Genomic DNA, 109,453 nt, shown 5'->3' with positions numbered 1-109,453 from the left:
CCCCGATACATCCAGTATCGGAGCGACCCTCCGCCTTGCGATCGCACGCACCGGACACCGCACGGCCCGGCCTCCGGCCGGACGACGGCAGTTTGGAGACAGGTCCTAGGCGCTCCGTCCCAGGACACGCCCCGGCCGTTCAGGCCAGCAGTCCGGAACGCTTCCACAGCTTGCGCCCCACCCCGTTCAGCACCCCGATGTCCTCGAAGAAGTCCGTCAGCCGCTTCGCGCCCGACTGCATGACCTCGGCGCGGTGGCCGCTCGCCCGCACCTGGGCGACGGCCTCGCGGCGGTCCAGGCCGACGTGCTCGTACACCTGCGGGTTGACGAAGCAGACGGAGAAGACGCGGGCCGCCTCACCGCAGCTCAGCCGGGTCAGCCGGCGCTCCCAGGCCGGGGCGGTCACCATCTGGCGGCGCAGCTCCTCCCGGGCGTAGCGGACGTGCCGCGCCTCCTCGACGACATGGATGCGGGTCACGCCGCGCACCAGCGTCTGGACGCGCTCGTCGGGGAAGGTCAGCCGCTGCATCCAGTCCAGGATCTCCTCGCCCAGCAGGGTCGCGGCGAACGAGCCGGGGGTGGTGGAAATGGTCTTCAGCACCCGGGCGAGGTTGTGGTAGACGCGCGGTACGGGGTAGTCGGGTGAGCCGCCCCACGTGATCATGCGGCCGAACATCATCGAGTGCCGGCACTCGTCGGCTATCTCGGTCAGCGCGTAGCGGACGTGGTTGCTGGTCACCGGCCGGTCGTAGATGTGCCGGACCAGCAGCTGCATCAGGATGATCTCGAACCAGATGCCCAGCGAGGCGAGCGAGGCGCCCTCGTGCCGGGAGAGGTCGATCCGCTGCTCCTCGGACATCCGCCGCCACAGCGGGGTGTCGTAGAGCGAGACGAGCTCGGGCGGCCAGAACCACTTGCCCTCCTCGATCGGGGCGTCCCAGTCCAGCTCCTTGTCCGGGTCGAAGGAGTGCTTGGCCGAGGATTCGAGGAGCCGCGCGGCCACCTGTTCGCGGTCCCGGAGCGGTCCGAGCGCGTCGCGCAGGAGTTGGACGTCGGCTTCGGTCACTGGGGTCATGAGGAGGCACCTCGCTCTGGGGGTTACCGGCGGTCACTTCTTATGAGACTCCCAGTCAGCAAGGCCGTCAATCCCTTCCGCGCGACTTGTTGACCCGGCGTCTACCAACGTGTGAACCTGCCAACTGAGCGCACCGCCAAGGGAATTGCCGCGAACTGCCAGGCGAAGGAGTTGTCCGTGTCGACACACGACCTCTACACCACCGCCCCCGGGGCACCGCTGTGGGAGGTGCCCGCCTCCGGCGCCGCCCGCTTCAGCTGGGACTACGACGACGGACGCGAACGCCTGCTCGCCCTCTACCAGAAGGGCAAGGACAAGCAGTGGGACGGCAACAAGCGCATCGACTGGTCCCTGGAGGTCGACCCGGAGGACCCGCTGGGCACCCCCGACGAGGCCCTGACCCTCTACGGCACCCCGCACTGGGACAAGATGACCGAGAAGGACCGCGGGCGGCTGCGCAGCCACTACACCTCCTGGCAGTTCAGCCAGTTCCTCCACGGTGAGCAGGGCGCCATGATCTGCGCCGCCCGGATCGTCGAGTCCGTCCCCGACCTGGACGCCAAGTTCTACTCCGCGACCCAGGCCATGGACGAGGCCCGGCACGCGGAGGTGTACGGCCGGTTCCTGCACGAGAAGGTCGGGATGGTCTACCCGATCAACGACAACCTCCAGGCCCTGCTCGGCGACACCCTGCGCGACTCCCGCTGGGACATGCCCTACCTCGGCATGCAGGTCCTCATCGAGGGCCTCGCGCTGGCCGCGTTCGGCATGATCCGCGACACCACGACCAAGCCGCTGCCCAAGCAGATACTGGCCTACGTCATGCAGGACGAGGCCCGGCACGTCGCGTTCGGACGGATGGCGCTGCGCGACTACTACCGGCAGCTGAGCGAGGCCGAGCGGCGCGAGCGCGAGGAGTTCGTCATCGAGGGCTGCTACCTGATGCGCGACCGGCTCAGCGGTGTCGAGGTGCTGGAGAACTTCGGCATCGGCAAGCAGGAGGCCAAGGAGCTGTCCGAGCACTCGGAGTTCCTCCAGCTCTTCCGGAAGCTGCTGTTCAGCCGGATCGTGCCGTGCGTCAAGGACATCGGCCTGTGGGGCGAACGGCTCCAGAAGGCCTACGTCGACATGGGCGTCCTCGAACTCGGCGACTCCAACCTGGACCTGCTGATGGCCCAGGACGAGGAGATCGCCGAGCAGCTCGACCGGGACCGGTTCGCGGCGGAGGAGCGGGCCCGGGTCGCCGAGGTCGAGGAGGCGATAGCCCAGGGCGGGGGCGCCTGAGCGGGCGGCGCACGGCCGGAAACGGGGGTGTGCGCCGCGGCCCGGCCCCGCGAGGATGGCCGCCATGACCACACCGCCGCCACCGCCGCCCGCGTACGCCGCCGACCCCGCCGCCGCCCGCCGCAGCCTGGAGGCGCTGGCCCTCGGGGACGCCTTCGGGGAGCGGTGGGCCCCGCTCTTCCGGGAACCCCGGCGGGCGGCCGCCGAGATCCGGGCCCGCCGCACCCCCGACGAGCCCGTCTGGCACTGGACCGACGACACCGCGCTGGCCCGCGCCCTGCTGCGGGTGCTGGACGAGCACGGCCGGGTGGAGCAGGACCGGCTCGCCCTCTGCTTCGCCCTCACCCACGAGGCCGACCGGGGCCGGGGCTACGGCCACGGCATGCACATGCTGCTGCCCGCGCTCCTGACGGCACCCGCCGACTGGCGCACCCTGGCCCCCGGACTCTTCGAGGGCGGCAGCCTCGGCAACGGCGCGGCGATGCGGGTCGCCCCGCTCGGCGCCTCCTTCCACCACGACCTCGCCCTCGTCGCGGACCAGGCCGCGCGCCAGGCGGAGGTCACCCACGCCCACCCGGAGGGGATCGCGGGCGCGGTGGCGGTCGCGGTCGCCGCCGCGCTGTCCGTACGGGGCACGCTCACCCTGGCCGAGGTCGCCGGCCTGACCCCCGCCGGGCTCGTCCGCGACGGACTGCGCCGGGCCGCCGACCTCCCCTTCGACACCGCGCCGTGGAAGGCGTCCGACCTGCTGGGCAACGGGCAGCGCATCCGCGCCGACGACACCGTGCCGTTCGCCCTGTGGACCGCGGCCCGGCACCCGGACGACCTGGAGGCGGCGCTCTGGGCGACGGCCGAGGGACTCGGTGACGTCGACACGACGTGCGCCATCACCGGCGGCGTGGTCGGCGCGGCCACCGGGACCACCGGGGTGCCCGCTTCCTGGCTGCGGCGTCGCGAGCCGCTCGACTGACGCCGGATCAGCGGCGTACGGCGGGCAGGGCGCGCTCCACCGCGCCCGCCACCGCGAGCAGCGCCGCGTCCGCCCCGCGCTCCGCGACCAGCTGGAGCCCCACCGGGCAGCCGTCCGCCGTGAACCCGGCCGGCACACTGGCGGCCGGATGACCGCTCAGGTTGAACGCCCAGGTCAGCGCCGTCGAGTACGTCTCGCCGGGGCCCTCGTGGCCGTGCGGGCGGTTCGGGGTGGTCGGGGTGAGCAGCAGGGGCGTACGGGCGAACAGCGCGTCCAGCGCCGCGTCGTTCGCCCGCCGGACCTCCCCGCCCTCCGGCGACACCGCCCCGCCCCGGACCGTCCGCCACGCCTCCCGCGGGTCGAGCAGCGGGCAGCCGCCGTCCACCAGCCGCACCACCCCGGCCGCCACCAGCCGCCGCACCGCCCGCCGGACCACCGCCGCGACCTCCGGGTCGACCTCCGCGTACCCCAGATCGACGCTGAACACCGCGTCCACCGGCCCCGTCGGCGGCTCGGGCACCGCCACCTCCAGGACATGGCGCGCGAAGGCACCGGCCTCCCCGGCCGTGCGGGCCAGCACACCGGCGGCGGCCAGCCCCGTGCGGTCCGGCGACGGCAGCAGACCATTCGTCGTCTTCAGCCCGAACACCCCGCACCACGCCGCCGGGATCCGCACCGAACCGGCCCCGTCGCCGCCGGTCGCCAGCCCCACCAGGCCCGCCGCCACCGCGACCGCCGCGCCCGCCGAGGAGCCGCCCGGGGTGCGGTCGGCGCGCCAGGGGTTGACCGTGCGGCCCAGGGCGCCCTGCCCCCAGGTCTGCCAGGGGGTGCCGGGGCCGGGCACCGAGGTCGCGCCGACCGGCACCGCCCCGGCCCCGGCCAGCCGCCGCGCCGCGTACGCGCCGATCCCCGTCCGCCCCTTGACCGCGAACGGCACCCCGGCCAGCGGCAGCCCGCCCGCCCGCTCCGCCGCCGCGCGCGCCCGCTCGGGCCATACCTCGACGAAGGCGCACAGCCGGGGGTCCTCCCGGCCGATCCGCTCCAGGGCCCGCTCCACCGCTTCCACCCGACTCGCCATCGGGTCAGCCTCTCAGGGCCGCCGCCATCACGGAACGGGCGATCGGGGCCGCGCTGCCGCCCCCGCTGATGTCCGCGCGGTCCGCCGCCGCGTCCTCGACCACCACGGCGACCGCCACGGCCGGCCGCGCCGCGTCGGGCGCCTGCGCCCAGGAGATGAACCAGGCATAGGGCAGGCCCGAGTTGTCCACGCCGTGCTGAGCGGTGCCGGTCTTGCCGCCGACCGTCACCCCGTCGATCGCTGCGTTGGTCCCGGTGCCGTTCTCCACCACGTCGACCATCATCCGCCGCAGCTGCACCGCCGTGCCCGGGTTCATCGCCCGGTGGTAGGAGCGGGGGCCGTTGCGCCGGACCGTCCTGGACCCGTGGGTGGTCGTACGGTCCACCAGGTACGGGCGCATCAGCTCGCCGCCGTTGGCCACGGCGGCCGCCACCATCGCCATCTGGAGCGGGGTGGCCGTGGTGTCGAACTGCCCGATCGAGGAGAGCGCCAGCTGGTCCCTGGTCATCTCCGTGTCGAAGTTGCTCTTCGCCACCCCCGAGGGGATCCGCAGCCCGGTGTCGTCGAAGCCGAAGTTCCGTGCCGCGTCCACCATGCCGTCGAGCCCCACCCGTACGCCCAGGTCCGCCAGGACGGTGTTGCAGGAGATCCGGATCGCCTCGGCCAGCGAGGCCCGCTCGCAGCCGTGGGCCTCGTTGGGCAGCGTGGTCGTGGTGCCCGGCAGGACGTACGGGGACGGGGTGCGGGTGTCCGCGTCGGGATCGGTGACGACCTGGGCGTCCAGCGCCGCGGCCGCCGTCACGATCTTGAAGGTGGAGCCCGGCGGATAGGTCTGCCGGATCGCCCGGTTGAGCATCGGCTGGCTCTTCGACGCGTTGAGCCGCGCCCAGGCGCCGGTGACCGCCGCCCCGGTGCCCGAGATCAGCCCGGGATCGTAGGAGGGCGTCGAGACCAGCGCCAGGATCTTCCCGGTGGCCGGCTCCAGGGCGGCGACCGCGCCCCGCCGCCCGCCGAGCCCCTGGTACGCGGCCCGCTGCACCGCGTCCACGACGGTGGTGACGACCCGTCCGCCGGGCTGCTGCGCCCGGGTGACGTCGTTCCAGAACGGGAACGGGGCGAGCATCGGGTCGGTGCCGGAGAGGAGGGGGTCCTCGGCGTTCTCCAGCAGCGTCGTGCCGTACGTCTGCGAGGCGTAGCCGGTCACCGGCGCGTACAGCGGGCCCTCGCGGTAGGTGCGCTCGTGGGCGAGCTGCTCACCGGTGTCCTTCGAGCCGGTGACGGACCGGCCGCCCACCACGATGTCGCCGCGCGGTTGGTCGTAACGGGCGATCGTGAGGCGGCGGTTGGCGGGGTTGTTGTCGAGCTTGTCGGCGTCCAGGACCTGGATGCGGGCGGCGTTCAGCAGCAGCGCCACCAGCAGGACCAGCAGGAGCGCGGCGGCCCGCCGGATGTAGCGGATCACCGTCCGCCCCCCGGGATCCGCGCGACGATCCCGGTCTCCACGGGATCCGGCCGCGGTCTGCGGGCCTGGTCGCTGATCCGGATCAGCAGCGCCATGATGATCCAGTTGGTGACCACCGAGGAACCGCCCTGGGCGAGGAACGGCATCGCCATGCCGGTCAGCGGGATCAGCCCCATCACCCCGCCCGCGATCACGAAGACCTGGAGCGCCAGGATCGAGGCCAGACCGATCGCCAGCAGCCGCCCGAACGGGTCGCGCAGGGCGAGCCCGGCCCGGTAGCCGCGTGCCACCACCAGCGCGTACAGCAGGAAGATTGCGGTCAGCCCGGTCAGTCCCAGCTCCTCGCCCGCCGTCGCCAGGATGAAGTCGGACTTGGCGGCGAACCCGATCAGGATCGAGTGGCCGAGCCCCAGCCCGGCGCCGAGCAGCCCGCCCGCCGCGAACGCGAACAGCGACTGGGCCAACTGGCCGGGGCCCTGGCCGGCGTCGATGGAGGCGAACGGGGCGAGCCAGTCCTGCACCCGGCTGTGCACATGCGGTTCGAGGGAGCCGACGGCGAACGCGCCGACCGCCGCGAGCAGCAGCCCCACCGCGATCCACCCGGTCCGCCCGGTGGCCACGTACAGCATGATCACGAAGAGGCCGAAGAAGAGCAGCGAGGTGCCCAGGTCGCGCTCCAGGACCAGGACGCCGACGCTGAGCAGCCAGATCGCCACGATCGGGCCGAGCACCCGGCCGGTGGGCAGTTGGAGCCGCCAGACGCGGCGGCCGGTGTAGGCGAGCGCGTTGCTGTTGACCGCGAGGTACGCGGCGAAGAACACCGCGAGCAGGATCTTCGCGAACTCGCCCGGCTGGAAGGAGAATCCGCCGACCCGGATCCAGATCTTGGCGCCGTTCACCGCCGGGAAGAAGATCGGCACGATCATCAGGACCAGCGCGGCGGCCACCGAGAGGTACGCGTACCGCTGGAGCACCCGGTGGTCGCGGAGCACGACGACCACCACGATGAACAGCGCCACACCCAGCGTGGACCAGATCAACTGGGTGGGCGCCGCCCGGTCCCCGGGCATCTCCAGGTCGAGCCGGTAGATCAGCACGAGACCGAGCCCGTTGAGCAGGACGGCGATGGGCAGCAGCAGCGGATCGGCGTACGGGGCCCGCAGCCGCACCGCGAGATGGGCGAGCAGCGCCAGCAGCCCCAGCCCCGCCCCGTACCCGGCCGCGTCGGGCGGGACCGCGCCGTTCTTCGCCAGGCCGACGGAGACGTACCCGAAGACCGCGATCAGGACGGCCCCGAGGAGGAGCAGCAGCTCGATCCCGCGCCGTCTCGCCAGGCGTAGCTCGGGCGGAGGCGCGTCCGCCGTCGTTGCGGTCATGCCGGGAAACGTAGCAAGAGCCGCTCCGTATTTCCTTTATGTCGCAGCGGGTATGTCCGAAGAAGGACCGTGCAACGGCCGCCCCGTCACGCCTGGGGCGGGGTGGTGCGCGGATCGTCCGGCGGCCGGTGCGCGGGCAGCGTCACCCGGGCCGCCGCCCCGCCGTCCGGGGCGTTGCGGAACTCCAGCCGGGCGCCGATCACCGCGGCCTGCCCGGCGGCGATGGTCAGCCCGAGGCCGTGGCCCTTGCCGCCGCCCCCGGTACGGAACCGGCGCGGCCCGTCGTCCAGCAGGTACTCCGGGAACCCCGGACCGTGGTCGCGCACGGTCACCACCGGGCCGTCGACCGTCGCCACCACCGGGGGCAGGCCGTGCCGGTGGGCGTTGGCGATCAGATTGCCCAGCACCCGCTCCAGCCGCCGCAGATCGGTCCGGACGTGCACCGGCGCCCCCGCCGTCGCCCCCTCGACCCGGACCTCGGTCGCCGTCCCGGAGGCGCGGGCCACCCGCGCGACCAGCGGCGCCAGCTCGTACACCCCGAGGTCGACGTGTTCCCGGCCGGCGTCCAGCCGGGAGATCTCCAGCAGGTCCTCGGTCAGCGCCCGCATGGTGCGCACCCGGTCCCGGACCAGCTCGGAGGGGCGCCCCGGCGGCAGCAGCTCGGCGGCGGCGGAGAGACCGGTCAGCGGGGTGCGCAGCTCGTGCGCCACGTCGGCGGTGAAGCGCTGCTCGGCCAGGAGCTTGCGCTGGAGCGTGGCGGCCATGGTGTCGAGCGCCCCGGCGACGGTCGCGACCTCGTCCTGCGGGCGCGAGGGGTCCGTCGTGCGCGGGTCGTCGACCCGGGCGTCGAGATCGCCCGCGCTGATCCGGCGGGCCACCAGCGCCGTCTGGTGCAGCCGCCGGGTGATCCGGGTGACGGCGAACGCCCCGACCAGCAGGGTCGCGCCGATGGCCAGGACCGAGGAGCCGGCGATCGCCCCGTCGAGGCTCTCGATGGTGCGGGCGCTCTGCCGGTAGTCGATCTGGACGGCCAGCGCCCGCCCGTCCGCCGGGGCCGCCGCCCACATGACCGGCCGGCCGTCCAGGTCGCCGACCACCGTGCCGCGCCCGCCGCCCGCGGCCAGGGTGCGCAGCGCGGCGGGCAGCCCCGGCGGGTCGAGCCCGGAGCCCGGCGGCAGGGCCTCGCCGGTCTCGTACGCGGTGGTGACGTCGGAGAGCCGGGCCAGCGCCTTGTCCCGGGACTGGCCCACGGTCCGGCGGGTCACCTCGGTGTGCACCAGGGCGCCCAGCAGCGCGGCCAGCGCGCAGCACATCACCGTGATGAAGAGCCCCGCCTTCCAGGTGAGCGAGGCGGTCCAGGCGGGCGGGCGCAGCCGGCTCATCGCCGCCCCGCGGGGGCTTCGGCGAGCGGCGCGGGGGAGGAGCCGGCCGGGCTGGGGCGGGGGAGCGGCGAGGGGGACGACGGCATCCGCTGGATCTCCTCCTGGGTGGGCAGCATCGCCCGCTGGCTGCCGTCCCAGGTCCAGGAGGTGCGGTACTCGTAGCCCGGGATCGCCGACGGGGCGCGCACGATCAGGTCCCGGCCCGCCAGCTCGACGCTGATCACCGCGTCCGAGGTGGACAGGATGCGGGTCAGCACGCCGCCCCGGGCGGTGTAGGCCCGCACCGAGAGCTGACCGTTCGTCAACCGGATGCCCAGCACCAGGTCGTCGTGGCCGTCGCCGGTCAGATCGCGGTAGTACGGCCGCAGCACCGGGCAGGAGGCGGGTTCGGTGCCGCAGGCGTTGATCCGCCGTACGGTGTCGGCGGGCAGTTCGGCCGTACCGCTGGTCCGGCCCGACCGGGCCGCGAGACCGGCCCGCACCACCGCCACCGGGTCCAGCCGGTGCACGTCGTCGTCCGGCACGGTGATCCCGGGGATGCGCGCGGTCTCGCCCTCGCCGTAGTCCTTCGGGGCGGCGGAGGCGGTCGGCAGACCGGGCCAGAGCCGGACGGGCCCGACGGCGGGCGGGACCGTACCGGCGCTCCGCAGCCCGCCGTTGTCCCCGCAGCCGGTCAGCAGCACCGCGCCGGCGACGGCTCCGAGGGCCGCCGCCGCACGGTGTCCCAGCCGACGCATGACTCCCTCCCTTCCGGAGACCGGATTCCACGACTGTATGCGGAAGGAAGTCAGTTATGTGTATTTAAGAAGTCAGTTATCCGTATTTACTGCGCGCGAGGGGTGCCGCCCAGCGACAACCGGCCGGACGTCAGTCCTGATGCGGGCCCCGCCCGTTCTGCGCGTATCCCTGCGGCTGCCCGTACGGGTTGCCCTGCTGCGCGGCCGTGTGCTGGGCCAGCAACTGCTCGGCCTGCTCCTTCGCGATCTGCTGTTCCCCGCCGCAGAACGTGCACTGGGTGGCGTACTTCGTCGAGAACGGGAAGAGCGGCACGAAGAACAGGGTGAACTTCGTGACCCGCTTGCGCAGGGTGTGCGCGGCCGGGTTCCCGCACCAGCCGCAGACCAGCGTCAGAATGGCCAGCTGGTACAGATAGCCGCGCGTACCGAAAATGATCATGTGGTGGGTCCCTTCCCCGTCCTGCCCGAAAGCGCCTGCCGACAGAGCGTCAGCAGTTTCTCGTCCTCATGGGTGTCATGGCTGGCGTACCCGCCGTCCATCGCGTTGTGGCGGCGTACGGAGGAGAGTTCGGCGCGCAGCACCTCCGCCGCCAAGGACCCCTCACCGGCCGCCCCCATCAGCGCCAGGCCCTCCGCCACCCGGACGCGGCCCTGGCGCTCCTGCTCCCAGGCCGCCAGCAGCACCGGCACGGACTCCCCGGTCCGCCCGGTCACCTGCCACAGCGCGATCGCCGCGTCCACCCGCGCCCCCGTCTCCCCGTGGCCCAGCAGGGCCCGCAGCCTCGGCGCGACCACCTCGGCCCGCGCTCCCAGCCCGCCCAGCGCCCGCACCGCGGCCCGGACCTCGTGGACGCGCTCCGCCCGCAACTCCTCCACCAGCACCGGCAGCACCGCCCCGGCGTCCCCCTCGACCGCCCACAGCGCCTTCGCGACCTCGGTCGCCGAGGTGGCCCCCGGGCTCCGCAGCAGCGCCCGCAGCTCGGGGACGGCCTCGCCCGCCACCGGCCCGAACGAACCGATGGCCCGCAGTGCCGACGTGCGCACCCAGTCGCCCCGGTACTCCGGCGCACCGCGCAGCACCCGCAGCACCTCCGGCAGCGCCTCGTCCGCCCGCAGCGCGGTGACGGCGGTCAGCAGCGGCCCGGCCCGGTCGTGCGTGCGCCCGTCGAGCGGCAGGGCGGCGAGCCCGCGCCTCAGCGCACCGGTCAGCGGGGCCCCTGCCGCCCCGAGACAGCCGACGGCGAAGCCCACGTCGTGCGGCACCTCGGTCCGCTCCAGCGCGGCGGCCAGCGCGGGCAGCGCCCGTACGTCGCCCAGCCGGGCCAGCGCCTTCACCGCGCTGCCCAGCTCGGGCGGCCCGCTCGGCCAGTCCCGCACCCACGCCCCCGGGTCCGCGGCCACCCGCGCCGCCAGCGCGTCCGCGGCCGGCGCGGCCAGCCCGAACAGCTCCTCCAGCACGTGCGAGGCGGCCTCGGCGAGCCGAGGCTCGGGGGTGGCGAGCTGCTCGCCGACCAGCCGGACCAGCTCGCCGTACTCGCCCCGCCAGGCCCGGATCAGTCCGCCGCACATCCGGAGCGCGTCGATCCGCTGCTGCCGGTCCGGGCTGCGCAGCTGGTCCGTCAGGAGCGCCGTCCGCTCGGCGACCCGGTCGTCGAGCCCGGCGTGCAGGGTGCGCAGCAGATCCGCCGTCCACGGGGCGGCGGGCCGTGCCACCGGCTCGTCGGGCAGCGCGCGCAACCGGGCCGCCGCCGGCGCGGACCGCTCCTCCGCGGGCGGCTCCCCGGCCGCCTCCGGGTACGCCTCGACCGCTGCCGCCCCGGGGCGCGCGCCCGCCGCCGAACCCGCGCCGGACCGGCGCGCCGGGACCGCGCGCAACTGCCGCAGCACCCCCGTCACCACCCGCACCACGTCACCGGGGAGCGCATCGGGGGCGCACCGGGCCAGCTGGGCCAGCGCGGCCAGCCGCAGCCCCGGCGGGAAACCCCCGCCCGCCAGCCGGGTCAGCCACCCCGCCGCCTGCCCGGCCAGCGAGCGGTGGCGCAGCGCGATCCGCCCGGCCGCCTCGACCAGGGCGAGCCGCACCTCCTCGTCCGGCTCGATCGGCAGCCGCTCCCGCAGCACCGCGAGCACCCGGTCCGGGTGGTCGTGCAGCGCGGCGAGCGCCAGGGGCGCGTTGAGCCGTACGCCCGGGTCCTCGTCGGACATCAGCTCGAAGAAGACCCCCGCGCCCGCGGTGACGGCGGTGGCCGCCATCGCGTAGTTGGCCGCGCCCTCGATCTCGTCCTCGTCGATCTCGTCGTCCTCGTCCAGATCGATCCCGCCGATGCTGGTGAGGAGTTCGACGATGCCGCCCCGGTCCTGGACGCCCGGGTCCACGACCAGCTCGAAGAGGAAGGGAATGCTGGCCAGCGTGCAGGCGTACACATCGCCCTGGTGGTGCACCGCGCCGTACATCCCGTCCAGCGCCGTCTCGCGCCGTGCCGGGTCGGCGGACGCGAGCCCCCACAGCAGGGCGGGCACGTCATCGGCCGGCCCGTAGGCATGTTCCATCGAGGCCCAGTCGACCTCGTCGATCCCCGCGAACACCCCATCGCCTCCCCACGCGTTACAACGAAGCAGTGTCTGCGAGGAGTGTGCACCACGGTCCGGCCGATCCGCCCTTCACATGCGGTCTTTTCCCGGCGGGCATGACAAACGGCCGGGTATGCGCTATCGGACCGGGGTGATTCGGACATCCGTGCTACGGCGCGTCCATGCCACCCGTACCCCGGCGCACCGGACCCGCCCGCGCTCCGGCGCACCGAAACCTCTTGTGCTCCGGCGCACCGGATCAGCCGCGCTCCGGCGCGTTCGCACCGGCCGCGCGCCGGGGTGCCCGGTCACCCGGGCGACGGCGCGTCCGGCAGCGTCCCGGCCGAGGCCGGATCGGCCAGTGGCGCGAGCAGGTCCCCGTACCGGGCCAGCCGCGCCGCCATCCCGTCCGCCAGGACGACCAGCTCGCCGGGGGAGCGGCAGCCCTCGACCTCCGCCCAGGTGACGGGCGCGGAGACGGTCGGCTCGGGGCGGGCGCGCAGTGTGTAGGGGGTGGCGGTGGTCTTCGACGCGGAGTTCTGGCTGAAGTCGACGAAGACCTTCCCCGGGCGCAGCGCCCGCCGCATCCGGTGCACCACCAGCTCCGGGAGTTCCCGCTCGGCCCGGACGGCCAGCCGGCGCGCGTACGCCGACACCCGTTCGGCGGGGGTCGGCTCCAGCGGGACGAGCAGGTGCAGCCCCTTCGATCCGGACGTCTTCGGGTAGCCGCGCAGCCCGTCCGCCGCCAGCCGCCCCCGCAGCCAGCACGCCACCGCGCAGCACTCCACGACGGTCGCGGGGTCGCCCGGGTCCAGGTCGAACACGATCCGGTCGGCGAGCCCCGGCGCCGCCGCCCGCCACTGCGGGGTGTGGAACTCCACCACCAGATTGGCCGCCCACACCAGCGCGGCCAGATCCTCCACGAGCACCTGCCCGGCCGTCTCGTCCCGGTGCCGGGGCACCGCGGCGGTCCGCACCCAGGACGGTGTGCCAGGTGGCGGGTTCTTGCTGAAGAACCGGGGTCCGTCCACACCGTCCGGATACCGCAGGAACGACACCGGGCGGTCGCGCAACTGGGCGAGCAGCGGCTCCGCCGCCGTGACCGCGTAGTAGTGCAGCACCTCGCCCTTGGTGGTCCCGGTGGCCGGATACAGCACCTTGTCGAGATTGCTGAGCGCCAGCCGCCGCCCTGCCACCTCCGTGATCGGCGTCATACGATAAGAATCACACGTTTCTCCAGGTACAGGTATCCATCCGGACGCAAGGGGTGAACGGTGAGATCCATATGGAACGGTGCCATCTCGTTCGGGCTGGTCAGCATCCCCATCAAGCTGGTCAACGCCACCGAGAACCACGCGGTCTCCTTCCGGCAGATCCACCTCGCCGACAACGGCCGGGTCCGCTACCGCAAGGTCTGCGAACTCGACGGTGAGGAGCTCTCCGCCGCCGAGATCGGCAAGGCGTACGAGGAGGCCGACGGCTCGATGATCCCGATCACCGACGAGGACCTCGGCTCGCTCCCGCTGCCCACCGCCCGCACGATCGAGATCGTGGCCTTCGTGCCCGCCGCCTCGATCGACCCGCTCCAGATGGACACGGCGTACTACCTCTCCGCCGACGGGGTCACCGCGGCCAAGCCGTACACCCTGCTCCGGGAGGCGCTGAAGCGGAGCCGGAAGGTCGCCGTGGCCAAGTACGCGCTGCGCGGCCGGGAGCGGCTCGGCATGCTGCGGGTGGTCGACGACGTGATCGCCATGCACGGACTGCTGTGGCCGGACGAGATCCGCAGCCCCGAGGGGGCCGCCCCGCAGGCCGACGTCACGGTCCGGGACGCCGAACTCGACCTGGCGGACGCGCTGATGGACACCCTCGGCGAGGTCGACCTGGACTCGCTGCACGACGACTACCGCGAGGCGGTCGAGCAGCTGATCGCCGCCAAGGCGGCGGGCCGCACCCCCGAACGGGCCGAGGCGGAGGGCACCGGCGGCGGCAAGGTCATCGACCTGATCGCGGCCCTGGAGAGCAGTGTCCGGGAGGCGAAGGAGGCCCGGGGCGAGAAGCCGGAGGACGCCTCCGTCGCCGAGGTCACCCCGCTGGCCGGCCGCCGGAAGTCCGGCGCCACCGGCGCCCGGAAGAAGGCGCAGCCCGCACGCCGGACGGCGAAGAAGACGGCGGGGAAGACCACGAAGTCGGCGAAGCCGGCCGCCAGGAAGACGGCGGAGAAGAAGGCCACCGGAAAGACGGCGGCGAAGGCATCGGCGAAGAAGACCGCGAAGAGGACCACCGCGAAGGCGGCGACGGGGAAGGCCGCCCCGCGCGGACGGGCCTCGGCCTGAACCTCCCCGCCCCGTAAGCGCGAACCGGCCGCCCCGGGGAGCACCCGCTCCCCGGGACGGCCGCCGTCGTCCTGCCCGCGGCTCAGTGCCTGCCGAGGAACGGGAAGCGGTACGAGTCCACGTAACCGGGCGCCGGGGTCCCGACCCCCGTCACGTCGTCGTAGCCGCGGACCGCCTTCAGCGAGGCGTCCTTGCCCAGGCCGCGCAGCGAGGTCAGCAGCCCGTCCGCCGCGTCCACCCCGTTGGCGTAGTCGACCCGGACCACCGCGAGGTCGCGGTTCGGGCCCAGCGGGTGGTCGGTGACGTCGTGGTACACCTTCGAGCCGTACCGGGCGTAGATCGACGGGTTGGCGAACCCGATCGGCAGCCCGTGCCGGGCCTGCTGCGCCAGCGCCTGGACACCGGCGACGACCGGCGCGGCCAGCGAGGTGCCGCCGATGCGGTACTCGTCGTAGCCGAGCGAGCCGTCGGGCAGCGTCTGGGTCTGGCCGACCAGGAAGCCGGTGTTCGGGTCGGCGACGGCCGCGATGTCCGGGGCCGTGCGCATCCGCTGCTTGCCGTTGGCCCGCGCGAGCGCGTCGGGCACGATCCCGCGCTGGTAGAACGGCTGCTTCACGGTCGAGCTGGTGCCGCCGCCCGCGCCCGAGGTGTACGCGCCGGGGAAGCCGTCCCAGCTCTTCCCGTCGGCGGAGAGGGTCGCCTTGAGCGTGCCCCAGCCGGTCTCCCACTGGTACGTGTCGTTCCTGCCGACCGCCAGCGCGGTGCCGCCGACGGAGGTCACCCAGGCGGAGTTGGACGGCACGTCGATCTGCTTCGTCCCGGTCGACTCGACGTTGTCGCCGTCGTCGCCGGAGGAGAAGTAGAAGCCGATCCCCTCGACCGCGCCCATCTTGAAGACCTGGTCGTAGGCGGCCGCCACGTCCGGCGTCTCGTTGGACTCCACATCGCCCCAGGAGTTGGAGACGATGTCGGCGAGCCGCTTGTCGACCACCTTGTTCAGGGTGTCCAGCAGGTCCTCGTCGTAGCAGGAGGCCGCGCCCAGGTACACGATGTCCGCGGCCGGCGCGACCGCGTGCACGGCCTCGACGTCCAGGGTCTCCTCGCCGTACCAGCCGGAGGCCCCGCACTCCTCGGTCCGGGTGTAGTCGGCCGGCAGCACCTGGCGCAGCTGTCCCTCGCGGTACGGGGCGTCGCCGTTGCGCCGGGCGTACTCGGCGGCGTCCCGCGCGATGGTCGGCGAGGCGTACGCGTCGGTGATCGCGACCGTGACGCCCCTGCCGGTCCACTTCCCCGCCCCGTACGCCGCGCGGAGCTGCTTCCCGGTGTAGCCCTTGACGGCGTACGGCGCCTTCCTCCCGTACGCGTCCGGCAGCGCCGACGACGTCTTCGAGCCGTAGTACGTGGAGAAGGGCCCGGCGTTGCGGAACACGTCGTCCGGCGGCGGCAGTTCCTCGTCGTGGCTCGACTTGTGCGGGGCGTTGTCCAGGCCGGAGACGGCGAGGACGGCGTCGCCCAGCGCGGCGGGCACCGAGGCGGTGGACGCCGGGGCGCGGTAGGTCCGGTTTCCCTTGCGGTAGTTGTGCAGCCGGGTGCTGAAGGCCCGCTGGGCGGTGGCGACGTCACCGGTGGCCGAGACGTAGTGCTGGTTGGCGCCGGTGACGGTCAGCCCGCTGGACCGCAGCCAGTCCCGGACCCGGTCGATCTGCCCCTGGGTGGCCCCGAACCGGGCCCGCGCCTGCGCGGCGCTCAGGAACTTCCCGTACGAGGCGGAGTCCGGGTCGGACACGGCTGCGGCGTAGGCGGCCAGCCCCTTCGCGTCCCGGCCCGCCAGATGGACCCGGACGGCGACCTTCGCGCCGTCGGCGCTGGCGCCCCGGTCCGCCCCGGCGGTGGCCCAGGCGGGCTTGGTGCCGGCCAGCGCGGCCCGTCCGCCCGGAGCGGAGTCGGCGCTGGCGTTCGGTGCCCCGAGGGCGAGCGCACCGGCCAGCAGCGGCAGCGTGGCCACCATGCTCAGCGCGGCGCGACTTCTCGCGCGGCTGGTTCTCATACAACCCCCTGCGATGTGGTCTTCGCGTGTGGACGACATGCACTGGATGGTGTGCACATGTAATGCGCCACTCTGGCGAGGAACACCTCATATGAGGGGCATGCGGAGGCCAAGAATCCATCAAGTGCCCTGCTCCTCCGGGCGGTTCAGCAGGTGATTCGCAGACCCTTCGCGGGCAATGGCCGGGTTTGTCGGGCAGCGGCGGGGCAGGCGGGCGGGACGCCGCGCGGCAGGGCCCTTCCGCGAGGCCACGGGCCTATGCTCACCGGTATGGAGCAGAGCGAAGTGGTGAAGCGGGTGGTGGGCATCCTCACGGAGGCGGGCGAGATCCGCCGGCTGCTGGAGGAGAACGTCGACCGCGACGACCTGGACCCCGACAGCGGCGTCGTCACCGTGCTGCTGAACGAGACGATGCCCCGCATCTCCGTACCCGAGGACGCCTCGGTCCAGGAGGTGGCGACGCTGATCGCCCGGGAGGTCGGCGGCGCGGTCGAACAACTCGTCGGCGCGTTCACCCTGGCCTTCGCGATGCTGGCCCAGGTGCACGACTCCGGACAGACGGACGTGACCTCCGCCGACGTCCTCCAGGACCTGGCGCTGCGCGCCGAACAGATCGGCACCGAGGGGCCGGACGGCCCGGAAGGCGGATCGGGCATCGCCTGATCCGTATCGGCGCGGGACCCTACGAGAAAGACCCCCGATCCGGCGTGATGCCTGATCGGGGGTCTTTCTCTCGACACTTCTTCGAAGTGCCCTCGGCAGGATTCGAACCTGCGCACACGGCTCCGGAGGCCGATGCTCTATCCCCTGAGCTACGAGGGCGAGTCGCTGTGTTGCTCGGCGACGGGTGAAACACTACCAGCTTCCGAGGGGTGCCCGTGAACAGGTATTTCCGGGCCGCCCGAGGGGGTGCCCGGCGGGCGGCCCGGGCCGGGTCGCCCCCGGCCGGGGACGGGGGTGTGCGGCGTGTTCCGGACGCTTCCGGCCACCGTTCGCGCCACCCGTCCGGGGGCGTAAGTGGGTAAAACCCGGACGCAGCCCCGGAACCGCCCTACTCTCGGAGTGTGTCAGGGGCGTGTGGCCGCGTGCTTGTTGTCGACGACAACAAGGTCATCCGGCAGTTGATCAGGGTCAATCTCGAGCTAGAGGGCTTCGAGGTCGTGACCGCGGCCGATGGTGTCGAGTGTCTTGATCTGGTGCATCGGGTCCTGCCCGACGTGATCACGCTCGATGTCGTCATGCCCCGGTTGGACGGTCCGCAGACCGCGGCCAGACTGCGCTCCGACCCGCGGACCAGACATCTGCCCGTCGCGATCATCAGCGCCTGCACGCCCTACGGGACGGACGGCGGCGCGGTCGAGATCGACGCCTTCCTCGCGAAGCCCTTCGAGCCGACCGAGCTGGTGCGGCTCGTGCGGCGGCTGATGGTGCGCGAGGAGCCGCCGTCGCCGGCCGGGCGGCGGGAAGCCGGGACCGCGGAGCGCGCCGCGGGGTGACCGCATGGTGAAACCGGGTCGCGGGGTGCCACCCCTCCTCCCCTACGCTTGTCCCGTGACCCCCGCCGATCTCTCCACGACCGTGCTGCACGCCGTGCGCCGCGCGGTCGACGAGGACGCCCTGCGCGTGGCCATGCCCGCGCGCGTCCGGGTCGAGCGGACCAGGCCCGGCGGCCGCGGCGACTACGCCTGCGCCGTCGCCCTCCAGCTGGCCGGCCCCGCCGCGCTCCCCGCCAGGGACGTCGCCGAGATCCTGCGGCGGCGGATGGCCCGGACACCGGGCATCGCCGCCGTCGAGGTCACCGGCCCCGGCTTCCTGAACTTCACGCTGCCCGCCGCCCGCGACCTCGGTGCGCTGGTCCACACGGTCCGGGAGCACGGCACGGCGTACGGCCATGGCGACGCCCTCGCCGGCACCGCCGTCTCCTTCGTACCCGCCGAGGAACCGCGCGCCCGGGTCGTCACGGACACCGTCGAGCGGCTGCTGCGCGCCCAGGGCGCCGAGGTCGGCGACCGCGCGGCGGACGGCGAGGCGCTCCACGTCCACCCGGTGCCCGCCGCCGACCGCGACCTCTTCGCCCGGCTCGGCGAGGACGCCGCGCGCTGGGCCCTGCTGCGGCCCGCCCCGCACGACCGCCCCCGGCACACCGGGAACGGCGAGCTGCTCGTCCAGCGGGAGGGCAACCCGCTCTTCCGGGTGCGGTACGCCCACGCCCGGACCCGCGCCCTGAGCCGGAACGCCGGGCAGCTCGGCTTCCGGGCCGCCTACGAGTGCGCCGTGGACGCCCCCACGCTCGGGGCGCTGCTCGCCGACCATCCGGCGGTGCTCACCGCCGCGGCCCGGTACCGCGAGCCCGACCGGCTCGCCCGCCATCTGGAGGCCGTCGCCGCGGCCTTCTCCGACTTCCACGACGGCGCCGCCCCGCTCCCCGTCGGTGACGAGAAACCCTCGGCCGCCCACCGCTCCCGGCTCGCCCTCGCCGAGGCCGCCGGAACGGTGCTGGCCGGTGGCCTGTCCCTGCTCGGCATCAGCGCGCCCGAAGTCCTCTGAGAGACCCGAAAGAGCCGAACCACCATGAGCCGATCCGCACACCCCGCCGGTCCCCGCCACGCCGACGTCATGACGGAGGGGCACTACACCGCCCCGCCCGCCGACCTCAACGCCCTGGACGCGAAGGTCTGGGCCCGTACCGTCACCCGCGACGAGGACGGTGCGATCACCGTCGGCGGCCTCCAAGTGTCCCGGCTGGCCGAGGAGTTCGGAACCCCCGCCTACTTCCTCGACGAGAGCGACTTCCGGGCCCGCTGCCGCGCCTGGGCCGACGCCTTCGGGCCCGGCGCCGACGTCTTCTACGCCGGCAAGGCGTTCCTCTCCCGCGCCGTCGTGCGCTGGCTCACGGAGGAGGGGCTCAACCTCGACGTCTGCTCCGGCGGCGAGCTGACGACCGCGCTGGCCGCCGGAATGCCCGCCGAGCGCATCGCCTTCCACGGCAACAACAAGACCGTCGACGAGATCGAGCGGGCGGTCTCCGCCGGGGTCGGCCGCATCGTGCTGGACTCCTTCCAGGAGATCGTCCGGGTCGCGCACGTCGCGCAGCGGCTCGGCAGGCGGCAGCGCGTACAGATCCGGGTGACCGTCGGCGTCGAGGCGCACACCCACGAGTTCATCGCCACCGCCCACGAGGACCAGAAGTTCGGGATCGCGCTGGCCGGGGGACAGGCCGCCGAGGCGGTGCGCCGGGCCCTCACCCTCGACGGGCTGGAGCTGATCGGCATCCACTCGCACATCGGCTCGCAGATCTTCGACATGGCCGGCTTCGAGGTCTCCGCCCGGCGGGTGGTCCAGCTGCTCGCCGAGGTCCGCGACGAGCACGGGGTGGAGCTGCCCGAGATCGACCTCGGCGGCGGCCTCGGCATCGCGTACACCTCCGAGGACGACCCCCGCGAGCCGCACGAGATCGCCAAGGCGCTCGGCGACATCGTGACCCGCGAGTGCGAGGCCGCCGGGCTCACCACCCCGCGGATCTCCGTCGAGCCAGGCCGCGCGATCGTCGGCCCGACCGCCTTCACGCTGTACGAGGTCGGCACGGTCAAGCCGCTGGAGGGGCTGCGGACGTACGTCAGCGTCGACGGCGGCATGTCGGACAACATCCGCACCGCGCTGTACGACGCCGAGTACAGCGTCGCGCTCGCCTCGCGCGCCTCCGACGCCGAGCCGATGCTCGTCCGGGTCGTCGGCAAGCACTGCGAGAGCGGCGACATCGTGGTCAAGGACGCCTTCCTGCCGTCCGACCTCGCCCCCGGCGACCTGATCGCCGTGCCCGCCACCGGCGCGTACTGCCGCTCCATGGCGAGCAACTACAACCACGCCCTGCGTCCGCCGGTCGTCGCCGTGCGCGACGGTGCGGCGCGTGTCATCGTCAGGCGCGAGACGGAGGAAGATCTCCTGCGTCTCGATGTCGGCTGATGAAATAGATGTCTCAGGATCCGGACGGGTGGCAGAATCGCCCGTCCGGTGAGTGAGACTGGTCCACACATCAGATGTAAAGGAATCGAGGTCGGATGATGCGTACGCGTCCGCTGAAGGTGGCGCTGCTGGGCTGTGGAGTGGTCGGCTCAGAGGTGGCGCGCATCATGACGACGCACGCCGACGACCTCGCCGCGCGCATCGGCGCGCCGGTCGAGCTCGCCGGTGTCGCCGTGCGCCGGCCCTCCAAGGTGCGCGAGGGCATCGACCCCGCGCTGATCACCACCGACGCGACCGCCCTGGTCAAACGGGGCGACATCGACGTCGTCATCGAGGTCATCGGCGGTATCGAACCCGCCCGGACGCTCATCACCACCGCCTTCGAGCACGGCGCGAGCGTGGTCTCCGCCAACAAGGCCCTGCTCGCCGAGGACGGCGCCGCGCTGCACGCCGCCGCCGAGCAGCACGGCCGGGACCTCTACTACGAGGCCGCCGTGGCCGGGGCCATTCCGCTGGTGCGCCCGCTGCGCGAATCCCTCGCCGGTGACAAGGTCAACCGGGTCCTCGGGATCGTGAACGGCACCACCAACTTCATCCTCGACAAGATGGACACCAGCGGCGCCGGGTACTCCGAGGCGCTCGACGAGGCCACCGCCCTCGGATACGCCGAGGCCGACCCGACCGCCGACGTCGAGGGGTTCGACGCCGCCGCCAAGGCCGCGATCCTCGCCGGCATCGCCTTCCACACCCGGGTGCGGATCGGTGACGTCTACCGCGAGGGCATCACCGAGGTCACCGCCGCCGACATCGCCTCCGCCCGCCGCATGGGCTGCACCGTCAAGCTCCTCGCCATCTGCGAGCGCGCCGCCGACGGGCAGTCGGTGACGGCCCGGGTGCACCCGGCGATGATTCCGCTGAGCCACCCGCTGGCCTCCGTCCGCGAGGCGTACAACGCGGTCTTCGTCGAGGCCGAGGCGGCCGGGCAGCTGATGTTCTACGGCCCCGGCGCCGGCGGCTCGCCGACCGCCTCCGCGGTCCTCGGCGACCTGGTCGCGGTCTGCCGCAACAAGCTCAACGAGGCCACCGGCCCCGGTGAGTCCGCGTACACGCGCCTGCCGGTCAGCCCGATGGGCGACGTGGTCACGCGGTACCACATCAGTCTCGACGTGGCCGACAAGCCGGGCGTGCTCGCCCAGGTCGCGACGGTCTTCGCCGAGAAGGGCGTATCGATCGATACGGTCCGACAGCAGGGCAAGGGCGGTGAGGCGTCCCTCGTCGTCGTCACCCACCGTGCGTCCGACGCGGCGCTCTCGGCGACCGTCGGGGCGCTGCGGCAGCTCGACACCGTGCGCGGTGTCGCCAGCATCATGCGTGTTGAAGGGGAGTAAGGACCCATGACCACCAAGGGCACCCACCAGTGGCGCGGCATCATCGAGGAGTACCGGGACCGGCTTCCGGTCACGAGCACGACGCCGGTCGTCACGCTCCGTGAGGGCGGTACGCCGCTCGTCCCCGCTCAGGTCCTCTCCGAGCGCACGGGCTGCGAGGTGCACCTCAAGGTCGAGGGCGCCAACCCGACCGGTTCCTTCAAGGACCGCGGCATGACGATGGCCATCACCCGGGCCAAGGAGGAGGGCGCCAAGGCGGTCATCTGCGCCTCCACCGGCAACACCTCCGCCTCCGCCGCCGCGTACGCGGTGCGGGCCGGGATGGTCTGCGCCGTGCTCGTGCCGCAGGGCAAGATCGCGCTCGGCAAGATGGGCCAGGCGCTGGTGCACGGCGCCAAGATCCTCCAGGTCGACGGCAATTTCGACGACTGCCTGACGCTGGCCCGCTCGCTCTCGGACAACTACCCGGTGGCGCTGGTCAATTCGGTCAACCCGGTCCGTATCGAGGGCCAGAAGACCGCCGCCTTCGAGATCGTCGACGCGCTCGGCGACGCGCCGGACATCCACGTCCTCCCGGTCGGCAACGCGGGCAACATCACCGCGTACTGGAAGGGCTACCGCGAATACGCGGCGGACGGCATGGCCACGCACACCCCGCGCATGTGGGGCTTCCAGGCGTCCGGCTCCGCCCCCATCGTGCGCGGCGAGGTCGTCAAGGACCCGTCGACGGTCGCCACCGCGATCCGGATCGGCAACCCGGCCTCCTGGCAGTTCGCGCTGAACGCCCGGGACGAATCGGGCGGTTTCATCGATGAGGTGACGGACCGCCAGATTCTGTCCGCCTACCGGCTGTTGGCCTCCCAGGAGGGCGTCTTCGTGGAGCCGGCCTCGGCCGCCTCCGTCGCGGGCCTGCTGAAGGCCGCCGAGGAGGGCAAGGTCGACCCCGGCCAGAAGATCGTCTGCACGGTCACCGGCAACGGCCTCAAGGACCCCGACTGGGCCGTCGCGGGCGCCCCGCAGCCGGTCACCGTCCCGGTCGACGCGGCCACCGCCGCCGAGAAGCTGGGCCTCGCCTAGACGTTCCCGCGCGTGCCGGACCCGGGCGGTCCGGCACGCGCCCCGGGCTCCGCCCGCGCAGGCAAGAACCCAGCTCAACCACCCCTTTTCGGGACGAGAGCGCACCCGCGGCGTGCGACACGCATCGTGCGCCTCCTGTGCGCCCTATGTCGCCACAGAACCTTCCTTCGATAAGCTGTACCCAACCGCCCCGCCGCGTCTGCCGCGGTGCCTGGGCCGTCGTGGCCGTCGGGCTCTCCGTCACCCCACCCCCCGTCACCACGACTCACGCCGCACGGAGAAAACGCTTCACCACCCCCGCCGCCACCCAAGGAGAGTCGTTCAACCGATGGCCGGTCCCGCCTTCCGAGCCGCCGCCGTCCGGGTGCGCACCCCCGCGACCAGCGCCAACCTGGGCCCGGGTTTCGACGCCTTCGGCCTCTCCCTGGGGCTGTACGACGACGTCGTCGTCCGCGTGGCCGACTCCGGACTGCACATCGACATCGCCGGCGAGGGTGCCGACACGCTGCCCCGCGACGAGAAGCACCTCCTCGTGCGCTCGCTGCGCGCGGCCTTCGACCTCCTGGGCGGCCAGCCCCGCGGCCTGGAGATCGTCTGCGCCAACCGCATCCCGCACGGCCGCGGCCTCGGTTCCTCCTCCGCCGCCATCTGCGCGGGGATCGTCGCGGCCCGTGCCGTGACCACCGGCGGCGAGGCCCGCCTCGACGACGCGGCCCTGCTGGAGCTGGCCACCGAGATCGAGGGCCACCCCGACAACGTCGCGGCCTGTCTGCTCGGCGGATTCACGCTGGCGTGGATGGACGGCGGAGCGGCGCGGGCCCTCAGGATGGACCCCGCAGAATCCATCGTTCCGGTGGTTTTCGTCCCCGGCAAGCCGGTGCTCACCGAGACCGCCCGGGGCCTGCTCCCCCGAACGGTCCCGCACGTCGACGCCGCCTTCAACGCGGGCCGCGCGGCCCTGCTCGTCGAGGCCCTGACCAGGAACCCCGAGCTGCTCCTCACCGCCACCGAGGACCGGCTCCACCAGGAGTACCGCGCCCCCGCGATGCCCGAGAGCGTGGAACTCGTCAACCGACTGCGCGCGGACGGCGTCCCCGCGGTCATCTCCGGTGCCGGGCCCACCGTGCTCGCACTGACCGAGGACGGTGCGGCCGAGAAGGCCGCACGGCTGGCGGGCGAGGGCTGGGCGGCCAACCGCCTCGCGCTCGACGCCCAGGGCACGAGTGTGCTGCCGCTCGCTCCGTAGCGGAGAAGATTGCCGGTGAGGGAGAGGGGGAATGTTTGTTGGAGCCGGTAGTGTTAACCTCAAGTCAGCAATCGACGTCTCAGTGGCGCGTTGCTTCGTGTCCCGTTCCGGGACCACCGATTCTTCCGGGAGCCTCCCCAAAACTGCCTGAGCAGCCTTTCTGAGCAGTTTCGTGCACGCTCCGGAACCGGCACGACACCCCTCGTTCGTCCAGGAGTGGGCCGAGCAGGGGGATGCTCGCGCCGGACCCCACGCACACTTTCATCTCTCCGCCGTACCCCGGCGGGACCACCGCCCCGGCACGGTCCGCAAAGAAGACCGCAGTCGGACAGCACAACCGGTCGCCGAGCCAGAAGGCCGACGTCCGCTCCAGGGAAGGACCCTTCGTGAGCGACACCACCGATCTGATGGGCGTGACTGCCGACAAGACCGTCGACAGCGCCGCGCCCGCCGAAGGTGCTGCCACTGGCACCACCGCACGGCGCCGCCGCTCCGGCACCGGCCTTGAGGGCATGGTCCTGGCCGAGCTGCAGCAGGTCGCGTCCGGCCTCGGTATCAAGGGCACCGCGCGGATGCGCAAGGGCCAGCTGATCGAGGTCATCAAGGAGGCGCAGGCGGGCAACGCCGCGCCCAAGGCCGCCGCGCCCGCCGCGACGGCGGAGACCAAGCCGAAGCGCCGCGCCACCTCCAAGGCGCGCACCGGGGACGAGTCCGCGGCCGCCGAGCCCGCCGAGAAGAGCGCGGCCCAGCAGCAGATCGACATCCCCGGCCAGCCGGCCAGCGAGGACCAGCCCGTGGTCGAGCGCCGTCGCCGCCGGGCGACCGCGCAGGCGGGCAGCCCCACCGAGACCAAGGCGGAGTCCAAGCCCGCCGAGGCCAAGGCGGAGGCGCCGGCCGAGCCCAAGGGCGAGGAGCGCGCCGAGGCCGCCGCCGACACGGCCGAGGGCCGTCGCGGCGACCGCCAGGACCGTCAGCGCGGGGAGCGCGGGGAGCGTGGCGACCGCCGCGACCGTCAGCGCGACCGCCGGGGCAAGGGCGACGACCAGGGCCAGCAGGGCGGCCAGCGCCAGCAGCGCCAGGGCCAGGGCCAGGGTCCGCAGAGCGGCCCGCAGGACGACGGCTACGACGACGAGGTTGGCGGCCGCCGGGGCCGTCGCGGCCGCTACCGCGACCGCCGGGGCCGTCGCGGCCGCGAGGACTTCGCGGGCGAGGTGCCGGTCTCCGAGGACGACGTCCTGATCCCCGTCGCGGGCATCCTGGACATCCTCGACAACTACGCGTTCATCCGGACCTCCGGCTACCTGCCCGGCCCGAACGACGTGTACGTCTCGCTCGCCCAGGTCCGCAAGAACGGCCTGCGCAAGGGTGACCACGTCACCGGTGCGGTGCGCCAGCCCAAGGACGGCGAGCGCCGGGAGAAGTTCAACGCCCTTGTCCGCCTCGACTCGGTGAACGGCATGGCGCCCGAAACCGGCCGCGGCCGCCCGGAGTTCCAGAAGCTGACCCCGCTCTACCCGCAGGACCGGCTCCGCCTGGAGACCGACTCCAACGTCCTGACGACGCGGATCATCGACCTGGTCGCCCCCATCGGCAAGGGCCAGCGCGGTCTGATCGTGGCCCCGCCGAAGACCGGTAAGACCATGATCCTCCAGGCCATCGCCAACGCGATCACGGTCAACAGCCCCGAGTGCCACCTGATGGTCGTCCTGGTCGACGAGCGTCCGGAAGAGGTCACCGACATGCAGCGGTCGGTGAAGGGCGAGGTCATCTCCTCGACCTTCGACCGCCCCGCCGAGGACCACACCACCGTCGCCGAGCTGGCCATCGAGCGCGCCAAGCGTCTCGTGGAGCTGGGTCACGACGTGGTCGTCCTGCTGGACTCCATCACCCGCCTCGGCCGCGCGTACAACCTCGCGGCCCCCGCCTCCGGCCGCATCCTGTCCGGTGGTGTCGACTCGACCGCGCTGTACCCGCCGAAGCGCTTCTTCGGTGCCGCGCGCAACATCGAGGACGGCGGTTCGCTGACCATCCTGGCCACCGCGCTCGTCGAGACCGGCTCGCGCATGGACGAGGTGATCTTCGAGGAGTTCAAGGGCACCGGCAACATGGAGCTCAAGCTCGACCGGAAGCTCTCGGACAAGCGCATCTTCCCGGCGGTGGACGTCGACGCGTCCAGCACCCGCAAGGAGGAAATCCTCCTGGGCAGCGAGGAGTTGGCGATCGTCTGGAAGCTCCGCCGGGTGCTCCACGCGCTCGACCAGCAGCAGGCGATCGAGCTCCTCCTGGACCGGATGAAGAAGACCCAGTCCAACGCGGAGTTCCTGCTCCAGATCCAGAAGACGACACCGGCCCCGGGCAACGGCAACGACTGACGTCGCTCCCGCCCGGCCGCCGCACACAGGGCCGCCCCCGCCACTTCGGTGCCGGGGGCGGCCCTGTGTCGTACACCGTGTCCGGACCGAGACCTTTGCCACACCCCGGGTCGGCGCCGAAGGGCGGCGAGATGGCTGTACCGCTCAAGAAACCGCAGGTGAGCGGGGAATTACCGGGTGTCCGCGCGGGCCGGGAACCCGGCGTCTCCTCACGCCGGCACAACGGGTGGCTGTGCAACCCTTTTTGGTAGGGCGACGTCGTGAGAAGTGCCGACAAGTCGTCGATACCCGGTTTGTCGACGAGTCCGTCGACGCGTTCCGTACCCGCACACCACTGCTTGGGGGTAGCCGGGCGAGGCCGAGGAGCTAAGGAGACCCATGACCGAGCAGAACGGGAGCGGCGGCCGAATACGTCCCACCGGTAAGCGCCGGAAGAAGCCCTCCCGCCGCCGCAGGGCGACGGTGATCGCCGCCTGGACCCTGGCCGGGGCCGTGGTCGTCGGCGGCGCCGGACTGGGGTTCGCGTACGTCAAGCTCAACGGCAACCTGAAGTCCGTCGACATCAACGCCGCCCTGGGCAAGAACCGCCCCCAGAACGTCGACAACGGCTCCCAGGACATCCTCGTGCTCGGCTCGGACTCCCGGTCCGGTGCGAACGGCGAGTACGGCGCGGACGAGGGCACCGCCCGCTCCGACACCGCGATGGTCCTGCACGTCGACAAGGGCCACCGGACGGCCTCCGTCGTCTCCATCCCGCGCGACACCCTCGTCACCCGCCCCGACTGCGTCAGCGACACCACCGGCCGGCCCGTCGCCGGGCAGCAGCGGGCGATGTTCAACACGGCGTACGAGGTCGGCGGCCCGGCCTGCGCCGTCAAGACCGTCGAGGCCATGTCCGGCATCCGCATGGACCACTACCTGGAGGTCGACTTCACCGGCTTCAAGAAGCTCATCGACCAGCTGGGCGGCGTGGAGATCACCACCGCCGCCCCGATCGACGACCCCAAGAGCCACCTGAAGCTCGCCGCCGGCACCCACACCCTCGACGGGGAGCAGGCGCTCGGCCTGGTCCGCACCCGCAAGAGCGTCGGAGACGGCAGCGACCTCGGCCGCATCCAGCTCCAGCAGGCGTTCGTCAAGGCGCTGATGGACCAGGTCAAGAACGTCGGGGTGTTCTCCAACCCGAAAACCCTGTTCGACCTCGCGGACACCGCGACCAGGACCGTCACCACCGACTCCGACCTCGGCTCGGTGAAGGAGCTCACCGCCTTCGCCAACGGCCTCAAGGGGCTCGGCTCGAAGAACGTCCACATGGTCACCCTGCCCGTGGAGTACGACCCCACCGACCCGAACCGGGTCGTCCCGCTGGAGCCCGGCGCCACCGAGGTCTGGACCGCGCTCGCCCACGACCGGCCGATCCCGGCCTCCGCCACCGAGCACTCGGCGGGCGACAAGGGCGCCGCGGGCAGCGTCGTCCACTGACCGGAGCCCCTCCCGGGCCGGGGGAATAGTTCCGGACCGCCCCCGGTTTTGGGAGATACGACTGGTCCTGGCAGACTGGTACGTCGGCCCCGGTTCACGGACGCGCAATCCGCGCGTGCGACCCGGTGCCCTCCCGAACCTAGGAGAAACCCTTGAAGCGCGACATCCACCCCGAGTACGTCGAGACGCAGGTCAGCTGCACCTGCGGCGCGTCGTTCACCACCCGTAGCACCATCGAGGGCGGCACCATCCGCGCCGATGTCTGCTCCGAGTGCCACCCGTTCTACACGGGCAAGCAGAAGATCCTCGACACCGGTGGCCGTGTGGCCCGCTTCGAGGCCCGCTTCGGCAAGGCTGCTTCCGGCTCCGCCAGCAAGTAGCGAGCCACTGCGCCGGTTCCTGGCGCCCTCTCACGGGGGCGTCGGGACCGGCGTTTTTTCCGGCCGGGGGTGGACGGACCCGCCGCCGCACCCCCGCCCGGCCGGCACCACGCCGTCCGGCAGGCACGCCCGAGTGAAGGAAACAGGAGCCCGAAGATGTTCGAGGCGGTCGAGGAACTGATCGGCGAGCAGGCCGATCTGGAGAAGCAGCTCGCGGACCCCGCGGTCCACGCCGACCAGGCGAACGCGCGCAAGCTCAACAAGCGCTACGCCGAGCTGACCCCGATCGTCGCGACGTACCGCTCCTGGAAGCAGTCCGGTGACGACATCGAGACGGCCCGCGAGTTCGCCGCCGACGACCCCGACTTCGCCGCCGAGGTCAAGGAGCTGGAGAAGCAGCGCGAGGAACTCACCGAGAAGCTCCGGCTGCTCCTGGTCCCGCGTGACCCCAGCGACGACAAGGACGTCCTCCTGGAGATCAAGGCCGGCGCGGGCGGCGACGAGTCCGCCCTCTTCGCCGGCGACCTGCTGCGCATGTACCTGCGCTACGCCGAGCGGGTCGGCTGGAAGACCGAGATCATCGACTCCACCGAGTCCGAGCTGGGCGGCTACAAGGACGTCCAGGTCGCCGTGAAGACCAAGGGCGGCAACGGCGCCACCGAGCCCGGCCAGGGCGTGTGGGCCCGCCTCAAGTACGAGGGCGGGGTGCACCGCGTGCAGCGGGTGCCCTCCACCGAGTCGCAGGGCCGCATCCACACCTCCGCCGCCGGGGTCCTCGTCACGCCCGAGGCCGAGGAGGTCGACGTGGAGATCCACGCCAACGACCTCCGGATCGACGTCTACCGCTCCTCCGGCCCCGGCGGCCAGTCCGTCAACACCACGGACTCCGCCGTCCGCATCACGCACCTGCCGACCGGCGTCGTCGCCTCCTGCCAGAACGAGAAGAGCCAGCTCCAGAACAAGGAGCAGGCCATGCGCATCCTGCGGTCCAGGCTGCTCGCCGCCGCCCAGGAGGCCGCCGAGCAGGAGGCCTCCGACGTACGCCGCAGCCAGGTGCGCACCGTCGACCGGTCCGAGAAGATCCGCACGTACAACTTCCCGGAGAACCGGATCTCGGACCACCGCGTCGGCTTCAAGGCGTACAACTTGGACCAGGTGCTCGACGGCGACCTGGACGCGGTGATCCAGGCGTGCGTCGACGCCGACTCCGCCGCCAAGCTCGCCGCCGCGTGAGCAGAGCCCGCCCCGCCCGCCCGTAGACCGTACGGAGAACCGCGATGAACCTGCTGCTCGCCGAGGTGGCCCAGGCCACCCAGCGGCTGGCCGACGCCGGTGTGCCCTCGCCGCGATTCGACGCGGAGGAACTCGCCGCGTTCGTGCACGGCGTCAAGCGGGGCGAGCTGCACCGGGTGCCGGACGCGGACTTCGACGCCCGCTACTGGGAGGCGATCGCCCGCCGCGAGGCCCGCGAACCCCTCCAGCACATCACCGGCCGCGCCTTCTTCCGCTACCTGGAGCTCCAGGTCGGGCCCGGGGTCTTCGTCCCCCGCCCGGAGACCGAGTCGGTCGTCGGCTGGGCGATAGACGCGGTGCGCGCGATGGACGTGGTCGAGCCCGTCGTCGTCGACCTGTGCAGCGGCTCCGGCGCCATCGCCCTGGCCATGGCCCAGGAGGTGCCCCGCTCCAAGGTGCACGCCGTCGAGCTCTCCGACGACGCCCTCGTCTGGACCCGGAAGAACGCCGACGGCTCCCGCGTCACCGTCCACCAGGGCGACGCGCTGACCGCCCTGCCCGAGCTGGACGGCCAGGTCGACCTGGTCATCTCCAACCCCCCGTACATCCCGCTCACCGAGTGGGAGTACGTGGCGCCCGAGGCCCGCGACCACGACCCGGAGATGGCCCTGTTCTCCGGCGAGGACGGCCTCGACACCATCCGCGGCATCGAGCGCACCGCGCACCGCCTGCTGCGCCCCGGCGGCCTCGTCGTCATCGAGCACGCCGACACCCAGGGCGGCCAGGTGCCGTGGATCTTCGCCGAGGAACGCGGCTGGGCCGACGCGGCCGACCACCCCGACCTGAACAACCGACCCCGGTTCGCCACGGCCCGCAAGGCCCTGCCGTGACCGGCGGCCACCCTCCGCACACCCCGTACCCGCCCCACCCGTCACACCCGTACACGTTTGAGGAGGCCGGCTGATGGCTCGGCGATACGACTGCAACGACGCGACCGACCGTACGACGGGCCTGCGCGAGGCCGCGTCGGCCGTCCGCCGCGGCGAACTGGTCGTGCTGCCCACCGACACCGTGTACGGCATCGGCGCGGACGCCTTCAGCTCCGAGGGCGTCGCCGACCTGCTGGCGGCCAAGGGACGCGGCCGGAACATGCCGACCCCGGTGCTGATCGGCTCCCCGAACACCCTGCACGGGCTGGTCACCGACTTCTCCGAGCAGGCCTGGGAGCTGGTCGACGCCTTCTGGCCCGGCGCCCTGACCCTGGTCGCCAAGCACCAGCCCTCGCTCCAGTGGGACCTCGGCGACACCCGCGGCACCGTCGCCATCCGGATGCCGCTGCACCCGGTCGCCATCGAGCTGCTCACGGAGTTCGGCCCGATGGCCGTCTCCAGCGCCAACCTCACCGGCCACCCGGCCCCCGAGACCTGCGACGCCGCCCAGGAGATGCTCGGCGACTCCGTCTCCGTCTACCTGGACGGCGGGCCGACCCCCGGCATCGTCCCCTCGTCGATCGTCGACGTCACCGGCAAGGTCCCCGTGCTGCTCCGGGCCGGCGCGCTCTCCGCCGAGGAGCTCCGCAAGGTGGTACCCGACCTCGAGGTGGCCAATTGACCGCCCCTGAGGGGCGTGGCATAGCGGGGCGGCCCGACACTTTCCGCATCCTCCACGTCAGCACCGGCAACGTCTGCCGCTCACCGATCACCGAGCGGCTGACCCGGCACGCCCTGGTGGACCGCCTCGGCGATCCGCTGGGCGGCGGGCTGATCGTGGAGAGCGCGGGCACCTGGGGCCACGAGGGCGCCCCGATGGAGGCCAACGCCGAGATCGTCCTCGCCGACTTCGGCGCCGACACCACCGGCTTCGTCGGCCGGGAGCTCCTCGACGAGCACGTGATCCGCGCCGACCTGGTCCTCACCGCCACCCGCGACCACCGCGCGCAGGTGATCTCGATGGGCCACTCGGCCGGGCTGCGGACCTTCACGCTCAAGGAATTCACCCGGCTGGTCCGGGCGATAGACCCCGCCACCCTGCCCGACCCGCTCGACGAAGGCGTCGTCGAGCGGGCCCGCGCGCTGGTCCGCGCCGCCGCCGCGCTGCGCGGCTGGCTGCTGGCGCCCACCGTCGAGGCCGACGAGGTGCACGACCCGTACGGCGCCCCGATCACCTTCTTCCGGTCCATCGGCGACGAGATCAACCAGGCCCTCGACCCGGTCCTCACGGCCCTGACCGGAGTCCCCGCGCCGCACTGAGCGCGACGCCGCCCGCGCCCCCACGACGGGCGGAAAAGGCGCGGCGGGCCCTTGGGGCCGACCGGCGCGCCACGACGCCGTACAGCGGGCGGGAGCGCCGTCCCCGGCCTACATTGAGAGCTGACGCCAGCGCACCCCCTCCAGGTCCGGAGCATCCCGATGCCGGTCACCACTCCCGCCGCACCGCCCTCCGGCCCCGTCCTGCCCCAGGACCCCGCCGCCCTGCTCCGGGAGGACCCGGAGATCGCCGCCGTGCTCCAGGCGGAGCTGCGCCGCCAGTCCACCACCCTGCAGCTCACCGCCGCCGAGAACTTCACCTCGCCCGCGGTCCTCGCCGCCCTGGGTTCCCCGCTCGCCAACAAGTACGCCGAGGGCTACCCGGGCGCCCGCCACCACGGCGGCTGCGAGCAGGCGGACGCCGCCGAGAACATCGCCCGCCGCCGGGCCACCGCCCTCTTCGGCGCCCAGCACGCCAACGTCCAGCCGCACTCCGGCTCCGCCGCGGTCCTCGCCGCGTACGCCGCGCTGCTGCGCCCCGGCGACACGGTGCTCGCCATGGGACTCCCGTACGGGGGGCACCTCACCCACGGTTCGCCCGCCAACTTCTCCGGCCGCTGGTTCGAGTTCGTCGGCTACGGGGTGGACCCCGAGAGCGGACTGATCGACTACGGGCAGGTCCGCGCCCTGGCCCGCGCCCACCGCCCCAAGGCGATCGTGAGCGGCTCGATCTCCTACCCCCGCCACCCCGACCACGAGCGGTTCCGGGAGATCGCCGACGAGGTGGGGGCGTATCTCATCGCCGACTCCGCGCATCCGATGGGGCTGATCGCCGGGGGAGCGGCCCCCAGCCCGGTCCCGTACGCCGACGTGGTCTGCGCGACCACCCACAAGGTGCTGCGGGGGCCGCGCGGCGGGATGCTGTTGTGCGGCGCCGAGCTGGCGGAGCGGATCGACCGGGCGGTCTTCCCGTTCACCCAGGGCGGCGCCCAGATGCACAGCGTCGCGGCCAAGGCCGTCGCGTTCGGGGAGGCGGCGGCCCCGGCGTTCGCCGCGTACGCCCATCGGGTGGTCGCGCACGCCCGGGTGCTGGCGGCCGGCCTGGAGGCAGAGGGCTTCGAGGTCACCACGGGCGGCACGGACACCCATCTGATCGTCGCGGACCCGGCGCCGCTGGGCGTCGACGCCGCCACCGCGCGGGCCCGGCTGGCGGCGGCCGGGGTGGTGCTGGACACCTGCGCGCTGCCGTACGGGGACGCCCGGGGCATCCGGCTCGGTACGGCGGCCGTGACCACCCAGGGCCTGGACGAGGCCGACATGGCCCGGCTGGCGGTGCTCCTGGGGCAGGCGGTCCGGGAGGACGCCGATGTCCGCGCCGAGGTCCGGGCGCTGGCCGTGAACCATCCGCCCTACCCGGGGTGACGCGAAAGGGCCGCGCGGGAGGGTCCCGAAGCCCGGAACCGGCCGTCCCGCGCCCGGTGTCCTCGGTCACGGGGCCCGTCCAGCGCGACCGCCCGGTGGCTCCGGACGGTTTATGGTGTGGGCTGAGATGGCCAGGCGAATTCTGTGGGGCAGCCCGTGCGTGATTACCTGCTGACGCTCTGCGTCACGGCCGCGGTGACGTATCTGCTGACCGGTCCGGTGCGCAAGTTCGCCATCGCGATCGGGGCGATGCCCGCGATCCGTGCGCGCGACGTCCACCGGGAACCGACCCCGCGGCTCGGCGGCATCGCCATGTTCGGCGGGCTCTGCGCCGGACTGATCGTCGCGGCCCACCTCCACAACCTCGAATGGGTCTTCCAGCTCTCCACCGAACCGCGGGCGCTGCTCTCCGGGGCCGCGCTGATCTGGCTGATCGGGGTGCTCGACGACAAGTTCGAGATCGACGCCCTGATCAAGCTCGGCGGCCAGATGATCGCCGCCGCGGTCATGGTCCTCCAGGGGCTGACGGTCCTGTGGCTCCCGATCCCGGGCGTGGGCACGGTCGCGCTCACCCAGTGGCAGGGCACGCTGCTCACGGTCGCGCTGGTCGTCATCACCATCAACGCGGTCAACTTCGTCGACGGCCTCGACGGGCTCGCGGCGGGCATGGTGTGCATCGCCGCCGCGGCGTTCTTCCTGTACACGTACCGGCTCTGGTACGGGCACATGATCGAGGCGGCGGCCCCGGCGACACTCTTCGCGGTGATCCTGATGGGCATGTGCCTGGGCTTCCTGCCGCACAACATGCACCCGGCCCGGATCTTCATGGGCGACTCGGGCTCGATGCTGATCGGCCTGGTGCTGGCGGCCGGGGCGATCTCCGTCACCGGCCGGGTCGACCCGGACACACTGAAGATCTTCGCGGGCAGTGAGCGCGAGGCGACCCACGCGATGCTGCCGGTCTTCATCCCGCTGCTGCTGCCGCTGACGATCATCGCGATCCCGGCCGCGGACCTGGTGCTGGCGATCGTGCGGCGCACCTGGAACGGCCAGTCGCCGTTCGCGGCGGACCGGGGCCATCTGCACCACCGGCTGCTGGAGATCGGCCATTCGCACAGCAGGTCGGTGCTGATCATGTACTTCTGGTCGGCCCTGATCGCCTTCGGCGCGGTCGGCTACTCGGTGCACTCGACGTCGTTGTGGATCGTGCTGGTCATCATGGGGATGAGCACGATCGGTCTCGTCCTGCTTCTGATGCCGCGGTTCACCCCGCGGGCCCCGTACTGGGCGGAACGCTTCGTGCCGCCCCGCTACCGCCACCGTCGCGCCGGAAGAGGAACCTCCGGAACGGAACCCCCGGCGGCCGCCGGGGAGCGCCCTGAGGGGCCGGCGGGGCGGACGGGGCGCGAGGGGCGTGTGGAGTCCGTGGAGCCGGAGCGCACCCCGGTCGTGGTGGGAGTTTCGGGCGTCAACGGAGCGACCGCCGTCGGCCCCCGTTCGCGTCTTTCGGACAGAAACACGGCTGAAAGCGCGCGCTGATATTCAGGGCATCGCGGGGCAATAGCAGACAGCTCGCTTAGTTGCCTTGCTCACATGCGCAGCTTCACCCTCACGTGTGACAGTAAGCACACCTTTCGAGTAAAGACCTCATCAAATAGTTTGTGATACCGTTCACGAAGCCCGGTGACGGGGCCGAAGGACTTGAGTAGCAACGGTTCCTCGGCCTGAATCCAACGACCGGTCCCGGGCCTACGCTCGTCCATGACGACACCCTGCCCACCCCCTGCAAGCGGAGCTGCCGCCATGCCGTCCAACGACGCCCGGACTCTCCTCCAAGCCGCCGTACCCACCGCTGCCGCCGGCGCTGTCGCCGTCGCGGTCAGTGCCGGGGTAGCGGGTGGCAAGGGAGCCCTGGGCGCGCTCGTGGCGACGGCCGTGGTGATCCTCTTCATGGGGATCGGGCTGATCGTCCTGCAACGGACCGCGAGGTCCCTGCCCCACCTCTTCCAGGCGATGGGGCTGATGCTTTACACGGCTCAGCTTCTCCTGATGTTCATCTTCGTCGCCGCATTCAAGAACACGACGCTGTTCAACCCGAAGGCATTCGCGATCACGCTGGTGGCGATGACCCTCGTGTGGATCGGCGCGCAGACGCGTGCACACATGAAGGCCAAGATCCTTTACGTCGAGCCCGAGTCCGACAAGGCGGAAAAGCCCAAGAACACGGGCACGAAGTCGTGAAGGGTAGGGGCGGGATAAGAGCGGGTTCAAGACCCTGCTATCGTCCGGTTCCAACTGCGGCATTGCGGGCGCGGGCATGTGAGCTGACGCCTGCTCGATCGCGAGGCTCAATGCCTGACTGCCGCTCACACATCCGTAACACCAGTCCAGTGCCGAACCGCGGCTGCGCGCCGCGCCGACACAACGAGGTTGCCGTACCTATGCGCCACGCTGAAGGAGCCCGCGGTGAGTGCTGACCCGACACAGGTGCTCGCCTTCGAGACCGATTGCCACATCTTCTCCGGTTGTGGTTTCCCGGGTCCCGGCCTGCACTCTTTCCTGTTCGAGCCGATCTTCGGTGACGCGGACAGCAACATCTACTTCAACAAGACGATGCTGCTGGCGCTCCTCGGTACGGTCATCATCGTCGGCTTCTTCTGGGCCGCCTTCCGTAAGCCGAAGGTCGTCCCGGGCAAGCTGCAGATGGTCGCCGAGGCCGGCTACGACTTCGTGCGCCGCGGCATCGTCTACGAGACGCTCGGGAAGCGCGAGGGCGAGAAGTACGTCCCGCTGATGGTCTCGATCTTCTTCTTCGTGTGGATGATGAACCTCTGGTCGATCATCCCGCTCGCCCAGTTCCCGGTGACCTCGGTCATCGCGTACCCGGCAGGCCTGGCCCTGATCGTCTACGTCCTCTGGATGAGCATCACGTTCAAGCGCCACGGTTTCGTCGGCGGCTTCAAGAACCTGACGGGCTACGACAAGTCGCTCGGCCCGGTGCTCCCGATGGTGATGGTCATCGAGTTCTTCTCGAACGTCATCGTCCGGCCCTTCACGCACGCGGTCCGACTCTTCGCGAACATGTTCGCCGGTCACACCCTGCTGCTGCTCTTCACCATCGCGAGCTGGTACCTGCTCAACGGCATCGGCATCGCCTACGCGGGCGTCTCGTTCGTGATGGTCATCGTGATGACGGCCTTCGAGCTCTTCATCCAGGCTGTTCAGGCGTACGTCTTCGTGCTCCTGGCGTGCAGCTTCATCCAGGGCGCCGTCGCCGAGCACCACTGATCGCGCCTCCCCTACCCCCAGTCGTCCGGTGGCCAACCCCCACCGGTCCGTGAAAGAGAAGGAAGAACTGGCATGTCCCAGACCCTTGCCGCCGTCACCGGTTCCCTCAGCTCCGTCGGTTATGGCCTGGCCGCCATTGGCCCCGGCGTCGGCGTCGGCATCATCTTCGGTAACGGCACCCAGGCGCTCGCCCGTCAGCCCGAGGCTGCCGGCCTGATCCGCGCCAACCAGATCCTCGGCTTCGCCTTCTGTGAGGCGCTCGCCCTCATCGGTCTGGTCATGCCGTTCGTCTACAGCTGACGAACCGCGACTAGTCCGTTCCGACGAAAGGCACTGATGTGAACCCCCTGGTTCAGCTCGCGGCCGAGGCCGAGGTGGAGAACCCCCTCGTTCCGCCGATCCCTGAGCTCGTCATCGGTCTGATCGCCTTCGTCATCGTCTTCGGCTTCCTCGCCAAGAAGCTCCTTCCGAACATCAACAAGGTTCTGGAAGAGCGCCGCGAGGCCATCGAAGGCGGTATCGAGAAGGCCGATGCGGCCCAGACCGAAGCCCAGAGCGTGCTTGAGCAGTACAAGGCTCAGCTCGCCGAGGCCCGTCACGAGGCCGCGCGCCTGCGCCAGGAGGCGCAGGAGCAGGGTGCCGTGATCCTGCAGGAGATGCGGGCCGAGGGCCAGCGGCAGCGCGAGGAGATCATCGCTGCCGGTCACGCCCAGATCGAGGCCGACCGCAAGGCCGCGGCCTCCGCGCTGCGTCAGGACGTGGGCAAGCTCGCCACCGACCTGGCCGGCAAGCTCGTCGGCGAGTCCCTGGAGGACTACGCCCGGCAGAGCGGCACCGTCGACCGTTTCCTCGACGAGCTCGAGGCGAAGGCCGAGGCTGTCCGATGAACGGAGCGAGCCGCGAGGCACTGGCTGCCGCACGTGAGTCCCTCGACGCGCTGACCGACAACACGTCGGTCGACGCGGCGAAGCTCGCCGAGGAGCTGGCCGCCGTGACGGCGCTGCTCCACCGCGAGGTCTCCCTGCGACGGGTCCTGACCGACCCGTCGCAGCCCGGCGAGGCCCGGGCGGAGCTGGCCGGACGGCTGCTGCGTGGTCAGGTGGGCGGCGAGACCGTCGACCTGGTCTCCGGCATGGTCCGCTCCCGCTGGTCGCAGTCGCGCGACCTGGTCGACGCGGTCGAGGAGCTGGCGAACACCGCCGACCTCACCGCCGCCCAGCGCAGCGGGGACCTCGACGACGTCGAGGACGAACTGTTCCGGTTCGGCCGGATCGTCACCTCCGACAAGGCACTGCGCGCCGCGTTGACCGACCGGTCGGCCTCCGCCTCCGCCAAGAGCCAGCTGCTGCACAGCCTGCTCGACGGCAAGGCCAGGGCCGCCACCGTGCGCGTCGTCACGCGGCTTGTCACCCAGCCGCGCGGACGTAGCCTGGAAGAGGGACTGGAGTCCCTTTCCAAGCTCGCCGCGGAGCGCCGGGAGCGCATGGTCGCGGTCGTGACCTCGGCAGTGCCGCTGAGCGATCAGCAGAAGCAGCGCCTCGGCGCGGCGCTGGCGAAGATCTACGGTCGCCTGATGCACCTGAACCTCGACGTGGACCCCACGGTCCTCGGCGGGATCTCGGTGCGGGTCGGCGACGAGGTCATCAACGGCACCATCGCGGACCGCCTCGACGAGGCGTCCCGTCGCATGGCCGGCTGACCGACGCCGCGCAGCAACAGAACAGAGCAAGACCAGCGGCCCGGTTGGGCCGTGCAGAAACTGCAGAAGATTCCTGGGGGTCGGCCCCCAGACCCCCTTAAGAAACTTCGGGCCCAACAAGGAGAGCAGGGAACCCAGATGGCGGAGCTCACGATCCGGCCGGAGGAGATCCGGGACGCGCTGGAGAACTTTGTCCAGTCGTACAAGCCGGACGCGGCCTCGCGCGAGGAGGTCGGTACGGTCAGCGTTGCCGGCGACGGCATCGCGAAGGTCGAGGGTCTTCCCTCGGCCATGGCGAACGAGCTGCTGAAGTTCGAGGACGGCACCCTCGGTCTCGCCCTCAACCTCGAGGAGCGCGAGATCGGTGCGATCGTCCTCGGCGAGTTCAGCGGTATCGAGGAGGGCCAGCCGGTGCAGCGCACCGGTGAGGTGCTCTCCGTCGGCGTCGGCGAGGGCTACCTCGGCCGCGTCGTCGACCCGCTCGGCAACCCGATCGACGGTCTCGGCGAGATCGCGACCGACAGCCGTCGCGCCCTTGAGCTGCAGGCCCCTGGCGTCATGGTCCGCAAGTCGGTGCACGAGCCGATGCAGACCGGCTACAAGGCCGTCGACGCCATGGTGCCGATCGGCCGCGGCCAGCGTCAGCTGATCATTGGTGACCGTCAGACGGGTAAGACCGCTCTGGCCGTCGACACGATCATCAACCAGCGCGACAACTGGCGCTCGGGCGACGTGAACAAGCAGGTCCGCTGCATCTACGTCGCCATCGGTCAGAAGGGCTCCACCATCGCCTCCGTGCGCGGTGCCCTCGAAGAGGCCGGCGCGCTGGAGTACACGACCATCGTCGCCGCCCCGGCGTCCGACCCGGCCGGCTTCAAGTACCTGGCGCCGTACACCGGTTCGGCCATCGGCCAGCACTGGATGTACCAGGGCAAGCACGTCCTGATCATCTTCGACGACCTCTCGAAGCAGGCCGACGCCTACCGCGCCGTGTCGCTTCTGCTGCGCCGTCCGCCGGGCCGTGAGGCCTACCCGGGCGACGTCTTCTACCTGCACTCGCGTCTGCTGGAGCGCTGCGCCAAGCTCTCCGACGACATGGGCGCCGGTTCGATGACGGGTCTCCCGATCGTCGAGACGAAGGCCAACGACGTGTCGGCGTTCATCCCGACCAACGTCATCTCCATCACCGACGGCCAGTGCTTCCTGGAGTCCGACCTGTTCAACGCCGGCCAGCGCCCGGCCCTGAACGTCGGTATCTCGGTCTCCCGCGTCGGTGGTTCCGCCCAGCACAAGGCGATGCGCCAGGTCTCCGGCCGTCTCCGTGTCGACCTCGCCCAGTACCGCGAGCTGGAGGCGTTCGCCGCCTTCGGTTCCGACCTGGACGCGGCCTCGAAGGCGTCGCTGGAGCGCGGTAAGCGCATGGTCGAGCTGCTGAAGCAGCCGCAGTACGCACCGTTCCCGGTCGAGGAGCAGGTCGTCTCCATCTGGGCCGGCACCAACGGCAAGATGGACGACGTCCCGGTCCAGGACATCCGCCGCTTCGAGACGGAGCTGCTCGAGTTCCTGCGCCGCGAGCGCAAGGACCTCCTGACCAGCATCCGCGAGGGCGCCAAGATGTCCGACGACACGCTGCAGGCGATCGCCGACGCCGTCGCCACCTTCAAGCAGCAGTTCGAGACCTCGGACGGCAAGCTGCTGGGCGAGGGCTGATCGATGGGCGCTCAGCTTCGCGTTTACAAGCGCCGCATTCGCTCCGTCTCCGCCACGAAGAAGATCACCAAGGCGATGGAGATGATCGCCGCCTCGCGCATCGTCAAGGCGCAGCGCCAGGTGGCGGCATCCACGCCGTACGCGACCGAGCTCACCCGTGCGGTGACCGCGGTGGCGACCGGCTCCACCACCAAGCACCCGCTGACGACCGAGGCCGACGCCCCGACCCGGGCCGCGATCCTGCTCATCACGAGCGACCGCGGTCTGGCCGGCGGTTACTCCTCCAACGCCATCAAGGCCGCGGAGCGACTGACCGAGCGCCTCCAGGGCGAGGGCAAGGAGGTCGTCACCTACGTGATCGGCCGCAAGGGCGTCGCCTACTACGGCTTCCGTGAGCGCAAGATCGCGGACTCGTGGACCGGCTTCACCGACAGCCCGACGTACGCGGACGCCAAGCGCGCCGCTGCGCCGCTGATCGAGGCGGTCACCCAGGAGACCGCCGAGGGCGGTGTCGACGAGCTGCACATCGTCTTCACGGAGTTCGTGTCGATGATGACGCAGAGCCCGGTCGACGACCGGATGCTGCCGCTCAGTCTCGGTGCGGCGAAGGACGAGGACGGCAAGGGAGAGATCCTGCCGCTGTTCGAGTTCGAGCCGTCGGCGGAGGACGTCCTCGACGCCCTGCTGCCGCGGTACGTCGAGAGCCGGATCTACAACGCGCTGCTGCAGGCCGCTGCTTCCGAGCACGCCGCCCGCCGCCGCGCGATGAAGTCCGCCACCGACAACGCCGGTGAGCTCATCAAGACGCTCTCCCGGCTTGCCAACGCGGCCCGCCAGGCCGAAATCACCCAGGAAATCAGCGAGATCGTCGGTGGTGCCAGTGCGCTGGCCGACGCGACCGCGGGGAGTGACAAGTAATGACGACGACAGTTGAGACGGCCGTTGCCACGGGCCGCGTCGCCCGGGTCATCGGCCCGGTCGTCGACGTGGAGTTCCCCGTCGACGCGATGCCGGACATCTACAACGCGCTGACCGTCCAGGTGGCCGACCCGGCCGAGGACGGCAAGCTCAAGACGCTGACCCTGGAAGTCGCCCAGCACCTCGGCGACGGCATGGTCCGCGCGATCTCGATGCAGCCGACCGACGGCCTGGTCCGCCAGGCCCCGGTGACCGACACGGGCGAGGGCATCACCGTCCCCGTCGGTGACATCACCAAGGGCAAGGTGTTCAACACCCTCGGCGAGATCCTCAACAAGCCGGAGGCCAACGCCGAGGTCACCGAGCGCTGGGCGATCCACCGCAAGGCGCCCAACTTCGACCAGCTCGAGTCCAAGACCGAGATGTTCGAGACCGGCGTCAAGGTCATCGACCTTCTCACCCCTTACGTCAAGGGTGGAAAGATCGGTCTGTTCGGTGGTGCCGGTGTCGGCAAGACCGTTCTGATCCAGGAAATGATCTACCGCGTGGCCAACAACCACGACGGTGTGTCGGTGTTCGCCGGTGTCGGTGAGCGCACCCGTGAGGGCAACGACCTCATCGAGGAAATGGCCGACTCGGGCGTCATCGACAAGACCGCGCTGGTCTTCGGCCAGATGGACGAGCCGCCGGGGACGCGTCTTCGGGTCGCGCTCGCCGGTCTGACCATGGCGGAGTACTTCCGCGATGTTCAGAAGCAGGACGTGCTCTTCTTCATCGACAACATCTTCCGGTACACCCAGGCCGGCTCCGAGGTGTCCACCCTGCTCGGCCGTATGCCGTCCGCGGTGGGTTACCAGCCGAACCTGGCCGACGAGATGGGTCTGCTGCAGGAGCGCATCACGTCGACCCGTGGTCACTCGATCACCTCGATGCAGGCGATCTACGTCCCCGCGGACGACCTGACCGACCCGGCCCCGGCCACCACCTTCGCCCACCTCGACGCGACGACGGTTCTCTCCCGTCCGATCTCCGAGAAGGGCATCTACCCGGCCGTGGACCCGCTGGACTCCACGTCCCGCATCCTGGACCCGCGCTACATCGCGCAGGACCACTACGACGCCGCCATGCGCGTCAAGGGGATCCTCCAGAAGTACAAGGACCTCCAGGACATCATCGCCATCCTCGGTATGGACGAGCTCGGCGAGGAGGACAAGCTGGTCGTCCAGCGTGCCCGCCGTGTCGAGCGCTTCCTGTCGCAGAACACCCACGTCGCCAAGCAGTTCACCGGCGTGGACGGTTCGGACGTGCCGCTGGACGAGTCGATCGCCGCGTTCAACGCGATCTGCGACGGTGAGTACGACCACTTCCCCGAGCAGGCGTTCTTCATGTGCGGTGGCATCGAGGACCTGAAGGCCAACGCCAAGGAGCTCGGCGTCTCCTGAGCCCTGGCTCACCGAGGGGGGCGGGGTACGTCCCGCCCCCCTCACCACGCCCCTTAGAATTGACCCAACACCCGGCGGAACGGCCGGGTGGTGACCCGAGGAGCCACCCTTGGCTGCTGAGCTGCACGTCGAGCTGGTCGCCGCGGACCGCAGTGTCTGGTCCGGCGAGGCCACCCTGGTCGTCGCGCGCACCACGTCCGGCGACATCGGCGTCATGCCCGGTCACCAGCCGCTTCTGGGTGTGCTGGAGTCGGGCCCGGTGACCATCCGTACGAGCGATGGCGGCACGGTCGTCGCCGCTGTGCACGGCGGATTCATCTCGTTCGCGGACGACAAGCTCTCGCTGCTCGCGGAGATTGCCGAGCTTGCGGACGAGATCGATGTCCAGCGCGCCGAGCGCGCGCTGGAGCGTGCGAAGTCGGACACGGACGCCGCTTCCGAGCGACGCGCCGAAGTGCGACTGCGCGCGGTGGCGGCGCGCTAGCGCACCGCGACGACGTAGCTTTACCCTCAGCCGCGGCCCGTGCTGGAGAAACCCTCCAGACCGGGCCGCGGCTGAGGCGATGCAGGTGCGGTTTGTTGCAGGTCCGGCGGTATTCGTAACTCGACGACGCGAGGAGGTCGGTGCAGATGATCCTCGCGCTGTGGGTGGGCGGTCTGGTCGTCGCCCTGGTTCTGGTGGGGCTGTTCGTCTTCGGCCTGCGCCGGCGGCTGATCCAGCGCTCCGGCGGCACCTTCGACTGCAGTGTGCGGTGGAACGTTCCGGAGGAGCCCGATCTCTCCGGCAAGGGCTGGGTGTACGGCGTCGCCCGGTACAGCGGGGACCGGATCGACTGGTTCCGGGTCTTCTCGTACGCGCCCCGCCCGCGCCGGGTCCTGGAGCGCGCCTCGATCGAGGTGGTCGCCCGGCGGCTGCCCGAGGGCGAGGAGGAGCTGGCGCTCCTGTCCGACGCGGTGGTGCTCGGCTGTCTCCATGAGGAGACCCGCCTGGAGCTGGCCATGAGCGAGGACGCGCTGACCGGTTTCCTGGCCTGGCTGGAGGCGGCGCCGCCCGGCCAGCGGGTGAACGTGGCCTGAGCGCCGCGGGCGGCCGTCAGGGCCGCCGTAGAGATGGAGAAGCCGGGGAGACAGGGGGCGGACCTGTCTCCCCGGCTGCTTTGCGGGGTGGTGCGATGCGGTGTGCCGGTGGGGGGCGGCCGGGACCGCGTAGGGGCTACTTCAGGCCGCTGTTGATGGCGCTGACGAGTTCGCCGTTGGCGGTGTCACCGCTGAACTCCCAGAAGAACGCGCCACCGAGGCCCTGGCTCTTCGCCCAGGTCATCTTCGAGGTGATGGTGGCGGGGGTGTCGTAGCTCCACCAGTTGGTGCCGCAGTGGGCGTAGGCGGTGCCGGCGATGGTGCCGGTGGTCGGGCAGCTGGTCTTGAGGACCTTGTAGTCCTCGATGCCGGCCTCGTAGGTGCCGGGGGCGGCGCCGGTGGCGGTGCCGCCGGGGGCGTCCTGGGTGACGCCGGTCCAGCCGCGGCCGTAGAAGCCGATGCCGAGGAGCAGCTTGGAGGCGGGGACGCCCTGGGTCTTCAGCTTGGCGATGGCGTCGGCGGAGTTGAAGCCGGCCTGCGGGATGCCGTTGTACGAGGTGAGCGGGGAGTGCGGGGCGGTCGGGCCCTTCGCGTCCCAGGCACCGAAGAAGTCGTACGTCATCACGTTGTACCAGTTCAGGGACTGGGCGGCGCCGGCGTAGTCGGTGAGGTCGATCTTGCCGCCCTGGGAGCCGTCGGCCGTGATGGCGGCGGTGACCAGGTAGTCCTTGCCGAACTTGGTCCGCAGCGCCGAGGTGAGGCCCTTCAGCGCGGCGGGGCCGCTGGTGTCGCAGGTGAGGCCGCAGGCGTTGGGGTACTCCCAGTCGATGTCGATGCCGTCGAAGACGTCGGCCCAGCGCGGGTCCTCGACCAGGCTGTAGCAGGAGTCGGCGAACGCGGCCGGGTTCTTCGCGGCGTCACCGAAGCCGCCGGACCAGGTCCAGCCGCCGAAGGACCACAGGATCTTGATGTGCGGGTACTTCGCCTTCAGCTTGCGGAGCTGGTTGAAGTTGCCGCGCAGCGGCTGGTCCCAGGTGTCGGCCACGCCGTCGACCGACTGGTCGGCGGTGTACGCCTTGTCGTAGTCGGCGTACGAGTCACCGATCGTGCACTTGCCGCCCTGGACGTTGCCGAAGGCGTAGTTGATGTGCGTGATCTTCGCGGCGGAACCGGAGGTGTCCAGGTTCTTGACGTGGTAGTTGCGTCCGTAGACGCCCCAGTTGGTGAAGTAGCCGAGGTTCACCTTGCCGCCGGTGCCCGGGTCGGGGGTGCCCCCGCCGCCGGTGGTGTGCACCTTGACCGCGCCGCTGACCGGTCCGGTCTGGCCGGCGGTGTCGCGGGCCTGCACGGTGTACGAGTAGTCGGTGCCGGCCTTCAGACCGGAGTCCGTGTACGTCGTGCCGGTGACCGTCGAGACGACCGCGCCGTCCCGCAGGACGTCGTAGTTCTTGATGCCGTTGTCGTCGGTCGCGGCGGTCCAGCTCAGCTTGACCGAGGTGTCGGTGATGCCGCTGGCCGTGGGGGTGCCGGGGGCCGAGGGGGCGTTGTCGCCGGGGACGCTGCCGCCGTCGCAGGAGGCGCCGTTCAGCTTGCAGCCGGTGGGGGCGCCGGTGCCGGTGCCGTTGAAGCCGAAGCTGACGGAGGCGCCGGGGGCGACCGATCCGTTCCAGCCGAGGTTCTTGGCGGTCCAGTGGGTTCCGGAGCTGGTGACGGTGGCGTCCCAGGCGGAGCCGACCGCGGTGCCGGAGGGAAAGTCCCACTCGATGGTCCAGGAGGAGAGCGCGGTGGTGCCGGTGTTCTTCACCGTCCACTGGCCCTCGAAGCCGTTGCCCCAGTCGGACTTCTTGACGTAGGTGGCGGTCGCCGAGGACGCGGCCTCGGCGGGGGCGGCCAGGCCGACCATGGCGGCCAGCGGGAGCAGGAGCGCGGTGAGGCCCGCGACCGCTCGGGTTTTCGTGGCTCTTCCGGTCCCGAGTCTGAATCGGGTCCGGCGTAGGGGGTTTTCAGTGCTCAACGGTGCTCCTCGGGTGAGGTCCGGACAAACGGGGGTGGTCCGTGAACTGCAAACCCTGCGCCGCCCAGAGCGCACCTTGTCATGGCGTGCTCACCGCAGTGTGTCCGGTGAGATTAGGAAGGTCTGGACCAATCGTCAAGAGGTCTGGACCAAAGATCAGTTGGTGGCCTCAGATGCCCAACTCCTGGGCGAGGACCGCCGCCTGCACCCGGCTGCGCAGTCCGAGCTTCCCCAGCAGCCTGCTCACATGGGTCTTCACGGTGGCCTCCGCCATGGAGAGCCGGACCGCGATCTCCGCGTTCGACAGCCCCTCGCCGAGGCAGCCCAGCACCTCCCGCTCCCGCCGGGTGAGCGCGGCCAGCGCCGCCGCGCCGGGGCCGTCCGCCGGGGGCGCGGGGCGGGTCCCGGCGAACTCGGCGATCAGCCTGCGCGTCACGGCCGGAGCGATCAGGCCCTCGCCGCGCGCCACCGTACGGACGGCCTCGATCAGGTCCCGCGCGTCGGTGTTCTTCAGCAGGAAGCCCGAGGCCCCCGCCCGCAGCGCCCCGAAGACGTACTCGTCCAGGTCGAACGTGGTGAGCACCAGGACGTCCGCGAGCCGCTCCGCCACCACCCGTGCGGTCGCGGAAACCCCGTCCAGCCGAGGCATCTGAACGTCCATCAGCACCAGGTCCGGCCGGAGCTCGCGGGCCAGCCGCACCGCCTCCTCGCCGTCCCCGGCCTCGCCCACCACCTCGATGCCGCCCGCGCTGCGCAGGATGAGCACCAGCCCCGCCCGTACGGCCGACTGGTCCTCGGCGACCACCACCCGGATCGTCATCGTCCGGACACCCCTTCCTCCACGGGCAGTTCGGCCCGTACCCGCCAGATCTTCTTGCCGCCGGAGCCGGCCGACGGGCCCGCCTCGATCGTGCCGCCCAGCAGTGCCACCCGCTCGCGCATGCCCACCAGACCGGCCCCGGAACCCGGCGCGCGCGGTCCGCCGCGCTTCCCGAGCGCACTGCTGACCTCCACCGTGAGCAGCCGCCCGCACTGTCCGAGCCGTACCGTGACGGGCCCGGGAGCGGCGTGCTTGAGCGCGTTCGTCAGGGACTCCTGGACGATCCGGTACGCGGCCAGTTCGACCGGCGCCGGCAGCGGTCCCGGTTCCTCCCGGACGTCCTCGAAGGAGCATTCCAGGCCGCTGGAGGCCGCGTTGGCGCGGGCCTGCTCGACCAGCGCGTCCAGCGAGGCGAGCGTGGGGGAGGCGGCGGGCCGCGCCGCGTCCCCGGTGCGCAGCAGCCCGATGAGCCGGCGCATCTCGGCGAGGCCGTCGACGCTGTTCTCCCGGATCACCCCGAGCGCCTCGCGCGAGGTCCCCGGATCGTCGATGGAGAGCGCGGCGGTGGAGTGGATGGCGATCGCGGAGAGGTGGTTGGCCACCACGTCATGGAGCTCGCGGGCCATCCGGGCGCGCTCGGCGGTCACCGCCTGGGCCCGGTCCATCTCGGCGAGCCGCGCGGTCTGCTCGGCCTGCAGCCGGGCCGTCGCGGCGGCGTCCCGGTGGTTGCGGACGCTCACCGCCGTGAGCGCCGGGAGGAACGAGACCATGGCGGTGACGACGCCGATGAGCAGGGCCTGCGGACTGCGGAACCAGGCCAGGAAGCCGATCGTGACCCCGACCGTGATCAGGAACGTGGTCACCGGGATGCGCCGGGCGGCGGACGGCTTCCCGTACAGCACGGCCGCGTAGACCAGGTCCGTGAACATCAGGACCGTCGCCAGGTTCCCGACCGTGAACTGGTCCGCCACCAGGGCGATCGTGCCGACGACCAGCCCCGTCTGCGGGGCGCTCCGGCGGAGCAGTTCGAGCCCGGAGACCACGACGAGCGGCACCAGGCAGACCCAGGGGGCCGTGAAGACCCGGTCGTTCTGGAGGTGCAGGCCCAGCAGCCACAGGAGCAGGCCGCCGGACAGGCCCAGCACGGCCAGGAGCACGTCGTGGCGGTGCGGGCGGGGAAGCGTGGACACCCTCATATCCAACACGGTGACCGGGGCGCCGGCCTCCTGACGCGGGGGGAGGCGCCGGTACATCGAAGGATGCAGTGCGGATTCGTCATCGCCGACGACGAGTACGCCCCGGACGGCCGGAATGCTGGAGGGAACGGGGAGAAGAAGGGAAACGCCGTGATCGTCACACTGATCGTGCTCTGCGAGGTCGCCTTCTGGGTGCTGCTGGCGGCCGGGCTGGCCCTGCGGTACTGGGCGAGGAAGCCGCGGCTCGGGGCGGCCGTGCTGCTGTGCGAGCCGCTGCTGGAGCTCGTGCTCCTGGTGGTGACCGCCATCGACCTGAAGAACGGGGCGCAGCCGGACTGGAAGCACGGGCTCGCCGCGGTCTACATCGGCTTCACGGTGGGGCTCGGCCACTCCACGATCCGCTGGGTCGACGCCCGGGTCGCCCACCGGTGGGCGGGCGGTCCGCCGCCGGTGAAGCCGCCGAAGTACGGCCGGGCGCGCGCGGTGCACGAATGGCGGGTCGCCGGGCGCTGGACCCTCGCGGCGGCGACCGCGCTGGCGCTGCTCCAGGCGGCCGTCTGGTACGTGGGCGGGGACGGCGACGTCTCCTCGCTGCGGGCCTGGCAGGAGAAGATGCTGCTGGTCATCGGCATCAACCTGGTCATCGCCGTGAGCTACACGCTGTTCCCCAAGCAGGAGCCGAAAGCCGTCCGCTGACACCGGGACAGGCCCGCCACGGGGGTGCGGGCCCGCCCGGCAGGACTGTCCGCTACCGCTCGCCGCCCGGCACCCACAGCACGTCCCCGACCTCCTTGTTCGCCGTCCTCGCCAGGATGAACAACAGGTCGGAGAGGCGGTTGAGGTACGTGGCGGTCAGCGCGTTCATCACGTCGCCGTGCACCTCCAACGCCGCCCAGGTGGACCGCTCCGCGCGCCGGACCACCGTGCACGCCTGGTGCAGCAGCGCCGCCCCGGGCGTACCGCCCGGCAGGATGAAGCTGCGCAGCTTCTCCAGCTCCGCCAGGAAGCGGTCGCAGTCCGCCTCCAGCTTGTCGACGTAGGACTGCTCCACCCGCAGCGGCGGGTACTTCGGGTCCTCGACGACCGGGGTCGACAGGTCCGCGCCCACGTCGAACAGGTCGTTCTGCACCCGGACGAGCACCTTCACCACGTCCTCGGAGAGCTGCCCGAGCGCGATGGCGGTCCCGATGACGGCATTGGCCTCGTTGGTGTCGGCGTACGCGGAGATCCGCAGATCGGTCTTGGCGGTGCGGCTCATGTCGCCCAGCGCGGTGGTGCCCTGGTCGCCGGTGCGGGTGTAGATACGTGTCAGATTGACCATGCCGTCAGCGTAACTACGCCCGGCGCGCCGCCGGATGACCCCTGCCGGTGTGATGTCCGTCATGTGAGACGTGACGCGCATCTCTTCACGGCCCCAGGGCCCTTCCCGGGTACTAATCTCCGCCGGAGGGCATGTGAACAAGCGTGAGGACAGGCCGTGCGGGGACCAGCCGCGCGCGCGAAACACTGAACCAAGGGGTGCATACGTGGCCAGGAAGCTCGCCGTCATCGGAGCCGGACTCATGGGGTCCGGTATCGCGCAGGTGTCCGCCCAGGCGGGCTGGGACGTGGTGCTGCGCGACGTCACCGACGAGGCACTGGCCCGCGGACGTGGCGGCATCGAGGCGTCGTACGCCAAGTTCGTCTCCAAGGGCAAGCTGGACGCGGCCGACGCCGAGGCCGCCCTCGCCCGCATCACGACCACCACCGACCTCGACGCGGTCGCCGACGCGGACGTCGTCGTCGAGGCCGTCTTCGAGAAGCTGGAGGTCAAGCACGAGATCTTCCGCTCCCTCGACAAGATCGTCCGGGAGGACGCGGTCCTCGCCTCCAACACCTCCGCCATCCCGATCACCAAGATCGCGGCCGTGACGGAGCGCCCCGAGCGCGTCGTCGGTGTGCACTTCTTCTCGCCGGTCCCGATGATGCAGCTCTGCGAGCTGGTCCGCGGCTACAAGACCAGCGACGAAACCCTCGCCACCGCGCGCGAGTTCGCCGAGTCCGTCGGCAAGACCTGCATCGTCGTCAACCGCGACGTGGCCGGCTTCGTCACCACCCGGCTGATCTCGGCCCTGGTCGTCGAGGCCGCCAAGCTGTACGAGTCGGGCGTCGCCTCGGCCGAGGACATCGACATCGCCTGCAAGCTCGGTTTCGGCCACGCCATGGGCCCGCTCGCCACCGCGGACCTGACCGGCGTCGACATCCTGCTGCACGCCACCGGCAACATCTACACGGAGTCGCAGGACGAGAAGTTCGCCGCCCCGGAGCTGATGCGCCGGATGGTGGACGCAGGTGACATCGGCCGCAAGAGCGGGCAGGGCTTCTACACGTACTGATCGTTCCCGGTCCTCCGGGGGCCGGTCCTCCGTCGGCCGGCGCCCGGGGACCCGGGGCGCCGGCCCCGGGAACCGTGGGCCCGATCCGGCCTTCGCCACACCTCGGTCACTCGACGGGGTGAATTCGGTATCGGTTCGCTTACAGACGGAAACTTCCCTGTCTCCGCCGGAGTCAGTTGTGGCAGAGACAGAACAGACAGACGAACCTTGCAACGGGGCATTCCAGGGGAGCGCATATGCACATCAGGGGCGACCACGCCGAACTGGTCGTCGGGGGCCGCCTCGACGTCCGAAGCGCGGCGGACGCCCGTACGGCCCTGCACTCCGCCCTCGACGACGGGGTCGGCGACCTCGTGCTCGACCTGACCGAGCTGGACTCCTGGGACGCCACCGGACTCGGCGTCATCATGGGCGCCCACCGCCGGGCCGGCCGGGCCGGCCGACGGCTGGTGCTCCGCGGAGTGCCGCCGCAGATGCAGCGTCTCCTGGTGGCGACCCGGCTGCACCGCATTCTGGCCATCGAGGGCGGAATCGCCGCCGACTCGCTGCCCCGGGTGTAGAACCACCCGCCCGGCCCGGACCATGGACGCTCACCACGGACAGATCCGCGCAATCCGTGCGAGAGCGAGCCGCTTCGGGCGGCACGACCCCCCGGCTGTGCGGGGACACCGCACGACGGATTAGGGTTCGGCCCGTCCGCCGATTGACGGGAACCCACCGGGCGGACACCGGACCAGAAGCGACTGCGGGGCGTGTGAGGCCGGGAGGGGCAATCGTGCGCGACGCGTCTGGGGGCTTTCGTCGATGGATTCGACACACCGGGGACCGGAACTGTACGGCCGGGACGACGACGGCCCCGGTACGGCCGCCGGGCCCCGCCGGCCGGTCCGCGGCCAGCTGACCCCGGACCCCGGGCGGCCCGCGCCGCCGCAGGCCCGGACCGTGCGGCTCATATCGGGCGACTACCTCCTCACCGTCAACCCGGTCGACGGCAGCGAGATCGAGCTCTGCCCGCCCGGTGAACACCCCGGCCCGCCCGCCCGGCGCACCGAGGCCGGCCGCGCCGGCCGGGAGCGCGCCGCCGCGCCGCCCGTGCCCCCGGGCCCGCCCGCCCCGCAGCTCCCCCTCCTGGAGCGCACCCGGGAGCGCGAGCGGCTCGTCCGGCTGCTCACCCAGGGCCGCTCGGTACGGCTCACCGGACCCGGCGGCTCCGGCCGTACGGCCCTGCTGGACGCCGTGGCGGCCGACTGCGCCGGACTCGCCCCCGACGGCGTCGTACGCCTCAGCGGCTACAAGCGCACCGCCGCCGACCTCCTGTACGGCCTCTTCGAGGCGGTCCACGACGCACCGGACCACCGCCCCGACCGGGCCCAGCTGCTCGACGCGGTCCGCCGCATCGGCGCCGTCGTCGTCCTCGACGACCTGGAGTTCGGCGGCACGGCCCTGGAGGAGCTGCTCGACGCCACCCCGGAGTGCGCCTTCCTGTTCGCGACGGTGCCCGACGTCGCCGCGCCCACCACGGACTCCCAGCTCGAAGAGGTCTTCCTCGCGGGCCTCGGCCGCGGCGCCTGCCTCGACCTGCTGGAGCGGGCCGTCGAGCGCCCGCTCACCGAGGAGGAACGGAACTGGGCGGGCGACCTCCGGTTCGAGTCCGAGGGGCTGCCGCTCCGCTTCGTCCAGGCCGCGGCCCTGCTGCGCCAGCGCGACCTGCTGCGCGCCGACGCAGGGGCGTACGACACCGAGGACGGCCCGGCGCAGGACGTCCCGTTCGGCCACGACCCGGCCGTCGACGGCGTCCACGTACCGCTGCCCAGCCTGGGGGAGGGGGCGGCCCCGGCCGCCCTGCTCGCCTCCCGGCTCAGCGAGGCCGCCCGCGAGACCCTGCGCTTCGCGGTGGCGCTCGGCGGCGAGGTGCCGCACCAGGCGCATCTCCCGGCACTCGTCGGGGACACCCACGCGGATGCCGCGCTCGGCGAGCTGGCCGGCTGCGGGCTGCTCTCCCCGGCCGGATCCCGCTACCGGCTGGCCGCCGGGGTGGTGACCCAGCTGGAGGCCGCCGGATACGGCGAGGGCGCCACCGAGCGCGCCCGGACCGCGGCCCAGCACTACGCCTGGTGGGCCGGGCACCCCTCGGTCACCCCCGAGCGGGTGACGGCCGAGGGCGACGCGGTCCTCGCCGCGATGGCCCAACTGGTCCCCGGCGACGGCGCCGGACAGGCCAGCGTGGCCGTGCTGCTGGCCCGCAGCGCCGCCCCGGCCTTCGCGGCGGGGCTGCACTGGGGCGCCTGGGAGCGGGCGCTGCGGATCGGTCAGGAGGCCGCCCGGATCGCCGGGGAGGTCGCCGAGGAGGCGTACCTCCACCACGAACTGGGCGTGCTCGCCCTCCTCACCGGCAACCCGGACCGGGCCAGGGCCGAGCTGGAGACCTCGATCGGCATGCGCGGGGCGCTGGCCGACAAGTCCGGCGCCGTCGCCGGGCGCCGCGCCCTCGCCCTGGTCGCGGACCGGGCCGGCGGCGCGCTGCCGGCGAGCCTCGCCCCGCCGGAGGGGGAGCTCCCGGCCGCCGTCACGGCCCCGCTGCCCGCCCTCACCCCCCGCACGGACGAACCGGTCACCCGCGCGGTGCCGGTGGCGTCGCGGCCCGCGCCCGGCCCGTACGGGACCACCGCCGCCCTGCCGCAGCACGGCGGCACCCCCAAGGCCCCAGCCGGGGCCGCTCGGGGCGGCTCGGCGCTGCTCGCCGGAGCCCGCCGCAACCTGGTCGCCACCCTCGCGGGCATCCTGCTGACCGGGGTGCTCGGCACCGTGGTGACGCTGGGCCTGACCTCCGGCGACGACGACGTACCGGGCCACAAGGACATCGTGACCGAGCAGACGCAGGGCCAGGAGGAGGACGAGGACGAGAGCCCGGCCGACGGCCCGGCGGACGGCTCCACGCCCGGCGGCCCGCGGTCGGACAACGGCATGACGCCCGGCCCGTCCGACAGCGGCCCCACCCCGAGCGGCAGCACCGACCCGTCCGGCGACCCGGACGGACCGAGCGGCAGCGCCTCGTCGGACGCCCCCTCCAGCACCGGGCCGTCCTCGCCCCGGCCGACCGGGACGCAGAGCGGCACGAAGTCCTCCCCGCCGCCGAAGCCGACGAAGTCACCGAAGCCGACCCCCACGGAGACGGAGTCCGACTCACCGACCCCCTCCGACACGGCCACCGACCCCGGCCCCACCGAGCCGGACACCTCCGACTCGGCGAGCGGCCCCTCCGCCACGTCCACCTCGGCGTCGGCGGGCGGGGACGACGGCCCGGAGATCGTCTGAGGGCCGTCCCGGCGATCCCCGGCGGACGCGGGACCACGGGACGGTTCTCAGGGATTTCCGTCGTACCGGCGGAGGACCATCAGCGCGTCCTCCTCCGCCGCCACCATGGCGAAGGGGAACCGGTCGAGCTCCAGGCAGAGGGCGACGTCGTCGGGGTGGCTGCCCCGGCGCACGCCCTGTGTCAGCTCGGCGGCGGCGCGCGAGGCGGCGGCGCGGCGGAGGTACCCGGCCGGGTCCGGTGAACCCCCTGCGGCCCGTCCGGCGATGTACTGGGCGCAGGCGAGGTCCTCGTCGGCCCGCCCGTCCTCGCCGGTGACCACGTACGTGACCTCGTCAGGGGCGCGCTCCCGCAGCACCCGGGCGGTCGCCTCCGCGACCACGAAACCGGCGCACAGCACCAGCGACGCGTCCCGCACGGCGAGGGCACCGACCGTCCCGGCCGTGGTCTTCTGCACGACGGTCCGCCCGCCGAGGTCGGCGGAGCGGAGCTGTCCGGGGGAGTTGACCAGGTCGAAGCCGGGTGCGGGCGGGCCGTCCTTGAGCGCCGCCCAGCCCGGGTGGCGGGCCTTGAGCGCCAGCGCCTCGTCCAGCGTGCCGGTGAGCACGATCCTCTCGGCCCCCCGGGCGAAGGCCCAGGCGGCCACGGTGCAGGCGCGCATGACGTCGACGACGACCGCCACGGACGGGGCTTCGGTGGTCAGTTCGGGTATGCCGAGGAAACGGGGATCCATCCGGGCATGATGATCCACGCCCGCCCCGGAAGGGAACGGGCGTGGAGAGCGCGGCCGGGTCCGAAGGGTCAGAACAGACGCAGCTTGTCGTCCTCGATGCCGCGCAGGGCGTCGTAGTCGAGCACGACGCAGCCGATGCCGCGGTCCGTCGCCAGCACCCGCGCCTGCGGCTTGATCTCCTGCGCCGCGAAGATGCCGCGCACCGGGGCGAGATGGGGATCGCGGTTGAGCAGCTCCAGATAACGGGTCAGCTGCTCCACGCCGTCGATGTCGCCGCGCCGCTTCAGCTCCACGGCCACGGTCCGGCCGTCGGCGTCCCGGCACAGGATGTCGACCGGGCCGATGGCGGTGAAGTACTCCCGGCGGATCAGGGTGTAGCCCTCGCCGAGGGTCTCGATCCGGTCGGCGAGCAGCTCCTGCAGGTGCGCCTCCACGCCGTCCTTGATGAGACCGGGGTCCACCCCCAGTTCGTGGGACGAGTCGTGGAGGACTTCCTCCATTGTGATGATCAGTTTCTCGCCCGCCTTGTTCACCACGGTCCAGACACCCGCGCTGTCGCCGGTGCCTTCCTTGAGGGTGCAGGGCGGCGACATCCAGTTGAGTGGTTTGTACGCCCTGTCGTCGGCGTGGATCGAGACGCTCCCGTCCGCCTTCACCAGGATCAGACGGGGAGCGGAGGGCAGGTGGGCCGTGAGACGGCCGGCGTAGTCCACGGAACAGCGGGCGATGACGAGACGCATGGTCGGCAACGCTACTCGACGAGAGGGGCTCCACGCGATTCTCCCCCGTCACACCCGCATCTGTGGTCACCGCTGTGCGGGGCCCTTCGGGGTTGCCCCCCTTTGGGTGCCTTCGCTGATGGCCGGTTGTGTTCCCAATCTCCTGGTGCGGGCCGGACTGCACCCTTACCGTGGAAGCAGGAGGTCGTCGCGCGTGTACGGTGCGTCGCCGCTCTCCGTCCCAGCCCGTAAGGCCCCGGCCCGGCGCCGGGGTCGCGAGAGGAGAACCCCATGTCGCTCGACGTCTCACCGGCGCTGTTGGAACAGGCCGAGCGAGGCGAGGTCGACGAAGCCGACTTCGTCGACTGCGTCCGGACCTCCCTGCCCTACGCATGGGAGATGATCAGTTCGTTGGTGGCCCAACTGAAGGTGGACGGCGGAGAGTTCGCCGACAACCAGACGCCGCCGCCCAACGAGCAGGCGCGCGGTCAGCTGCTGCGCGCCCTTGCGAGCGACGCGATCCGGGGTGCGCTCCAGCGGCACTTCGGGGTGCGTCTGGCGTTCCAGAACTGCCACCGCGTGGCGGTGTTCCCGCTGGACGCCTCGTCCGACGAGCGGCTGGCCCGGTTCACCTCGGTGCGCGGCCAGCTGCTCAACCAGTCGCCGGAGCTGCGGGACTGCTGACGGCGGCTGCCGTTCCGGGCCGCGGTGGCGCGACCGGTTCCGGGGCGGCAGCTCCGTACCCGCGGTGGACCGCGGCCTCCGGGAAAGGCGTGCCCTGTCTCCGGTGTGTCAGGTGAGCAGCGGGAGCACTTCGGTGCCCAGTCGCGTCACGTTCTCCTCCGTGCCCGCCAGCTCTCCCGAGCCCTCCGTCAGCAGCGCGAACCGGGTGATGCCGGTGCGCTCGGCGGTGGCGGCGAGCCGGTCGGCGGCGAGGCGCGGCGGGCCCACCGGGTGCAGCCCGCACAGCAGCTCCGTGTACGCGACCGGATCACGCATCACCCGGTGCCGGCCGTCGACCGTCACATGCGCGGCCAGCCCCTGCCGCAGCCAGCCGGGCATCGCCTTCACCAGCGTCTCCACCGCCTCCTCGGGGCGGTCGGCGATCTGGGCCACCCCGGCGGAGACGTGCCCCGCCGACCGGACGTGCTCGGGCGGATGGCCCGCGGCGAGCGCGGTGGAGCGCCAGAGCGCGACCATGTCCGCCTTCTCCTGGTCTCCGCAGTGCATCCCGAGCAGCATCGGCAGACCCCGCTCGGCGGCGAGCCGGACCGTCCCCGGCGAGGTGCACGCGACGATCACCTCGGGGCCGTCGCAGGCCGCCGCCCCGTCGCCGACGAGGAGCTCGTCGGGGCGGGGAACCACGGCGACCTCGCGGAAGGCGTACCGCTCGCCGCGCCCCGCCACCCGGGGTTCGCGCAGCCAGTCCAGCAGCAGCCCCAGCGACTCCGGGAAGCCCTTCTCGTACGCCTCCAGCCCGCCGCCGAACACCTCCAGGTCCACCCAGGGACCGCCCCGGCCGACGCCGAGGCTGAACCGGCCGCCGCTGGTGAGGTGGAGCAGCGCGGCCTGCTCGCCCAGCGCCACCGGGTGCTGGGTCGGCAGCACGCTCACCGCCGTGCCCACCCGGATCCTGCGGGTCCGGCCGAGCAGCAGCCCGGCCAGCGTCACGGCGGACGGGCAGGCCCCGTACGGCACGAAGTGGTGCTCCGCCAGCCAGACCGCATCGAGCCCGGACTCCTCCGCGACCTCGGCGGACCGGACCGCGCGGTGCAGTGCCTCCGCCGCCCCCTGGCCCGGAAACTGGGCCGCCAGTACGAACGTTCCCACGCGCATCGCCTATTGCCTCCTTGCGGCCGACGCGGCTCTCCCCTGTAGAGCAACAACGTCCGACACGTGCCAAGGGCACGGGCCTGGGGCAAGTTGTTGCGATTTTCCGGTAACTCACCCTCTTCGGTGGGGGCGGCCGTGCGGTGCGGGGACCGGGGTCCGCCGAATGGCCCTACGCTGGACGGGACCCGTCCGGACTGCCCCGAGAGGTGTACACGTGTCCCCGCGCCGCAACCGCCCCCGAGGCGGCGAGAGTCCCCACGAGAGCATGCCGGAGCCGGGTGCCCGGTACGGCGGCGGCGGGCGGGCCGAGGAGTGGCAGGGCGAGCAGTGGTCGGTCCGTCCGGTCAGCGGGGCGAGCGCGGCGGGCAAGCGCTACCGCTGCCCCGGCTGCGACCAGGAGATCCCGCCCGGCACCCCGCATCTGGTGGCCTGGTCCGAGTACGCGGGGATCGACGACCGCCGGCACTGGCACAAGGCCTGCTGGAACGCGAAGGACCGCCGCACCACACAGGTGCAGCGGTCCCGGAACGCGCCTCGCTACTGAGGCCGGTTCACACGTCCCGGCGGTCCAGCGAGAGGAACGCGAAGAACAGCGCCACGGCCGTGACGCCGAGCATGATCCAGACCGGCTCCCAGCCGGACGGCCCGGACGTGGTGGGCGCGGTCTCGTAGAGGACGCTGAGCTGGCTGGGGATCGAGTACTCGAAGAGCCACATCCGCAGGTCCTCGAGGGACTGCGAGAGCATGAACATGGCCAGCACCAGCGGCAGCAGCACCACACCGATCATGATGGTGATCGCCCCGGCGGAGTGCCGGACGAGGGCGCCGACCGCGAGCGAGAGCAGCCCCAGCGTCGCGATGTAGAGGCCGACCCCGACGGTCGCGCTCAGCCACTGGGAGCCGTCGGCGTCCGCCCCGCCGATGATCGCGGTCTGCAGCATCGCGACCACCGCCGTGGTCACGGTCGTGACCACGAAGGTCAGCAGGAAGAAGACGATCGACTTCGCGGCGAGGACCCGGGCGCGGCTGGGGCAGGCCGTCAGCGTCGTACGGATCATGCCCGTGCCGTACTCCGACGCGATGGTCAGCACCCCGAGCGTGATCACGCAGAGCGAGCCCAGCAGCACTCCGAAGAAGCCGAAGCTGAGCACCGGGGTCGATTCGAGGCCGGCGCCGGTCGCGTTCACGGCGACGGCGGCCAGCACCCCGATCCCGACGAGCAGCACGATCATCACCCCGAGCGTCCACATCGTGGAGCGCACCGAGCGGATCTTGGTCCACTCGGAGGCGAGCGCGTCGCCGAGGGTCGCCGCGCGAACCGGGATCGGCGAGACGAAGGCGGGCTGCTGCCCGTGGTGCGGGGACGGTGCCTGCGGGATCGGCGGCGTGCTCATCGGGCGTCCTCGCTGGTGTCGTGCGTGGTCAGGTCTGCGGTGGGCCGGGCCGGGGGCGCCGCGTACGGGTTCTGGCCGGGCGGCGGCGGGGCGTACCAGTTCTGCTGCGGTGCCTCGGGGACGGGCTGCTGCCCGTGGCCGTCCGGGTGGCCGGGCTGTCCGTAGCCCGGCTGTCCGGGCTCCTGCGGGGGCACGAGACCGGCCTTCTGGTCGGCCGTCGAGCGGTAGTCGACGACCGACTGGGTCATCCGCATGTACGCCTCCTCCAGCGACGCCTGGTGCGGCGACAGCTCCCACAGCCGGACGTCCGCCCCGTGCGCCACGTCGCTGATCCGGGGGAGCGGCAGCCCGGTGACCCGCAGCCCGCCGTCCGGCTCCGACAGCACCTGCCCGCCCGCCCCGGTCAGGGCGGCGATCAGCTTCTCGCGCTCCTCGGCGGGGCCGTCGGCGACCCGGACCCGGGCGAAGTCGGCCGAGTTCGCCGAGATGAACTCCTTGACGTCCATGTCGGCGAGCAGCTGGCCCCGGCCGATCACGATCAGATGGTCGGCGGTGAGCGCCATCTCGCTCATGAGGTGGCTGGAGACGAAGACCGTGCGGCCCTCGGCCGCCAGCATCTTCATCAGGTTGCGGACCCAGAGGATGCCCTCGGGGTCCAGGCCGTTGACGGGCTCGTCGAAGAGCAGGACCTGCGGGTCGCCGAGGAGCGCCGCCGCGATGCCGAGCCGCTGCCCCATGCCGAGCGAGAAGCCGCTGGACCGCCTGCGGGCCACGTCCTGGAGCCCGACGACACCGAGCACCTCGTCGACCCGGGCGGCCGGGATTCCGGCGAGCTGGGCGAGCGAGAGCAGGTGGTTACGGGCGCTGCGCCCGCCGTGCACCGCCTTCGCGTCCAGCAGCGCACCCACCTGACGCGGGGCGTTCGGCAGGCTGCGGTAGGGGTGTCCACCGATCGTCACGCTGCCCGACGTCGGCCGGTCCAGGCCGAGGATCATGCGCATGGTGGTGGACTTGCCCGACCCGTTGGGACCGAGGAACCCGGTGACGGCCCCCGGCCGCACCTGGAAGGAAAGGTTGTGCACGGCCGTCTTGGCGCCATAGCGCTTCGTCAGGCCGACTGCCTCGATCATGCTTCAGCCCCATCGACTCAAACTCTGTCGTCGGGGCCCCGGCCGCGTGGCCGTACGCCCCCGTAAGAGTTAGGAGGATAACGAGCCGCTGACGGTTCCGGCCAAGCCGTTACACACGTGCGTCGATTCCAGGACGATCTCAGGCATCCCGCTTCCGCAGCACCAGGTAGCCGCCGACCAGCGCGGCCGCGACCCAGGCGAGCAGGATGCCGAACCCGCCCCACGGCCCGTACGGGGCCGGGGCGCTGCCCATGGCGTCGGGCACCACCTGCATGATCTTGGACCCCGCCTGGTCCGGGAAGTAGCGGGCGACCTTCTTCGCCCCCGGGACCACCGAGAGGATCTGGGACACCAGGAAGAAGAACGGCATCAGGATGCCGAGGGACAGCATGGAGCTGCGGAGCATCGTCGCCACCCCCATGGAGAAGATCCCGATCAGACCCATGTAGAGCCCGCCGCCGACCACCGCCCGCAGCACATGCTCCGCGCCGATGTCCGTGCGGTGGTCGCCGAGCAGCGCCTGCCCGAGGAAGAACGAGACGAAGCTGGTCGCGAGCCCCACCAGCAGCGCCAGCACCCCCGCCACCGCGACCTTGCTGAACAGGAACGCGCCACGCCGGGGCACCGCCGCCAGCGAGGTGCGGATCATGCCGGAGCTGTACTCCGTACCGACCACCAGCACCCCGAAGACGACCATCGCCAACTGGCCGAGGGTCATGCCGGAGAAGCTGATCAGCGTCGGGTCGAACGTGCCCCGCTCCAGCTCCGGGAGCTCGTTGAACTGGGCGTTCATCAGGGCGCAGAGCGCCGCGCCCATCGCGACGGTGACGACGAACGCCGAGATCAGCGTCCAGACGGTCGACGAGACCGTACGGATCTTGGTCCACTCGGAGGTCAGGACCGCGGGTACCGATGCCATCGTCGTCACGCTTCCTTGCCGTCGGCGGCCGGGCTGTCACCGGTCCGCGCGTTCCACTGGTCGCCCCACTGCGGGCCCTCGGGCGGTGGCGCCGTCATGTGGTCCGCGTGCGCGTGGTACTCCACGGAGCCCGCCGTCATCTGCATGAACGCGTCCTCCAGCGAGGCCCGCTGGCCGCTCAGCTCGTGCAGCGTGATCCGGTGCCGTGCGGCCAGCTCACCGAGCGCCTCGGTGGTGGCACCGTCGACCTCCAGCATCCCGCCGGTGGTCTCGACCACGACCAGCCCCTCCGCGTGCAGCACGTCCCGCAGCCGCTCCGGCTCCGGCGAGCGCAGCCGTACGTAACTGCGGGAGTTCTGCTGGATGAAGTCGGCCATCGACGTGTCCGCGAGCAGCTTCCCCTGGCCGATCACGATCAGATGGTCGGCGGTGAGCGCCATCTCGCTCATGAGGTGGCTGGAGACGAAGATCGTCCGGCCCTCCGCGGCGAGCGCCTTCATCAGATGGCGGATCCAGTGGATGCCCTCGGGGTCCAGGCCGTTGACGGGTTCGTCGAAGAGCAGGACCTGCGGGTCGCCGAGGAGCGCCGCCGCGATGCCGAGCCGCTGCCCCATGCCGAGCGAGAAGCCCTTCGACTTCTTCTTCGCCACCGCCGTCAGCCCCACGGTGTCCAGCACCTGCGCCACCCGGGCCTCCGGGATGCGGTTGCTCTGCGCGAGACAGAGCAGATTGTTGTACGCGCTGCGCCCGCCGTGCATCGACTTGGCGTCCAGCAGCGCCCCGATGTGCTTCAGGGGTTCGTCGAGCTGGTGGTAGGGCCTGCCGTCGATCCGTACCGAACCACTGGTCGGATTGTCGAGGTCGAGCATCATCCGCATCGTCGTGGACTTGCCCGCCCCGTTGGGTCCCAGAAAGCCCGTCACCATTCCGGGCTTCACCCGGAAGGAGAGTCGGTCGACGGCAACCTTGTTGCCGAAGCGTTTCGTGAGGCCATCGAGCTCGATCATGCGTTCACGCTAGAACGGCCGCGCGCCCGGCGCCACCACAAAGGCGGAACCGGGCGCGTTGAGAGGCGTGCTGCCGAAGGGTCAGCGGCCCTGCTGGGCCGGGACACCACGGGTGACCGGCTCGTCGTCGGCCGGAGCGCCTGCGGCGGCGACCGCGGCACCGGTCAGCGTGGCCAGCATCTCGCGGACGTTGGTCAGCTGGGCGTTGATCGAGTCGCGGCGGTTGGTGAGCGCCGCCAGCTCGCGCTCCGATTCGCTGCGGATCCGGTCGGCCTTGGCGTTCGCGTCGGCCACGATGTCCTCGGACTGGCGCTGCGCGGTCTCCACCGTCTGACGGGCCCGGCGCTCGGCGTCCGTACGGAGCTTCTCGGCCTCCAGGCGGAGCTGCTCGGCGCGGTGCTCGATCTCGGCGAGGCGCTTCTCGGCCTTGGCCTGACGGGACGCGAGGTCGCGCTCCGACTGGTCACGGCGCTTGGCCAGGTTGGTCTCGAAGTCCGCGGCGGCCTGGGCGGCCTTGGCGCGGGTCTCCTCGAAGAGGGCGTCCGCCTCCTCGCGCTTCTGCGCCGCGTCCTTCTGCGCCTCGGCGCGCAGCGAGCCGGCCTCACCCTTGGCCTTCTCGACGATCCGGACGCCCTCGTCCTCGGCCTTCGCCTTGCGCTCGGCGGCGAAGGTTTCGGCGTCGTTGCGCACCTGCTGGGCGGCGGACTCGGCGAGCTCGCGGTGCTGCTCGGCACCGCGACGGGCCTCCTCACGCAGGTCCTTCGCCTCCTCCTCGGCCAGCCGGAGGATCTTCTCGACACGGGCACCGAGACCGGCGTACGACGGCTCCGCGTCGCTCACCTGGGCCTGGGCGTTCTGCGTTTCGAGGTGGAGCTCCTCGATGCGCTTTTCCAGAGACGTGATGCGGGTCAGGGCACTATCACGGTCGGCGACGAGCTTGGTAATGCGGTCATCCACCTGACCGCGGTCGTATCCACGTCGGACGAGTTCGAAGCCGAAGGGGGAGGAAGGGTCGCTCATGGGGTTCCTGTCGGATGAGACCGGTGAGGTGTTATAGGGGGAATCCTAGGGGCCTGAACGGCGTGTCATCGAGTGGATGCCTTTTTGATCTGGAGAATGACACCTCTTTTGAGTGGCCGGCCCCGGCATCCCTTGCCACCCGGAGGGCGGAACGGTCCTGCCGGGGGCAGTTGAACATCCCTCAGCTCTCCGACGACTTGCCACCCGATCGAGTGGAGGAACCGGCTCCGGCCTTGACGCCGCCGGAGGAGCCGGTTCCCTTGCCGCCGCCCGCCGGGGTCTCGAAGGACTCCAGCGCCTCCAGGACGTCCTGGACGCGGGAGATCTCGGTGTTGATGTCCTCGCGGCGGCGCACCAGCAGATCCAGCTCGCGCCGGCCCTCGTCGACGATCCGCTTCGCCTCGGCCTCCGCGTCGGCGTGCAGCTTCTCGGCCTCGCGGACCAGCGTGGCCTTCTTCTGCTCGGCCTCCTTCAGCAGCGACTCGGCCCGCTTCACCGCGGCGATCCGGACCTTGCTCGCCTCCGAATTGGCGTCCGCCAGCAGCTCCTTGGCCTTGGCCGCCGCCTCGTCGCGCTGCTCCGTCGCCGCCTTCATCAGGTTGTCGACGCGCTCGCCCGCCGTCTTCATCTGCTCGGCGGTCTCCCGCCGGGCCCGGTCGTGCAGCTCCTCGATCTCGCCCTCCAGACGGGCCCGCAGCTCCTCGGCCCGCTCGCGGATCGCCGTGGCGTCCCGGCGCGCGCCGACCAGCAGCTCGTCCGCGTCCGTACGGGCCCGCTCCACCAGGGAGTTGCCCTCGACGGTCGCCTCCGACGTGATCCGCACGGCCTCCTTGCGGGCCGCGCCGACCATCGTGTCGGCCTGCTCCTCGGCCTCGGTGGCGACGCGCAGCGCCTCCTCGCGGGCCTTCTCGATGAGCTGGTCGGCCTGCTCGGCCGCGTCGGCCCGGCGCTTCGCCGCGGCCTCCCGCGCCTCGTCGAGCAGCCGGTCCGCCTCCTCGCGGGCCTCGGTGCGCAGTTGCTCGGCCGCCGCCTCCGCCTCGGTTCGGAGCCGCTCGGCCTCCTCGCGGGTACGGGCCGCGTGCTCCTGGGCCGAGCCGACGGTGGCCGCCGCCTCCGCCCGCATCCGCTCGGCCTCGTCCGCCGCCTCGCCCGACAGCCGGGCCGCCTGCTGGGTGGCCTCCTCGACCAGAGCGGCCGCCTGCTGCGTGGCCTCCTCGACGAGCCGGGTGGCCTCGCCGGTCGCCTCGCCGACCAGCCGGTCGGCCTGGGTCGCGGCGTCGGAACGCATCCGGTTGGCGTCCTCGCGGGCCTCGGCGCGGCTCCGCGAGGCGTCCTGCTCGGCCGAGGCCAGCGCGTCGGACGCCTCCGTACGCATCCGCTGGCTGTACTCGGCGGTGTCCGCCCGCAGCCGCTCCGACTCGGCGACCGCGTCGGCGACGGTCCGCTCGGCCGTGGCCCTCGCGGCGTCGGCCTGCTCCCGCGCCTCCTCGCGGATCCGGGCCGCGTCCTCACCGGCCCGGTCCCGCTCGGCGTGCGCGTCGGCGCGGACCCGGTCCGCCTCCTCCTGCGCCTCGGACTTCGTCCGCTCCGCGGCGTGCTCGGCGGCCGAGCGCAGCCCGGCGATCTCCGCCTCGGCCTGCTCCTGGAGCCCGCTGACCGAATCCCTTACCTGCTGGGCGGTCTGCTCCGCTGTCGAGACCAGCTCGGTCGCCCGGGCGTCCGCCTCCTCGACCAGGCGCTGCGCCTCGGCCTGTGCCTCCTCGACCCGCTTGCGGGCGGAGGCCAGCAGCTCCTCGCTCTGCTCGCGGGCGCGCTCGCGCTCCTGGTTCGCCTCGGCGCGCGCCGCGTCCAGGGTCTCGGTGGCCTCCCGGCGGCGCCGGTTCGCCTCCTCCTGCGCGGCGGCCAGCGCCTCGGCGGCCTCCGTGCCCACCCGTTCCGCCGCGGCCGCGGCCTCGGCGCGCAGCCGGTCCGCCGCCTCCTGGGCCTCGGTCTTGAGCCGCTCGGCCTCCGCCGCGGCCTCCGAACGCAGCCGTACGGCGACGGCCTCGCCCTCCGCCCGCGCCTGCGAGGCGTCCGAAGCCGCCTCGTCGCGCAGCCGCTCGGCCTCCGCCTCGGCCTGCTCGCGCAGCGCACGGGCGCGCTCGGCGGCCTCCGTGCGCAGCCGCTCGGTCTCCTCGCCGGTCTCCCGGCGCAGCTCCTCGGCCTCGGTACGGGCGTCGGTGAGCGTCTGCTCGGCGGTGGCGACCTTGGTCTCCGCCTCGGAGCGCAGCCGGGTCAGCTCCTCGGCCGCCTCCGACTGCCGGGCCGCGACCGCCCGCTCGGTCTCCTCGCGCAGCGCGGCCGCCGCCGCCTCGGCCGCGGCGGTGGTCGAGGCGGCCAGCTCCTCGGCCTCCTTGCGCACCTCCTCGGCCTCGGTACGGGCCCGCTCCAGGGCCTCCTCGGCCTGCTTGCGCAGCGCCCCGGCACGCTCGGCCGCCTCGGCGCGGACCCGCTCGCCCTCGGCGCCCGCCGTCGAGCGCAGCTCCTCCGCGTCCGCCTTCGCCTTGGCCAGCAGCTCCTCGGCGGTCTTCGCGCCCTCCTCGATCTGCTGGAGTGCCTCGCGGCGCGCCTCGCCGCGGATCCGCTCGCCCTCGGCGACCGCCTCGGAGCGCAGCTGCTCGGCCTCGCCGCGCAGCCGCCGCGCCTCCTCCTGGAGCTCGACCGTCTTGGCCCGGTACTCCTTGGTGTCGTCCTTGGCCGCGCCCTTGAGCTGGTCGGCCTGCTCGGCGGCCTCGCCGCGCAGCCGGTCCGCCTCGGCCTCGGCCTCGCGGCGGATCCGCTCGGCCTCCTCGCCCGCCGCGCGGGTGGTGGCCCGCGCGTCCTCGGACGCCTTGGTCAGCACCTCCTCGGCGCTCCGGGCGGCCTTGGCGAGCTGGGCCGCGGCATCCTCGGCGGCGGCGGTACGGGCCTTCTCGGCGGCCTCGGACTTCAGCCGGTCCGCCTCGGCGCGGGCGTCGGCGAGCGCCTGCTCGGCCTCCGCCTTCAGGGCCTCGGCCTCCTTGGTGGCCTCGCCGACCAGCCGGGCGATCTCCGACCGGGCGGTACGGGTGCGCTGGTCGTTCTCCGACTCGGCGGCGGCCAGCCGCTTGACGGCGGCCTCCTTCGCCTCGGCGGTGACCTTCTCGGCCGCCAGCCGCGCCTCGCGCAGCCGGGTCTCGGCCTCCTGCATGCGCTGCTCGGCCGCCCGGCCCAGCTCGGCGGTCCGCTGCCGGGTCTGCTCGGTCTCCGCCGTCGTCGACGTACGGAGCCGCTCCGCGTGGCTGGTGGCCTCGCGGGCCTGGGCGGAGGCGGTTTCGAGGAGCCGCTCGGCCTCCTTGCGGGCGCGCAGCAGGATCGTCTCGGCCTCGGCGCGGGCCGCCTGCGCCTCGGAGCCGACCCGCTGCCGGGTCTCCTCCGCGAGCCGGGCCGCCTCGGCGCGGGCCGACGCCAGGGACTGCTCGGCCTCCGCCCGGGACTCCTCCATCAGCCGGCGGGCCTGGGCCTCCGTACGGGCCCGCAGCTGCTCGGCCCAGGCGACGTTCTCGTTGACGTGCGACTCGACGGTCTGACGGCGCTCGGCCAGCTCCTGGTCGAGCTGCTGGCGCCGCTGCACGGCCTCGTTGTGCAGCTCGGCCTGGAGCCGTGCCTGGTGCTCGGCGTGCTCCTGGAGGATCCGCTGCGTCTGCGCCCGGGCCTCGCGCAGCTCCCGCTCCGCGTCGGTCCGGAGCTGGTCCGCCTGGACCTGCGCGTTGCGGAGCATCTGCTCGGCCTGGTAGCCGAGGTCCGCGCCGTCGTACGCGGGACGGCTCGCGAGATTGCGCCGAGCCTCGTGCAGCTTGGCGCGCAAGACCTCGACCTGGTAACCGAGGTCCTCGGCGTGCTGGACGGCCTTCTCCCGGTCGGTCTTCAGCCGGTCCATCTCGGCCTCGAACCGCGAGAGATGGTCGTCTTCAGCTCGGTGGCTCTCCTGGCGTTCGTAGCCCCGCACTGCGCGGTCCCATCCTTCCCCGAGCTCTCAACTTCTTCCCGAGCTCTCACCTTCGTTCGAGCAGGGGATGACCCATTGAGCAGGGAAGACCCCAACCCTGGTCGCAATGAGCACCGCTCGCCGGCGAGCGGTCCCCCGGGGAATGGTGACAGACAAACGACGAGGACGCGGCGCGGCCCCGATCCGGCCCCGGCCCGGAACCGCCCACTCTACCGGGCCAGGTATCCGGAGGTCAGTGCTCCGCTGCGGACGTGACCAGTTCGGTGAGGACCCCGTGGCAGTCCTTGGGGTGCAGGAAGGTGATCCTGGAGCCCATCGAGCCGGTCCTGGGCTCGTCGTACAGGACCCGGACGCCCTTGCCCCGGATCGCCTCGGCGTCCCCGTCGACGTCCGCGGTCCCGAAGGCGATGTGGTGGACGCCCTCGCCGTTCTTCGCCAGCCACTTGCCCACGGCCGAGTCCTCCCTGGTCGGCTCCAGGAGCTGGAGGTAGGAGGCGCCCCCGTCGGACGTATCGTTGATCTTGAGCATGGCCTCCCGTACGCCCTGCTCCTCGTTGACCTCCGAGTGGAAGACCTCGAAGCCGTACGTCGAACGGTAGAACTCGACGGTCCGGTCCAGGTCGAAACAGGCGATTCCGATGTGATCGATGCGCGTCAGCATGGAACCAGTGCAGCGCCGCGGAGACGGTTACGCAACGTGCGCGCCGTCACACCCGCTGCCGGATGACGGGCGGGGGACCGCTCAGTACATTCGGGTAAACCCTCGTTCACTTCTCACCCAAGGGGCGCTCCTCATGTCTGGAACGACCGGCACCACCTCCGTGATCGTCGCGGGCGCGCGGACGCCCATGGGCCGCCTCCTCGGCTCGCTGAAGAGCTTCTCCGGCGCCGACCTCGGCGGCATCGCCATCAAGGCGGCGCTGGACCGGGCCGGCATCGGCGGCGACCAGGTCGAGTACGTGATCATGGGCCAGGTGCTCCAGGCGGGCGCGGGCCAGATCCCGGCCCGCCAGGCCGCGGTCAAGGCGGGCATCCCGATGAGCGTCCCCGCCCTCACCGTGAACAAGGTCTGCCTCTCCGGGCTCGACGCCATCGCCCTGGCCGACCAGCTCATCCGCGCGGGCGAGTTCGACGTGGTCGTCGCGGGCGGCCAGGAGTCCATGACCAACGCCCCGCACCTGCTCCCGAAGTCCCGCGAGGGCCACAAGTACGGCGCGATCGAGATGCTCGACTCCATGGCGTACGACGGCCTGACCGACGCCTACGAGAACATCCCGATGGGCGAGTCCACCGAGAAGCACAACGCCCGCCTCGGGCTGACCCGCGCCGACCAGGACGAGATCGGCGCCCTCTCGCACCAGCGCGCCGCCGCCGCCCAGAAGAACGGCGTCTTCGAGGCCGAGATCACCCCGGTCGAGATCCCGCAGCGCAAGGGCGACCCGGTCCTCTTCGCCCAGGACGAGGGCATCCGCCCGGAGACCACCGTGGAGTCCCTGGGCAGGCTGCGCCCGGCCTTCGCCAAGGACGGCACGATCACCGCGGGCACCTCCTCGCAGATCTCCGACGGCGCCGCCGCGGTCGTCGTCATGAGCAGGGCCAAGGCCGAGGAGCTGGGCCTGGACTGGATCGCCGAGATCGGCGCCCACGGCAATGTGGCCGGTCCGGACAACTCGCTGCAGTCGCAGCCGTCCAACGCGATCCTGCACGCCCTGAAGAAGGAGGGCCTGGGCGTCGAGGACCTGGACCTGATCGAGATCAACGAGGCGTTCGCCGCGGTCGCCGTCCAGTCCATGAAGGACCTCGGCGTGACCCCGGAGAAGGTCAACGTCAACGGCGGCGCCATCGCGCTCGGCCACCCGATCGGCATGTCCGGCGCCCGGGTCGTCCTGCACCTGGCGCTGGAGCTGAAGCGGCGCGGCGGCGGGGTCGGCGCGGCGGCGCTGTGCGGGGGCGGCGGTCAGGGCGACGCGCTGATCGTCCGCGTACCGGGCAAGTAGTACGTGGCACGCAACGAGCGAACGGAGCGGTGATGGTGGACGTCCCCACCCTGGTGGAGCAGGCGCGCGCGGGCCGGCCGCGGGCCGTGGCCCGGCTGATCTCCCTGGTGGAGGGGGCGTCCCCACAGCTGCGCGAGGTGATGGCGGCGCTGGCGCCGCTGACCGGCAACGCCTACGTGGTCGGGCTGACCGGCTCGCCGGGGGTCGGCAAGTCGACCTCCACGTCGGCGCTGGTCTCGGCGTACCGGCGGGCCGGGAAGCGGGTCGGCGTCCTCGCCGTCGACCCCTCCTCGCCGTTCTCCGGCGGGGCGCTGCTCGGCGACCGGGTCCGGATGTCGGAGCACGCCTCCGACCCGGGCGTCTACATCCGCTCGATGGCCACCCGCGGCCACCTCGGCGGGCTCGCCTGGTCGGCGCCGCAGGCGATCCGGGTGCTGGACGCGGCCGGGTGCGAGGTGATCCTGGTGGAGACGGTCGGGGTCGGCCAGTCCGAGGTGGAGATCGCCTCCCAGGCCGACACCTCCGTCGTCCTGCTGGCGCCCGGCATGGGCGACGGCATCCAGGCGGCGAAGGCAGGAATCCTGGAGATCGGCGACGTGTACGTGGTCAACAAGGCCGACCGGGACGGCGCGGACGCCACCGCCCGCGAGCTCAACCACATGCTGGGCCTCGGCGAGGCGCGCGGCCCCGGCGACTGGCGGCCGCCCATCGTCAAGACGGTCGCCGCCCGGGGCGAGGGCATCGACGAGGTCGTCGAGGCGCTGGAGAAGCACCGGGCCTGGATGGAGGAGCACGGCGTGCTCGCCGAACGGCGCCGGGCCCGCGCCGCCCGCGAGGTCGAGACCATCGCCGTCACCCGGCTCCGCGAACGCATCGGCGACCTGCACGGCGACCGCCATCTCGGCGCGCTCGCCGAACGCATCGTGGCCGGCGGCCTCGACCCCTACACGGCCGCCGACGAGCTGGTGGCGGGGCTCACCGCCGGGCCCTGACCCCGGGGCGGTGTCCGGCGGTCCACGGCGGTACACGCGTCTGACGTGTCCGTGGCAGGATGACCGCCGGACCGGACCGGCACCCGCGCGGCGCCGCCGGTCCCCGCGCACGACGGGGGGAGAGGCGCATGCTGGGGCCGTTGCGGGAGGACTCGCCGAGACGGATCGGGCCGTACACGGTACGGGCCAGACTCGGCGCGGGCGGCATGGGTGAGGTCTTCCTCGGTGTCCGGGACGGCGGCGGCGAACCGGCCGCGGTCAAGACCGTCCGCCGCGACGTGGCCAAGGACCCCGGCTTCCGCGACCGCTTCCGCCGCGAGATCACCGTCGCCCGCTCCGTCACCGGCCCCCACCTCGCCCCGCTGCTCGACGGCGACGCCGACGCCGAGGTGCCCTGGCTCGCCACCGGATACGTCGCCGGGCCGACCCTCTCCGCCGCCGTCCGCCGGGCCGGGGCGATGGACGAGGCCGCGGTACGGATGCTCGGCGCCGCCCTGGCCCGCGCCCTGGCCGCCGTCCACGCGGCCGGGATCGTCCACCGCGACGTGAAGCCCGGCAACGTGATGCTCGCCGCGGACGGGCCGCGCCTCATCGACTTCGGGATCGCCCGCGACGCCGGGGCCGCCCCGCTCACCACCACCAGCCGCATGGTCGGCAGCCCGTCCTTCATGTCCCCGGAGCACGTGGCGGGCAGCGGGCGCGTGGTGCCCGCGTCGGACGTGTTCTGCCTCGCCTCGGTGCTCTGCTTCGCCGTCACCGGCCGCGACCCCTTCGGGGACGGGCCGGTGGCCGCCGTGCTCTACCGGGTCAAGTACGTCGAGGCCGACCTCGACGGGGTGCCGGACGGGCTCCGCGCCGTGCTGGAGCGCTGCCTGACCGCCGACCCGGCCGCCCGCCCGGACGCCGCCGCGCTCGCCGCGCTGCTCGACCCCGGCGCGGCCGGGGCATGGCCGGCCGAGGTGGCGGGCCACATCGCCGAGCACGGGCGCGAACTGGCCCGGGTCGCCGTCCTGCCCGGCCCCCTGCTCCCCGGCTACACCCCGACCGAGGCGACCCCCGACAGCCGCCCCTCGTTCCACCAGCTCCCCACCGGGGCCGCCGCCCCGGCCCCGTACCCGCCCGGCGTCCCCGACGTGCACGGCGCCCCGACCCGGGGCCCCGGACCCGCCGCCGGAAGTACCGACGGCACCACCCGCCCCCCGGAGCCGCGCCGCGCCCGCCGACGCCTCGCCCTGGCGCTGGCCGCGCTGCTGGTGGCGGGCGCGGCCGGCGGGGGGTACCTGGTCTGGCGGGGCGGCCGGGGCGCCACCGACGCGGCGGGCCCCGGCAAGGCCCCGGCCGGGCACGGCCGGATCGTCGCGGGCGTCGGCGTCACGGGCGGCCCGGACGCCTCGGGCACCGTTCCCTACGGCCGCGACACCCGCCCCGACGGCTGGACCAAGCCATGGCGGGGGAAGCTCACCGGCGCGCCGATCGGCTGCTCCGCCGGGCGCTCCGCACTGGTCTGCCGGAAGGCGGACGGCACGTACGAGGCCCTGTCGGCGGCGGACGGGCACCGGATGTGGACCCTGGACACGGGGGAGACCTCGAAGGTGGCGGGCTACGGGCCGACCGGGCAGTTCTTCATGCCCGCCCACGCCACCCTCCCCACCGTGTACGACGACACCGTCCTGCTCGCCGCGGGCGAACGGCTCCAGGCGCTGGACGCCCGGACCGGCAAGGTCCGCTGGGAGGTCCGCGGCGGCGGGGCGCACAACCTGGCCAGCGCCCCGATGGTCGTCGACGGACTGGTCCTGGCCGCCACCACCTGGTCGGCCGAGGGCGCCGAGCTCGCCGCGTACGACCTGCGCACCGGCGAGCGGAAGTGGCACGAGTCGCTGGCCCCGCAGGTGATCGCCAAGGGTGGGCAGGGCAACCTCTGGCCGGTCGCCACCGACGGCACGGTGGTCTACGCGATCAGCACGGCGGGGCCGAAGGCGTTCCGCGCCAAGGACGGCACGGAGCTGGGCACGGCGGGCGGCGACGGCACGTCCTGCGACGAGCTGCGGCTGCGCGGCCGGTCCGCCTACTGCTCCGTCGCGCGCCCCGCCTCGGACGGCTCCGGCTTCGGCACCGACACCGCGGTGGTGCGGCTGGACGCGGCCACGCTGAAGGACGAGGGCCGGGTGCCGCTGGCCTCCGAACTCACCCTGGAGACCACCGTCACCGCGATCGACGACCGGGTGGCGGTCCTGCGCCGGGGCAACCCGTACGTGCCGACAGCGCCCGACGAGATCGTCGTCGTCGGCCGCGACGACGGCCGGGTCCTGCACCGCTTCCCGCTCGCCCTGAAGGCGGGCGGGGGCCGGAGCAACGCGGTCTCCGCCCCGCTGATCGCGGCCGACACGGTCGTCTGGGCGGACAGCACGACGCTGTACACCGTCCCGGTCCGCTCCGACGGCACCCTCGGCGACCTGGTCCGCACCCGCCTCCCGGGCGCCCCCGGACCGGTCCCGGCCCCCACGTACGACGCCGTCGACGGCATCCAGCTGGACAAGGAACTGAACGACCCGCAGGTGCTGCCGGTCGGCGGCGTCGTCCAGATCGTGTACGACGACGGCACGACGCTCTCCGTGCCGCTGCCCGAGTGAAGGCGTGAGAGGACCCACGAGTGATCGAGCCGCTTCCGGCCGGCAGAGCCCGGCTGATCGGCCCCTACCAACTCCTCGGGCTGCTGGGCGCCGGAGGCATGGGCGAGGTGTACCTGGCCCGCCCGGCCGGGGCGCCGGACTTGTACGAGGGCCTGGTCGCGCTGAAGACCGTCCGGTCCGACCTCGATCTCGACGACGGCTTCCGGGTCCGCTTCCGGCGGGAGATCACGGCGGCGGGCGCGGTGCGCTCCCCGCACACCGCGGCGCTGGTCGGCGGTGACGCGAACGGGCGGCTGCCCTGGCTGGCGACCGAGTACGTCCCCGGCCCCTCCCTCGCGGAGGCGGTGGCCCGGGGCGGTCCGCTGCCCGAATCGGTGGTCCGCGCGATGGGCGCGGGGCTGGCCCGCGCCCTGGCCGACATGCACGCGGTCCGGGTCCTCCACCGCGACCTCAAACCGGGCAACGTCCTGCTCGGCGCCGCCGGGCCGAAGGTGATCGACTTCGGGATCGCCCAGGCCTTCGACGCCACCCAGCTGACCCGGACCGGCGTGGTCGTGGGCAGCCCCGGCTACATCTCGCCGGAGCACGTCAACGGCTCCCGGGCCCTCGTCCCCGCCTCGGACGTCTTCTGCCTGGGCGCGGTGCTGGCCTTCGCGGCGACCGGGCGGGGGCCGTTCGACGACCCCGACATGGCCGCCGTGATCTTCCGGATCGCCCAGGGCGAGGCCGAACTCTCCGGAGTGCCGCCCCGGCTGCGCGCGGTGATCGAGGAGTGCCTGCGCGGCGACCCCGCGGCCCGGCCCGCCCCCGGGGAACTGGCCGAGCTGCTGCTGCCGGGGGACGTGCCGGACGGGCGGTTCCCCTGGCCGGAGGCGGTACGCGACCAGCTCGACGCCCATGCGGCGGGGGCGCGCGACGCGGCCCGGTCGGCGGGCCCGGCCGCCGCCGTACCACCGGCACCGGCCGGCGCCCCGGGCTTCGGCCCCGCCCTCGCGCCGACCCCGGTGCCGGACCCGGTGACGGTACGGGACGAGCCGGGGCGGCGGCGGGGAGCGCGGATCGCGTGGGCGGCCGCGGCCGTGGTGGTGTGCGGGGCGCTGGGCGCGGTGCTGCTGCCGGGGCTCTTCGCCGACGAGGGCGGGGACGGCGGGGACGCGGCGGCCGGGCCGAGCACCTCCGCCTCGCGGCCGGTACGGACGGCGTCCGGGCCCGTCGTCGTCCCCGGCGCCGACGCCGGGCACACCGGGGACTTCGGCGCGGCCGGCGCGGACATCGCCGGGAAACCGGCGGGCTGGCGGGCCTGGAAGACCCGGATCGGGGACGGCCCGGTGGCCTGCGTACAGGCGGGGACCACGCTGGTCTGCGGCGGCCCGCAGCGGGTGACCGCGCTCGACGCGGCGACCGGCGGGCGGCGCTGGCGGACCGCCCCGGCCGACGGCCCGGCCCTGGTGGGCGGTGTCGTCGGCACCACCGTCCACGCCTTCGAGGGCGGCGCCCTGGTGGCGCGCGGCCTCGCCGACGGCGCCGAGAAGTGGCGCGAGCCGCTGCCCTCCGGCACCCGGGCCACGGCCGCCGTCCTGTCGGACGGGGTGCTGTACTACGCGGTCCGGTCCACCGGCACCGGCGCCTCCCGACTCCTCGCCCACCGCCTCACCGGCAGCCACCGGGCCGTCTGGGACAAGCCGTGGAACGACCGGGCCAGCACGGCGGAGCTCGCCCTCGCCGACGGCCGGCTCGTCGCGGCCGGCGCCGGGATCACCGTCCTGAAGAGCGCCGACGGAGCCCCGCTGGCCACGGTCGCCCCGGGCGCCGTCACCTGCCGCACCCCCGTCCTGACGGGCAAGGACCTGCTCTGCTCCGGCCCGGACGGGCTGACCGTCGTCGATGTCACCGACCCGGACAGCCGCCGGACCTACGCCCCCGGCGTGGACATCGCCTACCGGCCGGCCGTCTCCCGGGACGGCACGGTCGTGATCGGCGACACGAAGCAGGTGCGCGCCCTCCGGCTCTCCGACGGCGGCCCGGTCTGGTCGACGGAGGACCTGGGCGAGGGGCTGGAGATCGCGGGCGCCCCGGCCCTGGCCGGCGACCGGGTCGTCGTCCTCGGCGGGCAGGGGGCCGAGGCCCTCGACCTGGCGGCGCCCGCCACCGGGAACGCGGAGAGCACCGGCTCCAAGCTCTACACGGGCTGGCCCGCACCACCGGGCGACCGGGTCGACTCGGCCACGGTCTCGCTGATCGTCCAGGGCGATGTGCTGTTCTTGGGCTTCGCCGACGGCACGGTCCTCTCCGGCAACGCGCCCTGAGACGGCCCCGGGGCGGCTCCCGGTCCACCGCCGGCCGGACCCGCCCCGGGCCGTACTCAGTCGTCGTCGTGGCCGTCGTGGTCGTCGTCCACCCGGTCGGCCGTCACCTTGCCGGTGGCCGCGTCGACCGTCAGCTCGTGCTCCTTGCCGTCCTTGGCGTCGACCTCGACCTCCCAGTGCTGCGCCCGGCCGTCCCGGTCGTGGTCCAGGTCCACCGAGGTCACCGTCCCCGGGCGGGCCTTCAGCGCGGCGTCGACGGCCGCGTCCAGGGAGACCCGGGCCGGGCCGGACGCCCGCCCGCCGTGGTCGTCGCCGTGGTCGTCGTCCTTGTCGGTGTGCCGGTCGAGCACCTTGCCGTTGCCCGCGTCCACCGTCACGTCGTGCCGGACCTTGTCGGAGCCGTACACGTCGACCTCCCAGACCAGCCCGCCGTCCTCGTCGTCCAGCTCCGCCTCGGTGGCCGTGCCCGGGACCGCCTTCAGGGCCGCCGCCACCGCCTCCTTCACGTCCACCTCGGCGGCCCGGTCGCTCGCCAGACTGCTTCCGACCTCGCGGTCGTGGTCGCTGTCGTCGGCGAAGGCGACCGCGGTGGCGGCCCCGCCGCCCGCCAGCACGGCGGCCGTGACGGCGGCGATGACGATCTTGCGCTTCATGGGTTTCCTCCCGAACGGGTGCGCCGGTTTGCGACGGGAACCACTCTGCCGGGGCGATGCTGAACACAGCCTGAAGCCACCTGAAGCCGTCTTCAGCTCCGGTTTGCGAACCTGTGGGGCATGCGCCTGTTGATCGTGGAGGACGAGAAGCGGCTCGCGACGGCCCTGGCCGCGGGGCTCACCGCCGAGGGCTTCGCCGTGGACGTGGTCCACGACGGCCTCGAAGGACTGCACCGGGCCGGCGGGGGCGGATACGACCTGCTGGTCCTCGACATCATGCTGCCCGGGATGAACGGCTACCGGGTCTGCGCCGCCCTGCGCGCCGCCGGCGACGACACCCCGATCCTCATGCTGACTGCGAAGGACGGGGAGTACGACGAGGCCGAGGGGCTGGACACCGGCGCCGACGACTACCTGACCAAGCCCTTCTCGTACGTCGTGCTGCTGGCCAGGATCAGGGCGCTGCTGCGGCGCCGAGGGAGCGGCTCCGGCTCCCCGGTGCTCACCGTCGGCGCCCTCCGGATGGACACCGCCGCCCGTCGCGTCCACCTGGACGGCGCCGAGATCATCCTCACCGCCAAGGAGTTCGCCGTGCTGGAACAGCTCGCGCTGCGCCCCGGCGAGGTGGTGAGCAAGGCCGACATCCTGGAACACGTCTGGGACTTCGCCTACGACGGCGACCCGAACATCGTCGAGGTCTACGTGAGCACCCTGCGCCGCAAGCTCGGCGCGGAGACCATCCGCACGGTGCGCGGCGCCGGATACCGGCTGGAGGCGCGGTGAGCTCGGTACGGGCCAGGGCCGCGCTCGGCGCCACCGCCGTGGTGGCGCTGGCCCTGGTCGGCGCCGGGATCGCCGTGCTGCTCGTGCTGCGCGCCAACCTCACCGGCCAGGCCGGGCTCCAGGCCGAGGTGGTGGCCCGGGAGGTGGCCGGACAGCTGGCCCTCGGCGTGCCGTACGACGGCCTGGAGACCCGCGACGAGGAGGACCACCCGGTCCAGGTCACCGACGAGGAGGGCCGGGTGGTCGCCGTGTCCAAGGACCTCCAGGCGATCAGCGGCACCGGCACGGACCGGGTCGTCCCGGTCCGCCCGTCCGCCACCGGCGGCTCCGGTGGCTCCGGTTCCTCCGGCTCCTCCGACGACGACGGCGACGGTGACGACGACTCCGCCGCCCCCGGCCGCGGCGAGACCGACCCCGACGACGCGGACTTCTCCAACGGCACCGCCACCGTCGACGGCGAGCGCGCCGACTACCGCTTCGCCTCCGTCCGGGCCACCACCCCCGCCGGCGAGACCCTGACCGTCCACGCGGGCGCCCCGCTCGCCGCCGAGCAGCAGGCCGTGGGCACCGTGCGCGACTCGATGCTGACCGGGCTGCCGGTCCTGCTGCTGGTCGTCGCCGGGGTGACCTGGCTGGTGACCCGGCGGGCGCTGCGCCCGGTCGAGGGCATCCGGCGCGAGATGGCCGCGATCACCGCCTCCGAGGACCTGGGCAGACGGGTGCCCGAGCCGGACGCGCGCGACGAGATCGCCCGGCTGGCCCGCACCACCAACGAGACCCTGGCGGCCCTGGAGTCCTCGGTGGAGCGGCAGCGGCGGTTCGTCGCCGACGCCTCGCACGAACTGCGCAGCCCGATCGCCTCGCTGCGCACCCAGCTGGAGGTGGCCGCCGCCCATCCGGAGCTGCTGGACCTGCCGGGCGCGGTCGCCGACACCGTACGGCTCCAGACGCTCGCCGCCGACCTGCTGCTGCTGGCCCGGCTGGACGCGGGGGAGCGGCCCGGCGGTACGCGGGTGGACCTGGGGCGGCTGGTGCGCGAGGAGGTGGCCCGGCGGACCGGGGACCGGATCGCGGTGACGGTGTCGGTGCCCGAGGGGGAGCGGTTCGAAGTGACCGGTTCGCGCGGGCAGTTGGCGCGGGTGCTCGGCAATCTGCTGGACAACGCGGAGCGTCACGCACGCGGCGCGGTGGAGGTCGGGGTGCGGGCGGCGGGCCGGGGCGGGGTGGTCGTCTCCGTCGACGACGACGGGGCGGGGGTCCCGCCCGGGCAGCGGGAACGGATCTTCGAGCGGTTCGTACGGCTCGACGACGCCCGCAGCCGGGACGACGGCGGTGCCGGGCTGGGCCTGGCCATCGCCCGGGACGTCGCCGTCCGGCACGGCGGCACCCTGACGGTCGGCGAGGCGCGGGAGGGCGGCGCCCGTTTCGAGCTCCGGCTGCCCGGAGCCGACTGAGGCCGCCCGCCCGCCGGGCGTCAGATCCGGCCGCGCCGTCCCCTCAGGTGCTCGGCGACCGGGCCCAGCGCCGCCTGGAGGTTCTCCAGCGCCTCGGGGGTCAGCAGGTCCATGAAGTGCTTGCGCACCGAGGCCACGTGGTGCGGCGCCACCCGGCGCATGGTCTCGGCGCCCTCCTCGGTGAGGACCGCGTACAGTCCGCGCCGGTCGGACTCGCAGTTCTCCCGGCGGACCAGCCCGGCGTTCTCCATGCGGGTGATCTGGTGCGAGAGCCTGCTCTTGGACTGGAGCGTCGCGGCGGCGAGGTCGCTCATCCGCAGCCGTTGGTCGTCCGACTCCGAGAGGTTGACCAGGATCTCGTAGTCGTTGTTGGTCAGGCCGAACGGCTGGAGGTCCTTCTCCAGTTGGTGCATCAGCAGTCTGCTGACGTCCAGATGGGTGCGCCAGGCGCACTGCTCCGCGTCGTTCAGCCAGCGAGTGGCCGTCTCGGTCTCCATGTATGGATTCTACCTAAGAAGTTGAAAGCTGGACGAAGTGGGAGTGTGACGGTCGGCACCGCCCGGGAGCGGATCCGGACGCGGGGCTCGGACGCGCGGCGTCACACTCCGCAGAGTACCGTTCACAGTCGGAAACGACGCTGGAGGTCCCCGAGCTGACCGGGCATCCGGGGGGTGGCGCCAGGTTGACTCCCGTGCCCCGGCACACCGGCCTGATCCGGCACCGCGCCCGTCGGCTGCTCGGCGATCAGCTGCTCCGTCGACTGGAGCAGCACCGTGCCCGCGCCGACGAACTCGAACTGGTGCTCCTCGCCCGAGGTGCCCCCGATCCCCGTCAGCTGGCGCAGTCCGCCCAGCACCCCGGTCAGGTACCCGTGGTCGTAGTGGTGGCACGGCGAGGGGCAGTCCGCCCAGCCCACCAGGGCCTGCGGATCCACCCGCAGCGGCGGCTCCATGAAGACCACCGGACCGTTCGAGGCGGCCACGAACTTCCCCGTGCCGATCAGGGTCAGGAAGCCCGGCACGATCGACTGCTTCAGCGCCAGCGACGGCTCGAAGGCGAGCAGGTTGCCGGACCGGATGGTCAGGTTCCCCTCTTCCAGGTCGTAGGAGTTCACGTCGAAGGCGCGGTCGGCCAGCAGCATCTTGCCGCTGCCCTCGGCCACCACCCAGTCGCTCGCGTGCAGCGGCGAGTGGAAGCTCGTGCGCAGCAGCCGCTCGAAGCGGCCGTGCCCGACGCCGTCGAACCCGATCCGCCCGTAGTAGGCGATCATCTTGCCCTTCTGCAGGAACCACTGGCTCCCCTTGAGCTCCACGCAGAAGGTGTACGCGTTGACGTTGTCGTCGGACGGCAGGGTCATCGGGTCGAGGACCACGGGCGTGCTCACAGCTTCTCCTCCGAGGCCTGGACGTACACCGTGCCGCTCCCGCTCAGCTCCAGCTGGAACGCCTCGCCGGAGCCGCGCCCCACCATCTCGCGCCAGCCGAGCGCGGTCGACAGCTTGTTCCGTACCTCGCCGTGGTGCGCGACGTACGCCTGCGGGTCCACATGGACCTCGCGGCCGGGGGTGATCGGCAGCTCGATCATCCCGCCGTGCGCCATCACCGCGACGGCGCCGTGCCCGGAGAGGGTGGTGGTGAACAGGCCCTGGCCGGTCACCTGGCCGCGCACCATGCCCATCACGCCGCCCTGCGAGCCCATGAACATCGTCCCCTGCTGGAGCGTCCCGTCGAAGGCGAGCAGCCGGTCCGCCTCCACGTACAGGGTGTCGCCGGACAGGTTGATCACCTGGATGTGGTGGCCGCCGTGGCCGAACATCACCGTGCCGCTGCCCTCGACCGTCATCAGCGGGGTCGCCTCGCCCGCCACCCGCCGGCCGATCATCGACATCACGCCGCCCTGGCCGCCCTGGATGCTGGGGGTGAACGACACCTCGCCCCGGTACGCCAGCATCGCGCCCCGCTGGCTGAACAGCCGCTGGCCGGGCATCACCGTCGCCTCGACCATCTTCGAGTTGATCTCGCGGAACGGCATCAGACGTCGCCCCCGATCGTGTTCCGCTCGCTGGGCTGGACGTAGACGACGCCCTCGCCCTCGAACCGCATCTGGAACGCCTCCCCGGACCCCTCGCCGATCAGCGTCCGGAAGTTCACCCCGGCCTGGAGGTGCTGCTGGAGCCGGCCCTGGTGGGCGATGTACGCGCCGGGGTCGACGAAGAGCGGGTACTGCGCGGAGACCCGCAGCGCCACCGCCGCGCCGTCCGACATGATCGCCACCTGCCCGGTGCCCTCGACGGTGGTGGTGAACAGGCCGTTGCCGCTCGCCCCGCCGCGCAGGCCGGTGAAGGAGGTGCCGGTGCGCAGCCCGGCGTCGGTGCAGAGCAGATTGCTGGCCTCGACGAACAGCTTGTCGCCGTGGAGCGGGACCAGGTTGATCTCGCTCGCCCGGTCCGCGAAATAGCAGGTGCCCTGGCCGGTCACCTGCATCACGGTCATCTGCTCGCCGGTCAGTCTGCGGGTCACCATGCCGCGCAGCCCGTCGCCGCCGCCGGTCATCTTCTTGAACGTCATCCGCCCGTCGTAGGCGACCATCGAGCCGTTCTTCGCCTTGACGGAGTCGCCGGCCAGGTCGACGGCGAGCGTTCTGCTGCCTTGGAGTCGGAACATTGCCACGGGCCGACGTTAACGGCAGGCCCCCGGCCGGAACAGGGCCCGTCCCCGTGACATCCGCCCCGGACCGCCCCTGATACGCACCCGGTACGGGATCCGTACGCGATCGGGACGTACGGTCCGACGGCACGTGAGCCGGTACACACCGCCCCGGGGGCGGCCGGCCGTCGTACCGATGCCACAATGGGGCGAGCTTGTGCCCTGATTCACAAGCCTGCTTTCGCCAGCCGTCACCGTTCTCCCACCGAAGGTGCCCCCGTGGACGTCAAGACCGCTACCGCCCTGCACCGGCTGCGCCTCATCTCGGTTCCCGAGGCGCTCTCCTTCCCGGCCCTGATCCTCTTCGGCTCGGTCCTCAGCCGGATCTCGGACATCGACTTCCTGATGATGCCGCTCGGCATGCTGCACGGTGTGCTCTTCGTGATCTACGCCGTCCTGCTGATCGACGTCTGGTCGAAGACCAAGTGGCCGCTGAAGCGCATCGCCTTCTTCTTCCTGCTCGCGGTCCTGCCGTTCGGCGGGCTCTACGGCGACAAGGTGCTCAAGCGGTACGAGGCCGACGGCGTCATCGCCGCCCGCGCCCGCCGCGAGGGTGTGGTCGGCGCATGATCGTCGCCTTCTCGGTCAGCCCGCTGGGCGTGGGCGAGGACGTCGGCGAGTACGTCGCCGACGCCGTCCGGGTCGTCCGGGAGTCCGGCCTGCCCAACCGCACGGACGCGATGTTCACCTCGATCGAGGGGGAGTGGGACGAGGTCATGGACGTCGTCAAGCGCGCCGTCGCCGCCGTCGAGGCCCGCGCCGGACGCGTCTCCCTGGTACTGAAGGCCGATATCCGCCCCGGTGTCACCGACGGTCTGACCTCGAAGGTCGAAACGGTCGAGCGCCACCTCGCGCAGTGACGTCAGTGCGCCACCTCGCGCACTGACGCCCGCGCACCGGCATTCCGCACCCGAACCCCCTGACGAGCCCCCTTCTGCGGGGCTCGTCCGCTTTCGCGGCTTTCTCGTTCCGGTGCGGCCCAAGTGATCCCGCGTTATTCGGACCGAAGTTCGAGACGAAGCTGACCAGCATATGACCAGTGGGTAAGGTCGATGCCGTGCCGAAGCCGCTCAGCCTCCCCTTCGACCCCATCGCCCGCGCCGACGAGATCTGGCGGCAGCGCTGGGGCCCCGTCCCCTCGATGGGGGCGATCACCTCGATCATGCGCGCCCAGCAGATCCTGCTCGCCGAGGTCGACGCGGTCGTCAAGCCGTACGGGCTGACCTTCGCCCGGTACGAGGCGCTGGTGCTGCTCGCCTTCTCCAAGGCCGGCGAGCTGCCGATGTCCAAGATCGGCGAGCGGTTGATGGTGCACCCCACCTCCGTCACCAACACCGTGGACCGGCTGGTCCGCTCCGGCCTGGTCGACAAGCGCCCCAACCCCAACGACGGCCGCGGCACCCTCGCCTCCATCACCGACAAGGGCCGCGAGGTCGTCGAGGCGGCGACCGAGGACCTGGTCGCCATGGAGTTCGGGCTCGGGGTGTACGACGCCGAGGAGTGCGCGGAGATCTTCGCGCTGCTGCGTCCGCTGCGGGTGGCGGCGCACGATTTCGAGGAGTCGTAGCCCCGGGGGAAGGGCGGGCGTAGCCGGGGAAACACGGGGCGTAGAACGGCGCTTCGAGAGACCGGCCCGCCGCAAGATCGCCCCGGGTGTCCGGTTAGGCTCGATGCCATGAAACGCAGTGTGCTGACCCGGTACCGGGTGATGGCCTACGTCACCGCCGTCATGTTGCTGGTGCTCTGCACCTGCATGGTCTTCAAGTACGGCTTCGACACCGGTGAGGGCCTGACGCTCGTCGTCTCCCAGATCCACGGTGTCCTCTACATCATCTACCTGATCTTCGCCTTCGACCTCGGCTCCAAGGCGAAGTGGCCGATGGGCAAGCTGCTCTGGGTGCTGATCTCCGGCACGATCCCGACGGCCGCGTTCTTCGTCGAGCGCAAGGTCGTCCGCGAGGTCGAGCCGCTGATCGCCGACGCCGCCCCGGCGCCCGCCAAGGCCTGACCGGCCCGGAGCTCCGGACCCCCCGAAACCGCCCCGCGCGAAGCGCCGGGCGGTTTCCCATCGACATTTAGTAGGACGTCCTAGTAAATTCGATCGTATGGACGCTGACGCGATCGAGGAAGGCCGCCTCCGCTGGCAGGCCCGTTACGACAAGGCCCGCAAGCGTGACGCGGACTTCACCACGCTCTCCGGCGATCCGGTCGAGCCCGTCTACGGCCCCCGCCCCGGGGACGCGTACGAGGGCTTCGAGCGGATCGGCTGGCCCGGTGAGTACCCCTTCACGCGAGGGCTCCACCCCACCGGCTACCGGGGCCGTACCTGGACCATCCGCCAGTTCGCCGGCTTCGGCAACGCCGAGCAGACCAACGAGCGGTACAAGATGATCCTCGCCGCGGGCGGCGGCGGCCTCAGCGTCGCCTTCGACATGCCGACGCTGATGGGGCGCGACTCCGACGACCCCCGCTCGCTCGGCGAGGTCGGCCACTGCGGCGTGGCCATAGACTCCGCCGCCGACATGGAGGTCCTCTTCAAGGACATCCCGCTCGGCGACGTCACCACGTCGATGACGATCAGCGGACCGGCCGTCCCGACGTTCTGCATGTACCTGGTCGCGGCCGAGCGCCAGGGCGTCGACCCGGCGGTGCTCAACGGCACGCTCCAGACCGACATCTTCAAGGAGTACATCGCGCAGAAGGAGTGGCTCTTCCAGCCCGAGCCGCATCTGCGCCTCATCGGCGACCTGATGGAGCACTGCGCCCGGGGCATCCCCGCGTACAAGCCGCTCTCGGTCTCCGGCTACCACATCCGCGAGGCCGGGGCGACGGCCGCGCAGGAGCTGGCGTACACCCTCGCCGACGGCTTCGGCTACGTGGAGCTCGGCCTCTCCCGCGGGCTCGACGTCGACACCTTCGCGCCCGGCCTCTCCTTCTTCTTCGACGCGCACCTCGACTTCTTCGAGGAGATCGCCAAGTTCCGCGCCGCCCGCCGGATCTGGGCCCGCTGGATGAAGGAGGTCTACGGCGCGAAGACCGACAAGGCGCAGTGGCTCCGCTTCCACACCCAGACCGCCGGGGTCTCGCTCACCGCCCAGCAGCCGTACAACAACGTCGTGCGCACGGCCGTGGAAGCCCTCTCCGCCGTCCTCGGCGGCACCAACTCGCTCCACACCAACGCCCTCGACGAGACCCTCGCCCTCCCCTCCGAGCAGGCCGCCGAGATCGCGCTGCGCACCCAGCAGGTGCTGATGGAGGAGACCGGCGTCGCCAACGTGGCCGACCCGCTGGGCGGCTCCTGGTACGTCGAGCAGCTCACCGACCGCATCGAGGCCGACGCCGAGAAGATCTTCGACCAGATCAAGGAGCGCGGCACCCGGGCCCACCCGGACGGGCAGCACCCCATCGGCCCGATCACCTCCGGCATCCTGCGCGGCATCGAGGACGGCTGGTTCACCGGCGAGATCGCCGAGTCCGCCTTCCGCTACCAGCAGGCGCTGGAGAAGGGCGACAAGCGCGTCGTGGGCGTCAACGTCCACCACGGCTCGGTCACCGGCGACCTGGAGATCCTGCGGGTCAGCCACGAGGTCGAGCGCGAGCAGGTCCGGGTCCTCGCCGCCCGCAAGGAGGCCCGCGACGACGCCCGGGTGAAGGCCGCGCTGGACGCGATGCTGGCCGCCGCCCGGGACGGCTCCAACATGATCGCCCCCATGCTCGACGCGGTCCGCGCCGAGGCCACCCTCGGGGAGATCTGCGGTGTGCTGCGCGACGAGTGGGGCACCTACACGGAGCCGCCCGGCTTCTGATCCGTACCGGGCCCGGCGGCCCGGGGTGCCCGGCCGGGTCAGCCGGCCGGGCACCTCTCGTACACCGTCACCCGCCGGCCGCGGACCTGCGCGTCGGCCACGGCCCGGAAGTGCTTCCGCAGCACGGAGCTCTTCGTCCGGTCCCGCTCGGTGGCCGGCGGGCGCGCCGCCCGGGGCGCGTCCGTGACGAGCAGTACGCGGCACCGGGCCAGCAGCGCCGCACGGATCCGGTCCGGCTTCTTCTCCACGCCCCCGAGCGTCCCGGACTCCTCCGGGCTCCGCTCCAGGGCGATGTCCCGCAGACCGGAGAAGGCGTCCGGGGAGACCGCCCTGGTGTCCCGGCGGAACGAGGGCACGAAGACCACCGCGTCCCCGGCCCTCTTCAGCCGGCGCACCTCCGCGGACACCGCCAGGACGTCGTCCACCCGGCTCGACGGGGACCGCTTGGCCAGGGACTGGGGGAGCAGTGCCGCCATCGCCACCGCGAGCGTCAGGGGAAGGACCGCCCCCGCCGCCGCCGGGTACCGGGTCCGCACCGCCCGGGCCGCCGCCGCGACCGCGGTGCCGATCAGCAGGGCCAGCCCCAGCAGACTGAAGAGGACGTACCGGTCCAGGAACATCGGCCGGACCAGCGAGACCGCGACGAGACCGAGCTGCGGGACCGCCAGCAGGGGCAGCGCGACGGCCGCCACCGACAGCCGGCCCTCCCGGGGCCGGTCCAGCAGCGCGCAGCTCCCGCCGATCGCCAGCAGGACCGCCGGAGCGATGAGCATGTGCCAGGTCAGCGGCGGGATCCAGGAGACCTGCGAGGACTGGGTCCGGCTGAAGAGGATCAGCGGCAGCACACAGGCCGTCGCGCACCCGGCCGCGACGGCCCAGCGCCCGAGCACCGGGCGGGGGGCCCGGCTCCGGACCAGGGTCGCCAGATGCGCCGGGAGGATCAGGAGCGAGAGCCAGTTCAGAAGCCCGCACAGCACGACGATGACGGCGTAGGCCACCCAGTGCGGCGTTCGCCCGTCGCCCTGGAGCAGCGTCACGAGCAGCAGGGTGGAGAGCGCGGCCCCGGCCGCGACCAGCGCGTACGGCCGGCCCTCCTGGAGGTGGAACTGCACGGCCGGGAGCAGCCCGAGGGCCATCCCTCCGGCCGGGCCCGCCCACGGACCGGCCAGTCGGCGGCCGATGACCGCCACGCAGCCCGCCGCCACCGCCATGGCGAGGACCGAGGGCAGCCGGAGCGTGGTGGTGCCGGGGCCGAACCACTCGAACAGCGCGTGCATCAGCAGGTAGTAGCAGCCGTGCACGACGTCGATGTTCCCGAGCATGTGCCAGATCTCGGTCGTGGAGCGCTGGGCGACCTGCCAGGTCGCGGCCTCGTCCCGCCACACGCTGTCCTGCCGCGAGAGCCCCCACAGCCCGAGGGCGACGGTCCACAGCACCGGTACCGCCCAGACGGGTCCCCGGCGGAGCGGTCCGCCGGCCGGGAGCCGGGCGGACGGCGTTGTGGTTCCCGTGGAAGTGGAAGTGGCACGGGAGGACGGGCGCGGGGTACGGGGCGTGGGTATCAAGAAGGGCTTCCGTGGCGGCGGGCGGACAGGGGGCGCCCCCACCGGACACGAGGCACGGGGACGGGGTGCGGCTCTCATGGGGGCGGACGTGATCGGGGCCCTCGCGGTTGCCCCGGACGGCCGCCCGCCTCCTGCGGGAACGGCTCCGGTCTACCGGGCCGCCGCCCCCAGCCCCGCCAGCAGCAGCACGGTGAAACGCCGGGCCCAGTCCTCGTCGACGGGCTCGGCGCTCACCAGCGTCCGGTGCACCACCGCGCCCGCGATCACGTCGAAGATCAGGTCGGCGGTGGCCGCGGCGGTCTCCGCGTCCTTCTCGACGGGCAACTCCCCGCGCCGCTGGGCCCGTTGCCGCCCCTGGAGCACCAGCCGCTTCTGCCGTTCGACGATCGAGCCGCGGATCCGGTGGCGCAGCGCCTCGTCGCGGGTCGACTCCGCGACCACCGCCATCAGCGCCGTCCGGGTCTCCGGCCGGTCCAGCAGCGCGGCGAACTGGAGGACCACCGCCTGCACATCGGCCGACAGGCTGCCCAGGTCCGGCAGCTCCAGTTGGTCGAAGAGGACCGCGACGGCGTCCACGACCAGCTCGTTCTTGCCCGCCCACCGCCGGTACAGGGTCGTCTTGGCGACCCCGGCCCGCGCCGCCACATCGCCCATCGTCAGCTTCGACCAGCCGAGATCGACCAGGGAGGCCCGGGTCGCCTCCAGGATCGCCTCGTCGGCGGCGGCACTGCGAGGGCGTCCCGTTCGAGGGGGTTCGGGGCGGGCGGGGCTCGGCATGCCGCGACCATACCGGTGAGTAAGTACGACGGACCGGCCCCGGGAGGCGTGAGACAGATCACCGGTCGCACCTGTGCGCGAAGGGGGCGGGACAGTTACGCTACGGGTCGTAGCGTAAGGACGACGGTCGTGCCGTCGTGAACGCCGCAACCGAACGACAGCCACAGGCTCCGGGTGGGGACCCGGTGCCGCACAGGGCCTTTCAGGGGCCCAGGACCGTGTCTGTCCGCGCGTCCCGCACACCGGCGGGGCGGCCGGACGGGCCCGGTTCCGGTATCGCTTTCCGGATCGGCGCACCGAGGGGGGAGGATGTACGCATGCAGCCTAGGAACATGTCCATGAGCGGCGTCGTCGACCTCGCCGCGGTGAAGGCGGCCGGCGAGGCCAAGGTGAAGGCGGAGCAGGCCCGTGCCGAGGCCGCCCGGCAGGGTGGCGGCGGTGCCGTACCGCCCTCCGCCCTGGTGATCGATGTCGACGAGGCGGGCTTCGAGCGCGATGTCCTCCAGCGCTCCGCCGAGGTGCCGGTCGTCATCGACTTCTGGGCCGAGTGGTGCGAGCCGTGCAAGCAGCTGGGCCCGCTCCTGGAGCGGCTGGCCCGTGAGTACAACGGCCGTTTCGTGCTGGCCAAGGTCGATGTCGACGCCAACCAGATGCTGATGCAGCAGTTCGGCATCCAGGGCATTCCGGCGGTCTTCGCCGTCGTCGCCGGACAGGCCCTCCCGCTCTTCCAGGGCGTGGCCCCCGAGGCCCAGATCCGGCAGACCCTGGACCAGCTGATCCAGGTCGGCGAGGAGCGCTTCGGTCTCACCGGCATCGCGGTCGACCAGGACGCCGCCGGGGCCCCGGAGCCCGCCGAGGTGCCGGCCGGTCCGTACGACGCCCTGCTGGCCTCGGCCGTACAGGCGCTGGACGCGGACGACTTCGCCGGTGCCGTCCAGGCGTACAAGAACGTTCTGTCCGACGATCCGGCCAACGAGGAGGCCAAGCTCGGCCTGGCCCAGGCCGAACTCCTGTCCCGGGTCAAGGAGATGGACGCGCAGCGGGTCCGCGAGTCCGCCGCCGCGAATCCGGCCGATGTGGAGGCCCAACTCGCCGCGGCCGACCTGGATCTGGTCGGCGGTCATGTCGAGGACGCCTTCGGCCGGCTCGTCGAGACGGTGCGGCGCACCTTCGGGGACGACCGGAACACGGCGCGGGTGCGGCTGCTGGAGCTGTTCGAGGTGATCGGCCCGGACGACCCGCGGGTGATGGCCGCGCGGACGGCGCTGGCACGCGTCTTGTTCTGATGTGACAAGCGGCCGCGGTTCCCGCCCGGGAATCGCGGCCGTTTTCGCGGACGGACGACAAGAGATGCCGCCGCTTTACCAAATCTTGATAAAGCGGCGGCCTGTTACTCGTAGTAAATCGTGCGCGGACGTCTGTCCGCATCCACCCGCCCTTGCCCCCTTTTGGCGTCCGATTCGGAGCCACCCTGTGTGGCCGGGCGGTATCAGGCGGTCGAGCGAGGGTTATCGGGCCGTTACTAGCGAGTAACGAACCCCCTTGTGTCACGGGCGTGAATGGACCACGATCGGCCACGCTCGGTCCAATGACGCCAGCCCGACCGCCAGTCGGCGCGGGCGGTTCCGTTGGTCCCCACCGGGTGGGCCGGTGGCATTGGCGCCGGCTCCGGACAGGGGGGTTCCTGTCGTCCGGCAGGGCCTGTCCGAAACAGGCCGCGCACACGCGCGGCCGGTGGTTGTCGCTCGGGGGTGATCGCCGGTGATTCGGACGCGGTTCCTGCCTCCGTCCGCGGGCGCTCTCCTTTCCGAGGACGTAGCACTTCTCCCATCCCAGGACGGGCCCAGGCCCGGACCGGAGATGTACGTCCGAGAAGGAGGAAAACAATGAGTTCCCAGGTTCGTGGCGGCACCAGATGGAAGCGTTTCGCTCTGGTCATGGTGCCGAGCGTCGTCGCGACCGCGGCGGTGGGTGTCGGTCTCGCGCAGGGTGCCCTCGCGGCGTCCTTCAGCGTGTCCGGCCAGAGCTTCAAGGTGCGTGCGGACAAGCTCGTCGGTGAGGACTTCGTCCAGTACGGGTCGGTCGCCACCGGTATGGACCCCGAGGGCAAGAACGGGGCCCACGCCGTTGCCGTGTCCGGCTTCAGCAAGGCCACGATCACCAACATGTGCCAGTCGGTGGTCACGCCGAACCTGCCGTTCGGCCTCGGCACCGTCACGCTCCAGCTGAACGCGGGTACCAACCCGGATAAGCCGGTCAAGGCGACCAACCTGTACCTCGATGTCGCCGAGCTCGACGCCGACGCGTCGTTCAAGAACATCGACATCGGCGTTGCCGCGGGTGCCCTCAAGGACCCGAACAAGCCTGGTTCGATCGGCATCCAGCCCCGCACCCAGGCGAACCCGAACGGTTTCGCGCAGCGCGCCGAGAAGGCCACGCTGACCAACGTGAAGCAGACGGCGTGGGCGACCACGGCCGGCACGTTCAAGCTCAGCAACCTGAGCCTGCGGCTGCACAGTGGCGTCAAGGAGTGCTACTAGGCACCCGCCGGGTGGCCGGGGCGTTCCCGAACGCACTCCGGCCACCCACCCTTTCACTTCTCACAGCAGTACCGGTTCCAGGGAGCTGTCTTTCATGAGCCCCGAGTCCACAGGGCAGAACGAGCATTACCTCCGCGTGTTCTGGCGCGCATTCCGCACCTGGCGGGGTAATCGGCCGTTCTGGGCGGGCCTGTTCACCATGGCGGGTGGCCTTCCCATCGCGTACTTCCCGTACGCCAACATGCACCTCGGCAACGTCACACTGGCGATGTCCACGACCGCCGGTGCCGGGTCCCTGATCATCGGGGTCCTGTTGATAACGCTGGGGCTCACCATGTGGTTCCACCACATCGTGAGGGTGTTCGCGGGCGTCGCCGCGATCCTGCTGGCGCTGATCTCGATTCCGGTCGCCAACATCGGCGGCTTCCTGGTCGGTTTCCTGTTCTCCCTGCTGGGCGGCGCGCTCTCCATCTCGTGGGCCCCGGGCGAGCCCGTGGCCGAGGACACGGCGGCGGAGGAGGCCGGGGTGACCGGCGCCGGGACGCAGGCGCCCGGACCCGAGTTCCACACCACGGCGGCGGTGCCACAGCAGCCGGAGCAGTACGACACGACAGTCGAGGCCGATGGCGGGAGGCGCCGTGCGGGGTGACGAGACGCAACTGAACTCGGCCGGGGACCGCCCCGGCGCCAGGAGCGGACCGCGCCACGCGGCCCCCCGGAAGTCGCTGCTGACGAAGCTGCACATCCCGGCGGGCAAGGCGTTCGCGCTCGCCGCCATGCCGACGGCCGTCTTCGTGGGCATGGGGCTCACCCCCAAGCTCGCGCTGGCCGACGACAACCCGGACATCCCGTTCGCGCCCGGCCCCTGCGTCACCCGCTCCGACGAGCCGGCCGAGTCGCCCTCGCCGTCCGCCTCGAAGACGACGTCTCCGTCCCCGTCCGCCACCGATGCCGCCACGTCCGGTGCCGGTGCCGGCAAGAAGGACGACGCGACGGCCCCGGAGCCCGCCACGACCCCGGCCGCCGGGGACGCGGTGAAGCCCGCGGCCAAGTCCGTCGAGTCCGACGCCCCCGGGCCGAGCGCCTCGCCCACCCCGACGAAGTCGAAGAACCCGCTCGACCCGCTGGGTGTCGGCGACGCGCTGCGCGATCTCTTCGGCATCCCGGACAAGGACGCGGACACCCCGTCCCCCGACGCGAGCACCGAGGCCCCCGCGCCGGAGGCGTCCAAGAGCGCGGAGAAGCCCGCCGACAAGCAGGCTCCGAAGTCCTCGGACGGCACGGACGCCGCGAAGCGGACGGCCGACAGCACCGCCGACGCCATCCGCGAGGCGGCCGGCAGGGCCGGGAAGACGGTCGAGGAGCTCGACGACAGCGTCAAGGGCCTCGACGCGAAGAAGGACGAGGACATCCCGGACGGGGCGAAGAAGCCCTTCCCCTGCCCGACCCTCGACGCCGAGGCGCTGGCCGCGGCCAAGCAGGACACGGGCGTCCCGCTCCTCCCGGACGACCCGTGGATCCTGGAGAGTTCGGCGCTCACCCTCAGCGGGCTCGACTACAAGGGCATCGTCGAGGTGGAGACGTACAACGGCACCGTCAAGAAGGTGCTGAAGTTCACCGCCAGCTCGATCGACATCGACAACCTCCACCAGAAGACCGTCGGCCCGGCCGGGACGACGGCCCATGTCCAGGCGCGGAAGGGCTCCAAGTCCACCATCCGCGACGGCGAGGTGACGATGTACACCGAGGAGCTGAAGGGCAATCTCTTCGGCCTCATCCCGGTGACGTTCAGCCCGCAGGCGCCGCCTCCGCTGAACGTGCCCTTCGCCATCTTCACCAAGGTCAAGGTCACGCAGGCCGGCCAGTTCGGCGGCACCCTCACCGTCCCCGGGCTGCACAACTACCTCACCGGCGGGAACTGACCGTACGGAGAACACGGCGGGCCGCACTCCCGAGGGGGAGTGCGGCCCGCCGTCGTTCGCCAAGGGGTGTCAGTCGCGGGCGCCGCCGCCGACGTGGTGCACCCGCACCATGTTGGTGGTGCCGGGGATGCCGGGGGGCGAACCGGCCGTGATGACCATGGTGTCGCCCTCGTTGTAGCGGCCGAGCTTCAGCAGCTCGCCGTCGACCAGGTCGACCATCGCGTCGGTGGTGTCCACGTGCGGGACGATGTGGGCCTCGACGCCCCAGCTCAGCGCGAGCTGGTTGCGGGTCGACTCGTCCGTGGTGAACGCCAGGATGGGCTGGGCCGCGCGGTAGCGGGAGAGCCGGCGGGCGGTGTCACCGGACTTGGTGAAGGCGACCAGCGCCCGGCCGTCCAGGAAGTCCGCGATCTCGCAGGCGGCACGGGCCACCGAACCGCCCTGGGTCCGCGGCTTCTTGCCCGGCACCAGCGGCTGGAGCCCCTTGGAGAGCAGCTCCTCCTCGGCGGCGGTGACGATCTTCGCCATCGTCTTGACCGTCTCGATCGGATACGCGCCCACGCTGGACTCGGCCGACAGCATGACCGCGTCCGCGCCGTCCAGGATCGCGTTGGCGACGTCGGACGCCTCGGCGCGGGTCGGCCGCGAGTTGGTGATCATCGACTCCATCATCTGGGTCGCCACGATCACCGGCTTGGCGTTCCGCCGGCACAGCTCCACCAGGCGCTTCTGCACCATCGGGACCTTCTCCAGCGGGTACTCCACGGCCAGGTCGCCACGGGCCACCATCACACCGTCGAAGGCCATGACGACCTCCTGCATGTGCTCGACCGCCTGCGGCTTCTCCACCTTGGCGATGACCGGGACCCGGCGGCCTGCCTCGTCCATCACCTTGTGGACGTCCTTGATGTCGTCGGCGTCCCGGACGAAGGAGAGCGCCACCAGGTCGCAGCCCATCCGCAGGGCGAACCGCAGGTCATCGACGTCCTTCTCGGACAGGGCCGGGACGTTGACCGCCGCGCCGGGCAGGTTGATGCCCTTGTGGTCGGAGATGACACCGCCCTCGATGACGATCGTCCGCACCCGGGGGCCCTCGACCGCGACGACCTTCAGCTCGACGTTGCCGTCGTTGATCAGGATCGGGTCGCCCTTGGCGACGTCGCCGGGCAGCCCCTTGTAGGTGGTGCCGCAGATCGACTTGTCGCCGGGAACGTCCTCGGCGGTGATGGTGAACTCGTCACCGCGGACCAGCTCGACCGGGCCCTCGGCGAACTTCGCCAGCCGGATCTTCGGGCCCTGGAGGTCGGCGAGGACACCGACCGCCCGGCCCGTCTCGGCGGCGGCCCGGCGGACCCGGTCGTACCGGGCCTGGTGCTCCTCGTGGCTGCCGTGACTGAAGTTGAAACGGGCCACGCTCATGCCGGCCTCGATCAGAGCGACGAGCTGCTCGTGGGAGTCGACGGCGGGACCGAGTGTGCAGACGATTTTGGAACGGCGCATGAGGCGGATCCTATCGGTTTGTTTCGCTACGGAATATTCCGTCTGGTGGAAGATACAAAGGGGCGCGGGGGCGCTCAGTTGTGGACCTCTCCGACGCCCCCGCCGGGCCCTCCGACGTCCCCGCCCGGCCGCCCGGCGGGCACCGCGCCCGGCCCTCCGGCGGCCTTCCCGCCCGGCCCGACGAGTGCGAAGGTCTGGACGGCTATCTCCAGCTCCTCGTCCGTCGGCACCACGGCGACCGCGACCCGCGCGTACTCCGGCGAGATCAGCCGGGGCTCGCCGGACCGCGCGTTGTTCAGACCGGCGTCCACCGCCAGGCCCAGCTCCTCCAGGCCGGCGACGGCGGCCTCCCGCACCGGTGCCGAGTTCTCCCCGACCCCCGCGGTGAACACCACGGCGTCCACCCGGCCCAGCACCGCCGTGTAGGCGCCGATGTACTTCTTCAGCCGGTGCACGTAGACGTCGAAGGCCAGCGCCGCCCGCTCGTCCCCCGCGTCGACCCGGCGCCGGATCTCCCGCATGTCGTTGTCGCCGCAGAGGCCGACCAGACCGCTCCGCTTGTTGAGCAGCACGTCGACCTCGTCCGCCGACATCCCCGCGACCCGCATCAGATGGAAGGTGACGGCCGGATCGACGTCCCCGGAACGGGTCCCCATCACCAGCCCTTCCAGCGGCGTCAGCCCCATCGAGGTCTCCACGCACCGGCCGCCCGCCACCGCCGAGGCCGAGGCACCGTTCCCCAGGTGGAGCACGATGACATTGACCTCCTCGGGGGTGCGGCCCAGCAGCTCGGCGGCCTTGCGGGAGACGTACGCGTGCGAGGTGCCGTGGAAGCCGTAGCGCCGGATGCGGTGCTCGTCGGCGGTCTCCGCGTCGATCGCGTACCTGGCCGCGTACTCCGGCATCGTCGTGTGGAAGGCCGTGTCGAAGACCGCCACCTGCGGCAGGTCCGGCCGCAGGGCCCGCGCGGTACGGATCCCGGTGATGTTCGCCGGGTTGTGCAGCGGGGCCACCGGGACCAGCCGCTCGATCTCCTCCAGCACCGCGTCGTCGATCACCACCGGCTCGGTGAACCGGAGCCCGCCGTGGACCACCCGGTGGCCGATCGCCGCGAGCCGCGGCGAGTCCAGGCCGAGCCCGTCGGCGGCCAGCTCCTCGGCCGCCGCCCGCAGCGCCTCCTCGTGGTCGGCGATCCGGCCGGTCCGCTCGCGGGTCTCGCCGCCGCCGCCCAGCAGCGGGGTGTGCACCAGACGCGAGGTCTCCTCGCCGATCCGCTCCACCAGCCCCACCGCGAGCCGGGTCCGGTCGCTCATGTCCAGCAGTTGGTACTTCACCGACGAGGAGCCGGAGTTGAGCACCAGCACGCGGTACGCGCCCGCCCCGGCGGGGTCCGCGGCGGCGCCCTCCTCGGTGGTCCCGGTGCCCGGGTTCTCGGTGGTCGGGGCGGTCATCCGTTCCTCACTGCTCCTTGCCCTGCGCCTGGATCGCCGTGATGGCCACGGTGTTGACGATGTCCTGGACGAGCGCTCCGCGCGACAGGTCGTTGACCGGCTTGCGCAGGCCCTGGAGCACCGGCCCGACCGCCACCGCGCCCGCCGAGCGCTGCACCGCCTTGTACGTGTTGTTGCCGGTGTTCAGGTCCGGGAAGACCAGCACGGTGGCCCGGCCCGCCACCTCCGAGCCCGGCAGTTTCGTCGCGGCGACGCTCGGCTCCACCGCGGCGTCGTACTGGATGGGGCCCTCGATCCGCAGGTCCGGCCGGCTCGCCCGGACCCGCTCCGTCGCCTCGCGCACCTTGTCGACGTCGGCCCCCGAGCCCGAGGTGCCCGTCGAGTACGAGAGCATCGCGATCCGGGGATCCACCCCGAACCGGGCGGCGGTGGCGGCCGACTGCACCGCGATGTCGGCGAGCTGTTCCGCGTCCGGGTCCGGGTTGACCGCGCAGTCCCCGTACACCAGCACCTTGTCGGCCAGGCACATGAAGAAGACCGAGGAGACGATCGACGCCTCCTCCTTCGTCTTGATGATCTCGAACGCCGGGCGGATCGTCGCCGCCGTGGAGTGCACGGCCCCGGAGACCATGCCGTCGGCCAGTCCCTCCTGGACCATCAGGGTGCCGAAGTAGTTGACGTCCGCGACGACGTCGTACGCCAGCTCCACCGTGACCCCGCGGTGCGCGCGCAGCTGGGCGTACCGCTCGGCGAACGTGCGGCGCAGCTCGGAGCGCTGGGGGTCGAGGATCTGGGTGTCGGCCAGGTCGATGCCGAGGTCGGCGGCCTTCTTGCGGATGAGGTCGGGCTCGCCGAGGAGGGTCAGGTCGCAGACGTCGCGCCGCAGCAGTACGTCGGCGGCGCGCAGCACCCGCTCCTCGGTGCCCTCCGGCAGGACCACCCGGCGCCGGTCGGCGCGGGCCTGCTCCAGCAGTTCGTGCTCGAACATCATCGGGGTGACCCGGCCGCTGCGGGCCACCGAGATCCGCTCCAGCAGCGCCGAGGTGTCCACATGGCGCTCGAAGAGGCCGAGCGCGGTCTCCGCCTTGCGGGGCGTCGCGGCGTTCAGCTTGCCCTCCAGGGCGAAGAGCCGGCCCGCCGTGGGGAAGGAGCCGCCGGCCACCGAGACGACCGGGGTGCCCGGTGCGAGTCGCGCGGCCAGCGTGAGTATCTCCTCGCCGGGGCGCTCGTCGAGGGTCAGCAGCACCCCCGCTATGGGCGGGGTGCCCGCGCTGTGCGCGGCGAGCGAGCCGACGACCAGGTCCGCCCGGTCCCCGGGCGCCACCACCAGGCAGCCCGGTGTCAGCGCCTTCAGCAGGTTGGGCAGCATCGCGCCGCCGAAGACGAAGTCCAGCGCGTCCCGGGCGAGCCCCGAGTCGTCGCCGAGCAGCACCGTGCCGTCGAGCGCCGCGGTGATCTGGGCGACGGTCGGGGCGGAGAGCGCCGCGTCGTCGGGCAGCACCGAGCAGAGGACGGGCAGGGTGGCGGTCAGCCGGTCCGCGATGGCGTCGCGGTCCTGTGCCGCCACCCGGTTGACCACCATCGCGATGACGTCGCAGCCCAGCCCGGCGTACGCCCGGAAGGCGTTGCGGGTCTCGGCCCGCACCGACTCGGCGGTCTGGCCCTTCCCGCCGACCACCGCGATCACGGAGGCGCCGAACTCGTTGGCCAGGCGGGCGTTGAGCGCCAGCTCGTCGGGGAGCTGGGTGGCGGCGAAGTCGGTGCCCAGGACCAGCACCACCTCGTACTTCTGGGCCACCTGGTGGAACCGGTCGACCAGCCGGGAGACCAGCTCGTCGGTGCCCTGCTCGGCCTGGAGGGCGGACGCCTCGTGGTAGTCGAGCCCGTAGGCCGAATCGGGGTCCTGGGGGAGGCGGTAGCGGGAACGCAGCAGCTCGAAGAGCCGGTCGGGTCCGTCGTGCACGAGCGGGCGGAAGACGCCGACCCGGTCCACCTGACGCGTCAGGAGCTCCATGACACCCAGATCGACGACCTGACGGCCGTCTCCCCGGTCGATCCCGGTCACGTACACGCTGCGCGTCACGCGTGTTCTCCCGTCGGTCCGCGGTTTGGGATGGTATTGCCATGTTGACGATACCCGCGGGCCCCGATCCGCCGCCCGCCGGGAGAACCGGTCCCTGAGCGGCGCGGGAAGCGGCCCGGGGGAGCCGCCGGGCGGCCGGGGGCGCAAGGTCCAGACCTCTCGTGGGACAATCGCCGTGGCTCAGGGCAAGGGGGGTATCCGCACGTCCCCCCGACGCGGCACGGCACTAGTGAGCAGGAGACACAGCACGATGCGCATCGGAATTCTCACCGCAGGCGGCGACTGTCCGGGCCTGAACGCAGTGATCCGCTCGGTCGTGCACCGCGCCGTGGTCGGCCACGGGGACGAGGTCATCGGCTTCGAGGACGGGTTCAAGGGGCTCCTCGACGGCCACTTCCGCCCCCTCGACCTCAACGCCGTGAGCGGCATCCTGGCCCGTGGCGGCACCATCCTCGGCTCGGCCCGCCTGGAGCGCGACCGGCTCCGCGAGGCCGCCGAGAACTGTGCCGAGCTGAGCCGCCGTTACGGCATGGACGCGCTGATCCCGATCGGCGGCGAGGGCACCCTGACCGCCGCCCGGATGCTGTCGGACGCCGGGATGCCCGTCGTCGGCGTGCCCAAGACCATCGACAACGACATCTCCGCCACCGACCGCACCTTCGGCTTCGACACCGCGGTGGGCGTCGCCACCGACGCCATAGACCGCCTCAAGACCACCGCCGAGTCGCACCAGCGGGTCATGGTCGTCGAGGTGATGGGCCGGCACGCGGGCTGGATCGCGCTGGAGTCCGGCATGGCCGGCGGTGCCCACGGCATCTGCCTGCCCGAGCGCCGCTTCGAGGTCGACGACCTGGTGAAGATGGTCGAGGAGCGCTTCGCGCGCGGCAAGAAGTTCGCCGTCATCTGCGTGGCCGAGGGCGCCCACCCGGCCGAGGGCTCCATGCCGTACGCCAAGGGCGAGATCGACCAGTACGGCCACGAGCGGTTCCAGGGCATCGGCAACCGGCTGGCCATCGAGCTGGAGAAGCGGCTCGGCAAGGAGGCCCGGCCGGTCATTCTCGGCCATGTGCAGCGGGGCGGCACGCCGACCGCGTACGACCGGGTGCTCGCCACCCGCTTCGGCTGGCACGCGGTCGAGGCCGCCCACCGGGGTGACTTCGGCCGGATGACGGCGCTGCGCGGCACGGACATCGTGATGGCGCCGCTCGCCGACGCGATCACGCAGCTCAAGACGGTTCCGCTGGACCGGATGGAGGAGGCCGAGTCGGTCTTCTGACCCCACCCGTACGGGGCGCGCCGCCCCGTACCGGCCGAGCGGCTCCGACCGTCCCCCCGTGGACGGTCGGAGCCGCTCGGCGTTCCTCCCGGTGTCCGCGCCCGCCGGGACGGCCGGTCCGGGGCGGGGCGCGGTGCCAGAAACACTCTTGAGCAGCCGGGGCCGATCAACAAGGCTTGCCCCTGTCCCGGACATGTCCCAGTCCTGTCCGGGCACGGGACACGGGGGAGGGGCGCGGCGGATGGCGGTCGAGGAGAGGGCTCCGGACCCTCGGGAGGCGCACGGCGCGCCGGAGTTCGTCGCCCTGCTGCGGGCCCTGAAGGACGCTTCCGGGCTGACCTTCCGCGAGCTGGCGCAGCGCGCCGAGGCGGCCGGTGAGGTGCTGCCCCGCTCCACGATCGCCAACATGCTGGCCCGGAACTCGGTCCCGCGCGAGGAGCTGCTGGCCGCTTTCGTCCGCGCCTGCGGCCTCGGCCCCGAGGGGGTACGGGACTGGCTCGATGTCCGTGCGGAACTCGCCGCCCGCCGACCCCGCACCGGCGCCGCGGACCCGTCGGACAACGCCCCGTCCGCCTCCGTCGAAGATCCCGCCGCGCTCCCCGCCGAGCCGCCGCCCGTGCCACTCCCCGGCCCTGGCGCACCCCGGCGCCGCCCCCGCGCCCTGGTGGCGGCCGTCGTGGCGGCCGTGGTGCTCGCCGCCGCCGGAATCACCGCCGCCCTGCTCGTCCCGGACGGGGACAGCCCGGGCGGCCCCGTCTCCGGCCCGGTCGCCGGGCGGACGGTGCAACTGCGCTCCGTCGACTCCGGGCTGTGCTTCTCCGAAAAACGGGGCACGCAGCTCGGCTGGCTGTACCAGGTGGCGTGCGGGCAGGAGACGATCCCCGCCTTCTCGCTCCAGCCGCTGGGCGACGACACCTGGCGGATCGTGACCGACCACCCGGACTACGGAAAGGGCTGCACCGGTGTCGTCGACGGGGCACCCGACGCCGGGGCCCCGCTCCAGGACCAGGAGTGCGGGCTGCGCGGCAGAGCGGAGGAGTTCCTGATCCGGCCCGTGGGCGCCCCGGTCCAGGGCTACCGCATCGTCCCCGCCCACACCCGGCTCTGTGTCGGCACGGAGGGCCGGAGCACGGAGCGCGGCGCCAAGCTGGTGCAGACGGACTGCGCGGGGCCGGACCGGGGCAAGGTGTTCTCCTTCGACCCGGTGGCCGCCGGCTGACCCCTTACGGCGGAGGCGGTGTCACGCCTTCGGGCCGGGGGCCTCCGCCGCCCGCCAGAACCGCTCCAGCACCGTCGCCAGGAACTCCCGCCCCGCGTCGCCCGTCGTCCCGGGCCGCTCCTCGCCGGTACTGCTCCAGCTCAGCGTCGACACCATCAGCGACTGGTAGTCGGAGTGCAGCTCCTCCAGCACGTCCTGGAGGAATCCGCGCTCCAGCGGCACCAGCTTGGCCACCGCCCGCAGTTGCGCCTGCCAGCGCGTGGTCACCGCGGCCCGCAGCGCCTGGGCCAGCTCCTCGTCCCGGCCGCACACCGATACGAAACCGGCCGGTGTCAGCCCCAGCGCCTCGGTGAGCGCCGCCGACTGGCGCTCGTTGCCGCGCCAGCGCCCGGCCTTCTCCATCCGCAGATACGCGGAGGTGCCCACCCCCACCAGCCGGGCCAGCTCCTCCGCGCTCAGCCGCCGCGCCGTCCGGTGCTCGCGCAGGGTGCGCGCGGCGGTGAGGAGTTCGTCCGGGGAGCACCACAACACCCCGGCCAGCGCCGTGAGTTCGTACGCGCTGGGTACGGCCTCGCCGCGCTCCCAGGCGACCACCGTCCCGGTCTCGATCCGGAGCCCGTACTGGGCCGCGAGGCCGTACGCGACATGGCCGGGAAGCATCCCCAGGGCCTCGCGCAGCCGGCGCGCGGCGGGGGCGTTGAACGGCGGGGAGGGAGGCACGGCCCCACGGTAGGAGTCAAGGCGTTGCCTGACTACGGTGTGTTCCACCGATATCCAGGAATCGTAGGAACATCCTAGGAATTCGGTGGAGTCTTCCGGGAACGCCGGGTGTCCCGGGAATCCGGCCGGTTGTCCCGCTCCGTTCAGCGGTCCCGGCTCACCCAGCGGTAGTACAGCTCGGGGCGGCCGACCTGCCCGTAGTGCGGGCTGCGCGCCGCGCGCCCCGCCGTCACCAGATGCTCCAGGTAGCGGCGGGCGGTGATCCGGGAGATGCCCAGCTCCTCCCCGGCCGCCCGGGCCGTCACCCCGTCCGGGGCGGCCCGCAGGGCGCGGGTCACCGCCTCCAGGGTGGGTCCGCTCAGCCCCTTCGGCAGCCGGGCCGGTTCGGGGGAGCGCAGGACGCCCAGGGCCCGGTCCACCTCGTCCTGGCCGCTCGCCTCCCCGGCCGCCGCCCGGAACTCCGCGTACCGCACCAGCCGGTCGCGCAGGGTCGCGAAGGTGAACGGCTTCAGCACGTACTGGACGACCCCCAGCGACACCCCCTCCCGGACCACCGCCAGATCCCGTGCCGAGGTCACCGCGATGACGTCCGCCGCGTGCCCGGCCGCCCGCAGCGCGCGCAGCAGCTGGAGGCCGTGCCCGTCGGGCAGGTACAGATCGAGCAGCAGCAGGTCCACCGGGGTGCGCTCCAGCGCCCGTACCGCCTCCGCCCGGGAGCGCGCGACGGCGGCCACCGCGAAGCCGGGGACCCGCTCCACGTACATCCGGTGGGCGTCCGCCGCCACCGGATCGTCCTCGACGACCAGTACCCGGATCATGCCGTGGCCTCCTTCGTGTCCGGTGCGGGTGCGGGGCGGGCCGCCCCGGTCAGCGGCAGCCGTACGGTGAACCGCGCCCCGCCGTCCGGTCCCGCGTCCAGCACCACCGTCCCGCCGTTGCGGTGCACCGCCTGCCGGACGAGCGCGAGGCCGATGCCCCGGCCGGTGCCGTGCGTCGACCAGCCCCGGTCGAACACCTCGGCGGCGTCCTCGGGGGCGATCCCGGCCCCGGTGTCGGCGACCCGCAACAGCAGCTCGCCCTCCCCGGTGAGCGCGGTGACGGTGACCCGGGCGCGTCCGGCCCGGCCGCCACCGCCGTCCGGCCCGCGCTGGGCGGGTACGGCGCCGGGCGTGCCGGTCGCCGCCTCCGAGGCCGCGTCCACCGCGTTGTCGATCAGGTTGCCGAGGACCGTCACCAGGTCCCGCTGCGGGAGCGTCGCGGGCAGCGCGCCGTCGTCGATCAGGCTGTCGTCGGCGAGCACCAGCTCCACCCCGCGCTCGTTGGCCTGGGCCGCCTTGCCGAGCAGCAGTGCGGCCAGCACCGGTTCACCGACCGCGCCCACCACCCGGTCGGTGAGCGCCTGGGCCAGCTCCAGTTCGGCGGTGGCGAAGCCCACCGCCTCCTCGGCCCGGCCCAGTTCGATCAGCGAGACGACGGTGTGCAGCCGGTTCGCCGCCTCGTGGGCCTGCGAGCGCAGCGCCTGTGTGAACCCCCGCTCGGAGTCCAACTCGCCGGACAAAGCCTGGAGTTCGGTGTGGTCGCGCAGGGTCACGACGGTGCCGCGCTGCTCCCCGCCGACCACCGGGCGGGTGTTGACCACGATCACCCGGTCCGCCGTGAGATGCAGCTCGTCGACCCGCTCCCCGTCCGCCAGCAGCGCCCCGGTCAGCGGGGCGGGCAGCGCCAGCTCGTCGACCCGCCGACCCACCGCCCCCGGAGCCAGCCCCAGCAGCTCCCGGCCCGCGTCGTTGATCAGCGCGATCCGGCGCCGCCCGTCGAGCATCAGCAGCCCCTCACGGACCGCGTGCAGGGTGGCCTGGTGGTAGTCATGCAGCCGGCTCAGCTCGGCGGCGTTCATCCCGTGGGTGTGGCGCCGCAGCCGGGCGTTGATCACGTACGTGCCGATCCCGCCGAGGGCGAGCGCCCCGCCCGCCGCCAGCGCCAGCGCCCCGAGCTGGTCCCGTACCTGCGAGGAGACCCGGTCCACGGTGATGCCCGCGCTGACCAGGCCGACGACCCGGTCACCGTCCAGGACCGGGGTGACGACCCGGATCGACGGGCCGAGCGTGCCGGTGTACGTCTCGGTGAACGTCTCGCCGCGCAGCGCCCGCGCGGTGTGCCCGAGGAACTTCTCGCCGATCCGGTCGGCGTCCGGGTGCGTCCAGCGGACCCGGTCCGGGGACATGATCGTGACGAACGCGATCCCGGTGTCCGCGCGGACCCGCTCCGCGTACGGCTGGAGCACGGCGGACGGGTCCGGGGTGCCGATCGCCTCCCGTACGGACGGCGAGTCGGCGACCGACAGCGCGGCCGCCCGCACCTGCTTGGCCGCCGTCTCCTTCGCCTGCCCGCTGCCGGAGGCGTACGCGAAGAACGCGCACCCCGCCACCACCGCCGTCATCAGCACCACCTGCATGGCGAAGAGCTGACCGGCGAGGCTGCGCGGACGGGTACGGGGGAGACGCATGGCCCCAGTGTGCCTGGCCGAAAACCGGTGAACTAAATGCACGCAACGGTGACCGGCGTCACAGAGAGCGAGATATTCGCCGGGGGTTTTTCCGGCCCGGACCGTCGGAGCAGCCCTTGCGCCCCCAGGGACGGGGGAGTGACCCGGACGAGCCGAGGAGAATTCCCGTGGGAGTGGCAGCCGCCAGGCGGGACCGCACGCACTATCTGTATCTGGCCGTGATCGCGGCCGTGGCGCTCGGCATCCTGGTGGGCTTCGCGGCCCCGGGTGTCGCCGTCGAGCTGAAGCCGATCGGTACCGGCTTCGTGAACCTGATCAAGATGATGATCTCGCCGATCATCTTCTGCACGATCGTGCTGGGCGTCGGCTCGGTCCGCAAGGCCGCCAAGGTCGGTGCGGTCGGCGGCCTCGCCCTCGGCTACTTCCTGGTGATGTCGACCGTCGCGCTCGGCATCGGCCTGCTCGTCGGCAACCTCCTGGAGCCCGGCCAGGGCCTCCACCTCACCGAGGCCGTGCGCGCCGCGGGCGAGAAGCAGGCGGCCGGGGCGAGCGAGTCCACCGCCGACTTCCTGCTCGGCATCATCCCGACCACGATCGTCTCCGCCTTCACCCAGGGCGAGGTCCTCCAGACCCTGCTGGTCGCCCTGCTCGCGGGCTTCGCGCTCCAGGCCATGGGCGCGGCCGGTGAGCCGGTGCTGCGCGGCATCGGCCACATCCAGCGCCTGGTCTTCCGTATCCTCGCCATGATCATGTGGGCGGCCCCGGTCGGCGCCTTCGGCGCGATGGCCGCGGTGGTCGGCGAGACCGGTGTCGACGCGCTGAAGTCCCTCGCCATCATCATGGTGGGCTTCTACCTCACCTGTGCGATCTTCGTCTTCGTGGTGCTCGGCACCATCCTGCGGCTGGTCGCCGGGGTCAACCTGATCTCCCTGCTCAAGTACCTGGGCCGCGAGTTCCTGCTGATCCTCTCCACGTCCTCCTCCGAGTCCGCCCTGCCGCGGCTCATCGCGAAGATGGAGCACCTGGGCGTCAGCCGCCCGGTCGTCGGCATCACCGTGCCGACCGGCTACTCCTTCAACCTCGACGGCACCGCGATCTACCTCACGATGTCCTCGCTCTTCATCGCCAACGCGATGGGCGACCCGCTGAGCGCCGGTGAGCAGATCTCGCTGCTGCTCTTCATGATCGTTGCCTCGAAGGGCGCCGCCGGGGTCACCGGCGCGGGCCTGGCCACCCTCGCGGGCGGCCTCCAGTCGCACCGCCCCGGCCTGGTCGACGGCGTCGGCCTGATCGTCGGCATCGACCGCTTCATGAGCGAGGCCCGCGCCCTGACGAACTTCGCGGGCAACGCCGTGGCCACCGTCCTGGTCGGCACCTGGACCAAGGAGATCGACAAGGAGCGGGTGGACCAGGTCCTCTCCGGCGCCCTCCCCTGGAACGAGCAGATGCTCGCCCAGGAGGGCGGGGCCGACGCCGCCGACGTACCGGCGCCCCGCGAGGCCGAGGCCGCCACGACCAAGGCGTAGCCACCTCCCGGACCACGACGGCCGGGGCCGCCACGGACGCTTCCGTGCCGGCCCCGGCCGCTGTTTGCCTTGACGCCGACGTCAAGGTCTACCGTTCACGCCATGCGAATCGGGGAACTCGCCGAACGGGCCGGTACGACCACGCGGACGCTGCGCTACTACGAGTCGCGCGGACTGCTGCCCGCGCGCCGGGCCGGCAACGGCTACCGCGACTACGGGGAGGACGACCTCAGGCTCGTCCAGCAGATCCGGACCCTCCAGGACTTCGGGTTCGGGCTGGAGGAGACCCGGCCGTTCGTCGAGTGCCTGCGCGCCGGCCACCCGGCCGGTGACGCCTGCCCCGCCTCGCTCGCCGTCTACCGCAGCAAGCTCGGCGAACTGGACGCGCTGATCGAGCAGCTCCGCACCGTCCGCGACCAGGTGGGCGCGCAGCTCGCCCGCGCCGAGCTGGAAGCCTCCGCCGAGCTGCCCGGCGGACCGGAACCCCGTTGTGAACTTGGAGGATGACAGATGATCCACACCGCACAGGGCGTCGCGGAGGTCACCGACGCCACATTCGAGGAGCGGGTGCTCGCGGCCGGGCTCCCCGTCCTGGTGGAGTTCACCGCCGACTGGTGCGGCCCGTGCCGCCAGTTGGCCCCGGTGCTCTCGGCCGTCGCCGCCGAACTGGCCGGGCGGATGGAGATCGTCCAGCTCGACATCGACACCAGCCCCGCCACCGCCGCCCGCTACGCCGTCCTGTCGGCGCCCACCCTGATCGTCTTCCGCGACGGCGAACCCGTCCAGCAGATGGTCGGCGCCCGCCCCCGGCGCAAGCTCCTGACGGAACTGGAGCAGGTGCTGGACGGAGCGGGCTGAGGGACCGTCGCCGCGGACCGGGCCGCTTCCCGGCCCGGTCCGGCCCCCGTGATCCGCACGCGCCCGCGGTCGTCAGCCGCCCTCCTCCCCGTCGGCGAGACGGCGACGCCACCACAGGTCGGAGCGCCACTGCCGATGACGGGCGAAGGGATCGGGCAGGGTGCGCCGGAGGTAACCGGCGTCCAGGAAGGCCACGCGGTGTCCCAGCTCCACACGGGGGCGGTCCGGCAGTCTCCGCAGGACCAGTTCGAGCACATCGCGTGCGTGGCGCACGTCGTCGAAGGAACACCCGGCACATGAGCACCGCGCGTATCGCGGGTAGAGAGCGCCGTGTCCCGGCCGTGCCAGGAACGCCCGGTACCGTCGCAACGCGTGTTCCGTGGCACCCGGGTAGACGTAGTACTCGTCGGAAGCCCACTCCACCCGGTGGATCGCGAGGCTGGTGCGGGCCGAGAACCCGGTGAGCCGGTCCGGGGACAGCTCCTCCCAGACACGAGGGCCACATCGTTGGGCACGCAACGTGCCCGGCCGTCTACGCGGCATCGGCCTTTCGGTATACGGTCATGAAGGTCATCATGCCAGCCTCCCCGTCCCTGCCGGAACGGTGCGACAGGAGCTGCTGACGACGCCGGAACGAGAGCCTGATGCCTCACGCGGGGGCGGTGCCCGGTGGTGTCACGGAGCGGCTTCGCCGCGCGGCCGTCCGCTCGGCAGACCTTCGACCGAGGAGCACCGTGTCGAGTTCGAGCTTCCCACCGGTACGGGCACCGGGGCGCGGGGCGGGCTGGTACCGCGGGGACTGCCATGTCCACTCCGTCCACTCGGACGGAGAACTCACTCCCGAGGAGTTGGTACTGCGGGCCCGCACCGCCGGGCTCGACTTCATCGCGACGACGGAGCACAACGCTGCCGCGGCCCCCGATGTCTGGGCGCACCTGGCTGCCGACGACTTCCTGATCGTGCTGGGCGAGGAAGTGACCACGAGGACCGGGCACTGGCTTGCGCTCGGTACCGGCCCCGGTCACGTCGTCGACTGGAACCACCAGGTCAGGGACGGGCGGATCGACCGGTGCCTGGATCAGGTCCATCGGATGGGGGGCCTGTGCGTGGTCGCGCATCCCCACGCGCCCTACCCGTCGGGCGACTTCATGTTCTCCTTCCGGGGTTTCGACGTGGTGGAGGTGTGGAACGGGCTGTGGACTTCGGACCGGCCCTGGAACGCCGACAACGAGGCCGCCCTGGCCGAGTGGGGGCGGAGCCTCGCCGCCGATGTCCGGACGGGCTCCTGGCGGCCGGCGATGGGCAACAGCGACACACACCTCGAGGGGCAGATGGGCACCCCGCACACCGTGGTCCTCTCCGAGGAGCTGAGTACCCGGGCGATCCTCGCCGGGATCGGCTCGGGCCGCAGCTGGATCGCCGAGTCGGCGGAGGTGGACGTGTCGTTCACCGCCCGTACCGACGGCCGCGTCGTCGGGGTGGGCGAACAGCTCGCGACTCACGGCGGGCGCGTCGAAGTCCGGGCGGCAGTACGTGGCGTACCGGCGGCGGACATCAGCTTCCACACCGATGGCGGGAAAGTCCACCGCGCGTCGCTTCCCGGTGACGGGGCAGGCGCGGTGCGGTGGCAGACGACGGCGGAGGAATCGATGTTCGTCCGCATCGAGGTCCGCCATCCCCACGGCCACATCGCCGCACTCACCAACCCGATCGTCCTGATCTGACCGGTCGCCCGCACGGGATGTGCGCGGACGGCAACGGCGGTCGACGAAGACTGCCCGCTTCCGGCAGTGCATTTCGCAGCGCTCAACGGCGAGAATCCTGACGTTCTCAACAAGACCATGGAGGCCCACCCGTGAGACAGCACCGCGCAAGCCTGCTCGTCGTAGCCGCAGCTCTGACACCGGCCCTTCTCTTCACCACCCCGGCGTTCGCCGCCGGTTCGACGGCCGCGCCCGCGGCCACGTCGACGGTCGCGGCGGCGACGTTCGACAAGCCGGTGGACGAGATGTCGGAGGACGAACTGCGCGCCGCGATCGCCGCCATCCTGGTGGACGAGAAGAGCGGCAAGGGGGTCGTCCGAGAAGCCAATGAGGCTCTCAACGGCACCGTGGACGACATGCGTGCCTTCTTGAAGACGGGTTACCGGCTGGCGCAGGCCGAGGACGACCGGGTCGCCATCCTCACCATTCTCAACGGGGCGCAGAAGAACGGTGACAAGCGGGTCATCGCGGAGATCAATGGCCTGCTCGACCGCGACTCCCCGGAGGAGATGCGTGCGTGGCTGGAGACGGGTTATCGCCTCGCCCAGGCCGAGGACGACCGGGTCGCGATCTTCACCATTCTCAACGGGGCGCAGAAGAACGGTGACAAGCGGGTCATCTCCGAGATCAATGGCCTGCTCGACCGCGACTCCCCGGAGGAGATGCGTGCTTGGCTGACGACGGGATACCGGCTGGCCCAGGCCGAGGACGACCGGGTCGCCATCGTCACCATTCTCGCCGGGGCGCAGAAGAACGGTGACAAGGCGCTCATCGCGGAGATCAACGGGCTTCTCGACCGCGACTCCCCCGAGGAGATGCGTGCGTGGTTGGTGGCCTTCAGGTCGGCCTGACCCGACTGGTTCCAGCCCGGAGACGTCGGCCCGCCGGATCGGGACGGCCGCACGTCGGCCCGCTCCGGCGTGACGGCCGCTTCGCCGGGCTGGAGCCGCCGGGGCGGATCACCGTCTGCCGACGGTGAACACCGCCCCGGTCGGGCTCGGCGTTCACTACCGTCCCGTTCCATGACCACAGTCACCACGCGTACGGTCACGTACCCGGCCGACGGCCTGACCATGGTCGGCCACCTCGCGCTCCCCGCCGGTGCCGGGCGCCGGCCCGCGGTCCTGATCGGACCCGAGGGGATGGGGCTCAGCGATGTCGAGCGGCGACGGGCCGACGCCCTGGCCGAGTCCGGGTACGTGGCGTTGGCCTTCGACCTCCACGGCGGGCGCTATTTCGAGGACCCGCAGGACATGCTGGCCCGTTGCCTGCCGCTGCTCGCCGATCCCGACCGGATGCGCGGAATCGGGCACGCCGCGCTCGACGTACTGTGTGCCGAACCACGGGCCGACCCCGAGCGGACCGCCGCGATCGGCTACGGCACCGGGGGCGCGGTCGCACTGGAACTCGGTCGCGACGGCGTCGACCTGCGCGCGATCGGGACGGTCAACGGCCTGATCACGGGCCGACCGGGCGAGGCGGCCCGCATTCGCTGCCCGGTGTGGGCCGGGGTCGGGTCGGAGGACCCGATCATGCCGCCCGCGCAGCGGGAGGCGTTCACCGCCGAGATGCGGGCCGCGGGCGTCGACTGGCGCCTCACGGTCTACGGCGGAGCCCTGCACGCCTTCCACCACCCACCGGTCGACCACGCCGCGCCTCCCGGCGTCGGCCACCACCCCCGCCACGCGCAGCGGGCCTGGCGCGACATCGTCGACCTGCTGGCCGAGTGTCTGCCCGTGTCGGAGTGATCCTGAGTCAGCTCCTGACACCCGCTGCGGTCGCATGGTCCGCCCACCGGCCTCGGCCTCGGTCGGAGACGAGATCGCGCACGCCCCCCGACCAGCCCGGCGGCTACCAGTCGGTGAGGTCGACCGCGTGGACGCAGTGCGGGTCGTCCGTCACACCCCAGCGCTCCCTCTCACGTACGAGCGTGGGAAGCGCGGCCAGCAACGCGGTCGTCGCGCCGGTGAGGCGTACGTCAGCGGCGATGAGGCCCCCGGCACCCTCGACCGATAGGTAGAGCCGCATACTGCTCTCCGCCGTGATGAGGAAACCGCACAACGCCGGGGACGGAGCCGCGTCGACCGCCGGCCAGGCCAGCGTCCGCAGGACGCGCAACACCTTGTCGGGGCCCTCCGGCGGCGCGGGCTCGACGGCGGAGGTGTCCACCCGGACCAGCGTCATTCCCAGCACGGACGCGTCGGTGCGGGCCGGGGTGCGGGCCGAGAGCGTTCGCGCCCAGCCCAGGACCAGTGGAGCGGTGACGGCCTCGCCGTCGTCGTCCACCAGCGGGATCTCGTACGCGACCGACCCGCCCGGGGCCTCGGTGCCGTCGGCCCCGATCACCACCCGCACGGTGTCTCGCGTCGGCAGGATCCCGCGCAGGAAGGTCGTTCCGATGAGCGGGACCACCGTGTAGTCGAGGAGGAACCGTGTGAGGTATGCCTGCTGCTCGACCACGTCCTCACACCACCCGGTCATTCGTTGATCCATGCCGGGCACTTGGTGACACCCTTGCGGTAGGCCGTGATCACACCGATCTTCCCGCCCTTCCCCGCGTCGTACTCACCGTCCGCCGTACGTCGGGCGTACTGCACGATGACCACGATGTTCACGAACCGGGCGCCGTTGCGGGCGACTCCGTAGTACTCCAGGCGTCCCCCGCTTTCTCTGTCGACCTTACCGGCCAGCGCCGCGTCGACGACCCGGCAGCGTTTGATGTTGTGCTTGCCGGAGAAGTGGTTCCAGCCGAGATCCCCGTTGCCGTATCGAGTGGGATCGCCCGGCCCTCGGGGTCGGTCTGCTCGCACTTCACCTTCGCGTTCCAGTACCGCTACGCCGATGCCTCGGGTACCGGTCCTGCCGCGACGAGCGCGACGCCCACGGCTGCCGTGACCATGGCTGTGGTTCGTTTCATGCCCGGACCGTCCCACGTTCCACCCGCGCGCGGGCCCTCTCCAGCGGCAGGAACGATCCACCGGACCCGGACGAGTGACGCGCTGTCGGCGGACCTCGTTCCCTCGGTCCCCACGGGCGGTGCGAGGCATCCCTGAGGCCCGCCTGCAGTAAGGCGGCGGTGCGGAGCCCCCCAGTCGCGGACTGCGGTGGGGAAGTGGGCAGTGTGCAGGGGTCGCGCCGACGCGGACGGGGCTGGAGCCGGTGGACCCCGGGCGACCTCTCCAACCGGCCAATGTCCCCGAGTGCCCGGTGCGGGGCGGCGGGCGGCGCTAGCGTGGCGGGCGCCATTACTCCGCGCAATCCGATGATCGCACAGGGGGAACAGTCATGACCTCACGCGCAAGAGGCGCCTTACCCAGGGCGCTGGCCGCTTTCGTGGCCGCGCTGGCCGTCGTACTCGGGCTGACCGCGCAGACCGGGACGGCACGGGCGGCCGAGACGTCCGGGCTCGCCGGACTGACGTTCAGCTCCGCCGGCAACAACCGCAACCTGGACGTGCAGAACGGCAACACCGGCGACGGCGTCTACGTCGTCACCAACTCCGCACCCGGCTACCACCAGCAGTGGACCGCCAACAAGCAGGCCGACGGCTCGTTCACCCTGGCCAACGACTTCACCGGGAAGTGCGTGGCGACCGGGCTGCCGCTGCGGCAGCAGTCCTGTTCCGGCGCCGCCGCGCAGCGGTGGTACTTCCAGCCCGTCACCGGCGCGGCCAACACCTTCATGATCCGCAACGTCGGTAACAACAGCTGCATCGACATCGTGCTGAACGCCCAGTACGACGACGCGTGGACCCAGACCTACGGCTGCAACGGCTCCGCCGCCCAGCAGTGGCGGATTCCGGCCGCCTCCTCGGGCGACGCGATGGCCGCCGCCGTGGAGTACGCCTCCAAGCGCTGCCAGCAGGACGCGAGCAGCTGCTCCTGGACGAAGGGCACCCAGGCCCCGGCCGAGCCGCTGCCCGTCGAGTGCGTCTCGCCCGTCTGGTACAACGGCACGGGCGCGCCGGTGCCGTGGACGTTCACGCTGACCACCTCCAGCGGATGGTCCAGCACGCTCGGGGTGTCCTTCACGTCGACTCTGGGCACGGGAGCGGCGAGCCCCGTCCAGACGAGCGTCTCCCTCACCACCTCCGGCAGCGTGACGTACGACCTGAGCCAGACGCTGGGCAACAGCCTGACCATCACCGTTCCGCAGCAGCAGTACGGCTGGGTCGCGCTGTCGAAGCTCGCCACCAAGGTCACCGGTGACTGGACCTTCGACGCCAACGGCTACCCGTGGAAGGCGCACGACACCGTCACCGTCCCGCTGGTCAGCGACGACCAGGGCCACGCCAGCATCTACCTGGCGAAGACCGCGCCCGCGTTCACCACCTGCGGCGGCTGAGTCAGACCGGCCGCAGCCACACCGTCGCCAGCGGCGGGAGCGCCAGCGCGATGCTGGTGCTCCTGCCGTGGGCCGGGACCGGTTCGGGCTTCAGCGGGCCGGACGCGCCGACGCCGCCACCGCCGTATCGGGCCGCATCGGTGTTGAGCACCTCGGCCCAGGCCACCCGGTCCCCGGACACCTCCGGCACGCCCAGGCGGTAGCCCTCCCGCACCACCGGGGAGAAGTTGCTGACCGCCAGCAGCGGCGAGCCGTGCCGGTCGAAGCGGAGGAAGGCGAAGACGTTGTCCTCGGCCGCCCCGCCGTCCACCCAGGCGAACCCCTCCGGGACGGTGTC

100 protein-coding genes and 1 tRNA gene (1 of these 101 cut by a window edge) are annotated in these 109,453 nt (G+C 72.4%); 59 read left to right on the top strand and 42 right to left on the bottom strand.

Annotated features, from left to right (window positions below):
* Positions 1 to 139 precede the first annotated feature (139 nt).
* Entirely contained in the window at positions 140 to 1,075 is a 936-nt protein-coding gene (locus ACF08W_RS27235; RefSeq protein ID WP_385215038.1) for a diiron oxygenase, read from the bottom strand.
* A gap of 177 nt (positions 1,076 to 1,252) precedes the next feature.
* On the opposite strand from ACF08W_RS27235, the gene ACF08W_RS27230 reads away from it, so the two are divergent.
* Positions 1,253 to 2,359: a ferritin-like domain-containing protein gene (locus tag ACF08W_RS27230; RefSeq protein WP_392280813.1), complete on the top strand. Its 1,107-nt coding sequence runs from the start codon at positions 1,253 to 1,255 to the stop codon at positions 2,357 to 2,359.
* 55 nt (positions 2,360 to 2,414) lie between these two features.
* Positions 2,415 to 3,329 carry an ADP-ribosylglycohydrolase family protein gene (locus tag ACF08W_RS27225; protein WP_385215041.1) on the top strand — a complete coding sequence of 305 codons (915 nt, stop codon included), beginning with the start codon at positions 2,415 to 2,417 and terminating at the stop codon, positions 3,327 to 3,329.
* Between the two features lie 7 nt (positions 3,330 to 3,336).
* Here ACF08W_RS27225 and ACF08W_RS27220 read toward each other — a convergent pair whose 3' ends face one another.
* The 8 genes from ACF08W_RS27220 to ligD all read right to left on the bottom strand — a co-directional run bounded on the left by ACF08W_RS27220 (position 3,337) and on the right by ligD (position 13,149).
* Positions 3,337 to 4,407 carry an amidase family protein gene (locus ACF08W_RS27220; RefSeq protein ID WP_392280812.1) on the bottom strand — a complete coding sequence of 357 codons (1,071 nt, stop codon included), beginning with the start codon at positions 4,405 to 4,407 and terminating at the stop codon, positions 3,337 to 3,339.
* A 4-nt stretch (positions 4,408 to 4,411) separates the two neighbouring features.
* Positions 4,412 to 5,869, bottom strand: coding sequence for a penicillin-binding transpeptidase domain-containing protein (locus ACF08W_RS27215; protein WP_392280811.1), 1,458 nt, complete (start codon positions 5,867 to 5,869; stop codon positions 4,412 to 4,414).
* Entirely contained in the window at positions 5,866 to 7,245 is a 1,380-nt protein-coding gene (locus ACF08W_RS27210) for an FtsW/RodA/SpoVE family cell cycle protein (protein WP_392280810.1), read from the bottom strand. Before ACF08W_RS27210 ends, ACF08W_RS27215 begins: the two co-directional genes overlap by 4 nt.
* 86 nt (positions 7,246 to 7,331) lie before the next feature.
* The gene (locus tag ACF08W_RS27205; protein ID WP_392280809.1) at positions 7,332 to 8,627 is read right to left on the bottom strand and encodes an ATP-binding protein; all 1,296 of its coding nucleotides are present in this window, start codon (positions 8,625 to 8,627) and stop codon (positions 7,332 to 7,334) included.
* Entirely contained in the window at positions 8,624 to 9,364 is a 741-nt protein-coding gene (locus tag ACF08W_RS27200) for a hypothetical protein (RefSeq protein WP_385215056.1), read from the bottom strand. The genes ACF08W_RS27205 and ACF08W_RS27200 overlap by 4 nt, the downstream gene beginning before the upstream one ends.
* Positions 9,365 to 9,494: 130 nt before the next feature.
* Complete coding sequence (locus ACF08W_RS27195; RefSeq protein ID WP_385215059.1) at positions 9,495 to 9,803, bottom strand: zinc-ribbon domain-containing protein; 309 nt, start codon at positions 9,801 to 9,803, stop codon at positions 9,495 to 9,497.
* A complete protein-coding gene (locus tag ACF08W_RS27190) occupies positions 9,800 to 11,950 on the bottom strand; it encodes a HEAT repeat domain-containing protein (protein ID WP_392280808.1) in 2,151 nt (716 codons plus the stop codon). Before ACF08W_RS27190 ends, ACF08W_RS27195 begins: the two co-directional genes overlap by 4 nt.
* Before the next feature lie 293 nt (positions 11,951 to 12,243).
* On the bottom strand, positions 12,244 to 13,149 hold the full coding sequence (gene ligD / locus ACF08W_RS27185) for a non-homologous end-joining DNA ligase (protein WP_392280807.1): 906 nt from the start codon (positions 13,147 to 13,149) through the stop codon (positions 12,244 to 12,246).
* A gap of 60 nt (positions 13,150 to 13,209) precedes the next feature.
* On the opposite strand from ligD, the gene ACF08W_RS27180 reads away from it, so the two are divergent.
* On the top strand, positions 13,210 to 14,271 hold the full coding sequence (locus ACF08W_RS27180; RefSeq protein WP_392280806.1) for a Ku protein: 1,062 nt from the start codon (positions 13,210 to 13,212) through the stop codon (positions 14,269 to 14,271).
* 82 nt (positions 14,272 to 14,353) lie between these two features.
* Here the strand turns inward: ACF08W_RS27180 and ACF08W_RS27175 are convergent, their stop codons facing one another.
* The gene (locus ACF08W_RS27175; protein ID WP_392280805.1) at positions 14,354 to 16,318 is read right to left on the bottom strand and encodes a protease pro-enzyme activation domain-containing protein; all 1,965 of its coding nucleotides are present in this window, start codon (positions 16,316 to 16,318) and stop codon (positions 14,354 to 14,356) included.
* Positions 16,319 to 16,576: 258 nt separating this feature from the next.
* Here ACF08W_RS27175 and ACF08W_RS27170 point away from each other — a divergent pair, with 258 nt between their 5' ends.
* Positions 16,577 to 16,981, top strand: coding sequence for a hypothetical protein (locus ACF08W_RS27170; RefSeq protein ID WP_385215073.1), 405 nt, complete (start codon positions 16,577 to 16,579; stop codon positions 16,979 to 16,981).
* Positions 16,982 to 17,068: 87 nt separating this feature from the next.
* Here the strand turns inward: ACF08W_RS27170 and ACF08W_RS27165 are convergent.
* Positions 17,069 to 17,140: transfer RNA gene (locus ACF08W_RS27165), tRNA-Arg, on the bottom strand.
* A gap of 263 nt (positions 17,141 to 17,403) precedes the next feature.
* On the opposite strand from ACF08W_RS27165, the gene ACF08W_RS27160 reads away from it, so the two are divergent.
* The 25 genes from ACF08W_RS27160 (at position 17,404) to ACF08W_RS27040 (ending at position 43,261) form a co-directional block, all read left to right on the top strand.
* Positions 17,404 to 17,814 carry a response regulator gene (locus tag ACF08W_RS27160; protein ID WP_392280804.1) on the top strand — a complete coding sequence of 137 codons (411 nt, stop codon included), beginning with the start codon at positions 17,404 to 17,406 and terminating at the stop codon, positions 17,812 to 17,814.
* Positions 17,815 to 17,869: 55 nt separating this feature from the next.
* Positions 17,870 to 18,865, top strand: a complete 996-nt coding sequence (nrtL, locus tag ACF08W_RS27155; RefSeq protein WP_392280803.1) for an ArgS-related anticodon-binding protein NrtL — start codon at positions 17,870 to 17,872, stop codon at positions 18,863 to 18,865.
* A gap of 24 nt (positions 18,866 to 18,889) precedes the next feature.
* Positions 18,890 to 20,281, top strand: coding sequence for a diaminopimelate decarboxylase (gene lysA, locus ACF08W_RS27150; RefSeq protein ID WP_392280802.1), 1,392 nt, complete (start codon positions 18,890 to 18,892; stop codon positions 20,279 to 20,281).
* Positions 20,282 to 20,379: 98 nt separating this feature from the next.
* Positions 20,380 to 21,669 (top strand): homoserine dehydrogenase, encoded by a 1,290-nt coding sequence (locus ACF08W_RS27145; RefSeq protein WP_352277345.1) that lies wholly within the window; start codon positions 20,380 to 20,382, stop codon positions 21,667 to 21,669.
* A 6-nt stretch (positions 21,670 to 21,675) separates the two neighbouring features.
* Positions 21,676 to 22,746, top strand: coding sequence for a threonine synthase (gene thrC / locus ACF08W_RS27140; protein WP_385215082.1), 1,071 nt, complete (start codon positions 21,676 to 21,678; stop codon positions 22,744 to 22,746).
* Positions 22,747 to 23,074: 328 nt separating this feature from the next.
* A complete protein-coding gene (gene thrB / locus ACF08W_RS27135; protein ID WP_352277166.1) occupies positions 23,075 to 23,992 on the top strand; it encodes a homoserine kinase in 918 nt (305 codons plus the stop codon).
* 386 nt (positions 23,993 to 24,378) lie between these two features.
* Positions 24,379 to 26,364: a transcription termination factor Rho gene (gene rho, locus ACF08W_RS27130; protein WP_392280801.1), complete on the top strand. Its 1,986-nt coding sequence runs from the start codon at positions 24,379 to 24,381 to the stop codon at positions 26,362 to 26,364.
* A 378-nt stretch (positions 26,365 to 26,742) separates the two neighbouring features.
* Complete coding sequence (locus ACF08W_RS27125; RefSeq protein WP_392280800.1) at positions 26,743 to 27,846, top strand: LCP family protein; 1,104 nt, start codon at positions 26,743 to 26,745, stop codon at positions 27,844 to 27,846.
* 152 nt (positions 27,847 to 27,998) lie between these two features.
* Positions 27,999 to 28,226 (top strand): 50S ribosomal protein L31, encoded by a 228-nt coding sequence (rpmE, locus tag ACF08W_RS27120; RefSeq protein WP_352277171.1) that lies wholly within the window; start codon positions 27,999 to 28,001, stop codon positions 28,224 to 28,226.
* A 156-nt stretch (positions 28,227 to 28,382) separates the two neighbouring features.
* Complete coding sequence (gene prfA / locus ACF08W_RS27115) at positions 28,383 to 29,459, top strand: peptide chain release factor 1 (protein WP_385215090.1); 1,077 nt, start codon at positions 28,383 to 28,385, stop codon at positions 29,457 to 29,459.
* Between the two features lie 44 nt (positions 29,460 to 29,503).
* Entirely contained in the window at positions 29,504 to 30,349 is an 846-nt protein-coding gene (prmC, locus tag ACF08W_RS27110; protein WP_352277174.1) for a peptide chain release factor N(5)-glutamine methyltransferase, read from the top strand.
* A gap of 73 nt (positions 30,350 to 30,422) precedes the next feature.
* Complete coding sequence (locus ACF08W_RS27105) at positions 30,423 to 31,070, top strand: L-threonylcarbamoyladenylate synthase (RefSeq protein ID WP_385215093.1); 648 nt, start codon at positions 30,423 to 30,425, stop codon at positions 31,068 to 31,070.
* Positions 31,067 to 31,708, top strand: coding sequence for a protein-tyrosine-phosphatase (locus ACF08W_RS27100; protein WP_352277178.1), 642 nt, complete (start codon positions 31,067 to 31,069; stop codon positions 31,706 to 31,708). Before ACF08W_RS27105 ends, ACF08W_RS27100 begins: the two co-directional genes overlap by 4 nt.
* 159 nt (positions 31,709 to 31,867) lie before the next feature.
* Positions 31,868 to 33,127: a serine hydroxymethyltransferase gene (gene glyA, locus ACF08W_RS27095; RefSeq protein WP_392280799.1), complete on the top strand. Its 1,260-nt coding sequence runs from the start codon at positions 31,868 to 31,870 to the stop codon at positions 33,125 to 33,127.
* Between the two features lie 144 nt (positions 33,128 to 33,271).
* Positions 33,272 to 34,666 (top strand): MraY family glycosyltransferase, encoded by a 1,395-nt coding sequence (locus ACF08W_RS27090; RefSeq protein WP_392280798.1) that lies wholly within the window; start codon positions 33,272 to 33,274, stop codon positions 34,664 to 34,666.
* A gap of 264 nt (positions 34,667 to 34,930) precedes the next feature.
* The gene (locus tag ACF08W_RS27085) at positions 34,931 to 35,368 is read left to right on the top strand and encodes a hypothetical protein (RefSeq protein ID WP_392280797.1); all 438 of its coding nucleotides are present in this window, start codon (positions 34,931 to 34,933) and stop codon (positions 35,366 to 35,368) included.
* A gap of 210 nt (positions 35,369 to 35,578) precedes the next feature.
* A complete protein-coding gene (gene atpB, locus ACF08W_RS27080; RefSeq protein ID WP_358946359.1) occupies positions 35,579 to 36,415 on the top strand; it encodes a F0F1 ATP synthase subunit A in 837 nt (278 codons plus the stop codon).
* A 72-nt stretch (positions 36,416 to 36,487) separates the two neighbouring features.
* Positions 36,488 to 36,715 carry an ATP synthase F0 subunit C gene (atpE, locus tag ACF08W_RS27075; RefSeq protein ID WP_030386954.1) on the top strand — a complete coding sequence of 76 codons (228 nt, stop codon included), beginning with the start codon at positions 36,488 to 36,490 and terminating at the stop codon, positions 36,713 to 36,715.
* Positions 36,716 to 36,753: 38 nt separating this feature from the next.
* On the top strand, positions 36,754 to 37,302 hold the full coding sequence (locus tag ACF08W_RS27070; RefSeq protein WP_366293357.1) for a F0F1 ATP synthase subunit B: 549 nt from the start codon (positions 36,754 to 36,756) through the stop codon (positions 37,300 to 37,302).
* On the top strand, positions 37,299 to 38,114 hold the full coding sequence (locus tag ACF08W_RS27065) for a F0F1 ATP synthase subunit delta (RefSeq protein WP_392280796.1): 816 nt from the start codon (positions 37,299 to 37,301) through the stop codon (positions 38,112 to 38,114). Before ACF08W_RS27070 ends, ACF08W_RS27065 begins: the two co-directional genes overlap by 4 nt.
* A gap of 138 nt (positions 38,115 to 38,252) precedes the next feature.
* Complete coding sequence (atpA, locus tag ACF08W_RS27060; protein ID WP_352277191.1) at positions 38,253 to 39,824, top strand: F0F1 ATP synthase subunit alpha; 1,572 nt, start codon at positions 38,253 to 38,255, stop codon at positions 39,822 to 39,824.
* A 3-nt stretch (positions 39,825 to 39,827) separates the two neighbouring features.
* Positions 39,828 to 40,742 carry a F0F1 ATP synthase subunit gamma gene (locus tag ACF08W_RS27055; protein WP_352277193.1) on the top strand — a complete coding sequence of 305 codons (915 nt, stop codon included), beginning with the start codon at positions 39,828 to 39,830 and terminating at the stop codon, positions 40,740 to 40,742.
* On the top strand, positions 40,742 to 42,184 hold the full coding sequence (atpD, locus tag ACF08W_RS27050) for a F0F1 ATP synthase subunit beta (protein ID WP_352277194.1): 1,443 nt from the start codon (positions 40,742 to 40,744) through the stop codon (positions 42,182 to 42,184). The genes ACF08W_RS27055 and atpD overlap by 1 nt, the downstream gene beginning before the upstream one ends.
* Positions 42,185 to 42,293: 109 nt before the next feature.
* On the top strand, positions 42,294 to 42,668 hold the full coding sequence (locus ACF08W_RS27045; protein ID WP_352277195.1) for a F0F1 ATP synthase subunit epsilon: 375 nt from the start codon (positions 42,294 to 42,296) through the stop codon (positions 42,666 to 42,668).
* 146 nt (positions 42,669 to 42,814) lie between these two features.
* The gene (locus tag ACF08W_RS27040; protein ID WP_352277196.1) at positions 42,815 to 43,261 is read left to right on the top strand and encodes a DUF2550 domain-containing protein; all 447 of its coding nucleotides are present in this window, start codon (positions 42,815 to 42,817) and stop codon (positions 43,259 to 43,261) included.
* Between the two features lie 136 nt (positions 43,262 to 43,397).
* On the opposite strand, the gene ACF08W_RS27035 is transcribed toward ACF08W_RS27040, so the two are convergent.
* The 3 genes from ACF08W_RS27035 to ACF08W_RS27025 all read right to left on the bottom strand — a co-directional run bounded on the left by ACF08W_RS27035 (position 43,398) and on the right by ACF08W_RS27025 (position 47,291).
* Positions 43,398 to 45,275, bottom strand: a complete 1,878-nt coding sequence (locus tag ACF08W_RS27035) for a glycosyl hydrolase family 18 protein (protein WP_392280795.1) — start codon at positions 45,273 to 45,275, stop codon at positions 43,398 to 43,400.
* Positions 45,276 to 45,444: 169 nt separating this feature from the next.
* Positions 45,445 to 46,095, bottom strand: coding sequence for a response regulator (locus ACF08W_RS27030; RefSeq protein WP_392280794.1), 651 nt, complete (start codon positions 46,093 to 46,095; stop codon positions 45,445 to 45,447).
* The gene (locus tag ACF08W_RS27025; RefSeq protein WP_392280793.1) at positions 46,092 to 47,291 is read right to left on the bottom strand and encodes a sensor histidine kinase; all 1,200 of its coding nucleotides are present in this window, start codon (positions 47,289 to 47,291) and stop codon (positions 46,092 to 46,094) included. Before ACF08W_RS27025 ends, ACF08W_RS27030 begins: the two co-directional genes overlap by 4 nt.
* Before the next feature lie 150 nt (positions 47,292 to 47,441).
* Here ACF08W_RS27025 and ACF08W_RS27020 point away from each other — a divergent pair, with 150 nt between their 5' ends.
* Entirely contained in the window at positions 47,442 to 47,987 is a 546-nt protein-coding gene (locus tag ACF08W_RS27020; protein WP_392280817.1) for a hypothetical protein, read from the top strand.
* A 52-nt stretch (positions 47,988 to 48,039) separates the two neighbouring features.
* On the opposite strand, the gene ACF08W_RS27015 is transcribed toward ACF08W_RS27020, so the two are convergent.
* The gene (locus tag ACF08W_RS27015) at positions 48,040 to 48,612 is read right to left on the bottom strand and encodes a cob(I)yrinic acid a,c-diamide adenosyltransferase (protein WP_352277203.1); all 573 of its coding nucleotides are present in this window, start codon (positions 48,610 to 48,612) and stop codon (positions 48,040 to 48,042) included.
* A 205-nt stretch (positions 48,613 to 48,817) separates the two neighbouring features.
* Between ACF08W_RS27015 and ACF08W_RS27010 the strand changes: the two genes are divergently transcribed.
* The 3 genes from ACF08W_RS27010 (at position 48,818) to ACF08W_RS27000 (ending at position 52,981) form a co-directional block, all read left to right on the top strand.
* Positions 48,818 to 49,666, top strand: coding sequence for a 3-hydroxyacyl-CoA dehydrogenase family protein (locus ACF08W_RS27010; RefSeq protein WP_366297415.1), 849 nt, complete (start codon positions 48,818 to 48,820; stop codon positions 49,664 to 49,666).
* Positions 49,667 to 49,902: 236 nt separating this feature from the next.
* Positions 49,903 to 50,226, top strand: coding sequence for an STAS domain-containing protein (locus tag ACF08W_RS27005; RefSeq protein ID WP_072486732.1), 324 nt, complete (start codon positions 49,903 to 49,905; stop codon positions 50,224 to 50,226).
* 244 nt (positions 50,227 to 50,470) lie between these two features.
* A complete protein-coding gene (locus ACF08W_RS27000; RefSeq protein WP_392280792.1) occupies positions 50,471 to 52,981 on the top strand; it encodes an ATP-binding protein in 2,511 nt (836 codons plus the stop codon).
* Between the two features lie 47 nt (positions 52,982 to 53,028).
* Here the strand turns inward: ACF08W_RS27000 and ACF08W_RS26995 are convergent, their stop codons facing one another.
* Positions 53,029 to 53,712, bottom strand: a complete 684-nt coding sequence (locus tag ACF08W_RS26995; RefSeq protein WP_385215128.1) for a 2-phosphosulfolactate phosphatase — start codon at positions 53,710 to 53,712, stop codon at positions 53,029 to 53,031.
* 68 nt (positions 53,713 to 53,780) lie between these two features.
* Entirely contained in the window at positions 53,781 to 54,452 is a 672-nt protein-coding gene (gene nucS / locus ACF08W_RS26990; protein ID WP_352277210.1) for an endonuclease NucS, read from the bottom strand.
* Between the two features lie 270 nt (positions 54,453 to 54,722).
* Here nucS and ACF08W_RS26985 point away from each other — a divergent pair, with 270 nt between their 5' ends.
* Entirely contained in the window at positions 54,723 to 55,115 is a 393-nt protein-coding gene (locus ACF08W_RS26985; protein WP_352277212.1) for an SCO5389 family protein, read from the top strand.
* A 108-nt stretch (positions 55,116 to 55,223) separates the two neighbouring features.
* On the opposite strand, the gene ACF08W_RS26980 is transcribed toward ACF08W_RS26985, so the two are convergent.
* A complete protein-coding gene (locus ACF08W_RS26980; protein WP_392280791.1) occupies positions 55,224 to 56,267 on the bottom strand; it encodes an LLM class flavin-dependent oxidoreductase in 1,044 nt (347 codons plus the stop codon).
* Between the two features lie 211 nt (positions 56,268 to 56,478).
* Between ACF08W_RS26980 and ACF08W_RS26975 the strand changes: the two genes are divergently transcribed.
* Positions 56,479 to 56,808 carry an ATP/GTP-binding protein gene (locus ACF08W_RS26975; protein WP_352277215.1) on the top strand — a complete coding sequence of 110 codons (330 nt, stop codon included), beginning with the start codon at positions 56,479 to 56,481 and terminating at the stop codon, positions 56,806 to 56,808.
* Positions 56,809 to 56,815: 7 nt separating this feature from the next.
* On the opposite strand, the gene ACF08W_RS26970 is transcribed toward ACF08W_RS26975, so the two are convergent.
* The 7 genes from ACF08W_RS26970 to mce all read right to left on the bottom strand — a co-directional run bounded on the left by ACF08W_RS26970 (position 56,816) and on the right by mce (position 66,401).
* Positions 56,816 to 57,658: an ABC transporter permease subunit gene (locus tag ACF08W_RS26970; RefSeq protein ID WP_385215135.1), complete on the bottom strand. Its 843-nt coding sequence runs from the start codon at positions 57,656 to 57,658 to the stop codon at positions 56,816 to 56,818.
* Complete coding sequence (locus tag ACF08W_RS26965) at positions 57,655 to 58,788, bottom strand: ATP-binding cassette domain-containing protein (RefSeq protein ID WP_392280790.1); 1,134 nt, start codon at positions 58,786 to 58,788, stop codon at positions 57,655 to 57,657. Before ACF08W_RS26965 ends, ACF08W_RS26970 begins: the two co-directional genes overlap by 4 nt.
* 139 nt (positions 58,789 to 58,927) lie before the next feature.
* Entirely contained in the window at positions 58,928 to 59,707 is a 780-nt protein-coding gene (locus tag ACF08W_RS26960; protein ID WP_385215141.1) for an ABC transporter permease, read from the bottom strand.
* Between the two features lie 5 nt (positions 59,708 to 59,712).
* Positions 59,713 to 60,714 carry an ABC transporter ATP-binding protein gene (locus tag ACF08W_RS26955; protein ID WP_385215144.1) on the bottom strand — a complete coding sequence of 334 codons (1,002 nt, stop codon included), beginning with the start codon at positions 60,712 to 60,714 and terminating at the stop codon, positions 59,713 to 59,715.
* 81 nt (positions 60,715 to 60,795) lie between these two features.
* Positions 60,796 to 61,734 carry a cellulose-binding protein gene (locus ACF08W_RS26950; protein ID WP_352277224.1) on the bottom strand — a complete coding sequence of 313 codons (939 nt, stop codon included), beginning with the start codon at positions 61,732 to 61,734 and terminating at the stop codon, positions 60,796 to 60,798.
* A gap of 181 nt (positions 61,735 to 61,915) precedes the next feature.
* Positions 61,916 to 65,740, bottom strand: a complete 3,825-nt coding sequence (scy, locus tag ACF08W_RS26945; RefSeq protein WP_392280789.1) for a polarized growth protein Scy — start codon at positions 65,738 to 65,740, stop codon at positions 61,916 to 61,918.
* Positions 65,741 to 65,972: 232 nt separating this feature from the next.
* Entirely contained in the window at positions 65,973 to 66,401 is a 429-nt protein-coding gene (gene mce, locus ACF08W_RS26940; protein ID WP_352277228.1) for a methylmalonyl-CoA epimerase, read from the bottom strand.
* Positions 66,402 to 66,534: 133 nt separating this feature from the next.
* Between mce and ACF08W_RS26935 the strand changes: the two genes are divergently transcribed.
* From ACF08W_RS26935 to ACF08W_RS26920, 4 genes are all read left to right on the top strand, one after another.
* On the top strand, positions 66,535 to 67,737 hold the full coding sequence (locus tag ACF08W_RS26935) for an acetyl-CoA C-acetyltransferase (RefSeq protein WP_392280788.1): 1,203 nt from the start codon (positions 66,535 to 66,537) through the stop codon (positions 67,735 to 67,737).
* Positions 67,738 to 67,769: 32 nt separating this feature from the next.
* Entirely contained in the window at positions 67,770 to 68,729 is a 960-nt protein-coding gene (gene meaB, locus ACF08W_RS26930) for a methylmalonyl Co-A mutase-associated GTPase MeaB (RefSeq protein ID WP_385215154.1), read from the top strand.
* Positions 68,730 to 68,857: 128 nt separating this feature from the next.
* Positions 68,858 to 71,359 (top strand): protein kinase, encoded by a 2,502-nt coding sequence (locus tag ACF08W_RS26925; protein WP_392280787.1) that lies wholly within the window; start codon positions 68,858 to 68,860, stop codon positions 71,357 to 71,359.
* Between the two features lie 20 nt (positions 71,360 to 71,379).
* On the top strand, positions 71,380 to 73,665 hold the full coding sequence (locus tag ACF08W_RS26920) for a protein kinase (RefSeq protein WP_392280786.1): 2,286 nt from the start codon (positions 71,380 to 71,382) through the stop codon (positions 73,663 to 73,665).
* 56 nt (positions 73,666 to 73,721) lie between these two features.
* On the opposite strand, the gene ACF08W_RS26915 is transcribed toward ACF08W_RS26920, so the two are convergent.
* The gene (locus ACF08W_RS26915; RefSeq protein WP_392280785.1) at positions 73,722 to 74,318 is read right to left on the bottom strand and encodes a PepSY domain-containing protein; all 597 of its coding nucleotides are present in this window, start codon (positions 74,316 to 74,318) and stop codon (positions 73,722 to 73,724) included.
* A gap of 120 nt (positions 74,319 to 74,438) precedes the next feature.
* Between ACF08W_RS26915 and ACF08W_RS26910 the strand changes: the two genes are divergently transcribed.
* A complete protein-coding gene (locus tag ACF08W_RS26910) occupies positions 74,439 to 75,101 on the top strand; it encodes a response regulator transcription factor (RefSeq protein WP_392280784.1) in 663 nt (220 codons plus the stop codon).
* A complete protein-coding gene (locus tag ACF08W_RS26905) occupies positions 75,098 to 76,555 on the top strand; it encodes an ATP-binding protein (RefSeq protein ID WP_392280783.1) in 1,458 nt (485 codons plus the stop codon). Before ACF08W_RS26910 ends, ACF08W_RS26905 begins: the two co-directional genes overlap by 4 nt.
* A 20-nt stretch (positions 76,556 to 76,575) precedes the next feature.
* Here the strand turns inward: ACF08W_RS26905 and ACF08W_RS26900 are convergent, their stop codons facing one another.
* From ACF08W_RS26900 to ACF08W_RS26885, 4 genes are all read right to left on the bottom strand, one after another.
* Positions 76,576 to 77,052, bottom strand: coding sequence for a MarR family transcriptional regulator (locus ACF08W_RS26900; RefSeq protein WP_352277240.1), 477 nt, complete (start codon positions 77,050 to 77,052; stop codon positions 76,576 to 76,578).
* A gap of 122 nt (positions 77,053 to 77,174) precedes the next feature.
* Entirely contained in the window at positions 77,175 to 77,939 is a 765-nt protein-coding gene (locus tag ACF08W_RS26895; RefSeq protein ID WP_392280782.1) for an AIM24 family protein, read from the bottom strand.
* Complete coding sequence (locus ACF08W_RS26890) at positions 77,936 to 78,586, bottom strand: AIM24 family protein (protein WP_385215174.1); 651 nt, start codon at positions 78,584 to 78,586, stop codon at positions 77,936 to 77,938. The genes ACF08W_RS26895 and ACF08W_RS26890 overlap by 4 nt, the downstream gene beginning before the upstream one ends.
* Positions 78,586 to 79,218, bottom strand: coding sequence for an AIM24 family protein (locus tag ACF08W_RS26885; protein WP_385215346.1), 633 nt, complete (start codon positions 79,216 to 79,218; stop codon positions 78,586 to 78,588). The genes ACF08W_RS26890 and ACF08W_RS26885 overlap by 1 nt, the downstream gene beginning before the upstream one ends.
* A gap of 261 nt (positions 79,219 to 79,479) precedes the next feature.
* Between ACF08W_RS26885 and ACF08W_RS26880 the strand changes: the two genes are divergently transcribed.
* The 5 genes from ACF08W_RS26880 (at position 79,480) to ACF08W_RS26860 (ending at position 83,066) form a co-directional block, all read left to right on the top strand.
* Entirely contained in the window at positions 79,480 to 79,830 is a 351-nt protein-coding gene (locus ACF08W_RS26880; RefSeq protein WP_352277244.1) for a DUF3817 domain-containing protein, read from the top strand.
* On the top strand, positions 79,827 to 80,120 hold the full coding sequence (locus ACF08W_RS26875; protein WP_385215176.1) for an MTH1187 family thiamine-binding protein: 294 nt from the start codon (positions 79,827 to 79,829) through the stop codon (positions 80,118 to 80,120). Before ACF08W_RS26880 ends, ACF08W_RS26875 begins: the two co-directional genes overlap by 4 nt.
* A gap of 197 nt (positions 80,121 to 80,317) precedes the next feature.
* On the top strand, positions 80,318 to 80,827 hold the full coding sequence (locus tag ACF08W_RS26870; protein ID WP_352277349.1) for a MarR family transcriptional regulator: 510 nt from the start codon (positions 80,318 to 80,320) through the stop codon (positions 80,825 to 80,827).
* Positions 80,828 to 80,935: 108 nt separating this feature from the next.
* Entirely contained in the window at positions 80,936 to 81,268 is a 333-nt protein-coding gene (locus tag ACF08W_RS26865; protein WP_392280781.1) for a DUF3817 domain-containing protein, read from the top strand.
* Positions 81,269 to 81,365: 97 nt separating this feature from the next.
* Positions 81,366 to 83,066 carry a methylmalonyl-CoA mutase family protein gene (locus ACF08W_RS26860; RefSeq protein ID WP_352277247.1) on the top strand — a complete coding sequence of 567 codons (1,701 nt, stop codon included), beginning with the start codon at positions 81,366 to 81,368 and terminating at the stop codon, positions 83,064 to 83,066.
* A 38-nt stretch (positions 83,067 to 83,104) separates the two neighbouring features.
* Here ACF08W_RS26860 and ACF08W_RS26855 read toward each other — a convergent pair whose 3' ends face one another.
* Together ACF08W_RS26855 and ACF08W_RS26850 are read right to left on the bottom strand one after the other, a co-directional pair.
* On the bottom strand, positions 83,105 to 84,502 hold the full coding sequence (locus ACF08W_RS26855) for a hypothetical protein (protein ID WP_392280780.1): 1,398 nt from the start codon (positions 84,500 to 84,502) through the stop codon (positions 83,105 to 83,107).
* A 279-nt stretch (positions 84,503 to 84,781) separates the two neighbouring features.
* Positions 84,782 to 85,408, bottom strand: a complete 627-nt coding sequence (locus tag ACF08W_RS26850; protein WP_385215184.1) for a TetR/AcrR family transcriptional regulator — start codon at positions 85,406 to 85,408, stop codon at positions 84,782 to 84,784.
* Positions 85,409 to 85,725: 317 nt separating this feature from the next.
* Here ACF08W_RS26850 and ACF08W_RS26845 point away from each other — a divergent pair, with 317 nt between their 5' ends.
* The 4 genes from ACF08W_RS26845 to ACF08W_RS26830 all read left to right on the top strand — a co-directional run bounded on the left by ACF08W_RS26845 (position 85,726) and on the right by ACF08W_RS26830 (position 89,870).
* Positions 85,726 to 86,694: a tetratricopeptide repeat protein gene (locus ACF08W_RS26845; protein WP_392280779.1), complete on the top strand. Its 969-nt coding sequence runs from the start codon at positions 85,726 to 85,728 to the stop codon at positions 86,692 to 86,694.
* Positions 86,695 to 87,294: 600 nt separating this feature from the next.
* Positions 87,295 to 87,948 carry a DUF6230 family protein gene (locus ACF08W_RS26840; protein ID WP_385215190.1) on the top strand — a complete coding sequence of 218 codons (654 nt, stop codon included), beginning with the start codon at positions 87,295 to 87,297 and terminating at the stop codon, positions 87,946 to 87,948.
* A 94-nt stretch (positions 87,949 to 88,042) separates the two neighbouring features.
* Positions 88,043 to 88,597: a DUF6114 domain-containing protein gene (locus tag ACF08W_RS26835; protein ID WP_385215192.1), complete on the top strand. Its 555-nt coding sequence runs from the start codon at positions 88,043 to 88,045 to the stop codon at positions 88,595 to 88,597.
* On the top strand, positions 88,587 to 89,870 hold the full coding sequence (locus ACF08W_RS26830; protein WP_392280816.1) for a hypothetical protein: 1,284 nt from the start codon (positions 88,587 to 88,589) through the stop codon (positions 89,868 to 89,870). The genes ACF08W_RS26835 and ACF08W_RS26830 overlap by 11 nt, the downstream gene beginning before the upstream one ends.
* Before the next feature lie 69 nt (positions 89,871 to 89,939).
* Here ACF08W_RS26830 and pyk read toward each other — a convergent pair whose 3' ends face one another.
* From pyk to pta, 3 genes are all read right to left on the bottom strand, one after another.
* Positions 89,940 to 91,370 (bottom strand): pyruvate kinase, encoded by a 1,431-nt coding sequence (gene pyk / locus ACF08W_RS26825; RefSeq protein WP_352277254.1) that lies wholly within the window; start codon positions 91,368 to 91,370, stop codon positions 89,940 to 89,942.
* A gap of 74 nt (positions 91,371 to 91,444) precedes the next feature.
* Positions 91,445 to 92,821, bottom strand: a complete 1,377-nt coding sequence (locus ACF08W_RS26820) for an acetate kinase (RefSeq protein ID WP_352277256.1) — start codon at positions 92,819 to 92,821, stop codon at positions 91,445 to 91,447.
* A gap of 7 nt (positions 92,822 to 92,828) precedes the next feature.
* Positions 92,829 to 94,904, bottom strand: coding sequence for a phosphate acetyltransferase (gene pta, locus ACF08W_RS26815; protein ID WP_392280778.1), 2,076 nt, complete (start codon positions 94,902 to 94,904; stop codon positions 92,829 to 92,831).
* A gap of 250 nt (positions 94,905 to 95,154) precedes the next feature.
* Between pta and ACF08W_RS26810 the strand changes: the two genes are divergently transcribed.
* Together ACF08W_RS26810 and ACF08W_RS26805 are read left to right on the top strand one after the other, a co-directional pair.
* A complete protein-coding gene (locus ACF08W_RS26810) occupies positions 95,155 to 96,180 on the top strand; it encodes an ATP-dependent 6-phosphofructokinase (RefSeq protein ID WP_352277259.1) in 1,026 nt (341 codons plus the stop codon).
* Positions 96,181 to 96,421: 241 nt separating this feature from the next.
* The gene (locus ACF08W_RS26805) at positions 96,422 to 97,399 is read left to right on the top strand and encodes a helix-turn-helix domain-containing protein (protein ID WP_392280777.1); all 978 of its coding nucleotides are present in this window, start codon (positions 96,422 to 96,424) and stop codon (positions 97,397 to 97,399) included.
* Between the two features lie 21 nt (positions 97,400 to 97,420).
* Here ACF08W_RS26805 and ACF08W_RS26800 read toward each other — a convergent pair whose 3' ends face one another.
* The 3 genes from ACF08W_RS26800 to ACF08W_RS26790 form a co-directional block, all read right to left on the bottom strand.
* Positions 97,421 to 98,059 carry a helix-turn-helix domain-containing protein gene (locus ACF08W_RS26800; RefSeq protein ID WP_392280815.1) on the bottom strand — a complete coding sequence of 213 codons (639 nt, stop codon included), beginning with the start codon at positions 98,057 to 98,059 and terminating at the stop codon, positions 97,421 to 97,423.
* Positions 98,060 to 98,262: 203 nt separating this feature from the next.
* Positions 98,263 to 98,937 carry a response regulator gene (locus ACF08W_RS26795; RefSeq protein WP_352277263.1) on the bottom strand — a complete coding sequence of 225 codons (675 nt, stop codon included), beginning with the start codon at positions 98,935 to 98,937 and terminating at the stop codon, positions 98,263 to 98,265.
* Positions 98,934 to 100,625: an ATP-binding protein gene (locus ACF08W_RS26790; protein ID WP_392280776.1), complete on the bottom strand. Its 1,692-nt coding sequence runs from the start codon at positions 100,623 to 100,625 to the stop codon at positions 98,934 to 98,936. The genes ACF08W_RS26795 and ACF08W_RS26790 overlap by 4 nt, the downstream gene beginning before the upstream one ends.
* Before the next feature lie 167 nt (positions 100,626 to 100,792).
* Between ACF08W_RS26790 and ACF08W_RS26785 the strand changes: the two genes are divergently transcribed.
* From ACF08W_RS26785 to trxA, 3 genes are all read left to right on the top strand, one after another.
* Positions 100,793 to 102,151 (top strand): cation:dicarboxylate symporter family transporter, encoded by a 1,359-nt coding sequence (locus tag ACF08W_RS26785; protein ID WP_385215210.1) that lies wholly within the window; start codon positions 100,793 to 100,795, stop codon positions 102,149 to 102,151.
* 102 nt (positions 102,152 to 102,253) lie between these two features.
* Positions 102,254 to 102,658, top strand: coding sequence for a MerR family transcriptional regulator (locus ACF08W_RS26780; protein ID WP_352277267.1), 405 nt, complete (start codon positions 102,254 to 102,256; stop codon positions 102,656 to 102,658).
* A 3-nt stretch (positions 102,659 to 102,661) separates the two neighbouring features.
* Positions 102,662 to 103,009, top strand: coding sequence for a thioredoxin (gene trxA / locus ACF08W_RS26775; protein WP_385215213.1), 348 nt, complete (start codon positions 102,662 to 102,664; stop codon positions 103,007 to 103,009).
* Between the two features lie 72 nt (positions 103,010 to 103,081).
* Here trxA and ACF08W_RS26770 read toward each other — a convergent pair whose 3' ends face one another.
* Entirely contained in the window at positions 103,082 to 103,282 is a 201-nt protein-coding gene (locus ACF08W_RS26770) for a hypothetical protein (protein WP_392280775.1), read from the bottom strand.
* Between the two features lie 461 nt (positions 103,283 to 103,743).
* On the opposite strand from ACF08W_RS26770, the gene ACF08W_RS26765 reads away from it, so the two are divergent.
* The 3 genes from ACF08W_RS26765 to ACF08W_RS26755 all read left to right on the top strand — a co-directional run bounded on the left by ACF08W_RS26765 (position 103,744) and on the right by ACF08W_RS26755 (position 106,520).
* Complete coding sequence (locus ACF08W_RS26765) at positions 103,744 to 104,733, top strand: CehA/McbA family metallohydrolase (protein WP_392280774.1); 990 nt, start codon at positions 103,744 to 103,746, stop codon at positions 104,731 to 104,733.
* 131 nt (positions 104,734 to 104,864) lie between these two features.
* The gene (locus ACF08W_RS26760) at positions 104,865 to 105,623 is read left to right on the top strand and encodes an ALF repeat-containing protein (RefSeq protein WP_392280773.1); all 759 of its coding nucleotides are present in this window, start codon (positions 104,865 to 104,867) and stop codon (positions 105,621 to 105,623) included.
* A gap of 171 nt (positions 105,624 to 105,794) precedes the next feature.
* Complete coding sequence (locus tag ACF08W_RS26755) at positions 105,795 to 106,520, top strand: dienelactone hydrolase family protein (RefSeq protein ID WP_392280772.1); 726 nt, start codon at positions 105,795 to 105,797, stop codon at positions 106,518 to 106,520.
* 103 nt (positions 106,521 to 106,623) lie between these two features.
* Here the strand turns inward: ACF08W_RS26755 and ACF08W_RS26750 are convergent, their stop codons facing one another.
* Positions 106,624 to 107,253, bottom strand: coding sequence for a hypothetical protein (locus ACF08W_RS26750; protein WP_392280771.1), 630 nt, complete (start codon positions 107,251 to 107,253; stop codon positions 106,624 to 106,626).
* Positions 107,250 to 107,582 carry a hypothetical protein gene (locus tag ACF08W_RS26745; RefSeq protein ID WP_392280770.1) on the bottom strand — a complete coding sequence of 111 codons (333 nt, stop codon included), beginning with the start codon at positions 107,580 to 107,582 and terminating at the stop codon, positions 107,250 to 107,252. The genes ACF08W_RS26750 and ACF08W_RS26745 overlap by 4 nt, the downstream gene beginning before the upstream one ends.
* 475 nt (positions 107,583 to 108,057) lie before the next feature.
* Here ACF08W_RS26745 and ACF08W_RS26740 point away from each other — a divergent pair, with 475 nt between their 5' ends.
* Complete coding sequence (locus ACF08W_RS26740) at positions 108,058 to 109,116, top strand: RICIN domain-containing protein (RefSeq protein WP_392280769.1); 1,059 nt, start codon at positions 108,058 to 108,060, stop codon at positions 109,114 to 109,116.
* A gap of 1 nt (position 109,117) precedes the next feature.
* Here ACF08W_RS26740 and glgB read toward each other — a convergent pair whose 3' ends face one another.
* Positions 109,118 to 109,453: the final stretch of a 1,4-alpha-glucan branching enzyme gene (gene glgB, locus ACF08W_RS26735; RefSeq protein ID WP_392280768.1), read on the bottom strand. It continues 1,989 nt past the right edge of the window; 336 of the gene's 2,325 nt are visible here — the last part of the coding sequence; its start codon lies off the right edge, out of view; it ends in the stop codon at positions 109,118 to 109,120.

The organism is Streptomyces sp. NPDC015144, from assembly GCF_043079735.1.
In the GTDB taxonomy this organism is placed as follows: Bacteria; Actinomycetota; Actinomycetes; order Streptomycetales; family Streptomycetaceae; genus Streptomyces.
Note: the sequence above shows the minus strand (reverse complement) of the source record. Positions and strands in the feature narration are given on the sequence as shown.

Bases quoted from the DNA above. Each gene is read 5' to 3' on its own strand.
- ACF08W_RS26885 (WP_385215346.1), bottom strand. From the start codon at position 79,218: ATGTTCCGACTCCAAGGCAGCAGAACGCTCGCCGTCGACCTGGCCGGC.
- ACF08W_RS27210 (WP_392280810.1), bottom strand. From the start codon at position 7,245: ATGACCGCAACGACGGCGGACGCGCCTCCGCCCGAGCTACGCCTGGCG.
- ACF08W_RS26970 (WP_385215135.1), bottom strand. From the start codon at position 57,658: ATGAGCACGCCGCCGATCCCGCAGGCACCGTCCCCGCACCACGGGCAG.
- mce (WP_352277228.1), bottom strand. From the start codon at position 66,401: ATGCTGACGCGCATCGATCACATCGGAATCGCCTGTTTCGACCTGGAC.
- ACF08W_RS26955 (WP_385215144.1), bottom strand. From the start codon at position 60,714: ATGATCGAGCTCGATGGCCTCACGAAACGCTTCGGCAACAAGGTTGCC.
- meaB (WP_385215154.1), top strand. From the start codon at position 67,770: ATGGTGGACGTCCCCACCCTGGTGGAGCAGGCGCGCGCGGGCCGGCCG.
- ACF08W_RS27200 (WP_385215056.1), bottom strand. From the start codon at position 9,364: ATGCGTCGGCTGGGACACCGTGCGGCGGCGGCCCTCGGAGCCGTCGCC.
- ACF08W_RS26980 (WP_392280791.1), bottom strand. From the start codon at position 56,267: ATGCGCGTGGGAACGTTCGTACTGGCGGCCCAGTTTCCGGGCCAGGGG.
- glyA (WP_392280799.1), top strand. From the start codon at position 31,868: ATGCCGGTCACCACTCCCGCCGCACCGCCCTCCGGCCCCGTCCTGCCC.
- ACF08W_RS26840 (WP_385215190.1), top strand. From the start codon at position 87,295: ATGAGTTCCCAGGTTCGTGGCGGCACCAGATGGAAGCGTTTCGCTCTG.
- ACF08W_RS27015 (WP_352277203.1), bottom strand. From the start codon at position 48,612: ATGGTCAATCTGACACGTATCTACACCCGCACCGGCGACCAGGGCACC.
- ACF08W_RS27205 (WP_392280809.1), bottom strand. From the start codon at position 8,627: ATGAGCCGGCTGCGCCCGCCCGCCTGGACCGCCTCGCTCACCTGGAAG.
- ACF08W_RS26740 (WP_392280769.1), top strand. From the start codon at position 108,058: ATGACCTCACGCGCAAGAGGCGCCTTACCCAGGGCGCTGGCCGCTTTC.
- ACF08W_RS26820 (WP_352277256.1), bottom strand. From the start codon at position 92,821: ATGACCGCCCCGACCACCGAGAACCCGGGCACCGGGACCACCGAGGAG.
- ACF08W_RS27170 (WP_385215073.1), top strand. From the start codon at position 16,577: ATGCTCACCGGTATGGAGCAGAGCGAAGTGGTGAAGCGGGTGGTGGGC.
- ACF08W_RS26810 (WP_352277259.1), top strand. From the start codon at position 95,155: ATGCGCATCGGAATTCTCACCGCAGGCGGCGACTGTCCGGGCCTGAAC.
- ACF08W_RS26950 (WP_352277224.1), bottom strand. From the start codon at position 61,734: ATGAGCGACCCTTCCTCCCCCTTCGGCTTCGAACTCGTCCGACGTGGA.
- ACF08W_RS27195 (WP_385215059.1), bottom strand. From the start codon at position 9,803: ATGATCATTTTCGGTACGCGCGGCTATCTGTACCAGCTGGCCATTCTG.
- atpE (WP_030386954.1), top strand. From the start codon at position 36,488: ATGTCCCAGACCCTTGCCGCCGTCACCGGTTCCCTCAGCTCCGTCGGT.
- ACF08W_RS27000 (WP_392280792.1), top strand. From the start codon at position 50,471: ATGGATTCGACACACCGGGGACCGGAACTGTACGGCCGGGACGACGAC.
- ACF08W_RS26790 (WP_392280776.1), bottom strand. From the start codon at position 100,625: ATGCGTCTCCCCCGTACCCGTCCGCGCAGCCTCGCCGGTCAGCTCTTC.
- ACF08W_RS27105 (WP_385215093.1), top strand. From the start codon at position 30,423: ATGGCTCGGCGATACGACTGCAACGACGCGACCGACCGTACGACGGGC.
- ACF08W_RS27040 (WP_352277196.1), top strand. From the start codon at position 42,815: ATGATCCTCGCGCTGTGGGTGGGCGGTCTGGTCGTCGCCCTGGTTCTG.
- ACF08W_RS27220 (WP_392280812.1), bottom strand. From the start codon at position 4,407: ATGGCGAGTCGGGTGGAAGCGGTGGAGCGGGCCCTGGAGCGGATCGGC.
- ACF08W_RS27225 (WP_385215041.1), top strand. From the start codon at position 2,415: ATGGCCGCCATGACCACACCGCCGCCACCGCCGCCCGCGTACGCCGCC.
- ACF08W_RS26750 (WP_392280771.1), bottom strand. From the start codon at position 107,253: ATGACCGGGTGGTGTGAGGACGTGGTCGAGCAGCAGGCATACCTCACA.
- ACF08W_RS26875 (WP_385215176.1), top strand. From the start codon at position 79,827: ATGATCGTCGCCTTCTCGGTCAGCCCGCTGGGCGTGGGCGAGGACGTC.
- atpA (WP_352277191.1), top strand. From the start codon at position 38,253: ATGGCGGAGCTCACGATCCGGCCGGAGGAGATCCGGGACGCGCTGGAG.
- lysA (WP_392280802.1), top strand. From the start codon at position 18,890: ATGAGCCGATCCGCACACCCCGCCGGTCCCCGCCACGCCGACGTCATG.
- ACF08W_RS26805 (WP_392280777.1), top strand. From the start codon at position 96,422: ATGGCGGTCGAGGAGAGGGCTCCGGACCCTCGGGAGGCGCACGGCGCG.
- ACF08W_RS26865 (WP_392280781.1), top strand. From the start codon at position 80,936: ATGAAACGCAGTGTGCTGACCCGGTACCGGGTGATGGCCTACGTCACC.
- ACF08W_RS26850 (WP_385215184.1), bottom strand. From the start codon at position 85,408: ATGCCGAGCCCCGCCCGCCCCGAACCCCCTCGAACGGGACGCCCTCGC.
- trxA (WP_385215213.1), top strand. From the start codon at position 102,662: ATGATCCACACCGCACAGGGCGTCGCGGAGGTCACCGACGCCACATTC.
- ligD (WP_392280807.1), bottom strand. From the start codon at position 13,149: ATGACGCCGATCACGGAGGTGGCAGGGCGGCGGCTGGCGCTCAGCAAT.
- ACF08W_RS27025 (WP_392280793.1), bottom strand. From the start codon at position 47,291: ATGAGGGTGTCCACGCTTCCCCGCCCGCACCGCCACGACGTGCTCCTG.
- ACF08W_RS27005 (WP_072486732.1), top strand. From the start codon at position 49,903: ATGCACATCAGGGGCGACCACGCCGAACTGGTCGTCGGGGGCCGCCTC.
- ACF08W_RS26900 (WP_352277240.1), bottom strand. From the start codon at position 77,052: ATGGAGACCGAGACGGCCACTCGCTGGCTGAACGACGCGGAGCAGTGC.
- ACF08W_RS26845 (WP_392280779.1), top strand. From the start codon at position 85,726: ATGCAGCCTAGGAACATGTCCATGAGCGGCGTCGTCGACCTCGCCGCG.
- ACF08W_RS27055 (WP_352277193.1), top strand. From the start codon at position 39,828: ATGGGCGCTCAGCTTCGCGTTTACAAGCGCCGCATTCGCTCCGTCTCC.
- thrB (WP_352277166.1), top strand. From the start codon at position 23,075: ATGGCCGGTCCCGCCTTCCGAGCCGCCGCCGTCCGGGTGCGCACCCCC.
- ACF08W_RS26915 (WP_392280785.1), bottom strand. From the start codon at position 74,318: ATGAAGCGCAAGATCGTCATCGCCGCCGTCACGGCCGCCGTGCTGGCG.
- ACF08W_RS26935 (WP_392280788.1), top strand. From the start codon at position 66,535: ATGTCTGGAACGACCGGCACCACCTCCGTGATCGTCGCGGGCGCGCGG.
- ACF08W_RS26910 (WP_392280784.1), top strand. From the start codon at position 74,439: ATGCGCCTGTTGATCGTGGAGGACGAGAAGCGGCTCGCGACGGCCCTG.
- ACF08W_RS26925 (WP_392280787.1), top strand. From the start codon at position 68,858: ATGCTGGGGCCGTTGCGGGAGGACTCGCCGAGACGGATCGGGCCGTAC.
- ACF08W_RS26965 (WP_392280790.1), bottom strand. From the start codon at position 58,788: ATGATCGAGGCAGTCGGCCTGACGAAGCGCTATGGCGCCAAGACGGCC.
- ACF08W_RS26780 (WP_352277267.1), top strand. From the start codon at position 102,254: ATGCGAATCGGGGAACTCGCCGAACGGGCCGGTACGACCACGCGGACG.
- ACF08W_RS27175 (WP_392280805.1), bottom strand. From the start codon at position 16,318: ATGAGAACCAGCCGCGCGAGAAGTCGCGCCGCGCTGAGCATGGTGGCC.
- ACF08W_RS26890 (WP_385215174.1), bottom strand. From the start codon at position 78,586: ATGCCGTTCCGCGAGATCAACTCGAAGATGGTCGAGGCGACGGTGATG.
- thrC (WP_385215082.1), top strand. From the start codon at position 21,676: ATGACCACCAAGGGCACCCACCAGTGGCGCGGCATCATCGAGGAGTAC.
- ACF08W_RS27030 (WP_392280794.1), bottom strand. From the start codon at position 46,095: ATGACGATCCGGGTGGTGGTCGCCGAGGACCAGTCGGCCGTACGGGCG.
- ACF08W_RS26860 (WP_352277247.1), top strand. From the start codon at position 81,366: ATGGACGCTGACGCGATCGAGGAAGGCCGCCTCCGCTGGCAGGCCCGT.
- ACF08W_RS27125 (WP_392280800.1), top strand. From the start codon at position 26,743: ATGACCGAGCAGAACGGGAGCGGCGGCCGAATACGTCCCACCGGTAAG.
- prfA (WP_385215090.1), top strand. From the start codon at position 28,383: ATGTTCGAGGCGGTCGAGGAACTGATCGGCGAGCAGGCCGATCTGGAG.
- ACF08W_RS27085 (WP_392280797.1), top strand. From the start codon at position 34,931: ATGCCGTCCAACGACGCCCGGACTCTCCTCCAAGCCGCCGTACCCACC.
- ACF08W_RS27145 (WP_352277345.1), top strand. From the start codon at position 20,380: ATGCGTACGCGTCCGCTGAAGGTGGCGCTGCTGGGCTGTGGAGTGGTC.
- pyk (WP_352277254.1), bottom strand. From the start codon at position 91,370: ATGCGCCGTTCCAAAATCGTCTGCACACTCGGTCCCGCCGTCGACTCC.
- ACF08W_RS26995 (WP_385215128.1), bottom strand. From the start codon at position 53,712: ATGGATCCCCGTTTCCTCGGCATACCCGAACTGACCACCGAAGCCCCG.
- ACF08W_RS26755 (WP_392280772.1), top strand. From the start codon at position 105,795: ATGACCACAGTCACCACGCGTACGGTCACGTACCCGGCCGACGGCCTG.
- ACF08W_RS26795 (WP_352277263.1), bottom strand. From the start codon at position 98,937: ATGATCCGGGTACTGGTCGTCGAGGACGATCCGGTGGCGGCGGACGCC.
- ACF08W_RS27235 (WP_385215038.1), bottom strand. From the start codon at position 1,075: ATGACCCCAGTGACCGAAGCCGACGTCCAACTCCTGCGCGACGCGCTC.
- ACF08W_RS26800 (WP_392280815.1), bottom strand. From the start codon at position 98,059: ATGCTTCCCGGCCATGTCGCGTACGGCCTCGCGGCCCAGTACGGGCTC.
- atpD (WP_352277194.1), top strand. From the start codon at position 40,742: ATGACGACGACAGTTGAGACGGCCGTTGCCACGGGCCGCGTCGCCCGG.
- ACF08W_RS26960 (WP_385215141.1), bottom strand. From the start codon at position 59,707: ATGGCATCGGTACCCGCGGTCCTGACCTCCGAGTGGACCAAGATCCGT.
- ACF08W_RS26985 (WP_352277212.1), top strand. From the start codon at position 54,723: ATGTCGCTCGACGTCTCACCGGCGCTGTTGGAACAGGCCGAGCGAGGC.
- prmC (WP_352277174.1), top strand. From the start codon at position 29,504: ATGAACCTGCTGCTCGCCGAGGTGGCCCAGGCCACCCAGCGGCTGGCC.
- ACF08W_RS27065 (WP_392280796.1), top strand. From the start codon at position 37,299: ATGAACGGAGCGAGCCGCGAGGCACTGGCTGCCGCACGTGAGTCCCTC.
- nucS (WP_352277210.1), bottom strand. From the start codon at position 54,452: ATGCGTCTCGTCATCGCCCGCTGTTCCGTGGACTACGCCGGCCGTCTC.
- ACF08W_RS26835 (WP_385215192.1), top strand. From the start codon at position 88,043: ATGAGCCCCGAGTCCACAGGGCAGAACGAGCATTACCTCCGCGTGTTC.